Raw genomic sequence first — 112,388 nt, forward strand, 5'->3', positions numbered from 1 at the left:
TGCAAACTTTTTCATTCCTCAAACACTCCTAATATGTAATTAAATTCTAGACGTAGGGCATTCAACAACCTATGACATAATATAACATAACCGAGTTAGCAAAAACTAGTACGTTTTTCAAAATATTAGGGATAGGGGGCATGCGCCTATCCAAAGGGTGGGGCCGCTGCATAGGATACTGTATGTATCAGATAAGGGGGTGAGGTTATGAGTCGAGGATATGGTGGCGGTTTCGCTTTGATCGTCGTGCTATTCATTTTGCTCATTATTGTAGGGGCAGCATGGCTGTAATCCCTGACAGGTGAATTAGAAAAGCCAGACGCTGGTTTAAGCGTCTGGCTTTTTTCATTTATTTATATGGAAGACAATCATGAAGTCAGACCGCGTTCAAGACCTCTACATAGGAGGAAATCAATAAAATCGTTATTAGTACATTTATCGTACGGAAGACACGCGGCTGCTTCTCTTTAGACATGTTCGTCTTCGTACATAACGAATGAGTCAGAGAATTTATGATGAGTAGAATGACTAAGGCGTAGATGATAAATACGAATGCCACAGCTGGATTACCCCCTTTATTCTTATCCATTACTTTAACAAAAATTAATGTTTTTGAACAGGATTTAATATTTGTAAAACAAGACAGAAAGGAAACGTAAATCAAAAATCGAGTACAAAACCCTGCGGGGTTTTATACTCGATAATCTGTCTTTTTCAATTAGGAGCTTTTTTGTTTAATTAAAATATCATAACCATCTTTTGCATTTTCAATGATACAACGACGAGGTGCCCGGATAAATTGGTTCAAATACAGGAAATCGGTGAAAGATAACCCGATGTTTACAGCTGCAAACAGAACAAGATATGCGAAATATCCAGGGAATATGAAGCTCATCGCCAAGGCTGGCATAGTAATAAATAAAGTCGGTGCCAGTGCCATGAAAATAGATGTTTTTTTAGATAATTTGGATTGACACCGATAATCAAATGTCGGAATCAATCTTCTTTTGAATGACCATTTCACCCTTACACGCTTATTAGCAAGTACTAATGGCAATATATGCATCATCCGGTGCAATGACGGTAAGAAGAACAGAATGACCAGCAAAGGGATGAACCCATGGTCTTTTACATCATGTGTCAAATGAACCAGTGAAAAAGCCAAATACAATATCAGAAATGCCAACAACCCTGTAAGAAAGGATGTGAGATAAATACGATTATTACCGAAATCCTTAGTGATGTTTACTGTTTTCCAGCAATTCATCTCAGAATCCCCCTTTGCTGCAAAAATGACTGAAACATTGTAATGAATGTTTCTATGATATTTGGGGTGAAACCATATGTTTTAGTAGCACAAATGGAATAATAGTATGTTTTCATTGAAAAAGCAATAGGTTTTTACAAAAAAAATAAAAGAGTTTTTGGACTGCCATGACAAGGCTTGATGCAGATATGTTTACAAGGTTTGAAAAGTGTTAAACGGGTTATGGAAAAAGATATTCAAAAAGTCATACCATTCTTTATAGAAGAACTGACTGAAATGGGGAGATGTACATGGGCAAATATACAGAAAAGCTGAAGCAATATAAACCAGATCGTACCAATGCAGATGATCCAGTTGATTCACTAGTTACCGCCCGGATTAAGCAAAGGCTGCGTAAGCTGGAAAGAAAAATTGACGCGGACAGCAGGCATCATATTGCAACAGACCATCCCGGTATTAAAGGGGACGGAAAGCATAATGACACTTCAGGTATCCAGCAATTACTGGATGAAGCAAAAGACAAACCGAATGGAATTTCTATTTATTTCCCTGCAGGCGTATATAAACTTACATCGACCCTCTTCATCTACGAAGGGACACGGATGGAGTGTCATCCAAAAGCGGTTTTCAATAAAGTGCACCATCGCGGGATGCTGCAGAATATAAAGAAAGACAGTACGGACAACGGTTATAATGGAAATGGGAATATAACTATTATTGGAGGGATATGGGATAATAACGGCCATCGTTACTTAGGAGGGACGTGTTTTGTATTCGGCCATAGTAAAAATTTAATATTTCGTGATCTAATTATAAAAGATGTATCCCCGGGGCACGGGATGGAAATAAACTCATCTAAAAATGTCCTGATTGATGGTTGTAAATTTATTGGAATGGCCCCAAAGAAAAAGAAGCTTTATTCCGAAGCCGTGCAGCTGGATTTGATGAAAAGTAAAGGAGTTTTCCCTTGGAAAAAAGGCCATTTCGACCATACCCCCTGCAAGGATGTTATGATTTCGAATTGCTACTTTGGCCCGAGTGACAGGCTGGGAAGCTGGGGGAGAGCAATCGGGTCACACTCAGCAACCTCAGACCGCTGGCACCAGCGAATTATCATTACGAACAATATCATAGAAGGAACGTTGCAATGGGGAGTCCGGGCTTATTCCTGGGAGGATGTCACGATTACAAGTAATATTTTCAATGGATGTGGTGCTGGTCTCTCGATTGATCCCAATCATGTAGGGGAGGGGGAGGTTGATAGCGAAGATATCGATGGCAACCAGACTTACAGCAGTAACCAGGTCAAACGTATCACCATTCAAGGCAATCAATTTACGAAACCGGGCCGGCATGGCTCAGTAATGAGTATTACCGGCGATAAACATCACGATATGCTCGAGGTGAACGTCACGGGTAATACGATCGAAAATTCCGCCCCCACTTATAGCATCTATCTTGCGCACCTCGCCAACTCTATTATTTCGGATAATATTGTGACCGGTGGTGATAAGGGAATCAAACTAGTGGCATGCAGGCAGGTGAATGTCATTGGGAACAACATTAAACAGACAAAGGCAACAGGAATTGAGGCATTTAGTGGTAATAGAGATTTAACGATTGCTAATAATGCAATGTCATTGGTAGGAGGCCATGGGATCTGGATTACTGGCAATGATATGACGGCGGTCAATAACAACCATCTGACCGGAATAGGTGGTGAAGGGAAAGTAGACGCTCAGGGCATACGTGTGACATCTTCGTGTGAAAGAATTTCCATCATTGGCAACATGTTCAGTAATCGGGAGCCTGGATATCGAATGACGTGCGCCATTCATACCGCTTCGTGTACCAAAAATACGTTAGCTGCTGCTAATAACGCATTCGGTATAGGTTTCGATTTTTGCGGAATTGTTAACGAAAATGGAAACGCAGGATAAACAAAGATAAAGAAGGAGAGAAACCGGCTTAATTATCGGTTTCTCTCCTTCTTTACGGGAAAATCCGGCGGCTGCTAAACCAGGTCTTTAGCTGTTGGTTTCATCGCTTTGAAGTTATCAGTAATCAATCGGTGGAAGCGAATCATTTCCCCGAGCCGCTCATGCAATTCCTCAATCTTTTCCATGTCGGCAGGTTCTTCTATCTGCTTTACTTCTTTCCTTATAGAGGATTCAATTTGTTTTAACGAATGTGCTTGTCTGTTGGCAGCATCAAGCCATTTTTGTATATAAGAAGTCATGAATTGCCGATATAAGTTTTCATCTGCACGGTAAAGGTCTTTGCGAACCCCTTTTTTCCAGACACTTTCAACTAGGTTGAGGTCGAGGAGACTTTTAATACCATTGCTCATGGAAGTTTTGCTTTTTCCGAGCGCTTTACTCATCTCGTCGAGCGTCATTGGTTCACCATGCAGGTACAAGGTCACGAATAATCGAGCTTCGGTTGGGGTCAATGCGAACATTTCTAACGTCTTAGAAAATTCATGAATCACCTGGGTATGCAATTCTTCGATTGTATGTGAATAAGGAGCCATAAAATCCTCCTTTATAATAATTGGCTAATTAACACGTTATATCAAGGTGAGAAAAAATTAAAATGAGTGATAGCGGTTTAATTGAAAGAAAAATAGAGGAAAACTACGAAATTCACTTTCTAAATTTTGTACAGAATAAACTGTACGTTATTTTCATACTTTTTTAACTGAGTTTATTGTTTGTACTTTTTGTTATATATGCGTTACAGTATGTAGGGTGAGTGCAGAGAAATGGGCAATACTAATCATAAAAATTAGACAAAAAGTTATAGTGAGGTGAATTAAGTGCCTGTTATTAAAGTAGATAAGTTATCCAAAATCTTTGGTAAGAACGCCAAGCAAGCGACTAAAATGCTTGATCAAGGCTTATCAAAGGAAGAAATATTAAAAAAGACAGGTAACACAGTAGGTGTCAATCGTGCTTCTTTTGAAGTAGAAGCAGGAGAAATTTTCGTCATTATGGGGCTATCCGGTAGTGGTAAATCAACGTTGGTCCGCCTGATCAATCGTCTGATTGAACCGACAGAAGGCAGTGTCATGATTGACGGGGAAGACCTGGCCAAGATGAATAAACAGGATTTAAGAAAAGTACGACGTGAAAAATTGAGTATGGTATTCCAAAAGTTTGCTTTATTCCCGCATCGTACGATTATTCAAAATGCAGAGTTTGGCCTTGAGGTGCAAGGTATCGATAAGACTGAACGTGAAAAACGTGCCAAGGAATCTTTAGAAATGGTTGGCCTTGGCGAGTACATGAACCAATATCCTTCCCAGTTATCTGGCGGGATGCAGCAGCGTGTCGGTCTGGCGCGGGCATTGGCCAATGATCCAGAAGTTCTGCTGATGGACGAAGCTTTCTCAGCTTTGGATCCATTGATTCGTAAAGAAATGCAGGATGAACTATTAGAACTGCAGGAAAGTATGAAGAAAACGATCCTTTTCATCACCCATGACCTGGATGAAGCGCTTCGGATTGGAGACCGAATCGCATTGATGAAGGACGGAAAAATTGTCCAAATCGGCACACCGGAAGAAATTCTGGTCAATCCGGCTAATGATTATGTCGAGAAGTTCGTTGAAGATGTAGATCGCTCTAAAGTGCTGGAAGCCCAGCACATCATGAAACGTCCAGAAACTGTGGACATCGAAAAACATGGGCCACGCGCTGCTCTGGAAAGAATGAGAAAAGAAGGATTGTCCAGCATTTATGTGGTCGACAGAAAACGAAAGCTATATGGCTATGTAACAGCAGATGATGTTTCTGCTGCCGCAAAACAAGAAAAGAAAGATTTGCGTGACATTCTTCATACGGACGTACCGAAAGCGGAAATGCATACGAGCATGCACGAGATTTTCGATATGATTCATGACTCTCCTGTACCGATCGCAGTTGTTGAAGAAGATAAGTTGAAAGGTATCATCGTCAGGGGAGCTGTCATCGCAGCATTAGCAGGAAGCGAGGTGTCAATCAATGGAGATCATTCCTAAGCTGCCTGTTGCCGAGTGGATTGACAACGCCACGGAATGGACAACAGATACGTTTGAGTTTTTATTCGATTTTATCAAGCAGGATTTTGGAGACTTTATTGAATTTTTCGCAGAGGATCTTTTGATGGCGATACCGATCTGGTTATTTATCGCTGTCATCGCCGTATTGGCTTTCTTTGTATCAGGAAAAAGGTTTGGTTTAGTTGCATTCTCGGTGATCGGGTTATGGTTTATCAGTAACCAGGGATTATGGGAAGAATTGATGAACACATTCACTCTGGTCATATTTGCCAGTCTGATTTCTGTTATTATAGGTGTTCCATTTGGTATTTGGATGGCGAAGAGTAAGACAGTCCAGACTATTCTTACACCGGTACTCGACTTCATGCAGACAATGCCGGCATTCGTCTACTTAATTCCAGCGGTGGCGTTTTTCAGTATCGGAATGGTACCTGGGGTATTCGCATCCGTTATTTTTGCAACACCTCCTACCGTAAGGTTCACTAACCTTGGTATAAGACAAGTATCGAAGGAGCTGATTGAAGCATCGGATTCATTCGGTACTACAGGTGCACAAAAGTTATTTAAAGTACAGCTGCCGATGGCTAAGACAACGATCATGGCTGGTATCAACCAGACAGTTATGCTTTCCTTATCCATGGTGGTTATCGCATCTATGATCGGGGCAAAAGGTCTTGGACAAACCGTAATTACCGGGCTCCAACGTGCGGATGTCGGTACGGGTTTCGTAGCGGGACTGGGAATTGTTATTCTTGCAATTATCATTGATCGCTTCACACAGAACTTAAATACACAAAAAGGTCAATAAGGTCTAATTAAAGGGTAAAAGACCAGCATCTGCTGGTCTTCTCATAAAAATTCTATTAAAAGGGGAGAATTAATTATGTTTAACTTAAACTGGAAGCGGCTTGGAATAGCAGCGGGTCTATCATTGTCACTTGTCGCAGCAGGTTGTGGTTCTGATGAGAATGAGGGTGAAAGCAACGAAGCGTCAAACGGAGATAATACACCTGACTACAGCGAAGAAGTCAACTACACGATTACTGGGATCGAAGCAGGAGCAGGTGTAGTGGCAGCAGCAGAGTCAGCGGTAGAAGAATATGAAAACTTGAGCGGATGGGAAGTATCAACTTCTTCCAGCGGTGCAATGGCACAGGAACTCTCAAGTGCTTATGAAAATGAAGAACCAATTATTGTAACTGGCTGGACTCCACACTGGAAATTTGCGAAATATGACTTGAAATATCTTGAGGATCCAAACGAAGTTTTCGGCGGTGAAGAGGAAATCAAAACAATGGTGCGCGAAGGATTAGAAAAAGACATGCCGAACGCCTACAAAATTTTAGACCAATTCCAATGGGAAACAAGCGACATGGAGGAAGTCATGCTTGAGATTTCTGAAGAAGGAGCTTCCCCGGAAGAAGCGGCACAAAATTGGGTAGATAACAATGCGGATAAAGTAGAAGCGTGGACGGAAGGAACAGAAGAAGTTGATGGGGAAAAAGTTACACTAGTATATGTTAACTGGGACTCTGAAATCGCATCAACGAATGTCATCAAGTACGTTTTGGAACAACAAGGTTTTGATGTGACGATTACTGCTTTGGATAATGGACCAATGTGGGAATCCGTAGCATCAGGCGAAGCGGATGGCATGGTTGCTGCATGGCTGCCAGGTACACACGGTGCTCAATATGAACGTCACCAGGACAGCCTTGAAGATCTTGGAGCGAACTTGACCGGTGCTAAGATTGGTCTGGTCGTTCCAGAATACATGGAGGTAGACTCCATTGAAGACCTACAGCCAGATGAATAAGTAACTTTTCTCACCCCCGCTTTCCTGTGAAAGCGGGGGTTTCTTTTAATTGTTGAGACATCAAAAGGCTGCCCCGTCGAAGTCTTATTCGACTTATGGGACAGCCCTTTTAAAGTTATGATTTCGGTTTGTCTGGATCTTCCATAGGTGGTGTCTGTTGAGAAGTGTTTTGTTCTTGTTTCGCTTTTTCTTCCAACTCTTTCAGACTTTCTTCTATTTGCTCGAGGTATTTCTGGATGTTTTTCTGATGAGGTTCTACTGTCTTTTTCCAGCTCTCAATGGACGACTTCACATCTTCTGAAAGGTCTTTAATCAATTCAGCGCCTTCTTTGGAGGTCTGGGCAATTTGCTCTTTCAATTGCATGCCGTCATCTTTCAGTTTGAGTACAGTATCTTTCAGCTGTGCACTTTTGGCTTTCGCGTTTTCGCGGAATTCTTCTCCGGAAGTCTTTGTATTCATCAACGTGTAAGCGGCACCAGCTACTCCACCCACAAAAAAGCCCAATAGTAACGATTTACCGTTTGCCATAACATAACCCCTTTCAAACATCTTCTTTTGTTATTTTCTCTTTCTATGTAAAAATGAAACCCTTTTTAAAAGAATATCGGTGACCTACCATTATTATGTCCGTTTATCGTTTAAAAACACTTTGCTTATCGCTGGACCCTTATAGCGAGAGCCTTCCTTTTTATTATACTTTATTCTACTCAGAAAATTAACCGTTCCTAAAGTGTAAAAAACCTCCAGCCTGCCAGCCAGAGGTTTATGAATGTTATTGATAACTCGCGCTTAGTTGTGACCGTTTCATAATTCCCTGGGTTACAGGATATATGACCATCATTGCACTGGTATTGATCGCAGCTGTCGGCAGCACGATAGTAGCAAACATGACAGGGAAACTTCCTTCCATCAACCCGATGATGAATAGAATGACGCTAAGGAAAATGGTTCCACTGATCATGGTGCCTAATGCTGTCAACAAAGGAGCGTAGATGTTCTGTTTCACAAATTTGCGCCCTGCGATGAATAACCCGAAGAAAGCTAATGCGGTCAACGGCTTATCAATAATGTTCGCTATCTGACCTCCAGGTACTGTTGTCGTAAGTGCAGAAATGATTCCTGTCGCCAAGGATAGGATCATCACATATTTGAATTTAGGAAATAGAATAATTCCCAGAAACATCATCGCCAACAGCATATCAGGACGCATTCCTAAAAAAAATGGCGGCATGATTGCATGTAAAACGGCACCAATCCCAACAAGTAATGAAAGCATGACTAAAATACGAATATTCACTTTATTCTCTCCTCTTCTCTACTGATCTCTTCTAAATTTACTTTTCCAGACGTGTCCTCGTGACCGTCTGCGAAAGTATAGGTACATTATATCAAAACATCATCAATGAGCAAAGTATATCTATTTATGTGGAAGAGATGTTCTGATTGATTTCTTCCGCAATTTTTTGCAGATCATCTGTGTTGTATTCATCAGAATGGACTTCCCAGTTGGAGCTGTATCCATCTCCTTTGCCGTATCGGGGAATCAGATGAATATGTAGATGGAAGACTGATTGATCGGCTGGCTTTTCATTGTTGTTCAAAAGATTCATTCCAATTGGCTGATATGTTTCTTTAATGGCAGAAGCAATCTCTGGCAAGCGAGTGAACAGTTTCCCTGCTGTTTCAGCGTCGGTCTCATAAATGTTTTTCGTATGTTTTTTTGGAATAACAAGCGTATGACCTTTCGTTACCTGGCTTATGTCCAGGAATGCGTATACATCTTCGTCCTCATACACTTTTGCAGAAGGGATGTCGCCTGCTACGATTTTGCAGAAAATACAATCTTCCTTATGACTCATACTACTCACTCCTTTATAATAGTTGTCTGTATTGTATCATAATCTTGACATCGGTAAGAAACCACTCCGCTTATAAAATAACTCATAAGAAAACAGAGCACCGTTTCCGGTGCTCTGCTATAAAAGGAGTGAAGCTAATCATTGATCGAATTGTTACCTATTTTGTCAAAAAGAGAAGCCATTCAATTGGAAAAGCTTCCGGAATTTTGGATAGGAAACCGCTGATAAGCCTTCTGTCAACACCTCATTTGTCATGGGGAATCTGGATCTGGCTCATGAATGATCTTTCACCGACACCTCATTTCGTGGTTGAACCACTAGTTGATGTTGTCATTGTGAAACGGGGTACTGCCTCACTCCTTATTACGTAGTTTGGAGGAATGAGTCGAAATTATGCACATGAATTTTTTGGCATAGTTTAAGGGTAGTGGTAAAATTCTATAAAGAAGGATTGCAATGGAGAGGATGATTAAATGGAACCTTTATTACATATTGAAAACCTCCACGGAGGTTATACACATAAAAATGTTCTGCATGGAATTTCTTTTGATGTACATCCCAATGAAATCGTCGGTCTGATCGGTTTGAATGGGGCAGGGAAAAGTACAACAATCAAGCATATCATCGGGATGATGCAGGCGAAAAAAGGACAAGTAGCCATCAATGGCAAACGCTTTGAAGAAAACCCGGAAGCTTATCGCCAGCAGATGGCTTACATACCTGAAATGCCCATCCTTTATGATGAACTTACATTATATGAGCATTTGCATTTAACGGCGATGGCTTATGGCATCGAGGAACAGGAATTCAAAAAACGTTTGGATCCTTTGTTGAAGGAATTTCGCATGGAAAAGAAATTAAACTGGTTCCCGGTGCATTTTTCGAAAGGAATGCGTCAGAAAGTAATGATTATGTGTGCATTTTTGATTGAGCCTTCCTTATACATCGTGGATGAACCTTTTGTCGGACTTGATCCTCTTGGTATTCAGTCTTACCTGCAGTTGATGGAGGAAATGAAACAAGAGGGGGCAGGCGTTTTAATGTCCACGCATATATTAGCAACAGCCGAGCGCTATTGCGACCGTTTTGTCATTTTACACGATGGGGAAATCCGTGCCAAAGGAACACTGGAAGAATTGCGGGAAGCTTTTCAAATGCCTGGATCAACATTGGATGACCTGTATGTTCAGTTGACAAAGGAAGAGAACCATGATTGATGCGAAGGCGTTTTGGCAGAAGCGATTTAATGAGCATACAAAAGAAACAGGCAGGTACTTAAAATATATTTTCAATGGGCATATCGCTGTAGCGATGATATTCTTCCTTTCGGCATTAGCTTATTACTACCAGCAGTGGCTGACGGAGCTTCCGGAAAACTTCCCGACAGCTATGATTGTCGGCATCGCATTTGGTTTAATCGCAAGTTATAGTCCGGTTCGCACGCTCTTAAAAGAGCCGGATCTTGTTTTCCTGTTGCCGGCAGAACACCAATTGGATGACTATTTCAAGCGCTGCCTCTATTACAGCTATGTCATCCAGCTGTATTTAGTGCTGTTGGTTGCTGCTGCGTTAGGACCATTGTATTTTGCCAGCTATCCGGAACAGGGCACAAGATATTATTTGATGATGATGCTCGTGGTCCTTGTATTTAAGGGCTGGAACATGATGGCGAACTGGTGGATGCTGAAAGAAAGGAATCTGAACACCAGGTTATGGGATCAGCTGATACGGATTCTGCTCAGTATTGTCGTGTTTTATTTCTTTGCAGCGGGCGAGCTAATGTTTGCAGGAGTTGTTACCCTGCTTTTGTTTGGCGTAACGATGTACAATTATTCTCTGGCAAAGAAAAAACCCGGTCTTGTCTGGGATGTTCTTGTCGAAAAGGATCAGGCGAGAATGCGTACTTTTTACCGGATTGCAAATATGTTTACCGATGTACCCCATTTAAAAAACACAGTAAAGAAGCGCCACTGGCTGGTAGGACTTCTGCTCAAGCCGGTTACTTATAAACAGTCCCAGTCGTTTGACTATTTATATCGGATTACCTTTGCCCGGAGCAGCGACTATGTCGGCATGTATTTCAGACTGCTGGTCATCGGCGGGCTTGCAATCTACTATGTGCCGAATGTCTGGGTGAAAGTCGTTTTTGCAATTCTGTTCCTGTATCTAAGTGCGTTTCAGATGATGACGTTATGGAATCATCACCGGACAATTGCCTGGATGGACTTATATCCATTGAAGCAGGAATGGCGGCAAAAGGCCGTGCTGAAATGGCTGTTTCAACTGATGTTATTCCAAACATTCCTGTTCGGTTTGCTGTTCATTGTCCAATGGAATCCATTTGGCCTGCTTCTCGTCTGGGGAGGAGGAGCGATCTTCAGCTGGCTGTTTACACAGAGCTATATCAAACCAAGACTCACATAGGAGCCTGTCCCAGGCTCCTTTTTTGAAAAAGGCTCTATTAAATCTCAGTGTTACTGTTACAGATAAGCCCCTTTTACTGAAGACTCAGCTTCGAGAGAAACTGTTTATGTTATGGTGTTGAGGATTGGGAGGTCCGGAAAAGGAGGAGAGATTCTTTGCTATCGTCTTATGAGGAACAGGTGCTTCGGGAAGCGAAGCGTTGGGAAAAATCTTTAAGCAAACGCGACACGCTGATCCAACGGTCTTCCAAGCGGATCCAAACAAAGATAAACAAGAAAATACCAGAGCGAGTGCACCATGTCGTAACAGAAAGTATTCGTACAATGATTGAGGCCGCGCTGACTACTTCCGAATACATCGACCCAGTAGAAGTGAGGCAGGATGCTTCTTTTCGAGAGCGGGAAGGTATGGTACGCGAGCGAATGAAGCGGTATAAACGTACTGCCGCTGTTGAAGGAGCGGGGACAGGGGCAGGTGGACTGCTGCTTGGTATGGCCGATTTTCCGTTATTATTGAGTATTAAAATGAAGTTCTTATTCGATGTTGGGCAGCTGTACGGTTATGAAGTTCGTGATTATCAAGAGCGTATGTACATCCTCCATGTCTTCATGCTTGCTTTTTCCAGTGATAACAGGCAAAGGGAGATAGCAGATATCATTAATAAATGGGAACAGGAACAGCGGAAATGGAAAGAAGTCGATTGGAAGTCCTTGCAGCTGGAATACCGAGACACCATTGACTTTGTTAAAATGCTTCAACTGGTCCCTGGGTTCGGGGCTGTAGTAGGAGCGTGGGCGAATACAAAATTGTTGGAGCAGTTAGGGGAGACGGCGATGAATTGCTACCGTCTCCGGACGCTCCGAGATCGTTAAGATGAATATTTCTCCTGGTACGAACGGTAAGCCTGCAGCAGTGTTTTGGCCGCATGAGGGAGGGCCCGCTCATTGATATCAAATTTAGGGTGATGATGAGGGTATTCGTGTCCTTCTATCTTGGCACCGGTAAAATAAAAGGCGCCTGGTTTCTCTTGTAAGTAGTAAGCGAAGTCTTCTCCTGCCATGCTCGGCTCGATTTCTCTGGTCGTCAAGGAGGCCTCAGCTTCAGGCGCTTCATCAAGGATTAGCGCTGCCTCCTCGGCGTGATTGATCACTGGCGGATACCCTTTATAATAATCGAAATAATAATCAGCTTCATAAAGGATACAGGCAGATTTCGTAATTCTCTCCATTTCCTTGATTATCGTTTCCTGCACTTCAGGGTCGAATGTACGGACGGTTCCGGTAAGCTTGGCGGAATCCGCGATGACATTGAATGCTGTGCCAGATTCAAACTGAGCGACCGTGACGACAGCTGTCTTCAATGGATCAAGACGCCGGCTTACGATCTGCTGCAAGGATGTCACCAATTGCGATCCGATGACAAGTGCATCTTTGGTGAGGTGGGGCTGTGCGCCATGGCCGCCTTTTCCTTTGATGGTGATTTCGAATCGGTCTGCTCCGGCCATGAAAGCGCCTTTGGTCGTTTCGATGGTGCCGAGTGGGGTCGTCGCCCATAGGTGGGTACCAAACACCGCATCAACATCATCGATTGCACCGCTTTCGAGAATCGGCTTTGCACCTCCTGGCGCGTATTCTTCGGCGTGCTGATGCAGGAATACTACTGTGCCCGGGATTTTGTCCTGATAGTTGACGAGTACTTTAGCAAGTGTCAGAAGGACGGCAGTATGACCATCATGTCCGCACGCATGCATAGCACCATCGTTTTTGGACTTATAAGGTACATCATTTTCTTCCTGGATCGGCAGGGCGTCAAAGTCGGCACGAAGGGCGATTGTCCTGCCGGGTTTACCACCTTTTAGCCTGGCGATGACTCCGTTGCCGCCAATATTGGCTTCGTACGGGATACCTAGCTTTTCGTATGTATCAGCAATGTATTTTGCTGTCTTTTCTTCCTGAAACGACACTTCGGGATATTGGTGTAAATATCTCCGGGTTTCAACCATTTCTTTGTAGGATTCATCAATAGCGGTGTAGATATCTTTCCACATGAACAGGTTCCTCCTCCGTAGGATAGCTTGCTTTTTATTCTATCACATTCACCGCCATTGTCAGAATATGTGGACATAAAGAAAACGCCCGGACGGGGATTCCGGACGTTTTCATTCTTTAATTATTAAGATAAACGCGGGTCAGCCAGCAGACGTTCCATTTCTTCCATGTGCTGGGTTTCATCAGCAATCATATCCTCAAGCTTGACTACTAATTCAGTCAAACCAAGTTCGTCTGCCTGCTGTTTGCGTTTTTCATAACGGTTAATAGTATCTTCCTCTGACTTGCGAGCTTCTTCCAGCATATCCTTGACGTTCGTCAGCTGCTTTACTTCTGCTGGAGTGGTTGTAGGGGTACCTCCAAGAATTTTAATTTTTTCAGATAGATAGAGAGCGTGTCCCTGCTCGTCAGCGATTTCTCCTTCGAAAAATGGCTTCAATACGGAATAATAAAGGCCATCAACGGTTGCTGCATTATACGTATACATAATTGAAGCTGCATATTCATGTGCTAGGTCCTCATTAAGACCTTCAATCAATTCTTTCATATTTTGATCCATATCCATTCATCCTTTCCAATAAAATATTCCATGGTTACTATTCCCTGGATAGTTTTTCATAAACGTCTATGTGGTATCGTAAGGAAGAATGGAGGTACAGTTAATGAGGAAAAAGCAGCGCTACTTTTTGACAGCCATGCTTGTGCTCGCGTTCCTATCGGTTATCATATTCACGTTCCAAGTAGCTTCAGAAGGGACACCGAATCTTGACCGCTGGGCAAGTCCATTTGTTGCTGAGGTCGAAGGAACTGCTGTGGAATCTATGTTCCGATGGATTACCGAGTTGGGTTCGAGCTGGTTCTTATATACGATAGCGATCATAACAGGGTTGATTCTCTGGTTTTACTATAAGGATATCCTCGCAGGGATTATGCTTGTGGCAGGCGTTGCTGCAGGTTATGGCGCTAACTTTGCCATTAAGCATCTTGTTCAGCGGGAACGACCACGTATTTTGGAAAGTGTCGATGGTACAGGGTTAAGTTATCCCAGTGGTCATGCGATGGTATCGATGGTCACCTATAGTCTGCTTGTTTATTTTTTGATGATACAAATGAAAAGTATGAAGGCAGCCGTCTGGATCCTTGCGGTGGGTCTGATATTGATTCTGCTGATCGGATTCAGCCGTTATGTGTTACGGGTGCATTATTTAACGGACGTGGTGGCAGGTTTCAGCTTTGGAATCCTTGTTGTCGCGGTGTGGCTTTCTTTATATCATAGGTGGAAAGGAAGAAGAGAATCATCTCCGACTTGAGACGGAGAAAGAACCATTCCCCCGAGCGTTACGGCTCGGGGATTTTTTTGTGATAATGGAGCCAGGAAAATAAAAGATAACCCTGTAAAAAGAAGGGATTAAAGACAAGGTTGTCTAATTTTAACAAAGATAGAGACAAAAAGGGATGAGCGATGATGAGAAAAGGATGGCTGCACTTCTTGCTTGCTTTCTTGCTGATAGGAACAGGCATTGTGCTTATGTTGGAAAATCTAGGGGTAATTGATAAGACGTTATATATATCATGGGGAATGATATTAGCTGCAATCCTTATGCTTACCGGGCTGAAGCTCTGGTGGGACAGGTTGGCTGGCCACGGGGGTTCCTGGATGTTCGGTTCTTTTTTTACTATTTATGGGCTCCTGGTGCTGCTGGGAGAAATAGGCGTTATTATATTTACGTTTAGCGATGTGCTCAAGCTCTGGCCGCTTCTATTTATCTACATTGGATTTGGTATGTTTCTCGGAGGCAGCCGGAAACGGTTCCGGGTGAATGTCGATACGGAAGACCTCAGTGGGTCTTCATTTGAAAAGAAACATAACAATAAGAAAATGCACACGGTAATCGGAGACCATCAATATAATGCAGAAAATTGGAAAGTGGAACCGATGCAACTGTGGAATGCAGTAGGGGATTACCACTTTGATTTTACAAAAGCTTTTATACCTGAAAAGGATACCCCTATTTCTGTTAAAGGCTGGGCTGGAGATATAAAAATGCTGATGCCGGAGAACCTTGATTACCGGATAGAAGCCTTTGTTAAAGCCGGCAGTATCAATCTTTTGGGAAAGACATCTGACGGCATCAATAGATCGACGACATTTGAGACTCCAGGTTATCAGGATGCAACAAGGCGATTGACGATCGATATTGATCTTAAGGCTGGCGATGTTCGGGTCGACAAGGTATAGGAGCGGATAGTATGTTGAAACGATTAAGCAGTATTAGATATACGTTTATACGATCTCATTTATTTGGACTGATACTGAATACCTTTGTGCTGCTGGCTGTCCTGCTCTCCATCCATGTATGGTTCACACCGGAGTGGCTGGCAGCAGGAGCAATTCTTTTATTTATGGGCATTTATTTTCTGCTTGGCCTGTTCATGTCTTTTTATGCAGGCTTCCGCTCAAGCGGAGATTTAAAGGACCGTATCGATAGTCTATCGACAGTGATTACCCATCTGGCAAGAGGGAACTTCAAGACGAAAGTTTTGTTCAGTGAAGAAGATGAAATTGCGAGAATTGCCAGTGAGTTAAATGAGCTGGGCGGAAAATTGCAGGAACAAAAGGACTCTTTAGTGCGTCTTGCGGATGAGAAAGCAGAGCTCGCCAAAAAAGCCCATAGTGCTGCGACCATGGAAGAACGCCAGCGGCTGGCCCGGGATTTGCATGATGCGGTAAGCCAGCAGCTATTTGCATTGACGATGATGTCCCAGGCGGCAGTAAGGGTGTTCGATAAAAAACCAGATCAGGCGAAACGGCAGCTGGAGGAAATTTCTGCAATGGCTTTACAGGCACAGACAGAAATGCGTGCATTATTGCTGCACCTCAGACCTGTTCATTTATCAGGGGAACCGTTGACCAAAGGGATCGAGCGCCTGGTTGAAGAACTGGAGCAAAAGTGCCCCATCCATTTTCACGTGCAAATGGAGGAAACAGGAGGTCTCTCTCAAACAAAAGAGGAGCATCTATTCCGGATTATCCAGGAGGCGTTATCCAATATACTGCGGCATTCGAATGCCACGGATGTCAATGTCAGCCTGAAAGAGAAAAACGAAGAGCTTTTTTTACATATTGGAGACAATGGGGTGGGGTTCAATATGAAGGAAAAGGAAACGATTGTTGCTTCCTATGGATTGAAAACAATGCGAGAAAGGACTGGGGAGATAGGGGGCAACTTTGCACTCCGCTCACGGGAAGGGGAAGGAACGCATATTGATATACGTGTGCCGTTGCAGACAGTTAAGGGGGAGATAGGATGATAAAGGTTGTGGTAGTTGATGATCATGATGTTGTCCGAAAAGGAGTCATCGCTTATTTGAATACCGAGGATGAGCTTGACATCATCGGAGAAGCCTCCAGCGGGAATAAAGGAGCGAAGCTGGTTGCTGACTTGAAGCCAGACGTCGTGCTGATGGACTTGATCATGGAAGATGGCACCGGCATTGAAGCTACAAAACAAATCATGGCCGAACATCCCGGTTGTAAAGTGATTATTCTCACCAGCTATTATGATGATGAAAAAGTGTTCCCGGCGCTTGAGGCAGGAGCATTCAGCTATATGCTGAAAACTTCATCAGCCGATGAAATCGCCGATGCTATCAAGAAAGCCTATCGTGGTGAAAATACGATCGAACCAAAAGTGGCGGGGAAGATGATGAACCGCTTCCGATCATCCGAGAAGAAACCCCATGATGAACTGACGCAGCGGGAACTGGAAGTGTTGTTATGTATCGGAGAAGGGATGACCAACCAGGAGATCAGTGATTCTCTTTATATAGGCATCAAAACCGTGAAAACCCATGTCAGCAATATCCTCAGTAAACTAGGTGTCCACGACCGGACACAGGCGGCGGTCTATGCCCATAAAAATCAATTGCTGAAAAAAATTTAAGGGAGCAGGGCGATTCGTTCGTAATTATTGACAAATGTCTGAGTGATGTAAAAGTGTGAGTAGGATCTGTATGCCTGCTCACTTTATTAGCATTGAAATCGAGTAGGAAACTGAAAAAGGTTTCCTACTCGATTTTTTAACTTTTTAAAGTATCAGGCAGCTCAGGGAACGGTTCACTTGGGGGCGTGCTGTACTCCTAAGCCTACTCATGAACGCTATATGAGACAATTTGCAAATATGAGAGACGCCCCCATAAGGAAGAGTGACAATCTCTTATCGATAGGAGACAATTTTGAAGAAAAGAGAGACAAAAACGAAAAAAAGAGAGACAAATTTTAAAAAAAGAGAGAATTAAATCTTATAAGAGAGACACTCCCTCTTAGGGTAAGAAACAGAAAGTATTAAGAAAGTATTAAGGTTTTCGACACAGGTACTTAGCGAGAAGTCAATTATTCTTCTTCAAATTGTACCATTCGGTATTTGGTGATATAAGCGTCACCGTCGATAAAGGAAGGTTTTTTGGTATGCTTTGGTCCGGAATTTTGATGCGCCTGTTCAAACGACTGGGAGTTCTTCCAGTCTTCAAAGTCATTTTCATTGCGCCATTGCGTGAGAACTACATAAGTGTTTCCTTTTAAAGGACGGAGAATGCGCAGTGCCTGGAAGCCTTCCATTTGTTCCACTCCGCCTTTGCGGTTTTTGAAACGGTCTTCAAAAACAGGGCGACCTTCGTCACTGACAGGAATGTTGTTCATGACGACAAACCCCTCGGGCTTCATCTCGCCGACTGCGTCTACTGTTTCATAGTCCCGGCCTTCTTCGAAAATGCCAGGCTCACCTTCATGGTATGCAACAGTTTTATCTTGATCCTGCATGAAAAAGAGTGTCGTTTCTGGGTGTTTCTTATCTAGCTTTGCTAAATAGTTTGGTGTACCATTTGTCATAGAAACTTTCATTTGCACATATCCCCTTTCCATTATAAATTCAGTTTAGCAATGAAAGAAAAGAAAAAACAAGTTATAACACATAGAGGAAAGTTATAAGAAAGGATGCGCAACCCTTGAAACTTTGGAATAACAACGGTAGACCGACGACCAGAATGAAACGTCTGAAGAAAAAGCGTTATAAATGGGCCGCAATTATCGCATTAAGTGCTGTCATACTGGCTGTGCTTGGCTACTTGACGATTTTGTTTGGCGGCATGCTGGTGGCAGATAAAGAAAAGCTGGTATTGAATGATGCCACGACAGTAGAACTGGAAAACGGAGAAGTGATCGAGCGAATCTACACAGAGAATCGTACGCTTGTTTCAATCGATGAAATACCGGATCACGTCGAGGAGGCGTTTATGGCTGTTGAGGATGCCCGTTTTTATGAACATGGCGGGGTGGACCCACGGGCAATTTTCCGTGCCGTCTATAAAGATTTGATAGCAATGAAGAAGGTAGAAGGCGGCAGTACGATTACGATGCAGCTTGCCAAAAACCTGTTTTTGACCAATGATAAGACATGGATGCGAAAGACAAAAGAAGTTATGGCTGCACTGTATTTGGAGCGTAATTACACGAAAAAAGAAATACTGGAACTATACCTGAACCGGATTTACTTCGGGAAAGGGATTTATGGGGTCGAGCAGGCCTCCCAAGTCTTTTACAACAAGCCTGCCTCAGAGCTGACTATTTCTGAAGGGGCAATGCTCGCGGGTATGCCAAAAGCACCGAACACATACTCGCCAGTTGATAATCCTGAAGAAGCCGTGAAGCGAAGGAACGTCGTGCTCGATCGTATGCACAGTGTTGGTATGATTACATCCGAGCAGTTACTACAGCTGCAAGGTAAGACGCTTGAAGTGAATTACCAGGAGCGCGAAGATCAGAAATGGTCCAATAGTTACGTGGATCTGGTCATCCGGGAAGCTGCAGCCCGTTACAATATCAGCCGGGATGAACTGAAGCGCGGAGGATACCGGATTATTACCGGAATGGACCCTGACATCCAGAAAATCGCTTATGAGGAGATGCAGAATGGCGAATATGCACCAGGCTCTGTAGAAGGAGTGCAAGGTGCATTCACATTGATGGATGCGGACAGCGGAGCAATTGTTGCCGCTATCGGAGGACGTGATTACGAGCACGGTACCATGAACCGTGCCAACGTACGGCGTTCCCCAGGTTCAACCATCAAACCATTGTCAGTCTACGGGCCTGCGATGATGGAGGCAGGGTATGATCCGTACTCCTTACTAGTTGACCGCCCAATGAAATTTGGTAATTACGAACCTAAAAACTATGATGGTAATTATGAAGGGCTTGTCTCCCTATATGATGCGCTGGTGAAGTCAAAAAACGTCCCAGCGGTATGGCTGCTTGACCAAATTGGTATTAAGACTTCCAAAGAATACTTGAAGAAGCTTGGCCTGGAAACCAATGACAGCGGCTTGTCGCTGGCGCTCGGCGGACTTGAGCATGGCTACTCACCAGTGGAGATGGTAGAAGCTTACCGTGCTTTTTCGAGAGGCGGAAAGGCGATCGACGCTTACGCCATAAAGAAAATCGAAGACCGAAACGGAGAAGTCATCGAAGAAATGGAGCCGAAAGAACGAACTGTTTTTTCTGAACAGGTGGCCTGGAATATGACCGAGATGCTTCAGCGTGTCGTTTCCCACGGGACCGGGACATCAGGCAGTTATGGAAAAGCTCTAGCGGGCAAGACAGGTACCCAGCAGCATGATTCCGTCCCAGGTAAAAATAAAGATGTATGGTTTGCCGGCTATACACCGGAATATGTCGGAAGTTTGTGGATGGGTTATGATTCATCCGGGAAAGATCATTATCTGGAAGGGGGAAGCAGCTACCCCACTGCTATGATGAAATCGATTCTGACAAAAATCGATCAGCAAAAAGGGTTGAGCGCCAGCTTCCAACAGCCTGAAGGAGTAGAAGAGGATGTCGCCCCTCCAGTAAAACTTCCAGTGATTGACGACCTTAACGTAAAGTTCGAAGTAGGAGGTTCATCGCTTATTCGAGGCAGATTGTCCTGGACACCTGGTGAGGATGACCGAATTGTCTATCACATTTATAAAGAGGAGCCTGGAGTTGATACCCGTGTAGGGGAAGTAACCGGCAAAGGGACGTTCAAGGTGGACATAAAGAACGTCTTCCAGCGCCATACCTATTATGTTGTTCCTTACGATCCATATACAAAGATGGAGGGACAGCAGTCCAATCGGGCAGTATTGGAATGGTAACCGGAAAATCGCACAAAATGGTGACAAAAATCCTCAAGTCCTATGTAGATAGTAAAAAAGTGTTATAGTGGTATACGGATAAAAGTATGACAGTTATTGGTGGAACGGATAGCAGGCATGTGCTGACAGATCCGGTTCCAGTTATGGTGAACATATAGTAAAGGGGTTATTTAGCATGACAAGACAGATCAACGATACGATTTTGAGAGCCTTCCGTGGAGAAACGACGGATTACACACCAGTATGGTATATGCGTCAGGCTGGCCGTTCTCAGCCGGAATACCGCCAGCTGAAGGAGAAGTATTCTTTATTTGAAATCACTCATCAGCCGGAGTTGTGTGCCTATGTAACGAGGCTGCCAGTGGAACAATATGACGTTGATGCGGCAATTCTCTATAAAGACATTATGTCGCCGCTTCCTGCTATTGGGGTGGATGTCGATATTAAAAAAGGAATTGGTCCGGTCATCGATAATCCGATCCAGTCGAAAGCTGATGTCGAGAAATTAGGCACGATTGATCCAGAATCCGATGTCCCCTACGTGTTGGATACTATCAGACTGCTGACAAACGAGCAGCTGGACGTCCCGTTGATCGGTTTCAGCGGGGCACCGTTTACCTTGGCAAGCTATATGATTGAGGGTGGCCCTTCAAAAAATTATAATAAAACCAAATCCTTGATGTACAGCGACTCGGAAACATGGTTTATGTTGATGGATAAGTTGGCCGATATGACGATCGAATATGTCCGGGGACAAGTCAATGCTGGAGCAAAGGCGATTCAGATTTTCGACTCCTGGGTCGGTGCGTTGAATCAGGAAGATTACCGTACATTCATCAAGCCAGTAATGCACCGTATCTTTTCTTCGCTTCAGGAAGAAGGGGTACCGTTGATCATGTTTGGTGTCGGAGCACGTCATTTGATCACAGAGTGGAATGACCTTCCAGTTGATGTGTTAGGCCTGGACTGGAGAATGTCTATTGCAGAAGCAAGAAATCTTGGCATCACGAAGCCGCTTCAAGGCAACCTGGATCCTTCCTTACTGTTATCGGACTGGGAAGTTATCGAGGAGCGTGCCAAACGGATCATTGATGAAGGAAAGGAAAATCCTGCCCATATCTTCAATCTTGGTCACGGGGTGACACCTGATATCAAGCCGGAGACACTAAAACGGTTGACCAGCCTGATTCATGAGTATTCCAGCAGAAATTAAGAGGTGAATGATTGATGGCAAAGAAACAAATGGGGCTGCTGGTAATGGCTTACGGCACTCCTTATAAAGAAGAAGACCTTGAACGTTACTATACACACATTCGCCGGGGGCGCAAACCTTCGGAAGAAATGCTGCAGGACCTGCGCGAACGTTACGATGCTATTGGCGGGATATCTCCGCTTGCACGGATCACAGAAGATCAGGGAAAAGCGATCGAAGCGAAACTGAATGAGCTTCAGGACGAGGTAGAGTTTAAACTCTACCTTGGTCTCAAACATATTGAACCGTTCATAGAGGATGCAGTAGCACAAATGGTGGAAGACGGTATCGAAGGGGCAGTCTCCCTTGTACTGGCACCGCATTATTCTACCTTCAGTGTCAAATCCTACAATGGTCGTGCTCAGGAAGAGGCAGCAAAACATGGATTGACAATCAAGTCCGTGGAGAGCTGGTATGATGAGCCAGGATTCATTGACTACTGGAAAGAACAAATAGATTCTGTTTATGAGCAAATGGATGATGCGGAAAAGGAGAAAGCCTGCCTGATCGTGTCTGCGCATAGCCTTCCGGAGAAAATTCTGCAAGGCGGTGATCCATACCCGGATCAGTTAAAAAAGACAGCAGACTTGATTGCCGAAGCTTCTGGTATCACCCAATACGAAATTGGCTGGCAGAGTGAAGGGAACACCCCGGATCCTTGGCTTGGACCGGACGTACAGGATTTAACGAGAGACTTATACAACGAAAAAGGCTATCGTTCCTTTGTCTATGCACCGGTAGGTTTTGTATCTGACCACCTTGAAGTTCTTTATGACAATGATTACGAATGTAAAGTTGTCTGTGATGAAGTAGGTGCGAATTACTATCGTCCGGATATGCCTAATACCCATCCTAAATTCATTGATACTTTAGCAAAAGTCGTTTTGGAAAAAGTGAAAGAATAGGGGATGTCCATGTCTGAAACTAAACAAATTGTAGTAGTCGGCGGCGGAATTACAGGTCTCGCTGCCGCTTACTATTTACAAAAAGAAATCAAACATCAGCAGCTTCCTTATGAGGTTAAGCTGTTGGAAGCGAGTGATAAATTAGGCGGAAAAATCAAAACGGAACAGAGGGATGGCTTCACGATCGAACGAGGACCGGATTCCTTTTTAGCCCGAAAGAAAAGTGCATCGGAGCTCGCTTCTGAAGTCGGTCTTGGCGATAAGCTGGTTCCCAATGGTACTGGTCAATCGTATATTTTAGTGAAAAATAAGCTTCATAAAATGCCGAGTGGCTCTTTTATGGGAATTCCGACGAAAGTACGTCCGTTTCTGTTTTCCGGTTTGTTTTCCCCAGTCGGGAAAGTGAAAGCCTCAAAGGACTTCGTCAAATCGAAAGGCGCTCAGCAGGACGACCAGTCACTTGGTCATTTTTTCCGTAATCGTCTTGGAGATGAAGTAGTTGAAAATCTGATTGAGCCGTTATTATCCGGAATATATGCCGGCGACATTGATAATCTTAGCCTAATGTCCACGTTTCCAAATTTTTATCATCTGGAACAGGAATACGGGAGCTTGATTAAAGGCTTGAATAAAACGATGCCTGCCCGAAAACCTGTTAAAAAAGGCAAAAAGCCAAGCATGTTTTTAACGTTGAAAGATGGTTTGGAGTCGTTGGTAGAGGCGGTTACTGACCATCTTGACGAAGGTACAGTCCATACGAATAAAGCGGTAGATCACATTGAAAAGAAAGCCAGCCATTATAACCTGTTATTAAATGACGGAACTGTCATGGAAGCAGCCTCCGTGATTTTGGCTACGCCTCATTTTGCCGCGGAGCGGATGTTAAGTAAACATGATTTTATGAAGCCGTTCCAGGGGATGCCAGCTACATCTGTCGCGAACGTGGCGCTGGCTTTCGATGCCTCTGCGGTCAAAAAAGACATAGATGGAACCGGATTTGTGGTGTCCCGTAACAGTGATTTCCGCATTACTGCCTGTACATGGACGCATAAAAAATGGCCTCACTCAACGCCGGAAGGAAAAGTCCTGCTCCGCTGCTATGTCGGGAAACCGGATGACCAGGAAGTCGTTGACCTATCTGATGGAGAAATTGTTGATATCGTCCTGAAGGATCTCAATAAAACCATGAACATTACCGCTGATCCGGAATTTTCCGTTATTACCCGCTGGAAAAATGCGATGCCGCAATACACGGTTGGTCACAAACAGCGAATGAATGAAATACAGCAAGCAATGGAACAGGAACTTCCAGGCGTGTACCTGGCAGGAGGGTCCTATCACGGCGTCGGTGTTCCCGACTGTATTGACCAGGGAAAGGAAGCAGTCGAAAAAGTATTGAAATACCTGAAATAATAATTTTCATGAATGCAGTATAACGCCAAGCTCAGAATTTAATTCTGGGCTTTTTTCTTCCTCTATAACCGTTCTAACATTAGTTATTATTCTTTCCATTTATAGGTGCGGTTGAAGCACATTGTTACCGCTAATACTACAGATGACCATCGATATAAGAAAAGAGGTTATCTTATGAAAAAGCTTATCACACAGGGATTTTCCCTGTTTTTAATGACATTTCTAATTGCTTGTGCCGCAGGAAATGACGAGGGAATGCGCGATGTAAACAATGATCCGCAGCAGGTTAACTTTGGTCCTGATGATTTTACTCCAAGGCAGGATAACATCCAGCGGGATGAATATCGCTTTTTTACTGACTATGATCTTGGAGAATATACACAACGGGACAACTATGAGAATCCTAATGGCAGTAACTATCCGAACGGGGATAACGTAACGCCGGACAATCGTAATGACGAAACAGATCAGAACCAGCCGCAACAGCCTCAGGGAGATTCAAACGTTAATGATATCCAACAGCAAGTTGTTGATCTTACCAACAAGGAGCGGGAAAAGAATGGTCTTAAACCGCTCAAAATTGATACGGAAGTGATGGAGGTCGCACAGGAAAAGTCAGAAGATATGGCGGAAAATGATTATTTCAGCCATAACTCTCCGACTTATGGCAGTCCTTTTGACATGATGAAAGACTTTGGAGTCGACTATCAAAGAGCGGCAGAAAACATTGCAGCCGGTCAGCAGACGCCTGAAAGTGTCGTAGAAGGATGGATGAACAGTTCTGGACACAGGAAAAATATTTTAAATGGACAGTTGACACATATCGGTGTCGGTTATGATGCGAATGGGGATTACTGGACCCAAATGTTCATCAGAAAATAAATATGAATAAAAAGAATTCCGCTAACTGGCGGGATTCTTTTTTCGTAAAGAAATGTTTAGAACAGAGGCTGAATTTTTCTTGAAGAGATGAAAATCTGTTATAGTCATGTTAATACAAAACATAAAAAATAGGACAGCTATATAACAGCTGTCCCAAGGTGAAAGGAAATCATCGCAAAGGATATTCGATTAACAGCACTTAGCGTGCTGGATGATCGCATTCATCACAAAGGTTGCCGTAGCAGTCTGCTTTCTCATCAATGGCATTACCACAGCTTGCACACTGTTTACGTGGAAGATTTTTAAAGAATTCAACAATACTCATCATGAAAATCGCCTCCTGATTTTGTGTTTGAAGTTAGTATACCCATATTGTAATATAACAAAACACAGAATACAATAGGCTGTTATAAAACAATTTTAAAATAGTAAATATGTTGGAAAAAGGAGGAACTCATATGAAAGTGACTGTCATTGGCTATTGGGGAGCTTATCCGGCAGTTAAAAGTGCGACATCATGCTATTTATTCGAACAGGATAACTTTCGTTTGCTGGTGGATTGTGGCAGTGGGAGTATGTCCAGATTGCAGAAATTTACTGATCCTTTTCAGTTAGATGCAGTACTTATTTCCCATTATCATCAGGATCACATTGCGGATGTTGGCGTCCTGCAATATGCCTGGCTGGTACAGAACACCTTACAAGACACTAATAGGAAACTGCCAATTTATGGACATCCGTTTGATACAGCGAAGTTCAACTCGTTATCGCATCAGTACACAGAAGGAAAAGCGTACGATCCAGCGGAAACTCTAAGTATCGGACCGTTTACGGTGAAATTTCAGGAGACGAACCATCCTGTTCCCTGTTACGGCATGGCAATCTCTCATGGTGAAGATAAAGTCGTTTATACAGCTGATACGAGCTTTTCCGAAGAGTGGATTCCTTTTGCTGAAGGCGCCGATTTATTAATTACAGATACAAATTTTTATAAAGGAATGGACGGGGCTGGTCCAGGCCATATGACGAGCGAGGAAGCAGGTGCTATTGCAGAAAAAGCAGGAGTTCATAAGCTATTGCTCAGCCATCTTCCTCATTTTGGTGAACACGGCCAGTTGGTCAAGGAAGCGAAAGAGAGGTATGAGGGACCGGTTTCGCTTGCAAGGGAAGGGTGGACATGGAAGAGCCGATGAATTGTTTCTTTTGAGGGATTTAATTACAATGGTAGGTGGCAGAATAAATGAAAGGGCTGATTGTCATGCTATTTATTGATAATGAGGGAATCAATGACCCGCGAATCAATCTGGCTATTGAAGAATACGCACTGAAAAATTTAGATATCAACGAAACATACTTATTGTTCTATATCAATAAACCATCGATCATTATTGGAAAAAACCAGAACACCGTAGAAGAAATCAATACCGACTATGTAGAAGAGAACGGAATTCATGTGGTTCGTCGTTTGTCAGGCGGTGGTGCTGTTTATCACGACCTTGGTAACTTGAACTTCAGCTTCATTACGAAAGATGATGGGGATAGTTTCCATGATTTTGCGAAGTTTACGGAACCTGTAACAAAAGCGCTTAAGAAACTTGGCGTCGATGCTGAGCTTTCCGGACGAAACGATATTACGGTTGATGGCCGTAAAATTTCCGGTAATGCGCAATTTTCCACGCGCGGCCGTATGTTCAGCCATGGAACCTTGATGTTCGACTCGGAAGTTGAGCATGTAGTAAAATCATTAAATGTAAAAACGGAAAAGATCAAATCCAAAGGCATTAAGTCGATACGAAGCCGTGTTGCTAACATTGCCGAATATCTGGATGAAAAAATTACGATGGACGAGTTCAAGCGTCTTATCCTTCGTTATATTTTCGATGTGGAAGATGTAAAGGATGTGCCGCAATATAAATTGACTGAAGAAGATTGGGAAGCCATTCACAAGTTGTCAGAAGAGCGCTATCAGAACTGGGAATGGAATTATGGCAAATCACCGAAATTTAATATCCAGCATACGAAGCGGTATGAAGGGGCAGGCAGTTATGATGTCCGCCTTGATGTAGCGAAGGGTATGATTAAAAACGTGAAAATTTACGGGGACTTTTTCGGCGTAGGTGATATTAGTGAAATCGAGGAGCGTCTGATCGGTACAAAGTATGAGAAAAATGCTATCTCGGAAGCATTGGCTGATGTAGATATTTCCCATTATCTTGGCAAAATTACAAAAGAAGATTTTCTCAATATCCTTTATTAATACCAGTGAAAAGACTCCTAAATACGGGAGTCTTTTTATTTGACCAAAATCTATAATAATTAATCCCTTGTTGCAGGAAAGTTTTCGGTATTTTATAATTAGAATGAATATTTTTTACAGAATGGTGAATGACCATTCATTCATTTTATTGCGAAGGGGGACGCATTATGAATATCAGTGATCAATTATCATTGACGGCTAAGCAGCAACCAGACAAGGCAGCGTACATATTTCAGGATAAGGAAACCAGCTATCAGGAATTAGAAGTAGCCGTCACAAAGTTTGCTTCCAGTCTTAAGCAGCTTGGTTATGGAAAAGGGGATCACATCGCATTGGTCGTTGGTAATAGTCCGTTTTTTGTTATTGGTCTGTATGGAGCTTTGCGAATCGGAGCCACGGTAATCCCAATCAATCCGATTTATACGGTTGATGAAATGAGCTATATTTTGAAAAACGGAGACGTAAAAGGCGTTATTACGATGGATGTCCTGCTCGAGAAATTTGAACATATGGATGCAGCCATTCCGGGAATCAGGCATTATTTTGTTGGAGAGACCGGAGGAAATCCGGACTGGGAACAGGCTTCTTTAAGTGGAAAAATGAAACCGTTTACAAATGCTGTCGGAGCAGGAAGTTTGGAGCTGGAACGTCCGGAGCTTAACGACGAGGATACCGCTGTTATTCTCTATACTTCCGGAACGACCGGAAAGCCGAAAGGGGCGATGCTCACCCATAGAAACATCTATTCTAATGCCAAAGATGTTGCGGACTATCTGGAATTTACCAATGATGACAGGGTGATTGCTGCACTGCCAATGTTTCATGTTTTCTGTCTGACTGTTGCCTTGAACGGTCCTTTGATGAATGGGGGGACTGTACTGATTGTGCCAAAATTCTCTCCGCAGGATGTTTTTACAATTTCTCAAGAGAGGAAGGCTACCGTATTTGCGGGCGTGCCGACAATGTATAACTACCTGCTGCAAACCGGAGATGACATGGAGGAAACGTTCAAGCATAACCGTCTCTGTATTTCCGGCGGTGCTTCGATGCCAGTTGCACTTTTGAAAGCATTCGAGAAAAAATTCGATGTCATCGTTTCCGAAGGCTACGGTCTTTCTGAAGCCAGCCCTGTTACTTGCTTCAACCCGCTTGACCGCCCTCGGAAACCAGGATCGATCGGCACGAGTATTAAAAATGTCGAAAATCGTGTCGTGGACGAGCTCGGAGAAGAAATAGCACCAGGGGAAGTCGGAGAGTTGATCGTTAAAGGCCCGAATGTGATGAAGGGCTATTACAAATTGCCCGAAGAAACCACTGTCGCTATTCGAGACGGATGGCTGTATACCGGGGATATGGCGAAAATGGACGATGAAGGGTACTTCTACATCGTCGACCGCAAAAAAGACATGATCCTCGTTGGCGGCTACAACGTTTATCCGCGCGAAGTGGAAGAAGTGTTGTATGATCACCCTAACATTTCGGAAGTAGCAGTCATCGGAGCCCCTCATCGGGATTCTGGTGAAACGGTGATCAGCTTTGTCGTATCCGATAATCCTGACTTGAATGAAGAACAGGTGATCACATATTGTCAGGAACACCTGGCAAAATATAAAGTACCAACCAGTGTGGAATTTTTAGAAGAGCTCCCCAAGAATACGACAGGTAAAATTTTACGTAGAAACCTGCGCGAAAAGATCACTCAGTAAGAAAAACGAGGCCCCGGTGCGGGCCTCGTTTTTGTAGGAGAATATCTTCTTGTTGATTGTCTCATATATTATGATGCTGTCTCATAAAATTTTAAATTTGTCTCATAAAAATTCCAATCTGTCTCTCTTATTTTCGAAATTGTCTCTCATCTTATTGTGATTTCTCTTATCTGGTAAGATTGTCTCTTATAGCGTGGTTTTATCTCAAAAAATGACTGCCGCGATTGCAGCTTGAAATCAGTCAACGTTCCTCATAATTCGTTTGAATACTTTTTCTTTATCGAAGCCTTCCCCCATGGAAAACTTCTCCATCAGGTAATTATCCTGGTCGATCAGGTAAGTGAACGAATCGTGTACAATATAGTCGGTGCCACGGTCTTCAAAGCGGAAGCGGAAAGGTTCTGCGAAAGCTTTCGTGTCGTCTAACGAGCCTCTTAAGAAAGTCCAGCCATTTTCATCCGGGCTTATGGCGTACGTCTCCATGTATTTCTGAATGCGTTCTGGCGTATCTTTTTCCGGGTCGATCGATATAGAAATGAATTCCACTTTATCTCCATAAACGCCTTCTTCTTTCAGCATCTCTCGAAGGTGCATCATCCGTTGGGTGGTGAGTGGACAGACATCCGGGCACTGGGTGTAATAAAATTCGATAAGCCGTACTTTCGGTTCCATGTTTTCAAACTCATAGCTTTCGGCTGAGGCCGTTTCAAGCAGGACATCCTTCGGCAGCTGGACACCGGAATCACGCCAAACCTCAATGTACAGAATACCGAGTGTGATTCCGATGGCAATGATCCCGGCAAACATGACATAATATCTTTTTTTCATCATAACTCCCCCTGCATCATTACGAATAGAATATACTTTTATCATACAATGTTCTGGTAGGGGAAATAGGGGAAACTCGTGACGAACTGATGACAAAAATTTGAAGACAAATTCACAATTTCAACTGAAATCCGAATTAATTTCAAATAAATGAGAATTTTATGACAAAAACTAACAATAGCGCAAACGTTTTTGCGGTGTACCGCAACACTTTTTCGGTGAAGGAATACCAGGTATATATTAAAATAAAATCATGAGTTAGTTGTTAATCACCTCGGTGGTTGACAACAGATTGGAAAAGCTTCCCAAGCTTTTTCATGGATTTAATTCCCTCACTCAAAAGTTTAACCAGTCGTCTCTTTGGCCAATATCCACCGTTTGGATATTGGTCCTTTTTTTATCTCTTTTTTTACATAGTCTCTGTTCAAGTAAAGCTCCCTTTAGTGGAAGACTCAGTTTTAAGATAAGTTGTTTCCGTTACGTTAGTAGCGGTTTGGAGGTCCGGGAAATCACTCGCTTTCCATGGGCGTACGGTGAGCTTCCTCGGGCTTAAAGCCCTGCGGGACCCCACAATATCTCGAAATCAAGTCTTCGACTTTTCGTCCCTTTAATTGAATAATTCTCTTATGAGAAATCAACAACAACGCTCAAAAGAGTTGTTGCATAAAAAAACTCCTCAATATGCCGTGAGGAGTTTGTGGTCATTTTTTTGATGGTGGCTGGTAGGTGATTAGGAATTCTTCGTCCGTGATGTAAAAGTCGCGGTCAGGACGGTAAGGCAGCAGTTTTAACGTTTCGAGTTTGTAGTAGCTGACTCGTTTGTAGGGATCGTTTTCTATGATGGGAAGTTCCTTTGTTGCTTTCATATATTGGTCGACGGCGCGCTGGACATGGTCGAGATCTAGCGCGAGCTGTTTTTCTTCTTCCGGAAAAATTTCATAGGTCTCCCGCGACATATAGTAGGTCTCTACCGGGATACCTTTCAGGTAAGGGGCAATCAGGTCGTAGTCGATCGTCAAGTCTTCTTTAATAATGACACTCAGTTCGACGCCTTTTGGAAGCTGGCTGGCATAGACATTGACTGCCTTTCGAACTTCATGGATTGGAATACTGCGCTGCTCATAAACTTCTGTCGGTTTTGGAGCAGGCTTTGATTTCTTTTTCTTCCACATAACCATCCCTCCTTGTTTAAAAACGATGTAACAGGCACACACTAACAGTGGAGGTGTGTGCGAAATGGACAATAGCCAATTAAATGAACGGGAACTCGATATCTATACCTGTATCAACCCTGAGTTCGGATGGCCGGATGATGACTGTTGGCATGACGGCCATAAAGAAGAATTAGAGGCGAGGCAGGTTCCTTCAGCTCAATTATAGCAGACAGAAAAGCCACTCCCTGATAGATTGAAAAAATTTTGTGAAAAATTAGGACTTTTTTCATGTTTAGTGGTACATTTAAAGAGCACGAATTCTTTTAAGTCAGAAAGGAAGATGACATGAATGAGTCCGATTAAAAAAGATACGTTTGAGATTACAGCGCAGACCCTTGCTCTGGTGGCAACAGCTACGTCTTACGGAAAGGTTTTGACAGAGGTAATTGAAACCGGTGCAAGGCATGAGCTTCCCGTCCACCCAAGCCGGCTGGTTGACGAAGCATGCCGCTATTTCGCTTCCAGTCTGCCGGGACGCTTAGCCGGTACGAAACAAGTTGCCGGGTTTACTCATAAACCTCCGATTGTAATTTCCCAGTCGATGGGCATTTACTTCTTTCCTACAATTTCTCCGAAACGAAAAGACTGCTCCTGGATTTCCCACAGCCATATCCGCTCTTTTGACAGCCTTGACGGCTACCAGACCACTATCGAATTCACCAATGGATCCTCCATCGTTGTCCCTGTTTCACCGGGCATGATTGCCAATCAGATTCAACGTACCGCCCAATTCCGTTTCCTTCTTGAAAATCGGATCAAGCATTCTTCTCTGTATACTGCGGAGCAGATCGCAGAGCCTTTTGCATAAGTTCGTACAGGATATTTTCTACTTTCTTACGGATTGCCGGATTGAAATAATTGCGTTTTTCTTCATAGCCATGTGCGAGGAACAGGAAGGAAGTGAAGGAATCGTTCTTGCTGATCTGGACGACCTGAAGTTTTTCCCGATCCATTCGGGCACGCAGGTTTCTTCTTTCTGTGCGGGCCTCTGATTCCATTTTTCCTAACAACTCCAAATAGTGTTCCTTGATTTTGAATTGTCCTTTTTCGATGTGCCGCCGATCCTGCTGGATGACTACTAGTGCCATCGAAAGAAAAAGGTAGCGGGAGGTGACCTCCAATTCTTCTTCTTTTAAATAGCGCATGACGTTTCCCTCCGTTGCGAACATGTGTTCTGTTATAAGTATTATAGCACGAACGGAAAAAAAGTATGCAAGTTTTTTCTGGAAAATTTGGAAGCACTCCACTGAGCGAGGGAAATTTAGGGTAAGCTATATACGAGAGCAGCTATTGCATCAATCAATAGTCAAAGCGGCTGTTTTTGATTAAAATGGAAACATAGGAATGAATTGTACAAGCTAAGGAGCTACTTTCGATGTATATCTATACCCTGAATTTTGATAAATTCCAGCAGATGTATGAAGATGATAAACTGTATGAATATATCATGGCCCAGTTGGAAAGGTACGAAGCACTCGGTCCCCTGCCTGGTATCCTGCTGCCGATGATTGAGGCATTCCTTCCAATCCTCCCCCTGGTTGTATTCGTTTTGGCAAATGCGGTCGCTTACGGATTGCTGAAAGGCTTCCTTTATTCCTGGATTGGAGCCAGCGTCGGAGCGGTTATTGTGTTTACGATAATCCGCAGGCTGGGAAAGAAGCGATTCATGCAGTTCATTGCCAATCATAAACAGGTGAAAAAGGTCACGACCTGGGTGGAGAATCATGGCTTCGGTCCATTATTTTTATTAATGTGTTTCCCGTTCTCGCCTTCCGCGATCATCAATGTCGTGGCTGGATTGTCGGGAGTCAGCAGGCAGCAGTTCGTGCTGGCGGTCCTGCTTGGAAAATCGGTGATGATTTTCACAATTGCCTATGTCGGAGAAAGCATTACATCTTTCGCCCAGAATCCGGTGAAAACAATTGTAGTTGCTGTGTGCATTACGTTATTCTGGGTGCTTGGAAAGTTTCTGGAAAAGTGGCTGCAGAAAAAAGCAGAACGGAAACGTTACCAAAACGATTAGATTATGTCAAAAGCGGGTAAGATGTTGTTAGCACACACCGTGGAGGCATAAAGAATGAAAAAGAAGAATTTTTGGCGAGTTTTCCGTACTGTTTTGTTTGCGCTAGTGATCGCCTTTTTGTTCCGGTCGTACTTGTTTGCCAGTTATGTGGTAGATGGAGAGTCGATGGAACCGACGCTGTATGATGGAAACTTGTTGATGGTCAATAAAGTGGTTTATGACTGGCAAGGAATCGATCGGCAGGATGTCATCGTATTTCACGCCAACGAAAAAGAGGATTATGTGAAACGAGTGATCGGCCTACCAGGGGATCACATCGAATTCAAAGATGATACGTTATATATCAATGGTGAGGCACAGCCGGAAGAATATTTAGAGGCACTCCGCCCGGATGACGGTAAATTATTTACGAAAGACTTCACGCTTGAAGAAGTGACTGGTAAAAGTGAAGTACCAGAAGGCCACATGTTCGTGATGGGCGACAATCGTCGCGACAGCCTGGACAGTCGTTACTTCGGATTTGTATCGATGGACACCGTCGTTGGGAAAGTCGATGTCCGGTACTGGCCAATGTCGCAATTAGCGATTCAATTTTAAAAATAAAATAACATGATCAAACGAGCAGCCCTGCAGGCCGATTCATTTCGCCGGCAGGGTTTTTTCCTGCTTAGAATATATCTGATAAGATACCAGGGTGAAACAGGCGAACAAGACGGCTATGACATAAACAGCCGATTCCAGAGGCAGGAATGGAGCAAGGAAAGAACCGACGCTTGCACCGGATAACAATACGAACGAGTAGATGGATAGGGCGCTTCCTCTGTTTGTGACAGTACTAGTGCCGATCAGGACGATAACCATCGGAATCGTCACCGAAGTGGAGGCGATCATCATCACCGAAGCCCAGATAAGTGTGGCGGTTGACAGACTGACCATAGCAGGGATGAATGCCCCCATCATCAAGCTTAAAAATAAGCATAACAGGATAGCCGGATGGAGGTGTTTTTGCATACGACTGACAAAAAAAGCAGGAAGAACTCCGATCAGACTGAGCATCCGGAATTGCTGCAGGGTCAAGGGCAGCTGTTCCGATCTTTCTTCCATATACCATTCAAAACTGCTGTAGAAGAGCATGATGGTAAATAGTAGAAAGAAGCTGATCAGGTAGAGTTTTCGCAAGGAAGATTGCTTGAAAAATGATAGAATGGTAGTAAGTGAAATCGAGGCATATTTCCTATCTACAGCATCAGCCGGACGTAAAGCTGCTACCATGAATAGAGCACAGCATAAGTAGGAGATGCCGAAAACGACAAACACCATGGGATAACCGTAGGATGAGCCGAAAAAGCCCGAAACCAGCTGGCCGAATATCCCTGCAAACAAAAATCCGGTGTTGATCATGGCAATGACAAAAGCCTGGTGCGACCCAGAAAAACGTTTAAACGTATAGCTGAATGCAGGCGGTGCAAAGCTCGCGGCAAAGAAACCCTGCACTGCCCGCAGTACCAGCAGGATTCCAAGGGAGTCGGTCAAGGCGATCAGAGCGGTGACGAATGTGACAGCAAACATGCCGGACTTAAGAATTCGTGCATTGGAATAGAGGTCAGCGAGGACACCAAAGCACAGCAGCCCGCATGCATAGAAGATGATGAACAAGGTGCTCGTCAGAGAGGTTAAGGCAGGTGTTGCCGCAAAATGTTCGGCAAGGGCAGGGTGAAGGGGCAGCATCGTGTACAAATTGCTGGCGATGAATATCCCGGAAACGATCAGCACCATCGCCTGGAAGGTTTGCTTCATGATCTGTCATCCTCTCATAAGCGATAATATAATTCACGATATGTAAAAGGTATCACTATGTGCATAATGAAGGGGGAAACCATTCGATGGGAATCCGATTCATACTCGGACGGTCCGGAGCAGGCAAAAGCTCGGCCGTCATGGAAGAAATCGAAGCAAAGTTAAAAGAGGACCCAAAAGGCCCGCCGATTATCTACCTAGTCCCGGATCAGATGACGTTCCAGCAGGAATATGCTCTATTACAGCGGGATGGCATTGAAGGTTCGATCCGCGCTCAGGTTTTCAGTTTTTCCAGGCTGGCATGGCGGGTGCTGCAGGAAACGGGAGGGAATACCCGGAAGTACATAAGTTCTACCGGCATCCAGATGATGCTTCGGAAAATTACGGAAGAGCGGACATCGGACTGGCTTGTTTTTCAAAAAGCGATCGAAAAGCAGGGGTTCATGGAACAACTGGAAGGGATGATTACCGAATTTAAACGTTACCGGATTACTCCGGAGGTGCTCCATGGGCAGATGGAAGCTATTGATCAGTTCACACACCAATATGTCAGTGAAATCGCTTTGCGCAATAAGCTTGACGATTTAAGCTATATATATGATCGCCTGGACCATGCGCTTAGAGATCAATATATGGATGGGGAGGATCAGTTGCAGATGCTGGCGGATAAAATTCCGACGGCGCGTTTCCTGGAAGGCGCGGAAATTTATATTGACGGTTTCCATAGCTTCACCCCGCAGGAAATGATGGTCATCGAAGGTTTATTGAAGCGGACGAAGTGTGTACATGTCGCCTTGACGCTTGATAAGCCGTCTGTGGCTGATCGCTCCGAGCTCGACCTATTTCATGAAACGGGAGAAACTTATGAAACATTAGCTGCCATGGCTGAAGAACAAGGCATTAACTTTGATGGGACGACGATTCTTGATAACAAGCAAGGCAGGTTCAAAGACAGGCCGCACTTTTTGCATATGGAAAACTATTTTGATGAACGCCCGGCTCCTCCTTATGAAGGGGAGGCACCGATTCAAATCGCAGAAGCAGTCCATCCTCGTGCCGAGGTCGAGGGGGTAGCACAGGAAATCCTTCGCCTGGTCAGGGATGAAGGTTACCGTTACAAAGACCTTGCTATTTTGATGCGGGAAGCAGTGACGTACCATGACCTGATTACAACTGTTTTCAAAGATTATGAGATTCCAGTCTTCCTGGATGAAAAGCGGACGATGCTCAATCATCCTTTGATCGAATTGATCCGTTCCGGGCTGGATGTTGTCGAAGGAAATTGGCGTTATGATGCGGTGTTCCGACTCTTGAAGAGCGGCTTCAGCCTGGCAGACGACCGCCAGTATCCGCTTAACGAGGATGCCATTGATGAATTGGAGAACTATGTCCTTGAATATGGCATTCGGTCCCGTGAGCGCTGGTGCAGCAAGGAACCATGGGTATACCAGCGTTTCCGCGGCTTCGATCAGGCTTCCCAGACCGATGAGGAACGGGCGAAACAGAACCGGCTAAACCGCTATCGCAGCCAGGTAACTAACATTCTCGAAACATTTGACGAGGGGTTGAGAGAAGCGAAGACGATTGGGGAAAAATGCCGCGTCATCTACACTTGGCTGGAGGCGATGAATGCCCCAGGGCAGTTGGAAAAATGGCGGGATGACTTTGATGAAAACGGTCAAATTGAGCGCGGTCGGGAGCAGGAACAGGTATGGGATGCGGTATTGCAGCTTCTTGATGAAATCGTTGAGATGGCTGGTGAAGAAACGATGTCTCTCCAGGTATTCCGCAACACGGTGGAAAGTGGTCTCGAGTCATTACGGTTTTCTCATGTTCCGCCAAGTATGGATCATGTCATCGTCGGTACTGTCGACCGATCAAGAATCTCTGGTATCAAGGCCGCCTTTTTGCTTGGAGTAACCGAAGGCATCTGGCCAATGAAGCCTTCAGGTGATGGGATGATCAGTGAGGAAGAACGTGATTTATTAGCGACACATGGCCTGAAGCTCGCTGACGGCAATAAACGGCAGCTGCTGGATGACCGCTTTTATGTATATCTGGCGCTGACGATGCCGCGCGACCGGTTGTGGATCAGTTACCCGCTCAGCAATGAGGAAGGGAAATCGAAAACGCCATCACCGATTATCCGCCGGGTGGAAGAATTGTTTCCTTGCTGTCACGATCATATCCTGCTTCAGGATCCTGACGACCTGGAAGATGCTGACCGTTTCATTACTACAAAAACAAAGACAAGAGGGGCACTTACGGCACAACTGTCCCGTTATTTGAAAGGGTACAGCATGCGTCCGATCTGGTGGGATGTCTTCAACTGGTACGTCCGGCATGAACAAAAAGGCGGGCTCACCAACCGCATTCTTGAGAGCCTTTTTTATCAAAATAAGCCGGTGAATTTAAGCAGGGAGACGACAGAACAACTGTATCCGAAGCAGGTAAAAGCGAGTGTGTCAAGGCTTGAAATGCATAACCGCTGTTCTTATCAGCACTTTGCCAGGTACAGCCTGCAGCTGGAAGAGCGGAAAACCTATAAATTGGACGCCCCTGACATCGGTCAGCTTTTCCATGAAGCCTTGAAAAAAATCACCGAGTGGATCCAGGCAGAAGGAAAAGACTTCTCACAACTGGATAAACGAACGAGTACCCAGTATGCGACCCGTGCCGTTACAGAATTGGCACCGATTCTTCAGCATCAGATTCTGCACAGCTCCAACCGGTATCAGTACTTACAGCATAAACTGCAGAACGTCATTGCAAGAGCGGCGTTTGTATTGAGTGAACAAGCAAGAAACTCGAGATTCTCGCCTGTTGGAATGGAACTTGGCTTCGGACCGAAAGACGAACTCCCACCGCTGACACTTGATTTGCCGAATGGATTTGAATTGATGCTCAGGGGCAGAATCGACCGGGTTGATAAAGCACTCAATCAGGACGACTTGTTTCTTCGGATCATCGATTATAAATCAAGCGCCAAAGGGTTGAACCTGGTGGAAGTCTATTATGGATTGGCGCTTCAGATGCTGTCTTACCTTGATGTCGTGCTCACTTATGCAGAACAGTGGCTTGGTACCAAAGCATCGCCTGCCGGGGTGCTATACTTCCATGTGCATAATCCAATGATTTCCGGCAAGCAGAAAATGGAAGACAGTAAGATTGAAGATGAAATCCTGAAGAAATTCAAAATGCAGGGCTTACTGTTGGAAAATCAACAGATTGTTCAAATGATGGATACGAGCCTGGAAAAAGGGACAAGCAACATGATTCCGGCTGGCCTCACGGCTAAAGGCGGGTTTTACAAAAGTTCCAAAACGGCGGACTTGGATATGTTTGAACGCCTGCAGGGCTATATTCGCGACATCATGATACAGGCAGGTACGAGTATCACCAATGGAAAAGTAAAGCTGGACCCATTCCAGCATGACCAGCAGACAGCTTGTACGTATTGTTCATTTCGCTCTGTCTGTCAATTCGATCCAACATTAGAAGAAAACAAATTCCGCAAGCTGCAAGCTATGAAGGATGAGGAAGTCTTAGAGCGGATTGCGAAACAAGAAAGAGAGGGGGATGTCTAATGGTACGCTGGACAGAAGAACAAGAACGGGCGATTCATACAAGCGGCAGGGATGTACTTGTCTCAGCAGCGGCAGGCTCCGGTAAGACCGCTGTTTTGGTTGAACGGATCATTCAAAAGCTGCTGCATTCAATAAAACCGGTTGATATCGATTCCCTGTTAGTCGTAACTTTCACCAACGCAGCTGCCCAGGAAATGAGAAGCCGTGTCGGTCTGGCGCTTAGCAAAGCCCTCGAGGACAATCCAGAATCCAATCACTTAAAGAAACAGTTATCCCTGCTTCAGACGGCATCCATTTCCACCCTGCACTCCTTCTGTATGGAAGTCGTGCGCCGGTATGCTTACCTGCTCGATATCGATCCCAACTTCCGGATCGCGGATGATATTGAAGCCGATCTTCTGCAGCAGGAAGTGCTGGAAGAATTATTCGAAGACTGGTATGGAAAAGAAGGAGAAGAGAGGGAAGCATTCTTTGCAGTCGTCGACCGTTTTTCCAACGATCGCAGTGATTTGGAAGTGGAGTCATTGATCATCGACTTATACACGTTTGCGATGCAGAATCCATCCCCGGAAAACTGGCTGGATCAGATGGCGGCGATGTATCATATTACGGGAGATACCGATGAATCAGACCTGCCTTGGCTGAAAATGCTGAAGAGGGAAGTGGACAGCCAGCTCGATGCAATTCAGCTGGAGGCGGAAAAAGCGTTGGAAGTCACCAGGGAAGCAGATGGTCCTTATCATTACGCCGAAACAATCGATGCCGACCTTGCCATGATTCAGGAAGCGAAAGGGCTTGCCGGCATGTCATGGGAAAAACTTCAGGAATTTATGCAGACGAGCAAGTTTGCCCGGCTATCCGGTAAAAAGGCGGATTGCGATGAAGCAAAAAAAGATCAGGTGAAAGCGATACGGGACAGCTACAAGAAGCGATGGAATGACATGGCTGGCGAGTGGTTTACGCGTTCATTAGACGGTCATCTTGCTGATATGAAGGAATTACATCCTGTCATTGCCCAGCTGGTGACATTGGTCAAAGACTTCCGCGACCGCTACACTCGCCTGAAAAGGGAAAAAGCGATCGTCGATTTTTCCGACCTGGAGCATTATTGCTTAGACGTCCTGCGTGACGATGCATCTACCGCGGATCATCTAATTCCATCAAACGTCGCGTTTGATTTCCAGGAAAAGTTCTCCGAGGTACTCGTTGATGAGTATCAGGATACGAACCTTGTCCAAGAAACGCTTCTTTTACTACTGACTGGTGGAGACCGGGGTGGAAATCTATTCATGGTCGGTGATGTGAAGCAAAGTATTTACCGGTTTCGCCATGCCGAACCAACTTTGTTTTTGGACAAATACCAGCAGTTCAAAGAAGATGAGCATCCTGGGGAGCGAATTGATTTAGCTCGTAATTTCAGAAGCCGGAAGCAGGTGCTGGCAGCAACAAACTATATATTCCGCCAGATTCTCGATGAAGAAGTCGGCGAGATGAACTATGAGGCCGATGCCGAACTTATTTACAGCAATACCATCTATGATGAACTCACATCATCGGATACGGATGCAGAGTTATTAGTGATTGACAGGGAGGCGTCGGACGACCAGCCGTCAGAAGATGGGGAAGACTATCGTGACTTGGAAAAAGCACAGATTGAAGCCCGTGCATACGGCCAGCTAATCAAAACGTGGATCGGTCAAAATGAACAGGAGCCGCTACAGGTCATTGATAAGGAAACTGAATTTCAGCGCCCGGTCCAGTACCGGGATATCGTGATTTTGATGCGCTCGATGACGTGGGCGCCTACGATTGTCGATGAACTGAAACAGCAGGGGATTCCGGTTTACGCTGAATTGTCCTCCGGCTACTTTGAAGCGATTGAAATAAAAATCATGTTAAGCCTCTTAAAGGTCATCGATAACCCACAGCAGGATATCCCGCTGGCATCGGTGCTTCATTCACCGATCGTCGGACTCGATGAAGAACAAATGGCGCAAATCAGGCTTGCTAAACAGCGCACGACTTACTATGATGCGATGAAAGTTTTCAGTGGGGAAAAGGAGATAAAACATAAGATTGACAGGTTCTTAGAACAACTGCATTCTTGGCGGGTTCGTGCGCGACAGGGGGCATTGTCAGAGCTGATTTGGGAAATCTACCGGGAAACCGGCTACTACGATTTTGTCGGCGGAATTCCAGGGGGACGGCAACGTCAGGCGAACCTGCGTGCGTTGTATGACCGGGCACGTTCCTATGAAGCTACTTCCTTCCGGGGGCTGTTCCGTTTCTTACGATTCATCGAGCGGATCGAGGAGCGGGGTGATGACCTTGGTGCCGCCCGTGCTTTGGGGGAACAGGAAGATGTGGTACGGATCATGACCATTCATAAGAGTAAAGGGCTCGAGTTCCCGGTTGTTATTCTCGGCGGAATGGATAAACAGTTCAACCAGATGGATCTCCGGTCGAAATACCTGCTGCACAAAGATTATGGTTTCGGGACCCGCTACATCAACCCGGAAAAAAGGATAATGTATCCGACACTTGCTTACCACGCTTTAAAACGGGAAAAACTTCGCGAACTGCTGGCGGAAGAGATGCGGGTTTTATATGTCGCATTGACAAGGGCGAAAGAAAAGCTCGTCATGGTAGGGAACGTCACTTCCTTTGAAAAAAAGCAGGAGAAATGGCTGGAATTCCTGGAGCACCCGAGCTGGGTATTGCCACCGCATTATCGGCTGGAATCAAAAAGCTATCTTGATTGGGTAGGGCCAGCTTTGATTCGCCACCATAAAACGGAGCCGTTACGCCATCCGGAGCTTGAAGTGAAAACTTCTGAGGAAATATGGCAGGATGAATCAGAATGGCGGGTAGAAATCAAGCATGGCAGTGCCTATAATCAGTTGGAGGAGTTAGAAAAGAATCGTGATGAGCGTTTGAAAGATGCTGTCTACGGTTGGAAAGAAGTAGATGGGAATGGGGAGTCAGAGAGAGTAGACCGCCGATTGAATTTTGCCTACCCCTATCGTCAGGCCGCAAATTCCCGGGCTAAGCAGTCGGTAACCGAACTGAAAAGGCAGCGGGAAGAATTGGATGAATATAGCAGCAATGAAATTGTGCTGCCGTTCAAAGCACCGATTATCAAGCGTCCGCGTTTCATGCAGGAAGAGAAGAAGCTGACGGCAGCAGAACGGGGAACTGCGATGCATACAGTTATGCAGCATTTGCCGTTCACAAGAAAATATTCAGAACGCGAAGTCCGGGAATTTGTGCTGGAATTAGTGGAGCGGGAAGTGCTCCGTCCGGAAGAAGCGGATGTTATCGATAATGCAGCAATTGCAGCTTTTTTCGATACTGGGATGGGGGAATTCGTTCTTCAAGCGGATCATTTGCAAAAAGAGGTTCCTTTCAGTTTGACGCTTCCGGCTCATCAAGTGTACCGTGACTGGGAGGGTGAAACTGATGAACAGGTCTTCGTTCAAGGTGTCATCGACTGTGTCATACCATATGAGGGGGGATGGCTGATTCTTGATTATAAAACCGATACGATTAACGAAGAGGTAACCGGGGAGCTGAAGGAAAAGCTTTCTTCCAGGTATGAAGTGCAATTACAGCTCTACCAGACCGCACTCGAAAAGATATGGAAAGATCCAGTCGTGGAAAAGTGTCTTTATTTTTTCGATGGGCCACTTTTGCTTTCTACGGAGCAGGTTAAAAGATGATACGGCAATTCGATGACAAAACGTGCGATTTATGCGGAAGGTCACCGGTTACGACGACCGCCCACCACTTGATTCCAAAAGAGTATGGAGGAGCGGATGGGCCGACTGCCCAGCTGTGCAGGGCCTGTCATCGACAAATCCACGCCTTATTTACGAATGAAGAACTGGCAGTTTTTTATCATACATTGGAGCGGCTTGCCGACCACCCGGATATGGCAAAGTATTTGCGCTGGGTGAAAAAGCAGGACCCGCAGAAGAAGATTACGACCAGGAAATCGCATCGAAGGCGTGACCAGCGGTGAACATCAAAATAAATTGTTTTTGCTCATAAAAAAGACGCTGCGCTATTTAGCTGCAGCGTCTTTTTTATGCATTTCCGGCAACATTCTGATCATTAACATCAGGGTCGAACGGATTGGTGGAGCTGAATCCGTTATTCGTATTGATAAAATCTCCGGTATTTAAGGAACCGGAACCGGCGTTGGTTTTCGATGTGCTTTTCGGAGACAGGTAGAAAGCATCTCCAAAATTTATGACTCCACCGCCAACGCTGTTGATTTTTATGGGGCCGACAATCGATGGCATCTTACCCCTCCTTCAAAAAGGCTCTCATTCAGTCTATGCCTGTGTTTTCTTCTTGTTCATCCTGTAGGATTCGAATATGTTTCACACGTGCATCCGCATCCAGTTCATCAAGGCTGCCGATTTGTATCATGGAGGAAGTGGAAGCACCGTTTACGCGAACTCTACCAACGTTAATCGTTGGATTGTGATGGTAATGGATATCGTTGACAGCACCGGGGGGAGGAAGTCGTTTGAATTGTCTCGTGAAAAGTGGGAATTGCTCATAGGAATAGGCTTCTTCATCAAATCTTGCACCTTCTTTTTGGATGGCAATTACCCTTGCAAATGGCGTTGCCCGATGACTGTCACCGATGATAAAGCTTGTGCCATAAACGACATCGATAATTTTGATGTCATCCAACTTTACCAGCCGTTTATTCATCTTCCGTTGTCTCCACCGTGTTATCTGCTGTTCCGCTGTTTGTGCCTAAAGGAACGAATGGGCCGATAATCAAGGATTCTGCGGGCGTGTCGAAATAAGAATTTAGAAGTATTTGTTTATTATCTCCAATTAAAAATACAGAGGAAGATGAAATTCCCGTGATGTCTACATTCCCAACATGGAGTCCCCAATTATGGACAATAAAAGCCATTATTTATCTTCTCCTTTAGATTGTTCCAGGTATTGAGCAATAGAATGCTCAATTTCCGTCTTAATTTGTTGGACGACCACCTCAGGGCCTGGTTTCGGATTCTGGTTTTCATAGTGACCAATCCTGGAAGGCAGTTGATTGCGGATATCCTGAATGATGCTCTGCTCTTTTTGCTGATTCATATCTACTTGATGATGAGTGGCTAGACTGCGAATGATAGCACCGCCTTGTTCTGTCAAGTAGTGATCTAATTCCTCCAAAACCTGCTGATTGTCTGGTTTCGGTGCCGATTTCTGGATAGGATCCTGCTGGCGCCATAACGAAGCATCGTCAATTTCACTTAATTCTTGCGGCGTCAATCCGATATGAAGGGTGCCTTCCAATGACTCTATTTTCAACTGGTCAAAATTATATTCTATTTTTTCTATCACTGTCTTGGGCTGATCGGAATGGTTATGTTCAAGGGATTCTAATTTTTGATACAGGGCCTTGATTTCTTTCTGTTGCTCTTGAAGTTGCTTCATCATCTGCTCCATGTATTGCTGCCATGAACCGTAATAATTCATCCCATCACCCCCGTTAGAATTAGGCTATATCCCTAATTTATGCAGAAAACGATAAGCTGTGATTCTGAAATTAACCTCCTGGTGCTGAGAGTGGCACCATCGGCCCGCCGCCCGGGCCAATCGTACCAATTTCTCCTTCTTGTGGTTTTGCTAGAGGGGCAGGACCTGTAAAGCCGCCAGTATTATATAATTCGGCTCGGGAACGAATGGAGCCGGCACTACCGATTTGCAGGACAGATGAGTTTGTGACAGATTCAACTTTTAACAGGTTGATACAAATGGACTGGTGAATGGTAATACTCATGATGGACGCCTCCTATTTTTTAACTTTGGACTGGTCATAGACATCACGGTCATTAACATATGTGACAGATCTTCCTAAATCGACCCGTATTCCATCGCCTGAATTGAATGATCCTCCGCCGGCAAATGTTTTTGCTGAACTTGTGGGAGCAATCATGTAAACGTCTCCGACATTGAAGATGCTGGATGATGAAATGGACAGGACTTTTACTGCGCCTACTTGTGCTGGCATGATGAGCCTCCTTTTTAAATATGTATAAATTTTATTTATTCCTTCATCTATTAAGTTAGGTATGAAAGCAGTAAAATATAGATAAAGGAGTGAGCACTATGAAGGACATTGGAACACCATTACGGGAAGCGGAACGATTAGAATGGATTGATGCTGCCCGTGGTTTGGCCATCTTTGGTATATTCATGGTCAACGTTCCTGCTTTCAATGCGCCGTATTTTTTATACGGTGGGGAAGAAATCTACTGGTCTTCCGGGACTAGCCATACCATCCAGGCGATCATCGATATATTTTTCCAGGCCAGCTTTTATACGCTGTTCTCATTTTTATTCGGTTTCGGCATAGAAATGATGAGAGAGCGGCTTGTTGATAAAGGGTTACACGCCAAATATGTTATCGGCCGCCGGTTAGGGATATTAATCGGTTTTGGACTCATCCATGCTTTTTTGATCTGGCACGGTGATATATTACTATCCTATGGGTTAATTGGTTTATTGTTATTATTCTTCTTGAATCGTAAGAAAAAAACATTATTGGCCTGGGGATTCAGTATGCTTTTGATCTTCACTATTCTTTTTACATTTAGCCTTTACAGCTTAGGTTCTGATTATGGAGGATGGGTAAATGATCCCGCCATCGAACAGGCTAAAGAAAACTATGGAAATGGGACTTTATACGATATCTGGTCACAGAATCTCAATGATTGGAACTACACCAACGCCCCGATGAACTGGCCGTTTCTTATCATGAGTCTCTTACCAATGTTTTTGATTGGGATGTATATCGCCCGGAAAAAATGGCTCCATCAGCCAAAAAAACATAAGAGGGCCCTAGTTTCTTTATGGACAGTGACATTCCTGTTATTCCTCGTGTTTAAGGCAGGACCTTATCTCTTTGGGAATCCAGCCTGGTTCCAGTTAATGCAGGATAATATCGGAGGCAGTGCTTCTGCTGTCTTTTACGTTGTCAGTGTTACTTTGCTGTATCAGTCTCCGATAGGGAAGCGATGGTTGCGAGGGTTAAGCTATGTCGGCAAGTTATCACTTTCCAACTACATTTTACAGTCATTATTCGCTTTTTTGTTATTTTATTCCATCGGTTTTGGGCTGTATGGGCAAGTGTCCCCATTATGGAGCGTTATAATCGTCGTCTTGTTTTACAGTGTGCAGACGATAGCAAGTAAATGGTGGCTGCAATCCTATCGTTACGGACCGTTAGAGTGGATCTGGCGTACACTGACTTATGGAAAAAAACAGCCATTACGCAGGCGGCAGGAGGGGTAGAAATGAATAGGCAGCAAGTGAAGAGTGAAGGGAAAAAATGGGTCGACAAAGGAATTATTGAGAAGGATCAGTTAGAAGAAATATTAAAACTGTATCCGAATCAGAATCAGAAGCCTGTCTTATTAACCCTGGCCGCTATATTCATTGGATTGGGGTTTTTAAGCTTCATCGCATCCAACTGGGGAGCAATCCCCCACGTTGCCAGGATGGTGATCATCATCCTGGCGATGCTAGGATTTTATCTGGCAGGCGACCATGTTTACCGTAAACGATCGGAGGCAGTTGGGGTCAGTCTGCTCATCATAGCAGTGCTGATATTTGGCTCGGGAATATTCCTCACCGGGCAAATGTACAACTACACCTCATTCAGTGCGTTTCCATTTTTTATCTGGGCACTGTCTGCACTGCTGGTATTTGCGTTATTTGAAGAACGGACATTGTTTATACTGGCAATTATTATAACAACGGTGGGACAGGTGTACAGTGTCGGCAATTTTTCAGAATATCACTTGCTGCTTGGCCTATTGTTCTTATTTGGCTTCGGTCATTTTGTCTATCAACGGGCAGATTGGCTGTATGGAACGTTATTTGCACTAAGCTACATGCTGCAGGCAATAATCCTGAGTCTTGTCGAACATGAATCATTTCAATGGCTGATTCTTTATCTGCTGGTTCTTTATGTTACCGGTCATGTTGTAACAAAGCCGGGCATCCGTATCCCGTTTACTAAACTGAGCGTGGCTGGTATGTTCATCCTCGCTATCTGGCAAGTGTTCATGCTAGAGGTCGATTATTTTAAGGAAGCCATAAATGGGGAAATTTCATTTATTGTCATCTGGGCGGTGCTTATGGCGGCAGCTGTTTATCTTTTATGGAGAAGTGACAACCTGATTCTGATACTCAATCTGGTGCTGTTTTTTCCATTCTTTTTTCTGGAAGCAGGATCGATGCTCGTACTGATGCTTCTTTTCATATATTCGCTTGGCTGGCTGCTTCGGGGCTATCAGACAGAGGAAGCGAACATGGTAACGAAAGGAACAGTGGCCTTCGTCATTAGTACTATCGTCGCTTATATTCAACTGGCTTGGGACTTTATGGATAAATCACTGTTCTTCTTTATTGGTGGCATCCTGTTGTTTCTGCTCAGCTACTTTCTTGAACGGAAGCGTAGGAATTTATCGAAAAGGGGGCAGGAAATATGAAGCGTTTCGCCTTCTATATTATTGTCGCTGCTCAGGTGTTGTTTTTAGTCGGCATGTCGGTCGCCTATTATGCTATGGATGCCTTCGGGGAAACAATCCAGCTGAAAACAGCCCCGATTGATCCGCGTGATCTTTTCTACGGGGATTACGTTATATTGAATTATGAAATAGAAACCATTGAGGAAGGAAAATGGGCAGGAGTGGTACCGGAATATGGAGAAATCGTTTATGTTCTTCTTGAAGAAGGAGAAAATGGGCTTTATCAGGTAGCAGCAGCATCTCAGGAAAAGCTGGACCCAGCTGCAGGGCAAGTACGGATAAAGGGTAAATATCAATGGCATAATGATGGAAGGTCTGAGCATATGGTCACTTATGGAATTAACCGTTATCATGTGGAAGAAAATACGGGGGAACAGTATGAACAACGAAGAGATGATATGATTGTCGAAGTAGTTGTCGCTCCATGGGGACAGAAAAAAATCATTAATTTAAAATTAAACTAAAGAAAGCAGTTCATTTAGAAGGATTAAACTTCTAAATGAACTGCTTTTCTCGAAGAAAAGGAGGGAATAATTATTCACCCAAGGCGAAAGGTCTTCTCCGTTATAAAACGTTGGCAAGTTGTTCTATTTATTTCTATTGCTCCAGCTGCCTTATTTGTGTTGTTACCAGACGCAACCCCTGCCTATTTTCTTGTATTATTGTTATTAACAGGGCTGATAATCGAAATCGTGTATACCAAAAGGTGGATAAAAGACAAAGATAAGTTCTAGCGCATAGGTTATCCGTTGACTGGTATACCACCGTTTACATGAATCATCTGTCCGGTGACAAAGCTGGAGTCATCACTGGCTAAGTAAACATAGGCCGGTGCAAGCTCTCTGGGCTGCCCCGGCCGTCCCATTGGATTGTCGGAACCGAATTCGGCTACCTGCTGTTTATCGAAGCTGGCAGGAATAAGGGGAGTCCAAATCGGGCCAGGCGCAACACCATTTATACGGATACTTTGACTGACCAGTGACTTTGCCAGGGAACGGGTGAAGGTGGTAATGGCACCTTTGGTAGCAGAATAATCAATTAACTGTTCGTTACCTTCGTAAGCAGTGACAGATGAAGTGTTAATAATACTGCACCCCTTTTTCATATGAGGGAGAACTGCCTTAGTCATATAGAAGTAGGAAAAGAAGTTGACCCGGAAGGTATTCTCCATTTGCTCATTAGTAATATGGAGAAAGTTCTTCTGAGGAAATTGAATGGCAGCGTTATTAACCAGAATATCGACTTTACCCATACTCTTGATTATTTGTTTAACTGATGACTCGCAAAAATCGGCCTGACCGATATCTCCGTTGATCACTTCGCACCTGCTGCCCTCGTTCTCTACGAGTTGCTTTGTCAACTGGGCATCTTCATGTTCGTCTAAGTAAAGGATAGCGACATTTGCACCTTCTTTGGCGAAATATATGCTTACAGCCCGGCCAATTCCACTGTCCCCACCAGTTATGATAGCAACTTTTCCTTGTAATTTGCCGCTTCCTTTATAACTTTTATCGTCAAATTCCGGCAATGGCTTCATCTCGTTTTCAAAGCCAGGCTGGCGATCCTGATGCTGCTTTGGCTGTATTTCTTTCTTCTTGCTAGGCATATGAGATCCTCCTCCTATGTATTAATAGATTTAGACTTAGGTTACCCAGCGCGTACCGTTTTAACAGCAGAAACCGTATTATTCCCCGGGCAATTTTTTGTCGATAGGAGCTAGAAAGAGGGGAGAACAGAAGCGATACGAAAGCGATCTGCTGAATGGTTAAATCCCTTGGTTATAAGAAAACAAGCGATACGTATATAATATCACCGGAGAGTCTGTATCGTTTGTAGCGAGGGGCGATATAATAAACGGTCGCTTCTTGAAAAGCGATACATCGTAAAACTAAGCGGATTATAGGTAATGAGAAGCAGAAAAAAAGGAGACATTTGGGGGGATTTGCCCTGGTCTATTCCTTTAGATATGGGCTTAATGACTCTTTTTATTTTTTCTGTCATATCGGTTGACGATACATCTTGCAAATTATCTGAAAAACCTTCATATTAGAAATTAGAGAGAAGGAGGTTCGATATGCGACACGATATACAACCGAATGAACGAGCTTATACCACTAAGGAAGTAGCGGAAGAGGTAGGGATTGCAACACCGACTGTACGAAAGTATGGCCAGAAATTGGAACGGAATGGATATGAGTTTTTCAAAGACGGCGACCGTCGCATCTTCGTCAGGTCTGATGTCGAAGCGCTTATAGCGATACGCGATACGGACAAGCCTCTGGATGTAATAACGAAGGAACTGGTACAACAGCAAAAAGAACGGTTAGAATCAGATAAGACCGGTGTAGCGGTAAACGATACATATGATCAATCCCTGCAGGATCCTGCACAAATGAAGGAATTCTTTCAAATGCTAGCTAATGAACTAGCAGCTTCCAGAGAAATGAACATGCAGCTGACCAATGAAGTATCCCAGCTTAAGACGACAGTTTCCCGTCTCCAGCAGGATCACCATGTCATCAGTTCGGGTATCGGCAACTCGGCACAAAAGACACAGGCTAAGTTGGAACGATTGACCGAACAGCAAAAAAACCATTACGAAACGTTATTGGAACAAGAAAGAGAGCGGAGCGAAATGCTGCGGGAAGAAATGAAAAGCATGCGGGAAGAGCAGCAGAGGGAATGGCGTATGCAGAATGACTTCAATAAACGACTGGAACAAACGGTACAGGAAAAACCTCAAGGAATTTGGGGGCGATTTTTCGCCATATTCCGGCAATAGCTATAACATGAATAAAACCGAGCCTGAGCAGGCTCGGTTTTTATTATGATAATACTTCTTTGATTTGATCGATCGCCCATTCTAAATCATTGCGGTTAATGATTAATGGAGGGGCGAAACGAATGACGTTTTCATGTGTCTCTTTACATAACAGGCCTTTTTCCTTTAACTGTTCGCAATAAGGACGGGCCGCTTCCGTTAGTTCCACGCCAATGAATAACCCTTTTCCGCGGACTTCTTTGATAACCGGGTTGTTGATTTTGTTCAATTCGCCCATCATCAGGTTGCCCATTTCAAGCGAGCGGTCCGCAAGCTTTTCATCTTCCAGTACTTCAAGGGAAGCCAGTGAGACAGCGCAAGCAAGCGGATTGCCGCCAAATGTAGAGCCGTGGGAGCCAGGGTTGAAGACGCCGAGGATTTCACGGTTGGCTACTACTGTAGAAATCGGGAAGACACCTCCACCAAGCGCTTTACCTAAGATCAACATATCAGGTGTGACGTTTTCCCAGTCGCAGGCGAACATCTTTCCGGTTCGAGCCAGTCCAGCCTGAATTTCATCGGCAATGAACAGGACATTGTTTTCTTTACAAACTTCTGAAGCTTCTTTTAAGAAACCTTCTGGAGGGATGACGATTCCAGCCTCTCCCTGGATCGGTTCAATTAAAAATCCTGCTGTGTTTTCTGTGATTGCTTCTTTTAATGCATCAATATCGCCATAAGGAACCAGTTTAATGCCAGGAAGCATTGGACCAAAGCCTCGTTGATATTCTTCTTCAGAAGAAAGAGAAACAGCGGTCATCGTGCGGCCGTGGAAGTTTCCGGTACATGCGATGATTTCTGCCTGATTGTCTGCAACACCTTTGACATCGTATGCCCAGCGGCGAGCAGCTTTGATAGCAGTTTCGACAGCTTCAGCACCAGTGTTCATAGGAAGTGCCATTTCTTTATTGGTCAGCTTACAGATTTTTTCATACCATGGTCCGAGCTGATCGTTGTGGAAGGCGCGTGATGTAAGAGTAACACGGTCTGCCTGGTTTTTGAGTGCTTCAATGATTCGTGGGTGACGGTGCCCCTGATTGACAGCCGAATAAGCACTGAGCATGTCCATGTAACGATTGCCTTCTGGATCCTCTACCCAGACACCTTCTGCCTTTTCTACTACAATCGGTAGCGGGTGATAGTTCTTTGCACCGAATTCCTGGGTCTGATCAATGATTTCTTGACTAGTTCTTGTCATTCTATCCCTCCATAACATTCGAAAATCTTCATCCATTATAACAGGTTTTGGAGCAATTTTCTCTTTAGTCTAAAAATTCCTTTAGAAAGGTTTAATAAAGGTTTTGTTAGGAATATTTTGTGTAAACATGGTACTATAACGGTAGATTGATAGGAAAAGGAGGAAGTTTGGTGGCACATTTACATATCACCGCGTGGGTGGTAGCTTTAGCACTATTGATGCTTGTTCTGACGTTTTCACGTGCAGGTAACGCAAAAGCTGCTAAGATTACACAAATGGTTATGCGGTTATTCTATTTAGTTATTTTATATTCTGGAGGCAGCCTATTCGCTTCCTATGCGAATATCGGCGTACTTGTTATTGTAAAGATGCTTGTCGGCCTTTGGGTAATAGCAGCGATAGAAATGGTTGCCATTAAAGTGTCCAAAGGGCAGCCGGCATCAAGCTGGTGGATCCAGCTCGTTGTTTCGTTCGTATTGGCACTGATTCTTGGTTTTGGCTTTATGCCATTAGGTATTCTTCCAGCTTAAGAATAAGTTGTACTGTCCGGATATCAAATCCGGGCAGTTTTTTTATAGGTTTTATTATATATAGATAAGCTCCCTGAAGTCTCAGTTTCGAGACGTTAGGTAGCAATTATGGTGGCTGGGAAAACGGATCGCTTTCTGTGGGCATGTGGTGAGCTTCCTCAGGCTTCGCCTTGCGGGATCTCACCGCTCATGTTCATCCCACTGGAGTCTCACCGTTTTTCCCAGCCGCCCCTGACTCGATTATAGTAAAGAACCCTTGATATCTTGAAATCGAGTCTTCGACTTTTCTATAAAGAAACAAAATCTAGTGAAAAGGATACTGGGAGTTTTACTACATCTGACAATGTAAGTATTACATCATAAATGTAAGTCCGTTCACATATACTAGTTTATCTTTTTTAGCTAACCAAGGGAGTGGCTCTATATATGTGCGGAATTGTCGGATGGACGGATTTCAATAAAGACTTGAGTTGTGCCTTTGATACCATCACAGCAATGGGGAGAGCGTTGGAGCATCGCGGACCTGATGAAGGAAATCAATGGTTCGGCCGTCATACCGCTTTTGGTCACCAGCGACTGATTGTCATTGATCCTAAAGGTGGCAGGCAGCCGATGACGAGGCAGGCTGGAGAGAAACGCTATACATTATGTTATAATGGGGAGCTTTACAATACGGAAGACGTGAGAGCTGAGCTGGCAAGTAGAGGCTGGTCCTTCCGCTCTCATTCCGATACAGAAGTACTCCTGACAAGTTATATGCAATGGGGAGAAAGCTGTGTCGATCATCTGAATGGTATTTTTGCTTTTGCCGTGTGGGATGATGCGGAGCAAAAGCTTTTCCTGGCAAGGGATCGGCTCGGAGTTAAGCCGTTATTTTACACAGAGGTAGATGGTGGCTTATTGTTCGCTTCTGAAATAAAGGGACTGCTGTCTCATCCGAATGTAGAAGCTGCATTGGATGAGACAGGTCTTCATGAGTTATTGGCGCTGGGCCCGTCCCGGACACCTGGATGTGGCGTATTCAAAGGAATTTATGATTTACGGCCTGGTCATTGTGCTGCCTATACAAAACAGGGTGGTTTGAAGGTGTCAAGGTATTGGAATGTGGAAAGTCAGCCACATTCTGATAATCTCGATATGACAGTTGCAAAGGTACGGGAGTTGTTCCTGGATGCTGTCAATCGACAGCTCGTTTCCGATGTTCCCCTCGGGACATTTTTATCTGGAGGGGTGGATTCAAGTGCAATCACAGCCATTGCCGCAGAAAAGTACCGGGCTTCTAACAAAGGGGCGCTTGATACTTTCTCAATTGATTTTGAAGGCAACGATAAGCATTTCAAAGCCAATACGTTTCAGCCAACTAGTGATAAAGATTTTATCGCCCTGATTCAAAAAGAACACAGCACAAACCACTATAGCTGCATCGCGGACAATGCCCTGTTAGTAAAGCTATTGAAAGAGGCGACGGTGTTCCGGGATCTACCGGGGATGGCGGATGTGGATTCATCATTGCTATGGTTCTGTGGGGAAGTGAAAGATAAAGTGACGGTTGGTTTATCAGGGGAGTGCGCGGATGAAATTTTCGGGGGGTATCCATGGTTTTATCGGGAGGATGAAATAGAACGGGAAGGCTTCCCGTGGATTCGATCTTTAGACTTTAGAAACAATCTCCTGAAAAAAGAATGGCAGCAAAAGCTTGACTTGAAAGGCTATATGCTCGCTCGTTACCAGGAAACAATAGACGAAATGCCAAAGCTGCCGGGCGAATCAGCGATGGAAGAGAAGAGGAGGCAGATGTTTTATTTGAATATGCACTGGTTCATGCAAACTCTGCTTGACCGGAAGGACCGTATGAGCATGGGAGCGAGTCTCGAGGTACGTGTGCCGTTCAGTGACCATCATTTGGTCGAATATGTCTGGAATGTTCCGTGGGAAATGAAGCATTTAGATGGAAAAGAAAAAGGACTGCTGCGGAAGGCGCTAGAAGGGATTTTGCCGGATGAGGTATTGTACCGGAAGAAAAACCCTTACCCGAAAACCCACAACCCTCTCTATACCGAATCAGTAGTTAAATGGATGAATGAAATTATTGCAGATAAGCAGGCGCCTGTTTTTGACTTATTCGAACGAACAAAGCTGAAACAACTAGCGGATTCTAAAGGAAAGGCTGTCGATGTACCGTGGTTCGGACAGTTGATGACCGGTCCCCAGCTTTTAGCGCACCTCTGTCAGGTCAACTACTGGCTTGAGCATTATAAAGTATCTATTAAAAAATGAAACATCAAGAGCTTTCCGTCGGCACGATGGTCCGCGGATGTAAGTTAGGCTATATCTATCATTTGATACAATTGTTATGCGTTATTTACATGCATTCAATTTCACAAAAACCAGCCGTCCACGAGCAAAGTGGAGCGGCTGGTTTTCTTTAAATTGTTTAGTTATTCAGTTGGAAAATTTGAAAACCGATAGCAGGAAGATCAATAGTTGCCCGGTTAGCCAAGCTTATCGTTTCATCTGCACTTGCTTTAGGCTTATTCAATTTTATAAATGATCAGTTTTCCAATAATTTTACACGCTTTGCTGCCGGAGCGATTCTGATCGCTGTTCCAATTGCACTAGTATACCTGTTGATACAGCGTTATTTAATTTCAGGATTGACATCTGGAGCGACCAAAGGATAATAGAGAATGGAAACTTAAATTTATTATGATGAGGGGGAGCGGAAATGAGGATAAAAGCACTATTAACCTTGTGCATCATTCCGTTTCTTCTTTTTTATTCTTTTCCTATGGTTGCTTTAGGAGCTGAAGAAAAAGAAGATGAGTGGCAAGAAGAAATGATTTACTTTATTATGGTGGACCGTTTTTTTAACGGGGATTTCGATAACGACTACGAAGTGGATACGGGCGATCCAAAAGCTTATCATGGTGGAGATATCGAGGGAATTATCCAGCAGTTGGATTATATTCAGAGCCTTGGATATACGGCCATCTGGATTACACCGATTATGAAAAACGAGCCAAAGGGCTATCATGGCTACTGGATTGAAGATTTCATGGAAGTGGAAGAGCATTTTGGAACAATGGAAGATGCCAAACGTCTGGTGGAAGAAGCCCATAAACGTGATATGAAAGTGCTGTTTGATTTTGTGGTGAACCATACCGGCTACCAGCATCCATGGCTGGAGGATCCTGAGAAGGAAGAGTGGTTCCATGAAGAACAGCGGATGATCGGGGAAAGTCCGTCGGTATTGGAAAATGCCTGGCTCGCTGGTCTGCCTGATTTGAACACGGAAAACCCGGAAGTGAAACAATACTTATTTGACGCGGCTGAATTTTGGATAGAAGAAACTGGAGTGGACGGCTTCCGGCTCGATACCGTTAAACATGTACCAAAAGACTTTTGGAAAGAGTTTAACGACCATGTTAAGAGCATTGATCCCGACTTCTTCTTGCTTGGAGAGGTATGGCATGATAATCCAAGGGAAATAGCTGCATATGAGGAAACAGGTATTGATTCATTCGTTGATTTTCCATTATACAATGCAATGGATCAGTCTTTTCAGGCAGCTGGAAATTCGCTGACCGGACCGTTAAGTATCTGGAAGACGAATGAGGAAAGGTATCAAAGCCCCGAGATGCTCAGTTCTTTCATTGATAGCCATGACACCGTCCGGTTCACAAGACGTGCAGTAGAAAATAACCAAAACCCGGTGACGCGCTGGAAACTGGCTTTGACCTATCAATTCACCATGCCGGAAATTCCGATTACCTACTATGGAACAGAAATACCATTAGATGGCGGGGAAGATCCGGATAATCGCAAAATGATGAATGTGAAGGCAGCCGATGAAGAACTGAAGCAGCGGATTGAGCAGTTGACATCGATGCGACAAGAATTCCCGGCACTAACTAAAGGGGATTACAAGGAACTTTATAATGAAGATGGCATGGCTGCTTATCAGCGTTCCTATAAAGATGAAACATTAATTACCGTTATTAACAATGACACAGGTACACGTACAGTTGAGTTGTCGGACCTGCCATCAGGAAAACAGCTGCGTGGTATGCTGACCGATGATATTGTTCGGGAAGTCGAAGCTGGCACCTACCATGTAGCCATGGAACGAGAACAGGCAGAAGTATATCTTGTAGAAGAAGATACCGGGTTGAACTGGGGATTCCTGTTGTTTATCGGAGGAATCTTCGGGATATTTGTAGTGGCCGTCATCTTTTTAAGCAGAAAAAGTAAAACTGCAGAGACTGATGGAATAATGTAAACTAAATACTAAGAGGAAGCAGCAAATTGAAATTAAATGGAATAGAAGGTGAGTGTCATGGGAGTTACCATTAAGGAAGTAGCCAAAGCGGCAGGCGTGGCGCCGTCTACAGTATCACGGGTCATTGCGGATAACCCGAGAATCAGTCCTGCTACAAAAAAACGTGTAAGGAAGGCGATGAAAGAATTAGGGTACCATCCAAATGTTAATGCGAGGAGTCTGGTCCGAAGTTCCACCCAGTCAATCGGTGTCGTCATGCCTTCAAGCGCAGATAAAGCCTTACAAAACCCCTTCTTCCCTGAGGTGCTTCGTGGCATTAGTGCGGTAGCCCATAACCTTGAATATTCCTTGCTGCTCTCCACAGGAGAAACGGAAGAAGAAATATTAGAAGGCGTCCAACGAATGGTATATGGAACTCGTGTAGATGGGGTCATCCTCCTTTACTCAAGATTAAAGGATAAAGTGATGGAGTTTCTTTATGAGCAGAATTTTCCTTTTGTCATTGTAGGGAAACCAAATGAAAATACTGATACGATCAGCCATGTCGATAATGATAATATCCGGGCATCCAGGGAAATCACCGAGCATCTGATTGAACTCGGTCATCGATGTATTGGATTCATCGGTGGGTCTAAGGACTTGGCAGTCACTGTAGATCGAATGACAGGTTACAAAGAGGCGCTTAAAAAAGCTGGACTGCAAGCAAAAAAAGAATATCGCTTCCATACAGAGTTCTTAAAATCAGGTGGAAGAAAAGCGGTTCATGAACTCTTCTCACTCCCGGAACCACCGACAGGGCTTGTCATCTCAGATGACTTGATGAGCATCGGTGTGATCAACATGCTGGAAGAGTTCGGACTGTATGTTCCCGAAGATGTATCTATCGTGAGTTTTAATAATGTTTACATGGCGGAAGTGACACGCCCTCCACTTACAACGGTGGACATAAATATTTATGAACTTGGCGCTCAGGCATCCAAATGCCTGATTGAAAAAATACAAAATAAAAATGAACCTGCCAAGCGGATCATCGTGCCATTTGAAATTAAGCACCGTTTATCAACACAGCCATTGAACGAAGAAACAAGCAAGAGAGCCTAAAGCGGGTTCTCTCTTTTTCCTGCTGAGTGTAAACGTTTGCCTAAACTAATCCAGAGGTGATGAAAAATGAAACAGATTTGCAAGATTGATGAATGAATCATCGCTTTCCATTGGAAGAGAAGAAACGCAACTTCGACTTCTATGAGCCGATGACGGTCCATGAATCATCGTTGTCACCGTGTGTCCATTCCATTATCGCGGCGGAAATCAGCTATGAGGAGAAAGCATATGAAATGTATCTGAGGACGACGAGGCTGGAGCTGGATAACTACAACAACGACATAGAAGATGGGCTCCACATCACAAGCATGGCGGGATCGTGGTTATCCATTGTTCATGGGTTCGCAGGCATGTGTGTTGTAAAAGGTGCATTACATTTCAAACCGTTTATTCCGAAAGCCTGGGATAACTATACTTTCAAAATCAATTTCAGAGGTCACTTGATCAAGGTGGACGTCGACCACCAGCAAGTCGTCATCACCCAGGAAAAAGGCAGCGACTTCAGCCTGTATATTCATGGCGAAGAAAACCATTTATCTAACGATGGTAAAGTAACACTTAAGCAGTAGAATTCTAGTTCCCTTTAATAATTATTAGTAGGAATCAAGTTACTACACATATAAATGAACAGAGGTTCTCCTATTAGAATGAGTAGATAGGAGAACCTCTAAAATTTTGGAATTATTTTTTCCATAAGAAGCTTATTCCACAATAGGGCCGAAAAGTCGAAGGCTTGATTTCGAGATAATTATTGGGGATTAGGGGCTCCGGAAAACGATTCGCTTTCCGTGGGCGTGTGCTGAGTCTCCTCAGGCTTCGCCTTGCGGGGCCTCAGCGATCCCGCATACCCCACAGGACTTTGAATTATCATCCTTGAGAAACACCGCACCAAGGAAATGCGCAGCATTTTCGAGGAGTCTCACCGTTTCCCTACGCCCCTTTGCCATAGGAAGTTCTCGAAATCACACTTGTAAAAAATGCCCTATGATAATAGAAAGAAGATTTTGGTCCCCTTACATCCTTTATAAACGCCTGCGGATAAAGGTTTTATTTTACGCCCTTTCCACTTATGGTAACGGACCCAACTATCTCGAAACTGAGTCTTCAGTAGAAGGGAGCTTAACTGGAGAATCAACATGTAGATTTCAAAGAGCCATTTTAAATAATATTTATTCTAGATACAGCTTTGGCTGTGGGTAATCTGGGTTACTTTTTCTACGGGAATAGTTAGATTCCGTGCTGGTCTCATCCCGGAGAAGTGAACTGCAACTTTGATCGAAATCAAAAGGAAAAGATTGTTCGTAAGGTGGCGGCGCGATATCAGCACCTCTACTGTTTCTATAAGGGGTATCCACAGCTCTTCCATCACGTCCGCGATCTTTCTCCAACTGTTCTACCACAATACGCCCGATCTGTCTTCCTAATCTAAGTCCTTGCTCGTTATCCACAGGGAAATGTACTAATGCGTAAAGGCGCGATTTGGCATCCTCTTCTGCAAGTTGACGCAGCCTTCTTCTTTCACCAGGAAAAAAGTAACTTAGGATAGTTTCGGCTGCCCCTGATACGGCTGCATGCCCCGAAGGATAAGATGGATGTTTCGGTGTACATATTACAGTAGCCAGCTGGTCATCCAGTTGATTCGGCCGTGGTACCAGCCATTTATATTTCAAGTACCATGTAACTACCAATGCATCATTGATACCAGCAAATAAAGCCCCCAAGATTCTTCCTGCACGTGGAGCTTCTACTCCATAAGTGTCTATCAGACGATCAACGATTGGCGCCCATTGTTTAGAAGGTGGCCCTGCCCCCCAGTATCTAGCTACTATTGCTTCTTTTTCTGAAAGGTTTTTTGCTACACGTTGCACTTTTTTCAATTGACCATACCAATCAATCGTACCAGGATGAAGAATGTCAAACTCCACAGGCTTTCCATCAAGTGTCTCAAATTTTCCGGCTTGGCTCCGTTTCAGAAAGTAGGTATCCCAGGTTCCAGCTGAAGGCTCTACACTTGATTCCGGCGGAAGTCTTTCTCCTGCATATGGCAGATCAGTCCAAAGTGGATATGGCATTATATTTGCCATAATATCACTCCTTTTTTAATCATCTTATGCTAGAGGAAATCATGAGTATAGGCTGGGAGTGAATGAAGTAATATCTTGTGAACAATGAGGAAAGGTTGTATCGGTAAACCGCAACAAGAGCTGGAGCAGGGGCTCGATTTGGAAAATTAAAGCCGGCAGTTTATGAATGAGTTATAATAAAAGAAAAGGGTTCAGGGCGGGGGAATTACTAGTGAAAATCACTTCTCATACATACGTTGACGAAGTACTGGCAAAAGAGATACGCAGGTTGGAAAATAAAATAAAAGAGTACGAAGGGATGACAAGTGAAATGTATATTGCCGATAATCTCAATTTCGATGCATCTTTGCCATGGGTTTTTACCATTCATGATGAAGAGGAGTTAATTTCGGTAGTCACAGCGTTCATACCTTCCAAAAAAGAAATAGAGCTGATGGGCATCACTCATCCGGGGCATAGGAGAAAACGCTATTTTTCTATTTTGGAAAAGCGGGTGTATGAAACCTGGGACAAACATAGCATTCCTTCCCTGCTTTATGTCTTGAATGAAGATTCTCAATCTGGTAAAACCGTGGCAGCAAAGAGGGAAGCTGTATATCAATATACAGAGTACCAAATGGAGTATGCAGCTGATGATCTTGAAAAAGGTACATGTAACCTGGAGATCCTGCGTGCGGAAGAGAATGACTTAGAAATACTTGCAGAGATTCAGGAGCGGGCATTCGGTCTGCCTCGGGAAGATGCTCGTACTTTCATTAGCCTGGCTTTGAACAAATCGAACCATCACCTGTTTATCGGCTATTTGAATAATGCCCCTGTCGGGATGGGCGCAGCAGCTGTCTCGGAAGAAGCTACCTCCATTTATGGTGTCTGCGTGCTTCCTGAACATCAAGGCTTTGGCTATGGCGGAGCTGATGGTTCATCTTGTTGAGGCATCGGAGCAGTTGTCTGATCAAAAAATAACCCTGGAGGTTGATAGTAAAAATAATCGTGCTTACCAGTTATATCGCAACCTTGGTTTTGCTGCGACCACCTCCACAGGGTATTACAGAAAATCACTAATTTAGCTTCTTGAAGGGGCCGTTTCCCATCCCATTTCTCTCCTCTCAAGGTAACGGACCCAGGTATTTTAATGCTGAAAATTCAACAAACTGGAGCTCACTGCACTTTTTATTACTTTTGATCGGTGGGACGGTGCTTTCGCCTGCGCAGAAGCCACCAGATAAGCGGAATGGCGAGCAATACAAGGATTGGGGAGTAACCGATCAGTGCCACGACTATCCAGGAAGCTGCTTGTGTCAGGCCATTCAATGACTGGACAAATGCCTGTTTCGTTTTCTCCCACGTATTTAAGTCCTGGTCCTTCAAATCTGGAACGTTTACTTTCGTTTCGGTAATGGTAAGGCTCACTGTAGAAAAGTCGCTTTGATTTTCCAGGTAGTTCATTTTTCCCTTGATAGTTTCGATTTCTTCCTGAACACGCTCAAGATCCTGTGAAATCTGAATCAGGTCTTCTGTCTTTTCGGCATCATCCATAAAAGTGAGCAAACGTTCCTCAATTTTCTCTTTCGCTTTCAGGCGTGATTCCAAATCGACGTATTCTTCGGTCACATCCCGTCCGGAGATATTACGGGAATCAATATTGTCACTGTAACTGCCAAGATCATCGATAAAAGGGCGGAAGTTTTCCTGCGGCACGCGAATTCTGATATTGGCGCTCCGCTGTCCTTGTTCCATCTTGTGTACATTGGCCTCGATAATATAAGCTTCTTGCTTGTCGATATGACTTTCCAGCTGCTCATAAAATGAATCATAATCTCTTGTACGGAGAGAGACGTCTGCATTGTAGACCATCATTTGCTCTTGTACATTATCAGTTATATTATTAGTATCTGAATTCATTTCCCCCTCAGATAGACTGTCATTTTTTTGTGCGGTATCTGGCATAGAGCTATCTTCTTCTGTGGCCATATCCATTTCTTCATTGGATTCACTCCTGTCTTCCGTATTGCTGCAAGCTCCCAGTATAAGCAGCAGCCCAATAGCTATTCCAATTATTTTTTTCATCACAACGCCCCCTTTACCAGGTTAGTCGCTCAATGTAACAAAAATGTTACAAAAAAGTTATAAATTTGTGAATGAGTGAACATTGGAAGGTTTTCGGTAATATTGAAGAAGTTGGGCATGAATATAAAGACGATTAGAAAACTTGCTTATCTTCAAGTCCTTATGGCGAAAGTCTGGCTGTTTTTTAATAATGTTAAACTTTCTTAAAGTATAAAAAAGCTGCCTCCTTTTTGGAAGAGGCAGCATGGAAATACATGAGGACAAGAGATCAAAAATCATTTATAAGGTTTATTGAGAAAGAAAAGAGCGATGGTGCCCGGTCCGGCATGAGCGCCGATAGCGGAGCCGACCATTTCGATATGGATCTGCTCGGTGCCAAATTCGCCCCGGATCATGGCGGCCAGCTGCTCGGCGTTTTCGATATCATCACCGTGGCTGATGGCAATTGGCTGATTGGCAAGGTCTTCGCCGCGTTCTTTCATGACTTCAACCATTCGTTTCAAGACTTTCTTAGAGCCGCGGATTTTTTCCAATGGAATGAGCTTGCCACCTTCTACATGAAGCAGCGGCTTGATTTTCAATAGTGTACCGACAAACGCTGCTGTCTTGCTGACGCGCCCGCCTCGGTAAAGGTATTCCAAGTCATCGACCGTGAATATATGTTCCATATGATCGGCATGATAGGTGCAAGTATCAAGAATTTCCTGCACAGAGGCGCCATTAGAAGCCATTTCTGCTGCGCGCAGCACGACGAGTCCGTAACCTAAGGAAGCACATTTGGTATCAATAACATGGAGGTCAAAGTCTGGGTGCTCTGTTTTCACTTCATCTTCCATCATTTTTGCTGTCTGATATGTACCGGATAATTCGGAAGAGAAAGCGAAATAAATGCATGGCTGGCCTGTCTCCGCATAGCGTGTGAATACTTCTTTGAAGGCTTGTGGGGACACTTGTGACGTTTTTGGTGCAGCCCCGTCCCGCATCGCGTCATATACCTTTTTCGGGGTGATGGTCTTACCATCAAGGTAGTCTTCTTCATTCAGTGTGACTTTAAGTGAAACCATGTCGATGTTATGGCGTTCAAAATGGGCCTGTGACAAATCGCTTGCCGAATCAGCAATGATTTTAACATCCATTTACATTCACCTTCTTATAATAAGGAATAAATTAAGCTTGTTTGTTTCAAGTTTATGACTATAAAAGGAAACTGTCAAAACATTTCGCACGGATGGCGGGAATTTGTGATTATTTTTTCCTAGAGTGGGGAACTGAGAATTGGTGCTTGATTTTCGCAGAACGTGGTGATAAAAAAAGAATAGCGCTTTTTGTACTTATAGTTTATTGAACTATTATAAAAGGTTAAAAGTGCAGGGGATACGAAGGCTTTCGCTGTAAAAGTTGGCGACAAGCCTGATTATTTTATTAAGATGAGTGTTTGGAAGGAGGCCCTTATGTTTTCATTTGAATTAAAGCGAATTGTTGTTGTTATATTCGGCGCTATCTTAAACGCGTTTGCCCTGAACTTATTCTTGATTGAAGCGAATGTCTACGCAAGCGGTTTTACAGGTGTCGCTCAGATTACAGCAAGTGTATTAAGAGATTTTCTAGGGGTGCCTGGTGTCAGTACAGGTATGTTGCTCTTCCTATTGAATATACCAGTGGCTATTTTAGGGTGGTATAAAGTAGGAAAAGGGTTTACAGTCTACAGTGCTTTATCTGTAGCATTTACTACCATTGCGCTTGGAATCGTGCCTGTCAGGCAGCTTTCCGAGGATATTATCCTGAATGCTGTTTTCGGTGGAGTCCTTGGGGGCGCCGGTGTCGGGCTGACTCTGAAGTGGGGGGCTTCCACTGGTGGGCTCGACATCGTAGCGATGGTATTATCACGGATGAAAGACCGCCCGATCGGGATATATTTTCTCATACTAAACAGCGTTATCATCGCGTTGGCAGGGATTTTGTATGAACCGGAAAACGCTTTGTATACCCTGTTGACGTTATATGTGACGACGCGTGTCATCGATGCCATCCATACCCGACACGAGAAACTTACAGCCATGATCATTACTACCAAGGCAGCAGAGCTGGAAAAAGCGATTCATTCCAAAATGGTACGAGGCATTACTACCTTGCCGGCTCGAGGGGCATTTACCCAGCAGGATAAAAATATGCTTGTGATGGTCATTACACGGTATGAACTATATGACCTGCAAGGCATCATTAATGAAGTGGATCCACAGGCGTTCACGAATATTGTACAAACCACAGGGATATTCGGTTTTTTCCGAAAAGACGACAAATAGTGTAACTTTTGGAAAGATGAAACGTCTATATAGATGAACGGATATAAATAAAGGATGTGACGGCATATGAAAAGGGGATGGATGCTTTTTTTCGGGCTGATGGTACTGCTCTTTGCGACAGCCTGTGGAGCGGATGATAACCAAGGGGACTCTGGAGATGAAGGGGCCGAAGAAACAATGAAAGAGGAAGAAACAAGTAGCGAAAATGAAGAGACGGAGGAGGATGTTATCAAAAAAGCGGTTAATGACCTTGCTATGCATTCCGAAATCAAAGCGGAAAATGACAGGGTGACCTTCCAGTTTTCTTTAGAAAACCAGGGAGATGAAGCCTATGAACTTGGCTTTACTTCCGGTCAAAAGTATGAAATTGTCGTTAAAAATGATTCCGATGAAGAGGTGTACCGCTTTTCCGAAGGGCAAATGTTCACCCAGGCACTGGAAACGAAAACTTTAGAGCCTGGTGATAGCATGAGTTTTGAAGAAGAGTGGTCGGATGGTGTAGAGCCTGGCGACTATAATGCAGCGATTTCGATTGAAGCCAATTCGGTCAATAGCCAAACGCTCGAGTCGAAGCCGTTTCAGGAAACGAAAGCCTTTACCGTCGAGGGGGATAAGCCTTCTGGTGACGATTCCGATGGCCCAGCCGAAGGAGAAGCGTTCCGAAACGTTGAAGTTTCGGGGAAGAATGGTTCTTATGTCATTACTGGAGAAGCGAAGTTATTTGAGGGGTCGTTTATATACAATGTCGAAGACGGGCATAATATGCTGATTGAAAACACGACACATGAAGTCGATGAAGCGGCTCCGTCCTGGTCATCATTCGAGCTTGAAATAGACATCGCAGAAGATCAATTACCGGAAAATGGGACGCTTACATTGACATTATTTGAAATCGATCCGAAGAGCGGCAATCCGACCAATGTGAACTATATACCCCTGGAACAGTTCCAAGGTTGATTGTCAAAAACATCTATATAGCACACCAAAAAGCTTAGAGACGACAACACCTCTAAGCTTTTTCTATTTTGATTGTCTTCCTCTGCTAGACAAAGTTAGTTTTATGATGTCTGCCTGCGTTTAGTCATCTATCTAGAGATAAAAAAGAGTATAAAACCCGTTAGAATTTTATACTCGATTAGTGATAATTTTAGTAGCTATGTTTTTCAAATACCTCTTCGATTTTTGGAGTCAGGTTATCCCATTCAGCATCGAACTTCTTATTGACAGTAATGAAATTCTGGAAACCGAAGACGTTATCCACGCCATCTACTGCCATTAAATCATTCAATATTTCATGTTCACTTGTCTGACCCGCCATGACAGATACACTGCCGTCACCGCTGAAAATCATGGAATCGGTTGTAAATTTCATTGCATTCGGATTCGGTGTTGCTTCTACTTTTACACTCATCGTTAAAAACCTCCTCGATACATCTTCTTTTATTTTATCAAAAAACTACGGTTTCACAAAAGATTCTCTTTTTACTGGGTTAACACTATAATAGGAATGGTAAAATAAGTTACATATTTAATCAGGTACGAAAGGGAGAGGATCATGTACCGGAACGGATTATGGGTAGGAACTACGGCCGGTCTCGCCATTGGAATTTTCCTCTGGATAGTGGAAAAGGCGACCGGTATTAAAGTGTATACACTATTAATGAATGTCGATTTCATTCCATGGATCGGTAAGATTGCCTGGCCATTCTATGTCGAATGGCTTTTCCATTTGATTATTTCCTGGGGAATAGGGATGATATTTGTCTATTTATTGCGAAATTCTATGATAGATAGTCATTCCCATCAATGGTCATTGGCATTGACTCTGGCCACCCTGGCAGGCTTAACTTATTTCCCTCTTACTGCACTTGCGATTAAGGAAACACCGGCTATTGACAGCATCTCCGCTATTTTTTTCTGGTCTGCCGGTCATGGATTATACGCGGTCGTCATGAAGCTGACCTATCGGGACAGTTGATATTCATGTTTGAAACAGGCGCCTAAGGGATACATGAAGTATGCATAGAATTTTGTAGATAAGGAGCGGATAGAATGAAGGTACTCGTAGCTGGAGCTAACGGGCATACTGGTCGATTACTGGTACAGTATTTGGATACTGCCGGACATGAGGCGTATGCCATGGTACGAAAAGAAGAGCAGAAAGAGGACATGGAAGGTTTGGGGGGAATCCCGGTTCTTGCTGACCTCGAAAGTGATGTTGGGCATGCTGTCAAAGGAATGGACGCGGTAATTTTTGCGGCAGGTTCCGGATCCAGCACACCACCAGAAAAAACGAAAGATGTGGATCGTGATGGCGCGATCAACCTGATCAAAGAAACCGAAAAGCTTGGCAGAGCACCAAAGTTCATTATGCTAAGCGCAATGAAAGCGGACCATCCGGAAGAAGGACCGGAGAAGTTGGCGTATTATTTAAAAATGAAAGGGGAAGCAGACGAACACTTACGCAGCACGGAACTTGATTACACGATTGTTCGTCCAGGAGCCTTGACTCATGAAGCAGGGACAAGCAAAATCAAAGTCGGAAAGTCTGTGGACCGCGGGTCTGTAGCGCGTGCAGATGTTGCTAAGACGATGGTTGCCTGCCTGGAAGAGGCTAATGCTTACCGTAAGACATTTGAAATGGTAGAAGGCGATACGCAGATTGAAGACGCGTTGAAAACATTAGAATAAACATGATAAAAGGCTGACCCAGGTGACTGGATCAGCCTTCTTTTGCTGCGGGTGATAAATTACAGCTCGTTATGGCGTCGTAACTGCTCTTCAAGCTGCTGAAGCTGCTGCTTTTCTTCAGGAGTACTATCAGCATAAGCGGACTGAATGGCCTGTTGAGCCGCTTGCTTTTCCTGCTGGTTGAATTGGCCGCGACCTGCGTTGGTGATACGGTTGACGGCATTTTTAGCAGTCTGCATTAGGTTGTTGCCGCCCTGGTTGGCTGCATTCATGGCATTCTGCATCATGTTATTATTATTTTGCTTGTTGTCCATCCTAAAAACCTCCTACAGTATGACGGTCAGCTTCTTCACGTTTTCGTTCGACGTCTGAAAAGCGTTCCCGATAAGGAAACCGCTCATCATGCTTCTTCACAGCGTCTGAACCCTGTTGTACAAATCGTTTGGATTTGTTGTTCTTTGCCATAACAAGACCCTCCCGAATTAAAAAAAGCCTGAACGTTTTTTTCAAAACGCTCAAGCTTATTATTGCTTGTATAGCTTTTCTTATACCTCGACAAAATATGGGTTAAATGGCTTTTGTGTTCAATTTTAAATAATCTTCCAGGAAACTGCCGATGCCATCTTCCATGTTCGAATGGGTGACGTATTTGGCTATGCTTTTCAGTTCATCAATTCCGTTCTTCATCGCAACGCCCACGCCGGCATAATCAATCATTTCTAAATCATTATCCTCATCACCGAAGGCAATAATCCGGTCTTTCGGGATATGATAATAACGACTTATTTTATCTAGACCGACCGCTTTGTTCAATCCTTTACGGACGATTTCAATTACATGGTAAGGTGCTCCCCATTTTCGGTGCTCAATCATTTCGGCATGGTTATCTTCCAGCCCTTGACGCAAGGATGGAATCTGATGTTCATGGGGATAAATAAGTAACGAAGTAGGGTCTTCTTTTAGTTGATGTTTTAAGTTTCCTACAGTTACTGGGTTGGTATCCCCGGTTGCATGGAAAAGTTCCATAACTTCCTCGTCATGCCGGTCAAGGTAGACATCATCTTTGATCTCTGCCAACAGATTTCTTACTTCCAGCTCATAGCAGTCATGGATGATGCTTTTAGCTGTCCGGATCGGAAGCGGGGAGTGGAGCGCATCCCATTGAGGGTCTTTCGGATGGTGGATTAACGCTCCGTTGAAATTAACCATCGGAGTACCCAGACCGAGTTCATAATAGTAGTCAATGCTGGCCCGATGCGGCCTTCCGGTAGCGATTACGACTACGTGACCTTCCTCTTTCGCTTTCAGTACTGCCCGTTTGGTTCGGTCACTGATTGTTTTTTCATCGGTAAGCAATGTACCGTCTAAGTCCAATGCAATCAAATGCTGTTGTTTACTCATATCTTCTTCACCTCGTTGTTCTATAGTGTATAGGTTTTCCTTTGATTTGGAAAGTGATACTGCTTTCAAAATCTGTATCCCCATGTTACGATTTGATTATATGATGGCAATATTAGGATGATTTTAAAATTGCGTAAAGTTTTTGAAAAGAAGGGAAAAGAGATATGGTAACGGTCTATCGAGAATTTATTGAAGAAATCCCGGTAATAGTAATTGTTGAAGCTGAAAAATACAATCAGCCACTTCCGGTAGTTACATACTTCCATGGTTTTACTTCCGCAAAAGAACATAACCTTGCGCAAGCCTATCTGTTAGCACGGAAAGGTTTCCGAGTCCTGCTTCCAGACAGTATGTATCACGGGGAAAGAGAAGTTGATCAAACGCAGGAAGAACTGCAATTCAAATTCTGGGACATTGTCCTGGCCAATCTGGATGAACTGAAAACGATTAAAACAGCAATCGATGAAAAAGGATGGACGAAAGGGAAACGGTTCGTTGTAGCTGGGACGAGCATGGGCGGAGTAACGACAGCGGCGGCGCTGACACAATTCCCTTGGGTTGATGGTGCTGCCGTCATGATGGGCTCGCCAAAACCTGTAGAATTTGCGGAAAAGATGTTGGCGGACGTCCGTGATATGGGCGTTGAAATGCCGATCACTGCCGAACAGGTTGACGAACTGATGAGTGCTTTAGCCGAGATCGATCTTTCCCGGCAGATGGAAAAACTTCATGGCCGGCCAATTTTCTTCTGGCATGGGGATGCAGACCCTGTTGTACCTTTTGAGCATTCCTACGATTTTTATAACGAAGCGATCCAGCACTATAAAAACCCGGAAAATATCCGGTTTTTACGGGAAATTGGAAAGGACCACAAAGTTACCCGATTTGCTATACTGGAGATGGTCGATTGGATGGATCATCAATTTAATCAAGAATAAGTGATAGGAATCATTTTAAACCCAATGAAATTTTGTTTATAATAAAAATGAACATTTAGGAAGGGGGAAAAATTCGTGGATAAAGCATTAGAAGAAAATCTTATGGGTGCACTTGAAAACGTCATTGACCCTGAACTTGGGATAGATATCGTCAATCTTGGACTTGTATATGGTGTAGATGTGGACGAGAATAACACATGCACAGTGACCATGACATTGACAGCGATGGGCTGCCCATTAGCTGGAGTCATTGAGCAGGATGTAAGGCGCGCACTTGCCGACATTCCAGAAGTAGAGGAAGTCAATGTAAACATTGTCTGGAATCCTCCATGGACAAAAGACAAGATGAGTCGCTACGCGAAAATCGCACTAGGAATTCCAGATTGATTACTTCTTGAGAGGCTCTGCCAGCAACGGCAGAGCCTTTTGACTACCCAGGATGTTTAAAGAATCTGTCACAGCTTTATTTAGAAAAAAGCTTTACAATATACATAGAGTGGAGGGAAGCTTATGCCGGACAAGCAATCTTTTCCGATCATTCAAGTGATCGGTTATAAAAACAGCGGAAAAACGACGATGATGAACCGCCTGATTCGTTATGCTTCGGATCAGGGGCTAAGAACAGCGTCATTAAAACATCACGGGCATTCGGACAGTTTAGAGCCGATGCATTCAGGAACGGATAGTTTTCAGCACCATGAATCAGGGGCATTTTTAACTGGTGTAGAAGGAGGCGGCTCCTTGCAACTTGAATTCGGAAAAGGTTTGGAAGTTTCCCTCAGGCAGCTCATTAACATTTATGAGAACTTTTCACCGAATTTGTTGTTAGTTGAAGGGTACAAGAGGGAAGTATATCCTAAAATCCTGATGGCCCGAACAAATGAAGATTTCGAACTGGTTCATGAGATTGCCAATATCCGTGCTGTTGTCTGCTGGGAGAAAGATATGGAATCATCCATTGATGTACCTGTATTTCATATCGAAACGATTGAAGACCATTTGGGTGAATTGATATATTTGTGCAAAGAGGTGTAAGTTGTGAGCAATAAGTTTTGGATTTCAGAGAAAGCCTTAGATATACAAGAAGTTGTCGATCTCGTCACCAGAAGAGAAGCGGGTGCTATTAATACATTCATTGGAACGGTCCGTGAATTCACCAAAGGGAAGCGAACACTATTATTGGAATATCAGGCATATGTACCGATGGCAGAAAAGAAGCTAGCCCAAATTGGTGAAGAAATTAAAGAAAAATGGCCGGACACTGACACAGCAATCGCTCACCGGATCGGCCGGCTGGATATTACAGATATTGCCGTTGTCATTGCAGTATCCACGCCACATCGCGCCGACTCCTATGACGCGAGTCGCTATGCGATCGAGCGGATTAAAGAAATCGTACCCATTTGGAAAAAAGAATACTGGGAAAACGGAGAAGAGTGGATCGGCGATCAGAAAGAACAAAAAGCTTATCCGAAAGGACAACCAGATGAGGAGGATCTTACATGAATAAAATTCTGTTATTTGCAGGACTGCAGGAAAAAGCAGGGAAAGCAGAATTGCAGCTGGAGGCTGTCAACAAAAGCATTAAAGAAGTGAAGGAGTTGCTGAAAGACAGCTATCAGCTCGAGGAAATCGATACGTCGATGGCAGCCGTCAATGAGGAATATGCTAATGGTGACTTTGTCGTTAAAGAAGGAGACACGATTGCCTTTATCCCGCCGGTAAGCGGGGGATGATTTGCTGACGTTAAGAGAGACATTTCCTTTATATGAGAGAGAACTCGTTCTATATATGTGCGAATTGGTATCGGAAGAGAGACAATTTCGTGAATAAGAGTGACAAATTTTAAAAAAAGAGAGACAATATCGGAAAAAAGAGAGACAAGGCAGCTGCAAGAGAGACAACCCATACACACATAAAAAAGCTCAGTCCGTAACAAGGGAGCTGAGCCTTTTTGCTACATTAACATTTCTTTTGCGCGGCTGCTCATTTTCTCTGGCGACCAGGCAGGATGCCAAACCAGTTCGACATACACATCATTGACCTCATCAATTCCATAAATCATTGCTTCCGCCCCACTGACGATGCTGTCATGAAGGGGACAGCCCGGGGTAGTCAACGTCATCTGGACGTGAACATCGTTCGTTTCATTCACATCTATGTTGTAAACCAGGCCGAGGTCAACGATGTTGATACCAAGTTCTGGGTCAATCACCTGATACAACGCTTCTTCCACTTGTTTCGTCATTTCCATTGGGAGTCACTCCTTGATTATCTAGTCAATACTCGGGCAATTGAAATTACATACAAGGCAGAGGCTGCGGTTAATATTCCCTGTGCAGTAAATGCAAGGACAGGGAGGCCCATCATTGAGGTTACCGCGAGCACCATCACGCCGAACGTCATCGCGGTAAACAGTATCGTGCCCCATTTTTCCTGGATCATCGCTTTCAAAGTGGGGACATCTTTTTTTCCGACACTGCCGGAATATTTATGGGTCCACCATAAGAAGGGGACAATTTTATACAAGTAGCCCATGATGCTGAAAACAATCCACATCATGATATATAAGTAAACGAGCCAGCTCCATATGGCAGCATCATTGACCTGTAAAACGGCCAACAGCAGGGCAGTGGTATGCAGCAGCCAGCCAAATCCAATTGCTGCCAAAGAAAAAATGAACGGCTGATCGAGTTTTTTCTTAATCCGTTTCGTTATGATTTCTTTCATATCAAGCGCATAGCCGGTAAAGCCGAGCCATAATAGTCCCCAGCCGATAATGTTAAGTGGTACGGTTCCTATCCATACAGCAACTATCAAAACAATAAGTCCACTTATATACATCATGAAAGCTGGTTTTGCCCATTTCATAGAAAAACCATGGGACAGGCTGAACATCGGTACCATTTTATAGGAAAACCCGAAAATTAAAAGTGTAAACCAGCCGGTCAGGCCGAAAACCAAATGGGATTTGAAAAAGGCATCATAATTGCTGATTGTTCCGAACGCCAGATTCCACGTCAGCGTCAGTCCGGCAACGATCGTTAATAAGAAAAATACGAGGGCACTTCCGACAAACCAGGTCATGACATTGACTTTTTCCTGCTTAAGGAGCGTCATGGCAATTTGGAAAAGAAACATCAGAATGCCGATTACGGTTAGAACCCCGGCGAAAATCGCGACACCAGGCTTTACCGAAAGAGTAATAGACAGTCCGGCTACACCGATTGCTGTAATAAAAAATTGGAGAAAACCAAACTTTTCATTCCAAATCGGTGTCAAAAAGGCTACAGGCACCAGCTGATACATCGCTCCCATAACGACCATCACTGCCCAGCCAAGTAAAAGAAAATGGGCAGCCATCCATAAGTCCGGCATCCGGAAAACCCCACTGCTCAGGGCGGAGGTATTTATCCAGAGCAGCGACTGGGCCAATGCGAATGAGACAAGTCCGAACAGGATAAAGGCGAGCGGTAACTTGATGTTCGTTTCAGTTTTGATCTGCGTTTGCATTTGTGTAATCATATCATTCACCAGATTTCGTTATGGTTATCCGGAAGCTTCCGTCTCCTTGCTCCTCCGTTTCATAATGGTGGCCAAGTTCATCGAGTTCCGCGAATAAAAACATCGGACGGCGGTCATTGATGATGACAAGTGCTTCTTTGGCGTTCAAGTCTTCCAAAGCAGAGAGTGTCCGCATCATCGGCTGTGGTGGTTCTAATCCACGGTTATCGAGTATCATTGCACCTCACCTGCTCGTTTAAAAAACGTGACTTGCCAATGCTTCGGATCGATTTGCTCTAACTGGTGGTCGTAGCCTTTTTTAGCCATTACTTTCAAAAGTGGTATAGGCTTAAACGGGGCGTGAAGTAACAGTGACTCTCCCTCTTTCAGTCCTTTTACCGCATTCATGATTTTATGGAACGGATCATTTTTCAGTTTTAAATCTTCGCGTACGTCCAACTCTACGATAGCAGCTTGTTCTTCCATTACTATCACCTCATCTTCACTAGATACCTACATGATAATCATTTTCAATTAATCAGGTAGTGACACATATCACAGGTTAGAAAAGTTCATCTTCTAAAGCTTCAGGATGGAGCATGAAATAACCGTCAAAATCACTGTAGACCAGATTATTTTTTTTCAATTGTGTCAATGTCCGGCTAACAGTTTCCCTGCTCGAGCCGATCATATTGGCAAGTTCCCGGTTTGTGAAATGGGATCGGAGTTTCACCCAGCCGTCTTTGTCTTCATTGCCGTAAAGCTTACTGAGGCGAATCAGCAGCATGATGATTTGTTCATACGTATTATGAAGGATTTGTTCTTCCAAACGATTCTGCAAATCGACGATTTTATCACCGAGTACCTTAAATAGTTTGACGGAAATCTCCGGGTGGTTGATTAGCGTCTGTTCGAAAGAAGGAATCGGTATGTGAACGAGTGTTGCTTCCTCCAGTATCTCCGCATGGGCCGGACATTCATCTTTCCGGAAAAATCCCTGGTGGGGAAACATATCACCTGGCTGGAGTACGTTGACGATCTGTTCTTTACCGTGAAAGTCGGTTTTATATATTTTTACTCGGCCTTTGTTGATGAAGTAGACATTCTGAAGAGGATCCCCCTGCATGAAAACATGGGTGCCAGCACGGTATTGGCGAGATCTAGCCAGCTCCAGCACCGGTTCCATTTCTACATCAGTCAAATCTTTGAATATAGGAACATTCTGTAACAGTTGCTGTGTGGAATGGAATTTCACAATCAACATCCTTTCTTATCCAATTTCTACTATATAGTGTAGCATCTAAAACAAGTATTTTTGATGCTACTTTTTGAACAATTTATAACTATCTTTATACGTTGGCTGTGATGAAAATCATAGGAGCCTGTTGCTTCTTCTCACACCCCTCTTGAAAAAGCAGGAGTAACATGGGGACATACCAACAAAAGGATGTGAACGTGATGGGGGTTCGAAAGCTGTTTGAATAGCAGCTGAAAGAAGCTTTCGATAACGGATACTGGGCTTCACGTGATGCAGGGTATCATTTAGGATTTGCTTACCATTCTTTAACTGATATTATTTTTACACCGGTGTTCTGATGCTCGCAGTGTTCGCAGTAAGAGCTATGTTCCATGCGTCCTGCTACTCATAAAAAAAAAGAGCTACTGCCAATTGATGATTTGGGAGAAAATTAATTATTAGGAGGAGTTAATTATGAAAAAACAAGAATTTGCCGCAACGATTTATGCGCCGGAAATTGAGCCGAGAGTACGTCACCCAAGGATTCTTGATACTTTCGATGAGTTAGAAAGCGGTGAAGTAATGGAGCTCACCAATGACCATGATCCTCGTCCGCTTCACTACCAGTTCATGGTAGAGCGGGAGAGCCAGTTTGAGTGGGAGTATTTAGAGAAAGGGCCGGAACAATGGCGGGTAGCCATAGCTAAAAAGTAATCAAAAGAGAAACTGCGGCTGTTACATAAATCTATTACAGACTTATGGAACAGCTTTTTTACCTTCAAAGCACTATTACTTACAGTGAAGACCCCGTTTTCTGAAGGCTCAGTCTCAAGGTAGTTGGGTCAGTTATCTTGAGAGGAGAGGGAATCCTTCCCCAACGCCCCCTAAACTCCCAACAATCATCTCGAAATCAAGTCTTCGACTTTTCGGCCTTATTGGGATAAGCTTCTTATTAAAAATTAACGATAACTCTCGGTTAAATGCTCAAATGTGAAAACTTTTTGAATAAAGAAGAGAAGAGTCCGTTTCTTGTGATGTATATCACAACTTCCTGTCACATTCTTCGCTACAATTGAACCATGATAATAGTGTTAACCAAGTTCGAAGGTAACATGAAGGAGGGGACGTCATGTTCAACCGTGACTATAATGAAAATCCTTTTATTGTGATATGGGAATTGACGAGAGCATGTGAGCTGAAATGTTTGCATTGCCGGGCGGAAGCTCAATACAGAAGGGATCCTCGTGAACTGTCATTCGAGGACGGGAAGAAATTGATCGATGATATATATGAAATGGATAATCCGATGCTCGTATTTACTGGAGGAGACCCGCTGATGCGGCCGGATGTATTCGATATTGCAGAATATGCCGTGAAAAAAGGGGTGCGCGTATCGATGACCCCATCTGCTACGCCAAATGTGACCAAAGAGGCGATGGAAAAAGCTAAGGAAGTTGGCCTGTCCAGATGGGCGTTCAGCCTGGATGGTCCGAATGCAGCTATTCACGATCACTTCCGAGGAACATCGGGATCCTTTGATCTGACAATGAATGCGATCAAATACTTACATGAATTAAATATGCCGATCCAGATCAATACCGTCATATCCAGGTACAACTACGATCACCTTGATGAAATGGCTGCCTTAATTGAAGAATTGGACTGTGTGTTGTGGAGTGTGTTTTTCCTTGTTCCAACTGGACGCGGCCAGGAGAAGGATATGATTACCTCCGTCGAACACGAAAAAACGTTCAAATGGCTGTATGATTTATCGAAGCGGGTTCCCTTTGATATCAAAACGACGGCAGCACAGCACTATCGCCGGGTAGTGATTCAGAACAAGATAAGGGAAAAACAGGCGACCGGTGAGGGCATCAACTATAAGGATGCGTTGATGAACGGGACAACGGGGCAAATCGATGGGCTGGGAAGAGCGCCAAAGGGAGTTAATGATGGTAATGGCTTTGTGTTTATCTCCCATATCGGAGATGTCTACCCGAGCGGCCTGCTGCCGATTAAAGCCGGAAATGTTAAGGAAACACCATTGGGTGAAATCTACCGAGAGTCGGAAGTTTTCCAAAACCTCCGGAACCCGGATGCCTACAAAGGGAAGTGCGGGGTATGTGAGTTCCGCCATGTATGTGGAGGTTCCAGATCGCGGGCGTACGCTATGACCGGTGATTATATGGAAAGTGAACCTTATTGCGTTTATATACCGAAAGCTTTACGAGGTAAAAAGAAAAACGTTGTGTGAAAAGGTCCGCCCGGTATTGACGGGCGATTATCAACATTAATAGAACGAGGTGACATTTATGAAGTTGTTTCTCCCTAAGCAGCACGGGGCATGGGCAATGCTGACCGTTCCATTCCTGTTAGGGATGGCAGCGGGAGGATTTCATTGGTTCCAACTGCCGCTATTTGTCGGCTGGATAGCCTTGTACTTAGCAACTTACCCACTGATACTTGTTGTGAAAAAGAAGAAAGTACGATTTCATCTAACATGGTTCCGTCGCTATTTCACTGTTGCACTAATTTTTGCTCTCCCTGTATTAATTGTAGAACCGACTTTATTCTTGATTGCTTTGATGATGCTGCCATTTTTTTTCATCAATCTCTGGTTCGGAAAAAGAAACAAGGACCGTTCGCTTTGGAACGACTTTGCTGCGATCACCGCTTTCGGCATTGGCGGACTGGGTTCGTATTATCTGGGGGCAGGATACATTGATGAACCAGCCTGGAACGTTTTCCTGTTGGCAGTATTGTTTTTCTATGGCAGTGCTTTCTTTGTCAAAACAATGATCAGGGAAAAGAAAAATCCAGCTTTCCGCTGGATTTCCTGGGCATATCATTTGATTGTGGTAGGGTTGTTCCTCGCAACAGGAGCATGGCTGGTAACATTAGCTTTCATTCCAAGTCTTGTTCGTGCCATCTATTTACACGGAAAGCAGCTGAAGCCGATGCAAATCGGGATACTTGAAATCGGAAACTCATTGTTTTTCCTGATTATCGTATCCGCTGGTTTCATTTAATCAATACTGCATAATACAATCGGGCAGTTTTCACAATTAATTTCATCCTTTAAATACTGGAGGTCTTTGACGACGATATTATTATTTTCCATCGCAAGGACTTCTTTCTTTTTCAAGTCACTGAGTAAACGATTGACACTTTCACGAGAGGTTCCGCAAAAGTTAGCCAGTTCCTGGTTTGTCAGTACAATATCGATGAGGATGTCATCGGCACGTTTAATGCCATAACTGTTTGTCAGTCGGATGATCGTAGAATAGAGTGCTCCTTTTTTGCCGTGTAAAACGAGGTCGCGGAATTTGGTCTGTGTCTTCCGGAAATGCTCGCTCATCCATTTCATAAATTCGAAAGCTAGCTCGGTATTGGTAAGCAGCTCTTTCTCCAGGTTTTCTTTTTTAATGACTGCCACCTCGGCATCCTCCATGACTTTAGCATTCAGGAGGTAGGTCGCATCCTCGGTAAATAGCGTCAGTTCCCCGATGATATCCCCTTTTTGACAGATGCGGAGAGATAATTCCCGACCGTCCGGAGACATCTTGCTGATCTGGATTCTGCCGGACTGGATGATATACATCTGATCGGCATCTTCCCCTTCCTGGAATAAAAAACGGTTCTTTTTGATTTTTTGGATATGGTCGACGGATGAAAGCAGTTCTTTCAAATCGTTAGATATGGAATGTTTACTCAGTTGCTTCTCCATACGCGCAATCCCACCTTTATTATTTATCACTGATCGTGGCATGCTGGTTAATTTTAGGAAGTATTAAAGTATTACTTCTCATTTAAAATCATATCGCTAGGTACGTCAAGATAGAACTCGACAATCAACTGTTGTCTATAAATCAGAAAAAAAGAGAATGGTTTTCACCATCCTCTTTCAGCTTATAGTGTTTATTCAGAAAATGGTGTGACATTTATCACATCACCCCAAAATAATGATGGCAATGGCTCCGACAATAAAGCAATAGAATGCGAAATATTTAAGATTCCCTTTCGCCATAATATTCATAAACCATAGTAACGCATAGTAAGTAGCGGTGATGGAGGCTAGTACGGCAAGCAGCCAGAGCACCCACATCTCTGCAATATTATCCTGAAGCAAATCGCCGATAGACATGACCATCGTTCCAAGACTGATCGGAACATATAGTAAGAAAGAAAAGCGGAGCGCGGTTTCCTGTTTCATGCCAAGCAGCATCGCTGCCACAATAGTAGCACCTGAACGACTGATTCCAGGTATCAATGCTACGGATTGAGCGAGACCGACAATCAAAGCATCTTTCCAGGTGAGTCCCCCTTCGCCTCTAGAGCCCCGGATATTCCGGATGATCCATAAGGCAATACCAGTAATGATCAACGTGACACCGACAAGCTGTGGTGCTTTGAACGTTTCGCCGATCCAGTCTTCAAATAGAAGTCCAAGCACCCCGGCAGGAATAGTGCCGATCACGAGGTATACGATAAACATGAATTCTGATTTGTTTTTTTCTTCCTTACGTACTGCATAGCTGATGCCATTTTGGGCGAGTCGGACGATGTCTTTTCGGTATACGATCAGGACTGCTATCAGTGAACCGAAATTGAGCAGTACTTCAAGCTGAAGTCCTTCAAGGTTCATGCCAAAAACTGATTGCAGCAGCGACAAATGCCCACTCGAGGAAATCGGGATCGGTTCCGTGAATCCCTGAAATAATCCTAGAAATATATATTTGACTAATAACCAAAATTCTGTAGCAGCTTCCATCTATCTTACCTCCTGGATGATCATTACTTTCTATAAAAGAATCTTATTATTAACTTATGCTTGTCCCTGTCTGGCATGAACCCGGATGAATGAATGGATGAAGAATGCACATTATAACACTATATAGAATGAAAAGGAGTGTACACAATGGGCCAAAGACACCAATTCAGGGCTGGGGATCATGCACCAAATAATGGAATTTATGTTGAAATCGGCGAAACAGGGAGCATGGTAACCGAGCCACAGCAAATCCGGCTGAAGGCTGGCGATCGTTTTCCTGAAACTAAAAACCAGGATCGCATCTGGACATATAAACGCAAACCTTAATATACCACAACATACAAAAGGCTGTCTCCAAAAATAGTGAACGCCACTCGAAAAAAGTGGGTCGACGATTAGGAGACAGCCTCTTATTTTTTACACTTTTGTTAAGGGGAAAAAACTAAGGCTTCCACCAGTTGGCGAAAACCTTAAGTTTTTTCTGATTCATTTAAGAATGATGGCTAGGCTTCGTCAGTAATCAGAGTTTCCCCAAGAACAATCGCTGCTCCGGAGAATAGGATGGTCAAAACAACGACCTGTCCCATGCTGAAGGAACCGCCGACCATATTACTGATAACATACGTAATCATAAAGCTTAATAAGAAAGCCCAAAAAATAGTCCAAAAGAAACGCATAGCTGTTCACCTCATTTATACACATTCTTTCATTAGTTTACCAAACCCAATACGAAAAATAAATATGAAATCGCTTTAGTTAGTTAATATTTGAATAACCGCCCCCTTTGAATGAATAAATATCATATAGCGAAGGGGGATGCACACATGGTTTATATTATCGATTCTTGTTTCCATTGGGTCGGTTTCCATTTGGTACAGCATTTACTTACGGAAGGAAAAGAAGTGATTGGTATTGATCGGGTTGAAGACAGCAAACGGGAGAACCTTTATTTTTATATTGGCCGGAACAGCCGTTTCCAGCATTTCAATTCGATACAGGAAATGGATCGACACTGTCACCAGGAACATATTGAAGCAGCTATTCGTATCGAGGATTCTGCTCTAGATGATGAAGGGGAGTTTGGCGGAATGCTCCTTTGTGAAAGTGTGGAGACGCTTATGGAGGGAAAAGGAGAGCGTCTGGATTTGCCGCCTTTATACGGAGAGTGGATGCCAAGAAATGAATCAGTGGTTTATATAGGGAAAGAACCTATTTTATTCGAAGAACTGATTCAACGGGAAGATGCCTCGTATATAGAAGACTTCCTTGCTCGTTTTCTTTCCGATTTAACCGAGAGAGGGATAGCAGCTGTTAAAGAAGTATATCGAATGGAGAAATTGGCAGATACTAGCGATCGGGAAAAAATATACTCCCAATTACAGAACCACTATCAAAGACACCAGCAATTTTATGAAGATTAGGTTAATATTCCTACTAATTCATTTACTTATTACAAATATTATAGTTAAAATAAGAGTAACATAGAGACAGCCGATGCAGTAGGAGTGCTTATAGTGAAAAAAATCATCATACTTAACCTAATTGCCATGATGCTATTGGCAGGATGTAATATCGGCTTCACCGAGGGAGAAATCAGATCCGTCGGGATGCTGGTGGAGACGACGATTCATGATCAGGCGTGGGGACAAAAAGGTTATAAAGGTTTAATGGATATACAAGAGGAATACGATGTGGATGTTTATTTTAAAGAAGGTATTAAAAGTCAGCTGGATGTAAATAAAGCCGTAGATGAGCTCACTGACAAAGGAGTTAATGTGATTTTCGGGCATAGCAGTACGTATGGCGAATATTTTAAAGAAATCCACAAAGAGTACCCTGAAGTTCATTTTGTGTATTTCAATGGCGGTTATGCTGCGGATAACGTCACTAGTCTTAATTTCAGCTCAGTAGCTATGGGGTTCTTTGGCGGCGTGGTTGCTGGCAATATGACCAGCACGGATCAAGTAGGTTTGATTGCTGCCCATGAATGGCAGCCGGAAGTGGAAGGCTTTTACGAAGGCGTGAAATATAGCAATCCAGAGGCAATTGTTAATTTTTCGTTTGTGAATAGCTGGGATGACACGAAACGGGCAATGGACTTGTATGACCAGATGGTACAGCAGGGAGCTGACGTGTTTTATCCAGCCGGTGATGCTTTCAACCCTCCGATGATCCAGCAGATTCAGAATGACGGTCTTTATGCGATCGGCTATGTCTCGGATCAATCGTCATTAGGGGAAGGGACTGTCCTGACAAGTACGGTCCAGCATGTAGAGGAATTATATATGATAGCTATAGAAAAGTTGATGGATGGGAGCCTGCCAGGCGAAGTCATGACTTTTGATTTTCAGGATGACGCCATCTCCATGGGAAAATTCAGCCCTAATGTTCCTGAGGACGTTAGGGAAGAAGTGAATCAGATGGTGAACACCTATATTGAAACAGGAAAGTTGCCTACACAGCGGTAAAATTGAAACAATCTAACAAGAGAGCAATCCATGAAAGCACCTCCGTATACTGGGGGTGCTTTTTTAGTCACTTGTTGTTTCCATTTTTGAAATCATCGATGGTTTTGCTTAAGTTTTTGATATAAGGGTTAAACGAGTTATAGGTGTCAGACATGTTTTTCATGAATTCCACCCAGTCGAAGGGTGACTCCTCCGAACGTGTTCCCTTTTGCCTGGTCCGATTACCGAACAGGAAAGCATCGAACGGATCCCGTTTCTTTTTATGAGCTCCCATTTCCCCACCTCCTGCAATAGCTTATGTCGGGAGGCGAGAGGCATGTGGGCGCAGGGATTTTATTGACTTGCTAAAATAAGGGTTATACATTAAAATTAGGACCAAGTCATAATAATTAGTATTAGATACTACCATAAGGGGATGGATATATGAAAGCTGGAATTTTAGGTACAGGTCATTATGTACCGGAAAAAGTCCTCACTAATAAAGATTTAGAGAAAATGGTTGACACGAGTGATGAATGGATCAAGACGAGAACAGGAATAGAAGAACGCCGCATCGCGGACGATGATATGGATTCATCGGATATGGCATTCCGTGCTTCTGAACGCGCTCTTGCAAATGCTGGTGTAAAAGCAGAAGATCTGGATATGATTCTAGTCGCTACGGTTACCCCCGATACGCCTTTCCCATCGGTTTCCTGTATGATCCAGGACCGTCTCGGGGCAAAGGGAGCTGCAGCCATGGATGTCAGTGCCGCCTGTACGGGCTTCATGTATGGTTTGACTACAGCCAAGCAGTTTATCGAATGCGGAGACTATAAAAATATATTAGTCGTAGGTGTAGAAAAGCTTTCGAAAATCGTCGACTGGGATGATCGAAATACAGCTGTCCTGTTCGGTGACGGGGCAGGCGCTGCTCTTGTTGGACCGGTCAGTGAAGGAAAAGGGATACTTTCCTATGAACTGGGTGCAGATGGTGCTGGTGGCGAGCATCTGTACCAGGACGAAGAAGATCACCTGTATATGAACGGACGGGAAGTCTTCAAATTCGCTGTTCGCCGGATGCCGGAAGCATCGGTTAACGTGGTAGAAAAAGCCGGCTTCAATAAAGAGGATGTGGATTATTTAATCCCACACCAGGCAAATATTCGCATCATGGAAGCAGCCCGCGAACGCCTTGGTATTTCAGAAGAGAAAATGGCGATTAAAGTGAATAAATATGGAAACAATTCAGCAGCTTCCATCCCAATCGCTTTGTCTGAAGCAGTAGAAGAAGGTAAAATAAAAGAAGATGACCTGGTCGTGCTCGTCGGTTTCGGCGGCGGTTTGACTTGGGGAGCAGTCGCCCTGCGTTGGGGCAAGTAGTAGAAGGAGGAAGCAGGTATGAAAAATAAACGTGTGGTCATTACAGGACTTGGAGCGGTTTCTCCTGTTGGAAACAGTGTCAAAGAAATGTGGGATAGCATCACTTCAGGCCGTTCCGGAATTGATATGATGACCAAAATCAATAAAGATGAATATCCTGCCAAAGTGGCAGCAGAAGTGAAAGATTTCGACCCGACGGATTTCATTGAAAAAAAAGAAGCACGTAAGATGGATCCATTCACCCAGTATGCGGTAGCAGCTTCCTTGATGGCTGTCAAAGACGCCAACCTGGAAATTAACGAAGAAAATGCCTACCGTACTGGAGTCTGGATTGGATCAGGAATCGGTGGTATGGGCACTTATGAGGAACAGTTCGAAAAGTTTCAAAAGAAAGGCTACCGCCGTGTCAGCCCATTTTTTATTCCAATGATGATTCCGGATATGGCAGCAGGTCAGGTTTCAATCACGTTGGGGGCAAAAGCGATGAACTCTTGTACTGTTACAGCATGTGCCTCCGGTGCGAACTCTATCGGTGATGCATTCAAAGTCATCCAGCGTGGCGATGCTGATATCATGATAACCGGAGGAACAGAATCTCCAATGAATAAGATGTCATTTGCTGGATTCTCGTCTGCGAAGGCTTTATCTTTCAATGAGGATCCAAAGACAGCAAGCCGTCCGTTTGATAAAAACCGCGATGGTTTCGTTATGGGCGAAGGTGCAGGAATCCTTGTGATGGAAACCTTGGAATCCGCACAGAAACGCGGTGCACACATTTACGGAGAAATCGTCGGTTACGGTTCAACAGGAGATGCCCATCATATTACAGCACCGGCACCAGAAGGCGAAGGAGCAGTTCGCGCGATGAAGCAGGCACTGGAAGATGCCGGTATGAGTGCGGAAGATATCGGCTACATCAATGCCCATGGAACATCTACCGAATTGAATGACAAGTTTGAAACAATGGCTGCTAAGCAGGTGTTCGGAGAGCACGCACGCAAGCTGGCCATGTCGTCTACCAAATCAATGACTGGTCATTTGCTGGGTGCTGCAGGGGCTATCGAAGCCATCATTTCCTTGAAAGCGATCGAGGATGGCATCCTGCCTCCAACGATTAATTACGAAACTCCGGATCCGGATTGTGATCTGGATTACGTACCGAATGAAGCACGTAAACAGCAAGTGGAAGCTGTAATGAGTAACTCGCTTGGTTTCGGAGGGCATAACGCCTCCCTTGTTTTCAAAAAATATCAATAACAGTCATAAAAAAGGTGCGCTCCTTTAATAGGAACGCACCTTTTTGTTTTTATAATTTTAATTAGTGGTGTTTTCTTCTTTCAGCCCTAAAAACTCCTGCAAGGCTTCTCTGTTTACCTGTTCGTCATGAGCAAGAACCGATCCTGCATGACTGTATCTTTCATCCCAATAGGAACCTTCGACTGGAATACGTAATGTCTCTATATTTTCCGGAGCATTGAAGATAAAATCTTTGCCCAGTCCCACCATCTTACTATTAGAAATATTGGTATCGATATACGGTTGAATTGTTCCTACCAGACGGGGGACTTTTAGCAGACCTTTGGCAGAAACGACTTCATCTTTCATTAATTTTATTACTTCCTGCTGCCGGTTTACTCGGCCGAAGTCACTGTCTGCGTCACCACGGTACCTCGCATAACCCAGCAGTTCTTCACCGTGAAGCTTTTGCGTGCCTGGCTGTAAATCTACGGCACCTTTGTGGTACATACGATGATCAATGTCGACTTCGATCCCTTCTGGAGCAACTGTATCGACAATATGTGTAAACCCATCAAAATCAATGATGGAATAATACTCGGTACTGATACCAAAGTTTTCTTCTATTGTCTGACGTAATAATTCAGGACCTCCAAGAGCAAAAGCAGCATTCAATTTATTATAGCCATGCCCGGGAATGTTCACATAAGTGTCCCGCATTAAGGAAGCGAGCTTCGCTTTCTTTTCACCAGGTTCATACTGAGCAATCATGATTGTATCTGTTCGTCGTACTTCTTCTTTTTCATTTTTATCAATACCTAAGAGAAGGACAGTAGTTTTTCCGTCTTTATTATCTACACCTTGAAAGTCATTTTTATATTGGCTTTCTTCAAGGTTTCCTTCTGATTCACCCATAGCATCCCTTTTACCGGCCATATATTCATAACTTGCAACCCCGGTGCCAATGATTAGAAAAAGTAAGAATAATACTAGTAGCATTTTTCTTTTTCTTCTTTTCTTCCGGTGGCGTTGTTTATATTCTGAACGTGTGGTTTCCAAAGTATCACCTCAATCTGTATCCACCACTCCCTATTAATTTACCGCTTATAGAAGCTATAGTAAATAGTTTTTACGGATGATATCGTTTTCATGTCATGTTACCAGCATTTGGCTCATATATTTAACAAAAAATGGACAGGCTGGAGGGATGGATATCGTATACTGGTTCTTTTTCTTATTAGGCTTTGGTTTTACCGTCAGTGGAGGTATATCCTTGATTTCATACATGAATCTCCTTCCAGCAGGGTTTACCTGGATCGAATATCTCCAGTTTGTCCAGACTCGCAGTGAGTGCTGGTTATTACCGATAGGAATCATCTTCATGCTGCTTTCGACCTTAAAAATTGGACAATCCCCTTGTCAATAATTTCATTGTAAGAATAAAACTTCCAAATTTGGCCATACTGATGGCAAAAGAAATTAAAGGGATGGAAGGTGAGTACCGGGTATGTTGTATTTACATGATGTTTGGGTGAATTGGTTCGAAGGGGAAGAAAATGGCTATAATGTTTCTCCATTTCATGAGTGGCGGAAAGAAGATGGGATTGAATTATTGGATCAGGCACCGCTGCTATACGTTACTGACGAATTGTATCAATTCATAGAAAATGACTTGCAGGATTTACCGATCAGCTTGTTAGAATCCATCCACCGAAGAGCTTACTTAAGAAAAAATCAGGAACGCAATTCCCTCGATTATGCGGCGATCGTCACCAATGGCAATGCGGTACTGGCATTTGATACACTTGGGTATACACTGCCCGTACGAAAAAGCCGTTTAATACCGCGTCAGGAACGGCTTGCCTTGGAAATGGTGGAAGGACAGAAGGTCAATGACTTTGACTGGGACCCTTCCCTGGCAAAAAAAGAACATCATATCCTTTCATTGTCACCGGAATATATGCTGGGGTTGACAAGGAAGGAAAGACAGTTGAAGCAATTATTAATGATGGCCCTTGATCAGCTGCAGCACAGTGACAATCCCGAGGAAATCCGCTATTGGCTGACGGAATGGGAGCCGAGTCATTACCCGATGGTAAAAGAATATACAATTGAACAAGCCTGGCATAAACTCTATGAAGGGACAACACCAGGCTGGAGTAAAGCTCACGAAGAGCTGTGTGGTAAACTTATAAAAGGACAGCCGTTCTTTGAAAAGATATGGGAAATTGAAAATCATAAAGCAGAAGAAGGAATAAAAAACCAGAATTGAAGTTTGACTTCAATTCTGGTTTTTTGATTGACAGGACATTATTTCTTTTTCTTTACGCGTCCCAGCCCCATCGCCTTTTTGGCTTTCCGGAGCATTTTCAAAGCTTCTTGATTAGCTCGGTCAGCACCGTTGTCCAGGACGTCATCGAGCTCTTCAGAGTCAATTAATTCATGGTAGCGCTCCTGGATAGGGGAAAGCACCTGGATGACTGCGTCGGCAACCCCCTGCTTGAACTCCCCATATCCTTTACCTTCATATTTGGCTTCCAATTCTTCCACAGTTTCTCCAGTGCAGCTGGAGTAGATGGTAAGCAGGTTGGAAATCCCCGGTTTGTTTTCTTTATCATATTTGACGATACCTTCCGAATCTGTAACAGCACTCTTGATCTTTTTCTCGATTTTCTTCGGTTCATCGAGCATGGATATATAGGCTTTCTGGTTTTCATCAGATTTGCTCATTTTTTTAGTCGGATCCTGAAGCGACATGATTCGAGCGCCAACTTTCGGGATGCTTACCTCTGGTATAGTGAAAATATCGTTGTATTTATTATTAAAGCGTTCCGCCAGATTACGTGTAAGCTCCAAGTGCTGTTTCTGATCCTCTCCGACCGGTACAAGGTCCGTTTTATAGAGGAGGATGTCTGCGGCCATTAATGGCGGGTAAGTCAATAGACCGGATGATACCGCTTCTTTTCCGCTGGACTTATCCTTGAATTGTGTCATTCTTTCCAGTTCACCAATATAACTGACACACTGCAGCATCCATCCGAGCTGGGTATGAGCAGGGACCTCCGATTGAATGAACAATGTAGATTTCTCCGGGTTGATGCCGGAAGCAAGGTATAAAGCTGCCAGGGAACGAATATTGTCACGGAGCTTTAAGCGATCCTGCGGTATGGTGATGGCATGCTCATCGACCACACAGAAGTAACAATGGTTCTCTTCCTGAAGCTGGACGAAATGCTTCATCGCCCCCAAATAGTTGCCCAGTGTCAACGTACCACTTGGTTGTATTCCTGAAAAAATTGTCTTCATTTTCTCCACCTCATTCAATTATTATGTTATTGACTTTTCTATTGATAATGGGTAAATACAATGCTTTTATAGAGCATAAAAAAAGCTCATTCTCCCCCTGAAAAGAAGGGACGAATGAACCGTGGTGCCACCCTTGTTACCCCTAAAAACGCTCGGGATCACTAGACCTTTAACGCAGGGATACGTCGTCTGAGACGAAGCTCCAAAGCCCAATTCCCGGGTTCCTATGTCAGCTGTTTCCACCAGCCACAGCCTCTCTATAGACAGGGAGGTCCGGTACTTCACTTTTTCATCACTTACAATTATAGATATTCTAAAAAAATTATAATGAATTTACCCAATATATGCAAATCAAGCGTAATAGTAGAACAGCAGCAATGTCATTACAATCGTAAGCAAGGCTCCTTGAAACAGGAAATTCGTAACAATGCTTTTGTTAACTTTTTGTGAGGGAAGTGTTTTTTCCTTCCAACTATCCATATAATCAGTGTTTTTTGTAAACCGGTTTACTACAGCACGAAACCCATAGGTCATAGAGTCAAAGAATCCCCCTCGGATCACCCACATTAACAAACCGAACAATAGATAGAATAGGCTGATGTAAAACAAAACATCTATATAGTGAAACAAATTATAGGCAGGAGCCGAAATAAGAAATAGGAGGGTGGTCAATCCTAAATTAATTATAAAAAGCAGCCACTTGTTTTTTAATAAAGCCAATAGAAATCCTTCCTTTCATGAGCCTGCCAAACAGCTAAAAAACCTAATAACATTATAGCATGAAAATAATCACCGGTTATTAGAAACGGAGAAAGATTACAAACGTTTTTCCAGGCTGTTACTTTAAAGACATGATTTTCAAATTCAATCATATATATGGAAAAATTGTTGCTTTATCATCATTTTTTGTAGGTAAATAGAACTAAATTATGTCATTAGAACGTAATAATGACAACGTTTTATAAATTTCTGTAAAATTTTCTAATGCAAAATTATTTGAAAACTTGTATAATTCATATTGTGGATTAAACATCTGCACAAATATTTAGAAAATTATATTTTTGGGGAGGTCATTTTTCATGAGAAAGACAAACTGGTTATTGCTGGCACTAGCACTTGTGCTAAGCATGTTCCTGGTAGCTTGCTCTGGCGGTAATGATGATAATGCCGGCGGCAACGATTCAGGAGAAGACACGTCTTCTGAAGAAGGCGGTAGTGAAGAAGCGGAAGGCGGAGAGCCGAGTGGAGAGCAAGTACTTAACTTGATCGAAGGTTCTCAAATTCCAACAATGGATTCATCCCACGCTACTGACGCCGTTGCGTTCCAATGGTTGGGAGAAACTATGGAAGGTCTTTACCGCTTGAACGAAGAAGCTCAACCTGAGCCAGCAATCGCTGAAGGTGAGCCTGAAGTAAGTGAAGATGGTCTTGAGTGGACAATCAAATTGCGCGAAGATGCCGTATGGTCCAACGGAGACCCTGTTACAGCAAACGACTTCGTTTTCGCTTGGCAGCGTGCAATCGATCCGGAAACAGGATCTGAGTACGGTCCATTCATGATGAACGATGTACTTAAGAACGCTACTGCTATCAACAATGGTGAAGCAGATGTTGAAGAACTTGGTGTAGAAGCTACTGGCGACTATGAATTGAAAATTACACTTGAAAAGGAAGTTCCTTACTTCCATAGTCTATTGACATTTGGTACTTACTTGCCACTTAACGAAGACTTTGTTACAGAACAAGGCGATGACTATGCTTTGACTTCTGACAACCTTCTATATAATGGTCCTTTCATCCTTGAAGACTGGGATCCGAAGGCTAACGAAAGCTGGAAGTTGACGAAGAACGAAGATTACTGGGATGCTGAAAATGTTACCCTTGAAACAATCAATGTAAACGTTGTAAAAGAAACAAGTACTGGGGTTAACCTGTACGAAAACGGTGAAATCGACCGTGCCGGTCTATCTTCTGAATTTGTAGAAAAATATGCTGGTTCTGAAGATTATCGCACAATGCCTGAACCTGTTCTATTCTACTTGAAGATGAACCAGGAAAACGAAGCACTTGCTAATGCGGATATCCGTAAAGCGATCGCAATGTCTATCGACAAGCAATCTCTAGTAGACGTTATCCTAGCTAACGGTTCTATCCCATCGAACGCTGCAGTTCCTGAAGATTTCGTTACCCACCCAGAATCTGGTGAAGATTTCCGTGAACTTAATGGTGACTTGATCACATCTGATAAAGAAAAAGCAAAAGAGCATTGGGAAAAAGGCCTTGAAGCATTAGGTACTGATTCCGTGACACTTCGTTTCCTTGGCGGTGACTCTGAAGTTGCCAAAGAAATGGATGACTATCTTATCAACCAATTGGAAGAAAATCTGGAAGGCTTGAGCCTTGAACTTTCTTCTGTACCTTTCGAAGAGCGTATCGCTCGTGACGAAAAATCTGACTATGATATCCAAAACTCTGGTTGGGGTCCTGACTACCTTGATGCCAGCACATGGTTGAACATGTGGATGTCTGACAGCCCGTACATGACAATGAACTATAACAGCGAGAAATATGATTCCTTAATGCAAGAAGCTAATAATGACCTATTGACAGATCTTCCTGCTCGTTTTGATAAGATGCTAGAAGCTGAAAAAGTTCTTATCGAAGAAGATACAGCGATCGCTCCACTTTATCAGCGTTCCCGTGCGTATCTATGGAGACCATCTGTGAAAGGTGTTCAGTTCAATCCAATGGGGGCAGACTTCACATATAAACACGCATATATTGAAGAGTAATATATATGAGAGTTTGATACCTCTTTGGTAGAGGAGAGGGAGAGTGTACTGCCATTCATGTGGCATATACTCTCTTTTTCCGTTTAAGGACATTTTTTGAATTATTAGAACATTGAATGATTATTCATAAAAGGTGAATCATTATTCATATTAATTGAGGAATAGGAGGGATAAGGATGGCTAAATACATTTTTCAACGGCTTGTATACATGTTTATCACCTTGTTTATCATCGCAACCGCTTCATTCTTCCTGATGAAGCAACTGCCCGGTTCTCCTTTTAAAGCCGAAGAAAAGCTTTCCGCAGCGCAGCTGGAAATATTGTATGAAAAGTATAATTTAAATGATCCACTGCCGATCCAATATCTTAACTACTTGGGCAATTTATTTCAAGGCGACTTAGGAGTATCGTTCCAAATGAATAACCAGCCGGTTACAGAAATTTTAATGAGTCGTATCCCTGTATCAGCTCATCTGGGAATTCAAGCTATGATTATAGGTACAATTATCGGGATGTTATTGGGAGTAGTTGCTGCGTTATATAGCAACTCTATAATTGACTATGCATCCAACATTATTTCTGTTATTGGAATATCGATTCCATCGTTTATATTTGCTGGTTTACTCCAATATTATCTTGGGGTTGAACTAGGAATTCTACCAGTGGCATTCTGGGGTTCTTTTGCCCATACGATCATGCCGACGATTGCATTGGCAATATTCCCGCTGGCGATATCAGCCAGATTTGTCCGGACTGAGTTAATTGAGGTGTTAGGATCTGACTATATCGTAACAGCACGTGCTAAAGGGGTAAGTAATGCAACACTAATGTTCAAACACGGTTTACGTAATGCATTGATTCCACTCGTAACTGTAATGGGACCAATGGCGGTCAGCTTGATGACAGGTACACTTGTAATTGAACAGATTTTCGCCGTACCTGGAATTGGTGAACAGTTCGTAACTTCCATCATGACGGACGACTTTCCGATTATCATGGGAACTACACTATTCTTCGCCTTTTTCTTCATCTTGATTATTCTCGTCATCGATATTCTATATGGAATCATCGATCCGCGTATTCGAATCGCTGGGGGTAAAGACTAATGGCAAAAGATAATTTAGACAGAGATTTATTCGTACCTGCAAAGCAAGATGATGAAGGTAGTGAAAAAATCCAGCGTCCCAGTCTAAGCTACTGGCAGGATGCATGGATTCGCCTGCGTAAAAACAAAGGTGCCATTTTTGGTATGATTGTACTCTTCATCATTTTCATTATGGCGATTATTGGTCCTTTCTTTAATGAAAAAGGAATCAACGATCAGGATTTAGGATTATCGAAACTGCCGCCAAGGGTTCAGGGACTAGAGGATGTTCGCTGGCTTGGCATGGATGGTACAAAGTCAGATACTTTTGAAGCATCCAGTGTCGAGGCTGCCAAAGAACGTCTGCGTCAGCGCTACACACAGCGTGATGACGAGTTCATGACGTATGATGTCAAGAGCGACAAAGAAGGCAACGCGAAAGTCAAAGGTTATTTTCATATCTACGAAGCCAAGGGTTTGCAAGATCAATACTATTGGTTTGGTACAGATACCTTAGGCCGTGACCTATTCACAAGGACTTGGTATGGTACACGTATTTCTCTATACATTGCATTCTTGGCTGCGGCAATAGATATGATTATCGGGGTCGCATATGGTGGTATTTCTGCCTATTATGGTGGCCGGGTCGATGATGTCATGCAGCGGATTATTGAAATTCTTGTTGGTATTCCGAATTTAGTCGTTGTTATTCTGATGATTATGATTCTGGATCCCGGCATCATTTCCATAACCATTGCCCTTACGATTACCGGTTGGATAGGTATGGCACGAATTGTAAGGGGACAAGTGCTGAAATTAAAGAACCAGGAATTCGTCCTCGCATCACGGACGTTAGGTTCCTCCAACACTCGAATTCTAAGTAAACATCTTATTCCTAATACGTTAGGAATGATCATCGTCAATACAATGTTCACGATTCCTTCCGCGATTTTCTTCGAAGCTTTCTTAAGTTTTATTGGATTAGGGTTGCAGTCACCGCAAGCATCGTTGGGAACCTTGATTAATGATGGGTTTAAAGCGTTACAAATCAACCCATATATCATGATTTTCCCTGCAATCGTGATTTCCCTTATCATGGTCGCGTTCAACATATTGGCAGATGGACTTCGGGATGCCTTAGATCCGAAGATGCGTGAATAGGAGGCAGGTGCAACAATGGAAAATATATTAGAAGTGAAAGACTTGAATATTTCCTTCGATACTTATGGGGGAGAAGTAAAAGCAATCCGCGGTGTCTCCTTTGATTTAAAGAAAGGGGAAACACTTGCGATTGTAGGAGAATCGGGTTCCGGTAAATCCGTTACAACTAGAGCGATTGCCCGGCTGATTCCGTCACCGCCAGGCCGTATCAAGAGTGGAGAAATTTTGTTTGAAGGTAAAGATCTGGTTAAAGCAAGTGAAAAACAAATGCAGAATATTCGCGGGAAAGATATATCTACGATATTCCAGGATCCGATGACCTCATTGAATCCTACGATGAAAATCGGCAACCAGATCATGGAGGGATTGATCAAGCATCAGAAAATGCCCCGTGGGCAGGCGAAGAAACGGACGGTTGAGCTATTGGAATTGGTAGGACTGCCAAATGCGTCTGAGCGAGTGGATCAATATCCTCACCAATTTTCTGGTGGTCAACGTCAGCGTATTGTAGTCGCGATCGCACTGGCTTGTAACCCGAAAATTCTTATTGCCGATGAGCCGACAACCGCATTGGATGTTACGATCCAGGCACAAATTCTGGAATTAATGAAAGATATTCAGAAGAAAACCGACAGTTCCATCATTTTTATCACGCATGATCTCGGTGTGGTAGCTAACGTTGCCGACCGTGTAGCTGTCATGTATGCCGGAAAAATTGTTGAGATTGGTACAGTAGATGATATTTTCTATAATCCGAAGCATCCATACACATGGGGGCTGCTAGGTTCTATGCCGACACTGGACAGTAACGAGGAAGAGCTTGTCGCTATTCCTGGATCGCCTCCGGACATGTTGAAGCCGCCAAAAGGTGATGCATTCGCACCACGTAATGAATTTGCTTTAGAGATTGATAAAGTGCAGGAACCACCAATGTTCAAGGTGTCGGATACTCATTATGCAGCAACCTGGCTGCTTCATGAGTATGCTCCTGATATCGAACCGCCTGAGGCCGTCAAGAAACGGATGAAAGGGTTCGCCAAAACAGGGACCATCCGTACATCTGAGGAAGGTGAAAAATCATGAGCAAAGAAAAATTACTCGAAGTCAAAAACCTGAAACAGCATTTCCGTACTGGAAGACATAGCGTCGTAAAGGCGGTAGATGGTATCAGCTTTGACATTTATGAAGGAGAAACGTTCGGACTTGTAGGAGAATCTGGTTGTGGAAAATCTACAACAGGTCGTACGATTATCCGCTTGTATAATGCTACGGACGGGGAAGTCAAGTTCCAGGGAGAAGATGTCCATGGGAAAAAATCTGCGAAGGATTTAAAGAAATTTAACCGCAGAATGCAAATGATTTTCCAGGATCCATACGCTTCCTTGAATCCTCGTATGACGGTTATGGATATCATTGCGGAAGGTATTGATATCCATGGTTTGGCTGACTCTCAGCAAGCACGCAAAAAACGTGTTTACGATCTCTTGGAAACGGTAGGGTTAAATAAAGAACACGCCAACCGTTACCCACATGAATTCAGTGGCGGTCAGCGTCAGAGAATTGGTATTGCAAGAGCACTTGCAGTTGATCCAAGCTTTATCATCGCAGATGAGCCGATTTCTGCACTTGACGTGTCGATACAGGCACAAGTAGTTAACTTGATGAAAAAATTGCAAAAAGAAAATAACCTGACCTACCTGTTTATTGCCCATGACTTATCAATGGTCAAGTATATCAGTGACAGAATCGGTGTTATGTATTTCGGTAAAATTGTTGAATTGGCAGACTCTGATGAGTTGTATGCCAACCCTATGCATCCCTACACAAAATCATTGTTATCCGCTATTCCGTTACCGGATCCGGACTATGAGCGTAATCGTGTCCGGACAACTTATGATCCCAGCCAGCATGATAACAGTGAAGAACCTGAATTCCGCGAGGTGCGCCCTGGCCATTGGGTATTATGTACCACGAAGGAATTTGAGCATTATAAAAAAGAATATGCGCCCGTTTAACAGCGGCTGGATTAGGGCAAGGTACATTCTTTTAAGAATGTCGCCTTGTCTTTTTGTATATATTTAGGTAGTAATAAGGAAGGAATTAGTTCATATGATATATTTTGGTGTAATTCTACAATATTTCACAAAATAATCTACCAATAAGTAGTAATCCTCTTTTATAATAGAAGATAGTAAAAAAATGGGGGAGTAGGATTTAATATGGGAAAAACTTTCATACAACTTAAGAGATTCATGACTATCAGTTTGCTGACGATTCTGGCACTCATACCGGTACATACGCTGCACGCAGAAGAAAACGAGGACGATGGGGAAGTATTGCCAGTTAAGGATTTGCAAGTACGGGAAATGTCACTGGAGCTTTTGAACAATGAGAAACCAGCCGCAAGGTTCGTTTATAATTCAGGATTAACGTTTGAGTATCCGGATGCTGTACGTGGAATCTATGTAACGGGAAATTCAGCCGGGGGCAGTCGTTTTGAGTCCTTACTTGATCTGGTTGAATCGACGGATTTGAACGCGATGGTTATCGATATTAAAGAAGATCATGGGAATATCACATTCAAACCTGATGAAGATTCACCATATTATGATATCGCTCAGCCGTATATTAAAGAACCGAGAAAAATGCTCGAGGTTCTTGAAGAAAAAGGCATCTATCCGATTGCCCGGGTTGTAGTATTTAAAGATTCGATTTTAGCAAAAGAAAGACCGGAGCTTTCTTTTAAGCAAAATGGGCAGGTCTGGGTGAATGGGCGAGGAGAAGCTTTCGTCAATCCATTTATGAAAGAAGTTTGGGAATACAACGTAGAGATTGCCAAAATGGCAGCAGAACTCGGCTTTATGGAAATTCAATTTGATTATGTCCGTTTCCCAGAAGGGTTCGAGAATCGTGATGAGGAATTGGAATACGACCAAGGTGAATATGCAGAACTAGAGGAAGATAATGTGCAAAAACGCGTGACAGCCGTGACAGATTTCGTTGCCTATGCAAGAGAACAGCTTCACAGCTATGGTGTTGATGTATCGGTTGATATCTTTGGGTATTCAGCTACGATTCCGGAAGCACCGGGTATTGGTCAGAATTTCTCGAAAATAAGTGAAAATGTTGATGTCATCTCATCGATGATCTATCCGAGTCACTGGACTTCCTACTTTGGAATCGAAAAACCGGATACGCAGCCATACAAGCTTACTGTAGAATATGCCAAGGTGGAAAATGAAGTGTTAGGGAAGCTGGATAACGCGCCAACTTCACGGCCATGGATACAGGACTTTGAAGCACCATGGCTTTACTCTGGACCTCCAACGCAATATGGCGTGAAAGAAGTGGAGGATCAGATCAGGGCTTTAAATGAAAATGGTATTGATGAGTATTTGATTTGGAACCCAGGCAACAGCTATACGGAGGGCGTCGATTACACACCTCTCGATTAAAAAAGATAAAAAAGCATGGAAGCAATATTGCTTCCATGTTTTTTTATGCAGCTTAGCTTATTTATGAGTTCCTCCGACTTTACGCCACGTATCCTGGTACGCGCGCGACTTGCCTATAAACTCATCCTTTTTACCCCGGCTGAACAACTTGTTTCCAATACCGTTGACGGCAACACCCAGAAACGCGGTTGCTCCGATAATCCCTAATCCTAACAATGTAATATCGAGCAGCAATGCACCCATAGGCTTTCCTCCTTTACCGGTTACTTTTATTTTAGTCGATGTTTAAAGAAAAGAAAAGCGGGAAAAGGTAATGTTGAAAATGCTTTCAAACATCAGTTAACAATTTTGAGAAAATTCGTTATAATGGGAACGACTAACTTGTAAGGGAGCAGATTTATGAATTGGTATGAAAAGTTGAAACAATACTTTCCGGTTGAAGAAATGAAATCACGCGAGCATATGGAAACTTTACTTAAAGAAAAAGGCGATGTTTATTTTAAGGACGAAGGTCCTCATCATGTATTAATGTATGCGGAGTTTCCATTGTTTATTTTCATCGATTATGTTTATGTATCAGCGGCTTCCCGCGGTCAGGGACTTGGCCATAAGCTGATGGAGAAGATGAAAGAGAAAGGAAAGCCGATCATCCTTGAAGTGGAACCCGTTGATTATGATGATACCGATACGGAAAAACGACTCCGCTTCTATCAACGTGAAGGTTTCAAGCATGCCCAATCGATTGGCTATACAAGAAAATCACTGGCTACAAATGAACCGAACTCTATGGAAATCCTCTATTGGTCCCCTGAAGATGCATCCGAAGAACAAATTTATGAGCAAATGAAAAAGATGTACGAAGAAATCCACACCTATAAAGATACTCAATTTTATGGCAAATCCTATGAGCCTGTCGACGAGGCAATAACCTACGATGAAGATAAAGACAATGATGATATTTTGGCTGGTCTAGAAAAAGAAAAAGCATAAGAATGAATATATGGGGTTGTCTCCTCACGAGCTTTCAGACATGCATAGACCTTATTCTCATCTGAAAAGCCGTCGTAAGGGACACCCTTTTTTCAATTTCATTAGGCTAAATGAAAATGGAATAAAAAGATCCCTTTGAAAGTGAAACTTTGTTAAAGTTTGAACGTATGGAAATAGTGAATCCCAATCAAAAGGGGATAAAGACAAGGAAAAATTTTATATAAAAAGATGTTTAATAGATGAAAAGGAGGGTATATTACAAGTGTCAGCCTGATAACGAGTTGTTTGTATAAGTTTTGTGCAAAATAATTACAATCACTACTAGCTATCACTTGACAGTTATGGTATAGTATACATAGACTGTTATTTAAACTTATTTTAAACTGGCAAGCAAATACCAACCTTGTATGATTAATACATTTTGAGGAGTGAAGTTCCCATGGTAACTCTATATACCTCACCAAGCTGTACATCATGCCGCAAAGCGAAAGCGTGGCTGGAAGAACATAATATCCCTTTTAAGGAACGTAATATTTTCTCAGAGTCTTTGACGCTGGATGAAATAAAAGAAATCCTGCGCATGACTGAGGATGGTACGGAAGAGATCATCTCTACCCGTTCGAAAGTGTTCCAGAAGCTGGACGTCGATTTTGAACAAATGCCACTGAAAGATTTGTTTGATTTAATTCAGGAAAACCCTGGATTGCTGCGTCGTCCAATCATTATTGATGAAAAACGTTTGCAAGTCGGCTACAACGAAGATGAAATTCGCCGCTTCCTGCCAAGAAGCGTTCGTACTTTCCAGCTTCGTGAAGCACAGCGCCTTGTAAACTAATAGAAAAAGACCGCTGGGTATGCGGTCTTTTTTTGTAGTTTTTTTAAGATGACCCCACCTAATATCTGATTAAGCTTGGGAAGCCGGGTTATTATTCCGGTAGCCCCAGGCAATGACGAGAAATATTGTGACAAGGGGCATGACGTATTGAAGCGAGTCGAATTGTTCAAAAAATATCCGAAGGCGACGTTCTTCCATAATCATTTCGGCAGCCGTGTAGGCGAGTATCCCAGCTCCGATGTATACAAGGGAAGGAAAACGTTCCATGAGCCGCAAGATGATTTTGCTGCCCCAGATGATAATGGGGACTGATACTAAAAGCCCCATTGCCACTAACAAAATATTGTCGTGAGAAGCGCCGGCGATGGCGATTACATTATCAAAGCCCATCACGATATCGGCAAACACAATTGTCTTGATCGCCGAGAGCAGGCTGTCACTTGCTTTGATATCCGGCTCTTCTTCTTCTTCGGTCAATAACTTGATAGCGATATAAATAAGCAGCACACCCCCGATCAACCTCAAAAATGGAATATGCAATAAATAGAGTGCTACCGCTGTTAGCAGGACACGCACAATGATGGCAAGGCCTGTCCCAAAAAGAATCGCTTTATTGCGCTGTTTCTCTGGCAGGTTCCTGCTGGCAAGTGCAATAACAATGGCGTTATCCCCGCCAAGGACGATATCAATACCGATAATGATCAGCATTGCCTGAATCAATTCCCATTCCATAAAAAAGCCTCCTGACATGTAGTGACAAATGACTAGAAATAAGCTAAAATAGACAACTAACCATAGATTTATCATTCGATAAATTTACCGGTTGCAGGCAGATGCCGAATCACATTTTACAGGGGTCGTGACATTCGTTTGTTTTTAGTAAAATGAAGCATTTTGTTTTCCGAAAAGGCGCTCCTGTCATACAATAGAATTAAGAGATGCCTATCCCCATATTCCTAAGATTAAACGAGGGTAATATAGGGTAAGGTATACTATAAAATAACAACAAGGGTGAAGCAGTCCCTTCCGCATATCCGAAAATAGAAGGGAGAGAAAATGCATGGAAATAGAAAGAATAAATGAAAATACAATTAAATTTTATGTCTCGTACCATGATGTAGAACAACGTGGATTCGATCGGGAAGATATCTGGTATAACCGTGACCGTAGTGAGCAGCTGTTCTGGGAAATGATGGACGAAGTCAATGATAAAGAAAATTTCCACGCTGACGGTCCCCTATGGATCCAGGTGCAGGCGATGGAAAAAGGGCTGGAAGTCATCGTTACAAAAGCACAGCTTTCATCTGATGGTCAAAAGCTTGAACTCCCGACTGAAAATGGAAAAACCATTGATATGCCGGTGGATGAGAAAATAGAATCTATGCTCGATGAAAAACTGAATGAAGCAGACAATGAATCACAGGACGACGAGGCAGACCGTTGGGAAAATGACCTGGAGCCAATGCAGTTCATCATCCGCTTCCATGAATTTGAAGATGCTATTCAGTTGAGCTATCGATTTGATAACACTGATGGCTTTGAGCAGAGCATGTACCATTTTGAAAATGCCTACTATCTATATATTCAGTTTGATGATGAAAATATGAGTGATGATGAGCAGGAAAATATTTTAAGTAAAGTTCTGGAGTACGGTAATGAATCAGACCTTACCATTCATCGTCTGCAGGAGTATGGTAAGACTATATTTGCAGAAGATGCCTTGAACCAGATAAAAACTTATTTCCCACAATAATAAGAAAGCATGCCGCGTTGGTGGTATGCTTTTATTTTTTGAGGCGTGGCTATGAATGAGGCAAAACCTTTGTATGAGAGAAACCTATTACATATATGCGCTTTTTACATCCATCATAGAGACAATAAAAGAAGTAAGAGAGACAAAATAAAAATTAAGAGAGACAATTTTGAAAAAAAGAGAAGTAACAAGCGTAAGAGAGACAATCGTAAACGGCCTTCCCAGCAGGGTTTTTGTCGCTCGATGTCGAATAAGTAATGCATGCTTTAAATAAATTCACCAGGTTTTTAAGGAATTATTTTAAGTGAAAAAGGAGGTGGACTATTGCTTAGTGCCGTAAATCGTGATGGTCAATTGATCCAGCTGGCTGGCGGGCATAAACCAGAACTTCTTCAGGCGGAGGAAGATAGCTATTTTTGTCCGCAGTGTCAGGAGCCTGTTTTAATCCGTGCGGGGGTAAAAGTAACACCGCATTTTGCTCATTATCCCAATAGTGACTGCCCATCCAGTAAGAGTGGGGAGGGGAGTTACCACCATCAGGGTAAGGTCCGGTTATGGGAATGGCTGCAAGCTCAAGGGTATGAGGCAGAGCTCGAACCTTACTTACCTGAAATCCAGCAGCGGCCGGATATTTTGTTACAGACGAAAACCAAGCGTGTGGCCATTGAGTATCAATGTGCCCGGATACCAGAAATTGAAGTAGCAAAACGTACGACAGAATATCACCGTGTTGGTGTCTTCCCATTATGGATTCTTGGAGGTAACCGTTTGGTCAGAAAATGGACAGACAGCATCCAATTGACCTCGTTTGAAAGAAACTTCATCTATCACTTCCATGACTACCGTATTTATTTTTACGATCCTTCCACCAATCAAATGTTAATCGCAAGTCATCTTCAGGGAAGCGGGAGAACCCGCATATTTACCTCATTTAATTATGTTCCCTTACAACAGCTTTCCTTCCGCCAGTTATTTACTTCTTCTATTCATCCTCTTAATCATATGCCGCCAGGATGGAAAAGTTTCATTAAAACGAAACGGCTTCGCTCCCCGGGGCATATATCGGTTAAGGAAAAAAGATGGCGACAGTATTTGTACCAGGCTGGCATTCATCCTTCGTTATTACCAACTCTCGCTTACCTTCCAGTCACAAGCCAGTTACAGATCGCCGAGGCACCATGGATCTGGCAAAGCCGTTATTTGTTGGATACCTTTATGCCTGCTTCAATAGGAACACTTCTCCCCCATCGTATCGCCCCAAGGGTGAACACCCTATTAAATGTTTCTTCTACACCTTCCCCTCTTGAGGAATACTTGAATCTTTTATTCCAACTTGGCTTTACTGAAAAGGTCGCACCACAACAATATCGGAAAATAAAAGTGGTGGCCTTGCCGCGTACGATCGATGAAGCCCTTCAGCAGGATGAAATTTTATTTAATTCGTTGAAAAAGGGGTAAAAAGTTTCGAAATATCATAAAATAGGGAGGTATTTCCTATTTTTTGGAGAAATCAGTTATGGTGAAGATATGTACTAAAGGAGGAAGCAGGTATGAGTACCTCAAGTAAACAACTGCCTAAACGTGAAGAGCTCCCAGTGGAACGGACCTGGAAGCTTGAAAATATTTTTGCATCAGATGATGTATGGAAACAGGAATTCGAGGCTGTTAAGGAAATGATTCCTGAAGTCTCCCAATACAAAGGAAAGCTCGGTGAATCAGCCGATCAGTTATACCAGCTGCTAGTAAAACAAGATGAACTATCACACCGGTTCGGGACATTGTTTACTTATGCCCACATGCGTGCGGATCAGGATACGACAAATTCTTTTTACCAGGAATTGAATGCCAAAGCGGAAAACCTGTATACAAAAGTTGCCTCGGCCATGAGTTGGATTGTGCCGGAAATCCTTTCGCTTGAGGAAGGTACCATTGATCGATACTTAGAAGAAAAAGAGGAGTTAGGCTTATATAAGCATGCCCTCGATGAGATCACTCGTAAGCGTGACCATGTACTGAGCGAGAAAGAAGAAGCGTTGCTTGCAGGTTTCTCTGAGATCGCTGCTAATCCCCAGCAGACATTCGGTATGCTGAATAATGCCGATTTGACCTTCCCATCAATTAAAGATGAGGAAGGAAATGAAGTGGATCTTACGCATGGGAGATACATTAATTTTCTGGAATCCAAAGACCGCAATGTGAGGAAAGAAGCATTCCAGGCGATGTATGATACATTTGAAAATTTCAAGAACACATTCTCTTCCACGTTGAGCGGGAATGTGAAAAAGGATAACTATTTTGCAGAAGTGAAGAATTACAATTCAGCAAGGGAAAAAGCTCTCGACAGCAATAAGATTCCGGAAAAAGTATATGATAACCTGGTGGACGCAGTGAATGACAGACTTCCGCTGCTTCACCGTTATATCGCGTTAAGGAAAAAAGTACTCGAGCTTGATGAACTGCACATGTATGATTTGTATACGCCTCTAGTCAAAGATGTGGATATGAAATTCAGCTTTGACGAGGCGAAGGACCTTGTTGTAGAAGGGCTGAAGCCACTTGGGGAAGAGTATACGAACATCATAAAAGAAGGCTACGAAAACCGCTGGATCGATGTAGATGAAAACAAAGGCAAGCGGAGTGGCGCTTATTCTTCCGGTCATTACGGAACGAATCCTTATATTTTGATGAACTGGCAGGATAACGTCAATAACTTGTTTACACTCGCCCATGAACTGGGACATTCGCTGCACAGCTACTATACCCATGCCAATCAGCCATATCGTTATGGCAACTATTCGATTTTTGTAGCGGAGGTAGCGTCGACATGCAATGAAGCGTTGCTGAACGATCATATGCTGAAAAACACGGATGATAAAAAGGAAAAGCTTTACTTGTTGAATCACTTTCTGGAAGGATTCCGTGGCACAGTTTTCCGCCAGACGATGTTTGCTGAATTCGAACATGATATTCATGTTCTGGCTCAAAAAGGAGAAGCATTGACTGCCGACAAGCTGACCGAGCTTTATTATGATCTTAACAAAAAATATTTTGGAGATGAGCTCGTCATAGATGATGAAATTGGCTTAGAATGGGCGAGAATTCCGCATTTCTATTACAACTATTATGTTTATCAGTATGCGACAGGATACTCTGCCGCCACTGCACTGGCCGCTCAGATTCTGGAAGAAGGTGAACCGGCAGTTGACCGTTACAAGAACTTCCTGAAAGCAGGAAGCAGTGACTATCCAATTGAAGTGCTGAAGCAGGCTGGTGTTGATATGACATCCAAAGAGCCAATCCTTGCAGCTTTGGATGTATTTGAAGAAAAGCTGAATGAAATGGAAGAATTATTGAAGTAAATAGAGTTCTCTCAATCAAGAGTTAAAGAAAGTTCAGGGTGGAACAGGTTGTTTCCACCTTGAACTTTTTTATTAGGAGTAATAGGAAGTCAGGGCCTTCATGTACATAGATTGTTTCCAGATTGCTCATAATAAGGTTAATGCTGAATAGTGAAAAGGAGACCTTGACGTGCGGAAATATGCAGTAGTTATTATTGTTTTTATGTTGTTATTGCTTGTTAGTATGAGGAACAATAAATATAAATACTGGTCTTATTATATCCGTAGAAAATGGATTGTTTTTTGGCGAAAGACTGTGCAATTGCTCAAACGTGCCCTATCTTCCTTCCGAGGACAAAATTACATAATGGATGATTCAGATAAGCGTAATGAACACCATTATGAGGAAGGGAGGTAACCAGTCATGAAAAGACATAAACACGAGGATCATGTACAATTCACCAATCAGCTGACATCAGCTGAAATGGGGAAGCTTTGGGCAGCATATCAGGGGAATACGATGGGGAAGTGTGTGCTCAGTTACTTTTTGCGCCACTTGGAAGATGCTGAGATTAAGAAGGTAGTAGAGGGTGCCGTGGATTTAACAAATACGTTCATTAGAGATATTAAACGAATTTTTGATGAGGTGGAGTTCCCTCTGCCTATCGGCTTCACGGAAGAAGATGTCAACCTGGAGGCACCACGGTTATTTTATGATGAATTTTATCTGCATTATCTCCGGTATCTTGCGAAGGCTGGTACCAGTATTTACAGTGCAGCAACTCCTATCATGACCAGAAAGGATACCCGTGATTTTTTTGTGGAAAGTCTGAAAAAGACGACCAAATTAATGACTGATGTTCATGATGTACTGGCAGTTAAGGGTGCATTGGGGAATGATCCGGCAGCACCAAGCCCGGCTGGGATTGATTTTGTAAACCGGCAAAGTTTTTTGCATGGGTACTTTGGAGAAGTCCGGCCGCTGCATGGAATGGAAGTAGCTCATTTGTATGATAACCTCCATAATGACATCACAAGCAAAGCACTAATTCTCGGATTCAGTCAGGGTGCAAGGAACCGGAAAGTGACTAAGTTTTTGAATCGCGGTAGGAAAATCAATGTCAGCCATATTGACAAGTTTACTAATAAGCTGAAAAAGGACAATATTGCAGCTCCCGGCCTGCTTGATCATTTGGTGACACCTTCAACGGTCCCGCCTTTTTCTGACAAGCTGATGGTTTTTCATAAAATCGATATGTTCTCGATGAAAATAAGAAATTATGCCAATGGGGCTTCGCTTAATGGAAGAAAAGATATTGGAGCATTGTATGCACGATGTCTCCTCGATGTATCGTTGTATGTAGAGGATGGAGCGAATATCATGATCGACAATGGCTGGATGGAACAACCGCCGATCATGATTGATCGTGATCAACTTTCTTCTTATCGTTGAGAGCTTACCTGATTTAAGGTAAGCTCTTTTTAGTAGAGATGTTACAGAAGAAGTCAGGGGGAGATAGGAATGGAGCCACCGAAGCACATTGTATCTGCAGCCACTATCATCGTCAATGACGTAGGGGAAGTGCTATTGATCAAAGGTCCGAAGCGGGGCTGGGAAATGCCAGGCGGGCAGGTAGAAATAGGGGAATCACTTGCAGAAGCGGCAGTCAGAGAAACGAAAGAGGAATGTGGACTGGAAATTGAGGTAATCAGATTTTGTGGTATTTTTCAAAATATAAGCCGTAGTATCTGCAATACCTTATTTCTGGGAAAACCGGTAGGAGGAGAGCTGACAACGACGCCAGAAGCACTTGAAGCAGGCTTTTTTCCTGTCGATCAAGCTTTGGAAATGGTGACCTGGGGTAATTTTCGCCAGCGTATAGCGTATTGCTTAAAGGAAGAAGAACAGCCTTTTTATGTAAGCTTTTAAGTGAATAAGCAAAGGAGCACCTATTTACAGGCTGCTCCTTTTTCAATGGTAGCTCTTGAATCCTTTGAATTTTTTTCGATGAAACAGGCTTTTGATGGTGAAGAAGATGACCAGAAACAATAGGGGTGATGTGATATAGATGGGGTAAAGCCGCATCAAACCGAATAGATTCATTAAGAATGCTGTCAGTACCAGCGCGGTGAAAATGATGACTCCAATGACCTTCATGTCCATCCCTCCTTACTTCAAGATTATGCTTGGCCGCGGCAGTTAGAACATTGTGACAAACTCGTGAAACATTGAACAAGTGTGTTGCGTCATGTCTCCCGGCTTGCTATATTATAGATGTGAAAGAATTCCCATTAACCCCCCAACAAGTTTGACAGGGAACTTTCTCCCATCCTCCTTTATTATATAAAGGGACCTTGATAACCAGCCGGTGCTGGTTATTTTTTTGTCTTTAAAAATTCATTTGGAAAATTCATACTGTTTTCGGTATGATAAACATAGTCATGCTGTTGTTACAGTTTGGCGTGACTATATCAGGTGAAGGATGTCTTGAGATAATGAAGCTATGGAAGTTCCTTTGGTATTACTTATTAGGGGTTACGGGGATAGTTGCGCTGAGCACGGCTCCATTTCTTGTAAGAGGAGAGGGGCTCTTTGATGTTACCCTCTATTTTGAAGAAACAGGAAGACTTGTTGAACATTTTCTAAAGCCGGGATCCTGGACGTATCAATTCCGGGGAGAAGAACTGAATGCATTCATTTTTTTATGGGATCCCTTTTTGTATTCGATGACGATTTTGTTCGGGGCATTGGCGATAGGGTTTAGCCTGGCTGTACTATTGGCTTTCCTGACGGTATTTCTTCCTGACACTTTTTTTAGGACAGCAATTAAACGGCTGCTTGGTTTTATGGAGGCGATACCGGATTTGATGGTTGCTTTTCTGCTTCAATTTCTAGTCGTTCTCTTTTATAAGCAGACAGGCGTTCATTTATTTCCGTTTGTTACCTTAGGGGAAAACCGCCTATATGCGGCGCCAATGGCGGTACTTGCGATTCTGCCGATGATAACCTTATTTCGGATAATAGTACTGTTGATTGAGGAAGAGATGACCAAACATTATGTAGCCTTTGCTCAAAGTAAAGGACTTCGCTATAAGACACTTATTATTACGCACATTTTCCGGAACATCACAAACAGCGCTTTCTATCATTCTAAAATGATTGTTTGGGGTTCGCTTTCCAGTTTATTTGTAATCGAATACATGTTTAATATCAATGGAATCTCCAGCTACATATTAGACGACTTCCGGCCAATTGTTATTGCCACGGTACTGATTATAGTGTTTACACCCTTTTACATCATTTATCAGGGGGCTGAACTTTTCACACCTCCTCCTGCGGCTACAGGGGTGACCATAAAGCCGCCAGCTATTTGGGGGAAAAGCTTGAAGACCGGCACATGGCGTTCTGCCGTTAGGAAGGGTTGGAAGGGAGTAGGGGCTCATTTTAAAAATAAAAAATTCCTGGTTGGTTTTTCGGTTATTTTTCTAATTCTGGTGATCAGTATCGGGCACTCATTGATGCAGGAGGAAGACGTAAGGAATTTTACGCTGATCTATGATGAAGAAGGGAAACTTGTCAGCAGCAAGCCCCATCCCCCTTCCGAATACCTTTTGCTTGGAACCGACTGGCTCGGCTACAGTATTTTGGACCAGCTGCTTGCTGGGGCGAAGTTTACGATTTTGTTCGCGGGTCTAATTGCTTTCCTGCGGATTTTTCTCGGATTTCTACTGGCTATTCCGTATGCCTTATTTGTACCTGAGGCTGTTAAAAAAGGAGTGGAGCGCTTCGTTGATGGATTTCACTATTTGCCGCTAAGTATCATCGCTCTGATTTTACTGCGCCCGGTTCTTATAGGCTCTACGTCAGGATTTGAATACACGTTAACAGAACGGCTCGTCTTTGAGGTACTGGTTCTTACTCTGCTCGTCTTCCCATTAGTAATGGTATTGATTGGGAATGAGATAAGCCTGGTCATGAGGCAGGATTTCATGACGAGCGCAGTTGTCCTCGGTGGCAGTGCCAGGCATGTATTGGGCAGGCACATTATGCCTCACCTGCGCCCGAAGTTAGGCATCATCTTTGGCCAGCAATTTATCCAGACTTTATTGATTTTCATCCATCTTGGCTTGTTTCAATTATTTCTTGGCGGGACAAGCGTCATGTATGATGCGAGCTACCGGTCCCCGCCCCATTCCGTGACGTTTGAATGGGCCGGGCTGGTCAGTAACACCAGGGAAGCGTTCATGACCGGGCATTATTGGGTGGTCGTTCCAGTATTTTTGGCATTTATTCTTGTTATTATCGCGATGCAGTTGATTGTGGAAGGAATACAGGAAGTTCAGCAGGAGCGCGTCGGAATCTATTTGGATAGAACAAGCTATTGGGAGAGATTTCGGTTTTGGAGAAAAGATTATGGAAAGAAAAAGCATTCCCAATCCGATGAATTAGGACGGACCCAATTTGAACGCGTGAACAAAAAATCCTCTTGATCGGATGCTGTCTGTAGTAGTGATTTTAGGTGTAAAAGAGAGACAAAGCCTTTAGTTGCGAGACAACTTGGCGATAATTGCGCTTCATAGTCTTGAAGAGAGACAAATTTAAAGATAATAGAGACAAAATCGAAAATAAGAGAGAGAAAGCGGGGGGATGAGAGACAATCAAAAGGCAGAGGGGCAACATTAGCTCCTCTGCCTTAATCTTTACGCGGCGGATGATAATTTTTTTGATTGGCGTACATAAACACGGAATAATATCAGGGCGATTACGGATAAGATGATGCCCGAAATATATGGAAGCCCAATTGCGATGGAAAACAGCCAGCCGCCAAGGGGAGGACCGATGATTCTTCCGAGTGAATCAAAGGAAGATAACAGTCCAGTTGCACTGCCATAGCCGGCGGTCGCTTTTTTCGTGAGCAAGGCGGCGACACTCGGGCGGATCACACCGTTTCCGATGCCGAAGATGGATAAAAATATGGTAGCGGTCAGGAAATCATCCACGAACAGGATCAGAAAGAAGCCGAGTGCGGAGACGGCGACCCCGAGCTGGATGACGAACGGTTCGCCGAATTTTTTCGTCAGCCTTCCGACCAGCCCGCCTTGGACGATAGCACCGGCGAGTCCCATGATCATGAAAATATAGCCAAGCTCGACAGTTCCGAGTCCAGCCGTGTCCGCAGCAAAGTAAGCGAATGTCGCTTCGAGACCGGATAGAGACAGCGAAACGAACAATTGCAGGAAGAACAGCATCGCTGATGGACCGTTCAGTGCCTCACGCATAGGTGGTCTTTTACCGGCATGATGGCCTCTTGCTTCTTCCGTCAGTGATTCTTTCAAGACGAACAGTACGAGTAGAAACGTTATCAAGGAAGAAATCCCTGCTATGTAAAACGGCATCTCCAGGCTTGTTTTGGAAAATACTCCGCCGATCGCTGGTCCAAACACGAATCCCAGACCGATAGCAGCGCCGATGATGCCCATTCCTTTTCCGCGATCTTCCTCGGACGTGATATCCGCAACATAAGCCATGATGGTCGGCATGTTGGCGGAAGATAAGAATCCACCAATAATCCGTGCAGCGAACAGCATCCATAATTGTGTAGCCAGTGCCATCAAAAAGAACGACAGGGCAAGTCCGGCGATACCAAGCGCGATGACAGGCTTACGGCCGATCCGGTCGGAAATACGTCCCCACATCGGAGCGAATAGTAACTGCATCAACGAATAGACAGCCATTAAGAGTCCAAGTTCGGTCGGCGTGGCACCGATTTCTTCTGCATAGAAAGGAAGAACCGGAATGATGATACCGAATCCGACCATGACAAAAAACATGATTGCAAATAAGATAGGTAATGCTTTTTTTATATCCAGAGCTACGTTCACTCCTTTTCTGACAAATAATACTACGGAAAATATCATAACACTAGTAATTGGCAAAATAAATGTTTTCTTTGCAAACGCTAACCAAAGTTAAGAAAGAAAGCGGCTGTCTCAAAATGAAAGTCTGCACCTGGTCAGACCCTTTTGAGACAGCCGCTTTTACGCTTGCCCGTCAGGCTGGTATTTCCAGAACACTCCGTGTTTCACCGGGACTTCCTGTACGACTTGCTTAAGGACGAGCTTTTTCATTTCCCGTTTTGCCTGCTGTTCCGTCCAGTCATAGACGACGGCGATTTCTTTAGTAGCAAGAAATTTATAATGCTGAAGGAATTCTTCAAGCGGTGGCTTCTTCGCAGGCATTGGATCCCGCTGGAGCATTTCCTTCAGAACATTGACATAAATCTCATACGGGTATGTCCCGGCGATTTTTAACCCTGCATCCTCTTCCGATTGGTTGAACAGGACTAGCGTTGGGATGGTGTCGACATCCATTTCCCGTGTCAGATTGAAATCACATTGCAGGGCACGGCGGGCTGTATCGGAATAAAGATCTTTCCGGAATTCCTCGACGTCCAGTCTGCTTTTTTCAGCGCACTCTACGAGGACTTCCTCGTCCGAGATGTTTTTCTTATCAAGAAAAACGTACTCCTGGACTTTTCGTAAAAAACGGATACCTGATTTTTTTCCTTGAAGTTCTGCTGCTTTGACAGCGAGCGATGTGATGAGAGGAGAGGAGACAGGATTCTCCAGCCAGATATCGCCATCGCAGCACATGCCGGTACGATTGGCGGTCTTATCCCATTCCTTTTTCAATTTATAAGGCTTATCCACGTTTTTTTTATGAAGGGAAGTCATCTTCCCGCTGATAATCGGCTTAATGGTGAAAAAGCGGCCATATTCGATGGTGAGCTTTTTGATGATCGGCTCGATGGACCAGCATTCCGGACATAGGGGGTCTACGAACAGGTAGAGCTCCAATGGCCGTTTCAATAGATCGAAAAAACCGAACTGGGCACTTGTTTGTTCCTGGGATGCTCCAGTACCTTTCCAACTCACATCGATTCTCCTTTCTCATCCTCTGGTGTATTCATCATATGATTGGCAGTCATGGTCAGACGTTCGAAAATCGCCGTGCGGTATGGCTCTTCGATATTTGCTTCTTCAAGTGCTGCGGCCATGCAATTCAGCCAGGCATCCCTTCGTGTCGGTGTAATCGGAAAAGGGAGATGCCTTGCGCGCAGCATCGGATGTCCGTGCTCTTCCGTATATAAGGCGGGTCCTCCGAAAAATTGGGTTAAGAATTGTTTTTGCTTTCGGGCGGTCTCTGTCAAATCATCCGGAAAAATGGGTATCAGATCCGGATGATTGCCTACCCGCGCATAAAAGGCGTCAACAAGTGTTGCGACTGCTTCTCTGCCTCCAATTGCTTCATAAATTGTTCCTGGTACATTCATGATCAGAACCCCTTCTGCTTGTTATTCATTGTAGCAACGGCGGGGGTGGCCTTCAACTAATCTGACTCACGGCCTCGCCTGAAAAAATCGTTTGATTTTATTATCGGTTTCCCGTTCCGGGATTTCATGATCTGTCAACAGCTGGTGAAAAACTTTTTCTCCATGTGCCCGGTCTGTCGCCTCCAGTTCCAGCTCATAATCTTCCGTCCCGTGATACAGACTATGATCGAGTACGAGCAGGGTATCGAGATAGCGAATCTCCTGACGATTTGTTTTCAATGCGCCCTGATAGTTCAGATCATCCGGGTTGATGTCAAGTTCCTGCAGCTGATGGAAGACATTTTCTTTGGCGATCGGTGTACCGGAAATCCAACTTTCGCAGTCGTTCGTAGTCAGGGTGGCGTGGGTCTCTAACAGACCGTCCGGGTGCGGCTGCTTCAATGTCAGCGTATACCCGCCGTTTTTCTCACGAATCCTAAGGGCGGCACCACTCTGTTTCAAGTCGAAGTTTTCCGTCTCAAAATAATGATTTGTCTGCTTCTGCACTTTCGCTTTCTCGAAAGGGAGCGTGTTTTTCAGGCGGTCAAATTCTTCCTTAGTCAGTATATTTTTAAATTCAATTTCGATTTCCTGATTCATCGTATCCCTCCAGCTCTGCAATCATTATGAGGAAGAAAGGTGCTGATTGCAAAGATTATCTCCTGTCATATTTTATGATACAATGAATGGGTACGTAATATCACATATTTACTACATAGACGTTGTTAAAGGTGGGGATGACAAGATGGACTGGGAGGTATTTCTGGCACCCTATACCCAGGTGGTCGATGAACTGAAAGTCAAGCTGAAAGGGATGCGGGCTCAATTTGAATACGAACTGGAGCATTCTCCTATTGAGTTTGTGACTGGCCGCGTCAAACCCAGGTCCAGCATTTTAGGAAAAATGCAGCGAAGGGGCATATCACCGGTCGAGGTTGAAAAAGAAATTCAGGATATAGCCGGGGTCCGGGTCGTCTGTCAATTCGTCGATGATATCTATGTCATCGCCAGTATGCTGCATAACCGCCATGATTTTGAAATCATAGAAGAGAAGGATTATGTGTCCCAGAAGAAGGATAGCGGCTACCGCTCTTATCATCTTATTATCAATTATCCGGTAGAGACGATACATGGGGAGAAAAAGGTACTGGCTGAAATCCAGATTCGGACGCTTGCCATGAATTTCTGGGCGACTAACGAGCATTCGCTGAATTATAAATATTCCGGTCAGATTCCCGGTGAAGTAAAGGCCAGGCTGAAACGGGCAGCCGAAGCGGCATTCCGGCTTGATGAAGAAATGTCGAAAATCAAAAATGAAATACAGGAAGCAAAGAAAGCGTTTAATAGAAAAGAACAAGGGAAACATCCAGACTAATGGACAGTTGCTGGGAAGGAGTGGGGTTCGATTATGAAATTCGCGATACTATCGAGAGGCGACAGTAATTCGAACGAAATCCGTTCGAAAATCAAAAACTATCTGAAAGAATTCAATATGGAATACTGTGAGGACGAACCGGAAGTTGCCATATCGGTCGGCGGCGACGGAACGTTTCTGGAAGCCTTCCATACATACAACCATCGCTTGGACAAGACAGCTTTTATCGGGATACATACAGGCCACTTAGGTTTTTATGCGGACTGGACGCCTGATGAAGTGGAGAAATTGATCATCGATGTTGCCCGGACTCCTTTCCAGGTGGTCGAATATCCGATATTGGAAGTGATTATCCGCTTGAAAAACGGTGGAGAAGAAGGCCGGTATCTGGCACTCAACGAATGTACGATCAAGACATCAGAAGGGTCGGTGGTGCTTGATGTGGATATCAAAGGAGAGCACTTTGAAACTTTCCGCGGTGACGGTCTGTGTATCTCGACTCCATCCGGAAGTACCGCCTACAACAAAGCGTTAGGCGGTGCGATCATTCACCCGTCCCTGGAGTCGATCCAGATAGCAGAGATGGCTTCGATCAATAACCGTGTTTTCCGTACCATCGGTTCCCCGTTGATTTTACCAAGTCATCACACCTGCCTGTTGAAACCGACAGCGGATAAAAGTTTTATGATTACGGTCGATCATTATACACATACCTATAAAGAGGTAAAGTCGATTCAATGCCGGGTCGCTAAAGAAAAAGTGCGATTTGCGAGATTCCGTCCATTTCCATTTTGGAAGCGGGTCCGGGATTCGTTCGTGGCAGATGATAAAGAATGAAACAGTGGAGCTGGACGTGGAAAATCACAGAACAGCAGGAAGGAATGCTCGTGCGGGACTATCTGGGTTCCGTTCGGGCATTTTCGCGTCAATTGCTGAAACAGATCAAGCAGTCGCAGGGGCTGCGGGTAAATGGAGCTGATGTAACGGTCAGAAAAGTATTGCATGCAGGTGACAGGGTGGAAGTGGCGCTGCCAATTGTTAAGCCTGCTGAACGGCTTGAACCCGTGGCCTTGGAGCTTGTTATTGTTTACGAAGATGATGATCTGCTGATTCTTGACAAACCGGCGGGACTCGCCGTCATGCCATCTATGAACCATGATGTGACACTTGCTAACGGTATAATCGCTTATTATGAAAAACACGGTGTGCCAAGCACCGTCCATATTGTCACCCGGCTCGATAAAGATACCTCTGGCCTCGTGCTGGTGGCAAAGCATGCCTACAGCCATTCTCTGTTATCGAGAGGCTATATCGGTCCGATTGAAAAAACATACTGGGCACTTGTCGAAGGTCATTTGATAAACAAGGAAGGAATGATTGATGTACCCATTGGAAGAAAAGAGGGGTCTATCATCGAGCGGGAAATAAGGGAAGACGGCCAGCCGGCAGTCACCCGCTATCATGTACTGAGGCCATTGCACGCACATTCGCTAGTCGAGCTGGAACTCCTTACTGGAAGGACTCACCAAATCCGGATCCATATGCGCCACATGGGGCACCCGCTTGCCGGGGATGATTTGTACGGTGGGTCACTCAGCATAATGAAAAGGCAAGCGCTGCATTGCCGCAGGCTTACCTTTCCCCATCCGATTACTGGTGAAGTTGTCAGTTGTGAAGCAGAACTTCCGGCGGATATCAAGAGGGCTATAGGGGATGCTTGATAGGATGCATCTCAGTCGAGCCGGAATTTTTCTTCCACGTATGGCTGACGGGAAGGGACACTTACGATTTCCTTTTCTGGAAGCCGAAATGCAGTGAGTTTGTTGCCGAACACGCAGCCTGTATCAATGTTGACTGTGTTG

At 43.8% G+C, this 112,388-nt stretch carries 125 protein-coding genes, 1 pseudogene and 1 other annotated feature (2 of these 127 cut by a window edge); of the genes and pseudogenes, 75 read left to right on the forward strand and 51 right to left on the reverse strand.

Going from position 1 to position 112,388, the window contains the following annotated elements; translation table 11 throughout:
* A protein-coding gene (locus FHS45_RS00290; RefSeq protein ID WP_062444195.1) for a peptidylprolyl isomerase crosses the window boundary here: on the reverse strand, positions 1-15 show its beginning. The gene continues 870 nt to the left of window position 1, outside the view; the window shows 15 of its 885 coding nt (coding positions 1-15); the start codon lies at positions 13-15; the stop codon falls past the left edge of the window.
* A 192-nt stretch (positions 16-207) separates the two neighbouring features.
* Here FHS45_RS00290 and FHS45_RS00295 point away from each other — a divergent pair, with 192 nt between their 5' ends.
* On the forward strand, positions 208-291 hold the full coding sequence (locus FHS45_RS00295) for a YjcZ family sporulation protein (RefSeq protein WP_037985558.1): 84 nt from the start codon (positions 208-210) through the stop codon (positions 289-291).
* 85 nt (positions 292-376) lie between these two features.
* Here FHS45_RS00295 and FHS45_RS00300 read toward each other — a convergent pair whose 3' ends face one another.
* A complete protein-coding gene (locus tag FHS45_RS00300; protein WP_082411986.1) occupies positions 377-559 on the reverse strand; it encodes a hypothetical protein in 183 nt (60 codons plus the stop codon).
* A 159-nt stretch (positions 560-718) separates the two neighbouring features.
* Entirely contained in the window at positions 719-1,267 is a 549-nt protein-coding gene (locus FHS45_RS00305) for a DUF3267 domain-containing protein (RefSeq protein ID WP_062444198.1), read from the reverse strand.
* A gap of 290 nt (positions 1,268-1,557) precedes the next feature.
* On the opposite strand from FHS45_RS00305, the gene FHS45_RS00310 reads away from it, so the two are divergent.
* Positions 1,558-3,207: a right-handed parallel beta-helix repeat-containing protein gene (locus FHS45_RS00310; RefSeq protein ID WP_062444200.1), complete on the forward strand. Its 1,650-nt coding sequence runs from the start codon at positions 1,558-1,560 to the stop codon at positions 3,205-3,207.
* A gap of 74 nt (positions 3,208-3,281) precedes the next feature.
* Here FHS45_RS00310 and FHS45_RS00315 read toward each other — a convergent pair whose 3' ends face one another.
* Complete coding sequence (locus FHS45_RS00315) at positions 3,282-3,800, reverse strand: GbsR/MarR family transcriptional regulator (protein WP_062444203.1); 519 nt, start codon at positions 3,798-3,800, stop codon at positions 3,282-3,284.
* Between the two features lie 285 nt (positions 3,801-4,085).
* Between FHS45_RS00315 and FHS45_RS00320 the strand changes: the two genes are divergently transcribed.
* The 3 genes from FHS45_RS00320 to FHS45_RS00330 all read left to right on the forward strand — a co-directional run bounded on the left by FHS45_RS00320 (position 4,086) and on the right by FHS45_RS00330 (position 7,125).
* Positions 4,086-5,288 (forward strand): quaternary amine ABC transporter ATP-binding protein, encoded by a 1,203-nt coding sequence (locus FHS45_RS00320; RefSeq protein ID WP_062444206.1) that lies wholly within the window; start codon positions 4,086-4,088, stop codon positions 5,286-5,288.
* A complete protein-coding gene (locus FHS45_RS00325; RefSeq protein ID WP_062444209.1) occupies positions 5,272-6,117 on the forward strand; it encodes an ABC transporter permease in 846 nt (281 codons plus the stop codon). Before FHS45_RS00320 ends, FHS45_RS00325 begins: the two co-directional genes overlap by 17 nt.
* Before the next feature lie 75 nt (positions 6,118-6,192).
* A complete protein-coding gene (locus tag FHS45_RS00330; RefSeq protein ID WP_062444212.1) occupies positions 6,193-7,125 on the forward strand; it encodes a glycine betaine ABC transporter substrate-binding protein in 933 nt (310 codons plus the stop codon).
* A gap of 115 nt (positions 7,126-7,240) precedes the next feature.
* Here FHS45_RS00330 and FHS45_RS00335 read toward each other — a convergent pair whose 3' ends face one another.
* From FHS45_RS00335 to FHS45_RS00345, 3 genes are all read right to left on the reverse strand, one after another.
* On the reverse strand, positions 7,241-7,654 hold the full coding sequence (locus tag FHS45_RS00335; protein WP_062444214.1) for a YtxH domain-containing protein: 414 nt from the start codon (positions 7,652-7,654) through the stop codon (positions 7,241-7,243).
* 244 nt (positions 7,655-7,898) lie between these two features.
* Entirely contained in the window at positions 7,899-8,423 is a 525-nt protein-coding gene (locus FHS45_RS00340) for a tryptophan transporter (RefSeq protein WP_062444218.1), read from the reverse strand.
* 124 nt (positions 8,424-8,547) lie between these two features.
* Positions 8,548-8,985 (reverse strand): HIT family protein, encoded by a 438-nt coding sequence (locus FHS45_RS00345; protein ID WP_062444221.1) that lies wholly within the window; start codon positions 8,983-8,985, stop codon positions 8,548-8,550.
* A 473-nt stretch (positions 8,986-9,458) separates the two neighbouring features.
* On the opposite strand from FHS45_RS00345, the gene FHS45_RS00350 reads away from it, so the two are divergent.
* From FHS45_RS00350 to FHS45_RS00360, 3 genes are all read left to right on the forward strand, one after another.
* Positions 9,459-10,202 carry an ABC transporter ATP-binding protein gene (locus FHS45_RS00350; RefSeq protein ID WP_062444224.1) on the forward strand — a complete coding sequence of 248 codons (744 nt, stop codon included), beginning with the start codon at positions 9,459-9,461 and terminating at the stop codon, positions 10,200-10,202.
* Complete coding sequence (locus FHS45_RS00355; RefSeq protein ID WP_062444227.1) at positions 10,195-11,409, forward strand: ABC transporter permease; 1,215 nt, start codon at positions 10,195-10,197, stop codon at positions 11,407-11,409. Before FHS45_RS00350 ends, FHS45_RS00355 begins: the two co-directional genes overlap by 8 nt.
* Positions 11,410-11,564: 155 nt before the next feature.
* Complete coding sequence (locus FHS45_RS00360; RefSeq protein ID WP_062444231.1) at positions 11,565-12,281, forward strand: EcsC family protein; 717 nt, start codon at positions 11,565-11,567, stop codon at positions 12,279-12,281.
* Here the strand turns inward: FHS45_RS00360 and FHS45_RS00365 are convergent.
* Complete coding sequence (locus tag FHS45_RS00365; protein ID WP_062444234.1) at positions 12,278-13,456, reverse strand: M20 metallopeptidase family protein; 1,179 nt, start codon at positions 13,454-13,456, stop codon at positions 12,278-12,280. The genes FHS45_RS00360 and FHS45_RS00365 overlap by 4 nt on opposite strands.
* A gap of 125 nt (positions 13,457-13,581) precedes the next feature.
* Positions 13,582-14,016, reverse strand: coding sequence for a ferritin-like domain-containing protein (locus FHS45_RS00370; RefSeq protein ID WP_062444237.1), 435 nt, complete (start codon positions 14,014-14,016; stop codon positions 13,582-13,584).
* Positions 14,017-14,119: 103 nt separating this feature from the next.
* Here FHS45_RS00370 and FHS45_RS00375 point away from each other — a divergent pair, with 103 nt between their 5' ends.
* From FHS45_RS00375 to FHS45_RS00390, 4 genes are all read left to right on the forward strand, one after another.
* The gene (locus tag FHS45_RS00375; RefSeq protein ID WP_062444239.1) at positions 14,120-14,767 is read left to right on the forward strand and encodes a phosphatase PAP2 family protein; all 648 of its coding nucleotides are present in this window, start codon (positions 14,120-14,122) and stop codon (positions 14,765-14,767) included.
* 155 nt (positions 14,768-14,922) lie between these two features.
* Positions 14,923-15,696 (forward strand): cell wall-active antibiotics response protein LiaF, encoded by a 774-nt coding sequence (liaF, locus tag FHS45_RS00380; protein WP_062444241.1) that lies wholly within the window; start codon positions 14,923-14,925, stop codon positions 15,694-15,696.
* A gap of 11 nt (positions 15,697-15,707) precedes the next feature.
* Positions 15,708-16,769 (forward strand): sensor histidine kinase, encoded by a 1,062-nt coding sequence (locus FHS45_RS00385; protein WP_062444243.1) that lies wholly within the window; start codon positions 15,708-15,710, stop codon positions 16,767-16,769.
* Positions 16,766-17,401, forward strand: a complete 636-nt coding sequence (locus tag FHS45_RS00390) for a response regulator (RefSeq protein WP_062444245.1) — start codon at positions 16,766-16,768, stop codon at positions 17,399-17,401. The genes FHS45_RS00385 and FHS45_RS00390 overlap by 4 nt, the downstream gene beginning before the upstream one ends.
* Positions 17,402-17,850: 449 nt before the next feature.
* On the opposite strand, the gene FHS45_RS00395 is transcribed toward FHS45_RS00390, so the two are convergent.
* The gene (locus FHS45_RS00395) at positions 17,851-18,357 is read right to left on the reverse strand and encodes an antibiotic biosynthesis monooxygenase family protein (protein WP_062444247.1); all 507 of its coding nucleotides are present in this window, start codon (positions 18,355-18,357) and stop codon (positions 17,851-17,853) included.
* 104 nt (positions 18,358-18,461) lie between these two features.
* Between FHS45_RS00395 and FHS45_RS00400 the strand changes: the two genes are divergently transcribed.
* The 5 genes from FHS45_RS00400 to FHS45_RS00420 all read left to right on the forward strand — a co-directional run bounded on the left by FHS45_RS00400 (position 18,462) and on the right by FHS45_RS00420 (position 25,100).
* The gene (locus FHS45_RS00400; RefSeq protein ID WP_229717792.1) at positions 18,462-20,648 is read left to right on the forward strand and encodes a transglycosylase domain-containing protein; all 2,187 of its coding nucleotides are present in this window, start codon (positions 18,462-18,464) and stop codon (positions 20,646-20,648) included.
* Between the two features lie 175 nt (positions 20,649-20,823).
* Positions 20,824-21,861: a uroporphyrinogen decarboxylase gene (gene hemE / locus FHS45_RS00405; RefSeq protein ID WP_062444249.1), complete on the forward strand. Its 1,038-nt coding sequence runs from the start codon at positions 20,824-20,826 to the stop codon at positions 21,859-21,861.
* 14 nt (positions 21,862-21,875) lie between these two features.
* Positions 21,876-22,805 carry a ferrochelatase gene (gene hemH, locus FHS45_RS00410; protein ID WP_062444252.1) on the forward strand — a complete coding sequence of 310 codons (930 nt, stop codon included), beginning with the start codon at positions 21,876-21,878 and terminating at the stop codon, positions 22,803-22,805.
* Positions 22,806-22,814: 9 nt separating this feature from the next.
* Positions 22,815-24,218: a protoporphyrinogen oxidase gene (gene hemY, locus FHS45_RS00415; RefSeq protein WP_062444254.1), complete on the forward strand. Its 1,404-nt coding sequence runs from the start codon at positions 22,815-22,817 to the stop codon at positions 24,216-24,218.
* Between the two features lie 174 nt (positions 24,219-24,392).
* Positions 24,393-25,100: a CAP domain-containing protein gene (locus FHS45_RS00420; protein ID WP_062444256.1), complete on the forward strand. Its 708-nt coding sequence runs from the start codon at positions 24,393-24,395 to the stop codon at positions 25,098-25,100.
* A 199-nt stretch (positions 25,101-25,299) separates the two neighbouring features.
* Here FHS45_RS00420 and yhfH read toward each other — a convergent pair whose 3' ends face one another.
* Positions 25,300-25,428: a protein YhfH gene (yhfH, locus tag FHS45_RS00425; protein WP_082411990.1), complete on the reverse strand. Its 129-nt coding sequence runs from the start codon at positions 25,426-25,428 to the stop codon at positions 25,300-25,302.
* A gap of 130 nt (positions 25,429-25,558) precedes the next feature.
* Here yhfH and FHS45_RS00430 point away from each other — a divergent pair, with 130 nt between their 5' ends.
* The 3 genes from FHS45_RS00430 to FHS45_RS00440 all read left to right on the forward strand — a co-directional run bounded on the left by FHS45_RS00430 (position 25,559) and on the right by FHS45_RS00440 (position 29,063).
* Positions 25,559-26,293 (forward strand): MBL fold metallo-hydrolase, encoded by a 735-nt coding sequence (locus FHS45_RS00430; protein WP_062444258.1) that lies wholly within the window; start codon positions 25,559-25,561, stop codon positions 26,291-26,293.
* 65 nt (positions 26,294-26,358) lie between these two features.
* Positions 26,359-27,357, forward strand: coding sequence for a lipoate--protein ligase (gene lplA / locus FHS45_RS00435; protein WP_062447681.1), 999 nt, complete (start codon positions 26,359-26,361; stop codon positions 27,355-27,357).
* A gap of 167 nt (positions 27,358-27,524) precedes the next feature.
* Positions 27,525-29,063 (forward strand): fatty acid--CoA ligase family protein, encoded by a 1,539-nt coding sequence (locus FHS45_RS00440; protein WP_062444260.1) that lies wholly within the window; start codon positions 27,525-27,527, stop codon positions 29,061-29,063.
* 237 nt (positions 29,064-29,300) lie between these two features.
* Here the strand turns inward: FHS45_RS00440 and FHS45_RS00445 are convergent, their stop codons facing one another.
* Together FHS45_RS00445 and FHS45_RS00450 are read right to left on the reverse strand one after the other, a co-directional pair.
* Positions 29,301-29,891 carry an SCO family protein gene (locus FHS45_RS00445; protein WP_062444263.1) on the reverse strand — a complete coding sequence of 197 codons (591 nt, stop codon included), beginning with the start codon at positions 29,889-29,891 and terminating at the stop codon, positions 29,301-29,303.
* A 701-nt stretch (positions 29,892-30,592) separates the two neighbouring features.
* The gene (locus FHS45_RS00450; RefSeq protein WP_062444264.1) at positions 30,593-31,063 is read right to left on the reverse strand and encodes a DUF3939 domain-containing protein; all 471 of its coding nucleotides are present in this window, start codon (positions 31,061-31,063) and stop codon (positions 30,593-30,595) included.
* 64 nt (positions 31,064-31,127) lie between these two features.
* On the opposite strand from FHS45_RS00450, the gene FHS45_RS00455 reads away from it, so the two are divergent.
* On the forward strand, positions 31,128-31,271 hold the full coding sequence (locus FHS45_RS00455; RefSeq protein ID WP_157620179.1) for a hypothetical protein: 144 nt from the start codon (positions 31,128-31,130) through the stop codon (positions 31,269-31,271).
* A gap of 123 nt (positions 31,272-31,394) precedes the next feature.
* Entirely contained in the window at positions 31,395-31,913 is a 519-nt protein-coding gene (locus tag FHS45_RS00460) for a competence protein ComK (RefSeq protein WP_062444266.1), read from the forward strand.
* Here FHS45_RS00460 and FHS45_RS00465 read toward each other — a convergent pair.
* Positions 31,861-32,250 (reverse strand): YhjD family protein, encoded by a 390-nt coding sequence (locus FHS45_RS00465; protein ID WP_062444268.1) that lies wholly within the window; start codon positions 32,248-32,250, stop codon positions 31,861-31,863. The genes FHS45_RS00460 and FHS45_RS00465 overlap by 53 nt on opposite strands.
* 230 nt (positions 32,251-32,480) lie before the next feature.
* Between FHS45_RS00465 and FHS45_RS00470 the strand changes: the two genes are divergently transcribed.
* Both FHS45_RS00470 and lepB read left to right on the forward strand, forming a co-directional pair.
* The gene (locus FHS45_RS00470) at positions 32,481-33,128 is read left to right on the forward strand and encodes a TVP38/TMEM64 family protein (RefSeq protein ID WP_062444273.1); all 648 of its coding nucleotides are present in this window, start codon (positions 32,481-32,483) and stop codon (positions 33,126-33,128) included.
* 54 nt (positions 33,129-33,182) lie between these two features.
* The gene (gene lepB / locus FHS45_RS00475) at positions 33,183-33,725 is read left to right on the forward strand and encodes a signal peptidase I (protein WP_062444275.1); all 543 of its coding nucleotides are present in this window, start codon (positions 33,183-33,185) and stop codon (positions 33,723-33,725) included.
* Positions 33,726-33,767: 42 nt separating this feature from the next.
* Here lepB and FHS45_RS00480 read toward each other — a convergent pair whose 3' ends face one another.
* Positions 33,768-34,925, reverse strand: coding sequence for an MFS transporter (locus FHS45_RS00480; RefSeq protein WP_062444277.1), 1,158 nt, complete (start codon positions 34,923-34,925; stop codon positions 33,768-33,770).
* Between the two features lie 86 nt (positions 34,926-35,011).
* Between FHS45_RS00480 and addB the strand changes: the two genes are divergently transcribed.
* Genes addB through FHS45_RS00495 form a run of 3 tightly spaced genes read left to right on the forward strand, consistent with a single transcriptional unit; the run spans position 35,012 to position 42,533 of the window.
* The gene (gene addB, locus FHS45_RS00485; protein WP_062444279.1) at positions 35,012-38,512 is read left to right on the forward strand and encodes a helicase-exonuclease AddAB subunit AddB; all 3,501 of its coding nucleotides are present in this window, start codon (positions 35,012-35,014) and stop codon (positions 38,510-38,512) included.
* On the forward strand, positions 38,512-42,231 hold the full coding sequence (gene addA / locus FHS45_RS00490; protein ID WP_062444282.1) for a helicase-exonuclease AddAB subunit AddA: 3,720 nt from the start codon (positions 38,512-38,514) through the stop codon (positions 42,229-42,231). The genes addB and addA overlap by 1 nt, the downstream gene beginning before the upstream one ends.
* Positions 42,228-42,533 (forward strand): HNH endonuclease, encoded by a 306-nt coding sequence (locus FHS45_RS00495; RefSeq protein ID WP_062444284.1) that lies wholly within the window; start codon positions 42,228-42,230, stop codon positions 42,531-42,533. Before addA ends, FHS45_RS00495 begins: the two co-directional genes overlap by 4 nt.
* Before the next feature lie 64 nt (positions 42,534-42,597).
* Here the strand turns inward: FHS45_RS00495 and FHS45_RS00500 are convergent, their stop codons facing one another.
* From FHS45_RS00500 to FHS45_RS00525, 6 genes are all read right to left on the reverse strand, one after another.
* Entirely contained in the window at positions 42,598-42,816 is a 219-nt protein-coding gene (locus FHS45_RS00500; RefSeq protein ID WP_062444286.1) for a spore germination protein, read from the reverse strand.
* A 28-nt stretch (positions 42,817-42,844) separates the two neighbouring features.
* Positions 42,845-43,237, reverse strand: coding sequence for a spore germination protein GerPE (locus FHS45_RS00505; RefSeq protein ID WP_062444289.1), 393 nt, complete (start codon positions 43,235-43,237; stop codon positions 42,845-42,847).
* The gene (locus FHS45_RS00510; protein WP_062444291.1) at positions 43,230-43,448 is read right to left on the reverse strand and encodes a hypothetical protein; all 219 of its coding nucleotides are present in this window, start codon (positions 43,446-43,448) and stop codon (positions 43,230-43,232) included. The genes FHS45_RS00505 and FHS45_RS00510 overlap by 8 nt, the downstream gene beginning before the upstream one ends.
* Positions 43,448-44,014 (reverse strand): spore germination protein GerPC, encoded by a 567-nt coding sequence (gene gerPC / locus FHS45_RS00515; protein WP_062444293.1) that lies wholly within the window; start codon positions 44,012-44,014, stop codon positions 43,448-43,450. Before gerPC ends, FHS45_RS00510 begins: the two co-directional genes overlap by 1 nt.
* A 70-nt stretch (positions 44,015-44,084) precedes the next feature.
* Positions 44,085-44,318, reverse strand: a complete 234-nt coding sequence (locus tag FHS45_RS00520; protein WP_062444295.1) for a spore germination protein GerPB — start codon at positions 44,316-44,318, stop codon at positions 44,085-44,087.
* A gap of 12 nt (positions 44,319-44,330) precedes the next feature.
* Positions 44,331-44,549 (reverse strand): spore germination protein, encoded by a 219-nt coding sequence (locus tag FHS45_RS00525; protein WP_062444297.1) that lies wholly within the window; start codon positions 44,547-44,549, stop codon positions 44,331-44,333.
* A 98-nt stretch (positions 44,550-44,647) separates the two neighbouring features.
* On the opposite strand from FHS45_RS00525, the gene FHS45_RS00530 reads away from it, so the two are divergent.
* From FHS45_RS00530 to FHS45_RS00540, 3 genes are read left to right on the forward strand one after another with little or no spacing between them, the layout of a single operon-like run.
* Entirely contained in the window at positions 44,648-45,832 is a 1,185-nt protein-coding gene (locus tag FHS45_RS00530) for a DUF418 domain-containing protein (RefSeq protein WP_181949525.1), read from the forward strand.
* A gap of 2 nt (positions 45,833-45,834) precedes the next feature.
* On the forward strand, positions 45,835-47,034 hold the full coding sequence (locus FHS45_RS00535) for a DUF2157 domain-containing protein (protein WP_062444299.1): 1,200 nt from the start codon (positions 45,835-45,837) through the stop codon (positions 47,032-47,034).
* Positions 47,031-47,537, forward strand: a complete 507-nt coding sequence (locus FHS45_RS00540) for a GDYXXLXY domain-containing protein (protein ID WP_062444302.1) — start codon at positions 47,031-47,033, stop codon at positions 47,535-47,537. Before FHS45_RS00535 ends, FHS45_RS00540 begins: the two co-directional genes overlap by 4 nt.
* 278 nt (positions 47,538-47,815) lie before the next feature.
* Here the strand turns inward: FHS45_RS00540 and FHS45_RS00545 are convergent, their stop codons facing one another.
* Entirely contained in the window at positions 47,816-48,679 is an 864-nt protein-coding gene (locus FHS45_RS00545; protein WP_062444304.1) for an SDR family oxidoreductase, read from the reverse strand.
* 468 nt (positions 48,680-49,147) lie between these two features.
* Here FHS45_RS00545 and FHS45_RS00550 point away from each other — a divergent pair, with 468 nt between their 5' ends.
* Positions 49,148-49,855, forward strand: a complete 708-nt coding sequence (locus FHS45_RS00550) for a MerR family transcriptional regulator (RefSeq protein WP_062444305.1) — start codon at positions 49,148-49,150, stop codon at positions 49,853-49,855.
* Between the two features lie 43 nt (positions 49,856-49,898).
* Here FHS45_RS00550 and FHS45_RS00555 read toward each other — a convergent pair whose 3' ends face one another.
* Positions 49,899-51,092 carry an ornithine--oxo-acid transaminase gene (locus FHS45_RS00555; RefSeq protein ID WP_062444307.1) on the reverse strand — a complete coding sequence of 398 codons (1,194 nt, stop codon included), beginning with the start codon at positions 51,090-51,092 and terminating at the stop codon, positions 49,899-49,901.
* A gap of 170 nt (positions 51,093-51,262) precedes the next feature.
* Here FHS45_RS00555 and FHS45_RS00560 point away from each other — a divergent pair, with 170 nt between their 5' ends.
* From FHS45_RS00560 to FHS45_RS00585, 7 genes and pseudogenes are all read left to right on the forward strand, one after another.
* Positions 51,263-51,622, forward strand: a complete 360-nt coding sequence (locus FHS45_RS00560) for a YisL family protein (protein ID WP_062444308.1) — start codon at positions 51,263-51,265, stop codon at positions 51,620-51,622.
* A gap of 426 nt (positions 51,623-52,048) precedes the next feature.
* Positions 52,049-53,899: an asparagine synthase (glutamine-hydrolyzing) gene (gene asnB / locus FHS45_RS00565; RefSeq protein WP_062444310.1), complete on the forward strand. Its 1,851-nt coding sequence runs from the start codon at positions 52,049-52,051 to the stop codon at positions 53,897-53,899.
* Positions 53,896-54,051 carry a hypothetical protein gene (locus FHS45_RS00570; protein WP_166761336.1) on the forward strand — a complete coding sequence of 52 codons (156 nt, stop codon included), beginning with the start codon at positions 53,896-53,898 and terminating at the stop codon, positions 54,049-54,051. The genes asnB and FHS45_RS00570 overlap by 4 nt, the downstream gene beginning before the upstream one ends.
* Before the next feature lie 90 nt (positions 54,052-54,141).
* Positions 54,142-54,303, forward strand: a pseudogene (locus FHS45_RS20105) (sugar ABC transporter permease); the annotation flags it as partial.
* A 44-nt stretch (positions 54,304-54,347) separates the two neighbouring features.
* Positions 54,348-55,901 (forward strand): alpha-amylase family glycosyl hydrolase, encoded by a 1,554-nt coding sequence (locus FHS45_RS00575; protein WP_062444312.1) that lies wholly within the window; start codon positions 54,348-54,350, stop codon positions 55,899-55,901.
* Positions 55,902-55,958: 57 nt separating this feature from the next.
* Positions 55,959-57,002, forward strand: coding sequence for a LacI family DNA-binding transcriptional regulator (locus tag FHS45_RS00580; protein ID WP_062444315.1), 1,044 nt, complete (start codon positions 55,959-55,961; stop codon positions 57,000-57,002).
* A gap of 92 nt (positions 57,003-57,094) precedes the next feature.
* Positions 57,095-57,571: a glycosyl hydrolase family 65 domain-containing protein gene (locus tag FHS45_RS00585; protein WP_062444317.1), complete on the forward strand. Its 477-nt coding sequence runs from the start codon at positions 57,095-57,097 to the stop codon at positions 57,569-57,571.
* Positions 57,572-58,171: 600 nt separating this feature from the next.
* On the opposite strand, the gene FHS45_RS00590 is transcribed toward FHS45_RS00585, so the two are convergent.
* Positions 58,172-59,086 (reverse strand): vanadium-dependent haloperoxidase, encoded by a 915-nt coding sequence (locus FHS45_RS00590; protein WP_062444319.1) that lies wholly within the window; start codon positions 59,084-59,086, stop codon positions 58,172-58,174.
* Positions 59,087-59,252: 166 nt separating this feature from the next.
* On the opposite strand from FHS45_RS00590, the gene FHS45_RS00595 reads away from it, so the two are divergent.
* Positions 59,253-60,017, forward strand: coding sequence for a GNAT family N-acetyltransferase (locus FHS45_RS00595; RefSeq protein ID WP_062444322.1), 765 nt, complete (start codon positions 59,253-59,255; stop codon positions 60,015-60,017).
* Between the two features lie 242 nt (positions 60,018-60,259).
* Here FHS45_RS00595 and FHS45_RS00600 read toward each other — a convergent pair whose 3' ends face one another.
* Both FHS45_RS00600 and FHS45_RS00605 read right to left on the reverse strand, forming a co-directional pair.
* Positions 60,260-61,153 (reverse strand): DUF4349 domain-containing protein, encoded by an 894-nt coding sequence (locus FHS45_RS00600; protein ID WP_062444325.1) that lies wholly within the window; start codon positions 61,151-61,153, stop codon positions 60,260-60,262.
* A 275-nt stretch (positions 61,154-61,428) separates the two neighbouring features.
* Positions 61,429-62,289, reverse strand: coding sequence for a DegV family protein (locus tag FHS45_RS00605; protein WP_062444327.1), 861 nt, complete (start codon positions 62,287-62,289; stop codon positions 61,429-61,431).
* 315 nt (positions 62,290-62,604) lie between these two features.
* Here FHS45_RS00605 and FHS45_RS00610 point away from each other — a divergent pair, with 315 nt between their 5' ends.
* Positions 62,605-63,456: a YitT family protein gene (locus tag FHS45_RS00610; RefSeq protein WP_062444329.1), complete on the forward strand. Its 852-nt coding sequence runs from the start codon at positions 62,605-62,607 to the stop codon at positions 63,454-63,456.
* 66 nt (positions 63,457-63,522) lie between these two features.
* Entirely contained in the window at positions 63,523-64,413 is an 891-nt protein-coding gene (locus FHS45_RS00615; RefSeq protein WP_062444332.1) for a BsuPI-related putative proteinase inhibitor, read from the forward strand.
* 190 nt (positions 64,414-64,603) lie between these two features.
* Here FHS45_RS00615 and FHS45_RS00620 read toward each other — a convergent pair whose 3' ends face one another.
* Positions 64,604-64,867 carry a NifU N-terminal domain-containing protein gene (locus FHS45_RS00620; RefSeq protein WP_062444335.1) on the reverse strand — a complete coding sequence of 88 codons (264 nt, stop codon included), beginning with the start codon at positions 64,865-64,867 and terminating at the stop codon, positions 64,604-64,606.
* A 144-nt stretch (positions 64,868-65,011) separates the two neighbouring features.
* Between FHS45_RS00620 and FHS45_RS00625 the strand changes: the two genes are divergently transcribed.
* Positions 65,012-65,434: a hypothetical protein gene (locus FHS45_RS00625; RefSeq protein WP_062444337.1), complete on the forward strand. Its 423-nt coding sequence runs from the start codon at positions 65,012-65,014 to the stop codon at positions 65,432-65,434.
* A gap of 74 nt (positions 65,435-65,508) precedes the next feature.
* Entirely contained in the window at positions 65,509-66,147 is a 639-nt protein-coding gene (locus FHS45_RS00630; protein ID WP_062444339.1) for an SDR family oxidoreductase, read from the forward strand.
* A gap of 59 nt (positions 66,148-66,206) precedes the next feature.
* Here FHS45_RS00630 and FHS45_RS00635 read toward each other — a convergent pair whose 3' ends face one another.
* From FHS45_RS00635 to FHS45_RS00645, 3 genes are all read right to left on the reverse strand, one after another.
* Positions 66,207-66,461 carry a DUF3813 family protein gene (locus FHS45_RS00635; protein WP_308789067.1) on the reverse strand — a complete coding sequence of 85 codons (255 nt, stop codon included), beginning with the start codon at positions 66,459-66,461 and terminating at the stop codon, positions 66,207-66,209.
* A gap of 1 nt (position 66,462) precedes the next feature.
* Entirely contained in the window at positions 66,463-66,612 is a 150-nt protein-coding gene (locus FHS45_RS00640) for a hypothetical protein (protein WP_166761337.1), read from the reverse strand.
* A gap of 102 nt (positions 66,613-66,714) precedes the next feature.
* A complete protein-coding gene (locus tag FHS45_RS00645; RefSeq protein ID WP_062447691.1) occupies positions 66,715-67,548 on the reverse strand; it encodes a Cof-type HAD-IIB family hydrolase in 834 nt (277 codons plus the stop codon).
* 164 nt (positions 67,549-67,712) lie between these two features.
* Here FHS45_RS00645 and FHS45_RS00650 point away from each other — a divergent pair, with 164 nt between their 5' ends.
* From FHS45_RS00650 to moaD, 5 genes are all read left to right on the forward strand, one after another.
* On the forward strand, positions 67,713-68,486 hold the full coding sequence (locus tag FHS45_RS00650; RefSeq protein WP_062444341.1) for a serine aminopeptidase domain-containing protein: 774 nt from the start codon (positions 67,713-67,715) through the stop codon (positions 68,484-68,486).
* Between the two features lie 75 nt (positions 68,487-68,561).
* Positions 68,562-68,873, forward strand: coding sequence for a metal-sulfur cluster assembly factor (locus tag FHS45_RS00655; RefSeq protein WP_062444343.1), 312 nt, complete (start codon positions 68,562-68,564; stop codon positions 68,871-68,873).
* A gap of 123 nt (positions 68,874-68,996) precedes the next feature.
* Complete coding sequence (gene mobB / locus FHS45_RS00660; RefSeq protein ID WP_062444345.1) at positions 68,997-69,521, forward strand: molybdopterin-guanine dinucleotide biosynthesis protein B; 525 nt, start codon at positions 68,997-68,999, stop codon at positions 69,519-69,521.
* A 3-nt stretch (positions 69,522-69,524) separates the two neighbouring features.
* Positions 69,525-69,992 (forward strand): molybdenum cofactor biosynthesis protein MoaE, encoded by a 468-nt coding sequence (locus FHS45_RS00665; protein WP_062444347.1) that lies wholly within the window; start codon positions 69,525-69,527, stop codon positions 69,990-69,992.
* Entirely contained in the window at positions 69,989-70,222 is a 234-nt protein-coding gene (gene moaD / locus FHS45_RS00670; protein ID WP_062444349.1) for a molybdopterin converting factor subunit 1, read from the forward strand. The genes FHS45_RS00665 and moaD overlap by 4 nt, the downstream gene beginning before the upstream one ends.
* A 221-nt stretch (positions 70,223-70,443) precedes the next feature.
* Here the strand turns inward: moaD and FHS45_RS00675 are convergent, their stop codons facing one another.
* From FHS45_RS00675 to FHS45_RS00695, 5 genes are all read right to left on the reverse strand, one after another.
* Positions 70,444-70,740 (reverse strand): metal-sulfur cluster assembly factor, encoded by a 297-nt coding sequence (locus FHS45_RS00675; RefSeq protein ID WP_062444351.1) that lies wholly within the window; start codon positions 70,738-70,740, stop codon positions 70,444-70,446.
* Between the two features lie 17 nt (positions 70,741-70,757).
* Positions 70,758-72,011 carry a hypothetical protein gene (locus FHS45_RS00680; RefSeq protein ID WP_229717812.1) on the reverse strand — a complete coding sequence of 418 codons (1,254 nt, stop codon included), beginning with the start codon at positions 72,009-72,011 and terminating at the stop codon, positions 70,758-70,760.
* Between the two features lies 1 nt (position 72,012).
* Positions 72,013-72,228, reverse strand: coding sequence for a DUF2249 domain-containing protein (locus FHS45_RS00685; protein WP_062444354.1), 216 nt, complete (start codon positions 72,226-72,228; stop codon positions 72,013-72,015).
* Entirely contained in the window at positions 72,225-72,476 is a 252-nt protein-coding gene (locus FHS45_RS00690) for a DUF2249 domain-containing protein (protein WP_062444356.1), read from the reverse strand. The genes FHS45_RS00685 and FHS45_RS00690 overlap by 4 nt, the downstream gene beginning before the upstream one ends.
* A 76-nt stretch (positions 72,477-72,552) precedes the next feature.
* Positions 72,553-73,245 carry a Crp/Fnr family transcriptional regulator gene (locus tag FHS45_RS00695; RefSeq protein WP_371872006.1) on the reverse strand — a complete coding sequence of 231 codons (693 nt, stop codon included), beginning with the start codon at positions 73,243-73,245 and terminating at the stop codon, positions 72,553-72,555.
* Positions 73,246-73,701: 456 nt separating this feature from the next.
* On the opposite strand from FHS45_RS00695, the gene FHS45_RS00700 reads away from it, so the two are divergent.
* The 3 genes from FHS45_RS00700 (at position 73,702) to FHS45_RS00710 (ending at position 76,256) form a co-directional block, all read left to right on the forward strand.
* Positions 73,702-73,941 (forward strand): DUF2249 domain-containing protein, encoded by a 240-nt coding sequence (locus tag FHS45_RS00700; protein ID WP_062444361.1) that lies wholly within the window; start codon positions 73,702-73,704, stop codon positions 73,939-73,941.
* A 415-nt stretch (positions 73,942-74,356) separates the two neighbouring features.
* Positions 74,357-75,481, forward strand: a complete 1,125-nt coding sequence (locus FHS45_RS00705) for a TIGR04053 family radical SAM/SPASM domain-containing protein (RefSeq protein ID WP_062444364.1) — start codon at positions 74,357-74,359, stop codon at positions 75,479-75,481.
* Between the two features lie 58 nt (positions 75,482-75,539).
* Entirely contained in the window at positions 75,540-76,256 is a 717-nt protein-coding gene (locus FHS45_RS00710) for a YwiC-like family protein (protein ID WP_181949527.1), read from the forward strand.
* Here the strand turns inward: FHS45_RS00710 and FHS45_RS00715 are convergent.
* The gene (locus FHS45_RS00715; protein ID WP_062444367.1) at positions 76,253-76,954 is read right to left on the reverse strand and encodes a Crp/Fnr family transcriptional regulator; all 702 of its coding nucleotides are present in this window, start codon (positions 76,952-76,954) and stop codon (positions 76,253-76,255) included. The genes FHS45_RS00710 and FHS45_RS00715 overlap by 4 nt on opposite strands.
* Positions 76,955-77,176: 222 nt before the next feature.
* On the reverse strand, positions 77,177-77,998 hold the full coding sequence (locus FHS45_RS00720; protein ID WP_062444369.1) for an undecaprenyl-diphosphate phosphatase: 822 nt from the start codon (positions 77,996-77,998) through the stop codon (positions 77,177-77,179).
* 147 nt (positions 77,999-78,145) lie between these two features.
* Here FHS45_RS00720 and FHS45_RS00725 point away from each other — a divergent pair, with 147 nt between their 5' ends.
* Positions 78,146-78,325, forward strand: coding sequence for a YjzC family protein (locus FHS45_RS00725; protein WP_062444371.1), 180 nt, complete (start codon positions 78,146-78,148; stop codon positions 78,323-78,325).
* 176 nt (positions 78,326-78,501) lie between these two features.
* Here FHS45_RS00725 and FHS45_RS00730 read toward each other — a convergent pair whose 3' ends face one another.
* The gene (locus tag FHS45_RS00730) at positions 78,502-78,675 is read right to left on the reverse strand and encodes a YjzD family protein (protein ID WP_082411993.1); all 174 of its coding nucleotides are present in this window, start codon (positions 78,673-78,675) and stop codon (positions 78,502-78,504) included.
* Between the two features lie 147 nt (positions 78,676-78,822).
* Here FHS45_RS00730 and FHS45_RS00735 point away from each other — a divergent pair, with 147 nt between their 5' ends.
* Together FHS45_RS00735 and FHS45_RS00740 are read left to right on the forward strand one after the other, a co-directional pair.
* Positions 78,823-79,419 carry a hypothetical protein gene (locus FHS45_RS00735; RefSeq protein WP_062444373.1) on the forward strand — a complete coding sequence of 199 codons (597 nt, stop codon included), beginning with the start codon at positions 78,823-78,825 and terminating at the stop codon, positions 79,417-79,419.
* 93 nt (positions 79,420-79,512) lie between these two features.
* A complete protein-coding gene (locus FHS45_RS00740) occupies positions 79,513-80,466 on the forward strand; it encodes a BMP family ABC transporter substrate-binding protein (RefSeq protein WP_062444375.1) in 954 nt (317 codons plus the stop codon).
* A gap of 67 nt (positions 80,467-80,533) precedes the next feature.
* Here the strand turns inward: FHS45_RS00740 and FHS45_RS00745 are convergent, their stop codons facing one another.
* Positions 80,534-80,740, reverse strand: a complete 207-nt coding sequence (locus FHS45_RS00745; RefSeq protein ID WP_062444377.1) for a hypothetical protein — start codon at positions 80,738-80,740, stop codon at positions 80,534-80,536.
* 149 nt (positions 80,741-80,889) lie between these two features.
* Here FHS45_RS00745 and FHS45_RS00750 point away from each other — a divergent pair, with 149 nt between their 5' ends.
* Together FHS45_RS00750 and fabF are read left to right on the forward strand one after the other, a co-directional pair.
* Positions 80,890-81,828, forward strand: a complete 939-nt coding sequence (locus FHS45_RS00750; protein WP_062444379.1) for a beta-ketoacyl-ACP synthase III — start codon at positions 80,890-80,892, stop codon at positions 81,826-81,828.
* Positions 81,829-81,846: 18 nt separating this feature from the next.
* Positions 81,847-83,085 carry a beta-ketoacyl-ACP synthase II gene (gene fabF, locus FHS45_RS00755; protein ID WP_062444381.1) on the forward strand — a complete coding sequence of 413 codons (1,239 nt, stop codon included), beginning with the start codon at positions 81,847-81,849 and terminating at the stop codon, positions 83,083-83,085.
* Positions 83,086-83,142: 57 nt separating this feature from the next.
* Here the strand turns inward: fabF and FHS45_RS00760 are convergent, their stop codons facing one another.
* Entirely contained in the window at positions 83,143-84,063 is a 921-nt protein-coding gene (locus tag FHS45_RS00760; protein ID WP_062447711.1) for an LCP family protein, read from the reverse strand.
* A gap of 208 nt (positions 84,064-84,271) precedes the next feature.
* Here FHS45_RS00760 and FHS45_RS20545 point away from each other — a divergent pair, with 208 nt between their 5' ends.
* Both FHS45_RS20545 and FHS45_RS00770 read left to right on the forward strand, forming a co-directional pair.
* Positions 84,272-84,490 carry a YuzI family membrane protein gene (locus FHS45_RS20545; protein ID WP_243847082.1) on the forward strand — a complete coding sequence of 73 codons (219 nt, stop codon included), beginning with the start codon at positions 84,272-84,274 and terminating at the stop codon, positions 84,488-84,490.
* A gap of 81 nt (positions 84,491-84,571) precedes the next feature.
* Positions 84,572-85,336, forward strand: a complete 765-nt coding sequence (locus FHS45_RS00770) for a YjbA family protein (RefSeq protein ID WP_062444385.1) — start codon at positions 84,572-84,574, stop codon at positions 85,334-85,336.
* 38 nt (positions 85,337-85,374) lie between these two features.
* Here FHS45_RS00770 and trpS read toward each other — a convergent pair whose 3' ends face one another.
* The 3 genes from trpS to FHS45_RS00785 form a co-directional block, all read right to left on the reverse strand.
* Positions 85,375-86,370, reverse strand: a complete 996-nt coding sequence (trpS, locus tag FHS45_RS00775; protein ID WP_062444387.1) for a tryptophan--tRNA ligase — start codon at positions 86,368-86,370, stop codon at positions 85,375-85,377.
* Positions 86,371-86,473: 103 nt separating this feature from the next.
* Positions 86,474-86,672 (reverse strand) — a binding site (T-box leader).
* Between the two features lie 49 nt (positions 86,673-86,721).
* A complete protein-coding gene (locus tag FHS45_RS00780; protein WP_062444389.1) occupies positions 86,722-87,090 on the reverse strand; it encodes a DUF3899 domain-containing protein in 369 nt (122 codons plus the stop codon).
* Positions 87,078-87,242: a hypothetical protein gene (locus tag FHS45_RS00785; RefSeq protein WP_166761338.1), complete on the reverse strand. Its 165-nt coding sequence runs from the start codon at positions 87,240-87,242 to the stop codon at positions 87,078-87,080. Before FHS45_RS00785 ends, FHS45_RS00780 begins: the two co-directional genes overlap by 13 nt.
* Positions 87,243-87,449: 207 nt before the next feature.
* On the opposite strand from FHS45_RS00785, the gene FHS45_RS00790 reads away from it, so the two are divergent.
* The 6 genes from FHS45_RS00790 (at position 87,450) to FHS45_RS00815 (ending at position 94,862) form a co-directional block, all read left to right on the forward strand.
* On the forward strand, positions 87,450-89,162 hold the full coding sequence (locus tag FHS45_RS00790) for a peptide ABC transporter substrate-binding protein (protein WP_062444392.1): 1,713 nt from the start codon (positions 87,450-87,452) through the stop codon (positions 89,160-89,162).
* A gap of 176 nt (positions 89,163-89,338) precedes the next feature.
* On the forward strand, positions 89,339-90,268 hold the full coding sequence (opp3b, locus tag FHS45_RS00795) for an oligopeptide ABC transporter permease (protein ID WP_062444394.1): 930 nt from the start codon (positions 89,339-89,341) through the stop codon (positions 90,266-90,268).
* Complete coding sequence (opp3C, locus tag FHS45_RS00800; RefSeq protein ID WP_062444396.1) at positions 90,268-91,407, forward strand: oligopeptide ABC transporter permease; 1,140 nt, start codon at positions 90,268-90,270, stop codon at positions 91,405-91,407. The genes opp3b and opp3C overlap by 1 nt, the downstream gene beginning before the upstream one ends.
* 15 nt (positions 91,408-91,422) lie before the next feature.
* A complete protein-coding gene (locus tag FHS45_RS00805) occupies positions 91,423-92,490 on the forward strand; it encodes an ABC transporter ATP-binding protein (RefSeq protein WP_062444398.1) in 1,068 nt (355 codons plus the stop codon).
* Positions 92,487-93,422 carry an ABC transporter ATP-binding protein gene (locus FHS45_RS00810; protein WP_062444401.1) on the forward strand — a complete coding sequence of 312 codons (936 nt, stop codon included), beginning with the start codon at positions 92,487-92,489 and terminating at the stop codon, positions 93,420-93,422. Before FHS45_RS00805 ends, FHS45_RS00810 begins: the two co-directional genes overlap by 4 nt.
* A 237-nt stretch (positions 93,423-93,659) precedes the next feature.
* Positions 93,660-94,862: a putative glycoside hydrolase gene (locus tag FHS45_RS00815; protein ID WP_243847083.1), complete on the forward strand. Its 1,203-nt coding sequence runs from the start codon at positions 93,660-93,662 to the stop codon at positions 94,860-94,862.
* A 57-nt stretch (positions 94,863-94,919) separates the two neighbouring features.
* Here FHS45_RS00815 and FHS45_RS00820 read toward each other — a convergent pair whose 3' ends face one another.
* Positions 94,920-95,105, reverse strand: a complete 186-nt coding sequence (locus FHS45_RS00820) for a hypothetical protein (protein WP_062444405.1) — start codon at positions 95,103-95,105, stop codon at positions 94,920-94,922.
* Between the two features lie 156 nt (positions 95,106-95,261).
* Between FHS45_RS00820 and FHS45_RS00825 the strand changes: the two genes are divergently transcribed.
* Positions 95,262-95,852 carry a GNAT family N-acetyltransferase gene (locus tag FHS45_RS00825; protein WP_062444407.1) on the forward strand — a complete coding sequence of 197 codons (591 nt, stop codon included), beginning with the start codon at positions 95,262-95,264 and terminating at the stop codon, positions 95,850-95,852.
* 439 nt (positions 95,853-96,291) lie between these two features.
* On the forward strand, positions 96,292-96,687 hold the full coding sequence (spxA, locus tag FHS45_RS00830) for a transcriptional regulator SpxA (RefSeq protein WP_028782060.1): 396 nt from the start codon (positions 96,292-96,294) through the stop codon (positions 96,685-96,687).
* 69 nt (positions 96,688-96,756) lie between these two features.
* Here spxA and FHS45_RS00835 read toward each other — a convergent pair whose 3' ends face one another.
* Positions 96,757-97,419 (reverse strand): TerC family protein, encoded by a 663-nt coding sequence (locus FHS45_RS00835; protein ID WP_062444410.1) that lies wholly within the window; start codon positions 97,417-97,419, stop codon positions 96,757-96,759.
* A 328-nt stretch (positions 97,420-97,747) separates the two neighbouring features.
* On the opposite strand from FHS45_RS00835, the gene mecA reads away from it, so the two are divergent.
* From mecA to FHS45_RS00860, 5 genes are all read left to right on the forward strand, one after another.
* Positions 97,748-98,440, forward strand: a complete 693-nt coding sequence (mecA, locus tag FHS45_RS00840; protein WP_062444413.1) for an adaptor protein MecA — start codon at positions 97,748-97,750, stop codon at positions 98,438-98,440.
* Between the two features lie 324 nt (positions 98,441-98,764).
* A complete protein-coding gene (locus FHS45_RS00845) occupies positions 98,765-99,898 on the forward strand; it encodes a competence protein CoiA (RefSeq protein ID WP_062444415.1) in 1,134 nt (377 codons plus the stop codon).
* Between the two features lie 92 nt (positions 99,899-99,990).
* Complete coding sequence (pepF, locus tag FHS45_RS00850; RefSeq protein WP_062444417.1) at positions 99,991-101,799, forward strand: oligoendopeptidase F; 1,809 nt, start codon at positions 99,991-99,993, stop codon at positions 101,797-101,799.
* A 403-nt stretch (positions 101,800-102,202) separates the two neighbouring features.
* Positions 102,203-103,231: a DUF3231 family protein gene (locus FHS45_RS00855; RefSeq protein ID WP_062444421.1), complete on the forward strand. Its 1,029-nt coding sequence runs from the start codon at positions 102,203-102,205 to the stop codon at positions 103,229-103,231.
* A gap of 69 nt (positions 103,232-103,300) precedes the next feature.
* Complete coding sequence (locus FHS45_RS00860; protein WP_062444424.1) at positions 103,301-103,708, forward strand: NUDIX hydrolase; 408 nt, start codon at positions 103,301-103,303, stop codon at positions 103,706-103,708.
* A gap of 42 nt (positions 103,709-103,750) precedes the next feature.
* On the opposite strand, the gene FHS45_RS00865 is transcribed toward FHS45_RS00860, so the two are convergent.
* The gene (locus tag FHS45_RS00865) at positions 103,751-103,936 is read right to left on the reverse strand and encodes a hypothetical protein (protein WP_062444426.1); all 186 of its coding nucleotides are present in this window, start codon (positions 103,934-103,936) and stop codon (positions 103,751-103,753) included.
* A 338-nt stretch (positions 103,937-104,274) separates the two neighbouring features.
* On the opposite strand from FHS45_RS00865, the gene FHS45_RS00870 reads away from it, so the two are divergent.
* Positions 104,275-106,269, forward strand: coding sequence for an ABC transporter permease subunit (locus FHS45_RS00870; RefSeq protein ID WP_062444428.1), 1,995 nt, complete (start codon positions 104,275-104,277; stop codon positions 106,267-106,269).
* Positions 106,270-106,479: 210 nt separating this feature from the next.
* On the opposite strand, the gene FHS45_RS00875 is transcribed toward FHS45_RS00870, so the two are convergent.
* The 4 genes from FHS45_RS00875 to FHS45_RS00890 form a co-directional block, all read right to left on the reverse strand.
* Entirely contained in the window at positions 106,480-107,649 is a 1,170-nt protein-coding gene (locus FHS45_RS00875; RefSeq protein ID WP_062447712.1) for an MFS transporter, read from the reverse strand.
* A 168-nt stretch (positions 107,650-107,817) separates the two neighbouring features.
* Complete coding sequence (locus FHS45_RS00880; protein ID WP_166761339.1) at positions 107,818-108,714, reverse strand: ClpXP adapter SpxH family protein; 897 nt, start codon at positions 108,712-108,714, stop codon at positions 107,818-107,820.
* Positions 108,711-109,112: a globin domain-containing protein gene (locus FHS45_RS00885; protein WP_062444430.1), complete on the reverse strand. Its 402-nt coding sequence runs from the start codon at positions 109,110-109,112 to the stop codon at positions 108,711-108,713. The genes FHS45_RS00880 and FHS45_RS00885 overlap by 4 nt, the downstream gene beginning before the upstream one ends.
* Positions 109,113-109,178: 66 nt before the next feature.
* Complete coding sequence (locus FHS45_RS00890; RefSeq protein WP_062444432.1) at positions 109,179-109,751, reverse strand: CYTH domain-containing protein; 573 nt, start codon at positions 109,749-109,751, stop codon at positions 109,179-109,181.
* 145 nt (positions 109,752-109,896) lie between these two features.
* Here FHS45_RS00890 and yjbM point away from each other — a divergent pair, with 145 nt between their 5' ends.
* The 3 genes from yjbM to FHS45_RS00905 are packed head-to-tail and all read left to right on the forward strand — an operon-like array spanning position 109,897 to position 112,247.
* Positions 109,897-110,526 (forward strand): GTP diphosphokinase, encoded by a 630-nt coding sequence (yjbM, locus tag FHS45_RS00895; protein ID WP_062444433.1) that lies wholly within the window; start codon positions 109,897-109,899, stop codon positions 110,524-110,526.
* 33 nt (positions 110,527-110,559) lie between these two features.
* Complete coding sequence (locus FHS45_RS00900; protein ID WP_062444435.1) at positions 110,560-111,363, forward strand: NAD kinase; 804 nt, start codon at positions 110,560-110,562, stop codon at positions 111,361-111,363.
* Positions 111,360-112,247, forward strand: coding sequence for an RluA family pseudouridine synthase (locus FHS45_RS00905; RefSeq protein ID WP_062444437.1), 888 nt, complete (start codon positions 111,360-111,362; stop codon positions 112,245-112,247). Before FHS45_RS00900 ends, FHS45_RS00905 begins: the two co-directional genes overlap by 4 nt.
* Before the next feature lie 11 nt (positions 112,248-112,258).
* Here the strand turns inward: FHS45_RS00905 and prpE are convergent, their stop codons facing one another.
* On the reverse strand, positions 112,259-112,388 hold the final stretch of the coding sequence (prpE, locus tag FHS45_RS00910; RefSeq protein ID WP_062444439.1) for a bis(5'-nucleosyl)-tetraphosphatase PrpE. The gene runs 608 nt beyond the window's last position; the window shows 130 of its 738 coding nt (coding positions 609-738); its start codon lies off the right edge, out of view; the stop codon is at positions 112,259-112,261.

This window comes from Thalassobacillus devorans (genome assembly GCF_011761345.1).
Lineage (GTDB): Bacteria > Bacillota > Bacilli > Bacillales > Halobacillaceae > Thalassobacillus > Thalassobacillus devorans.

Bases quoted from the DNA above. Each gene is read 5' to 3' on its own strand.
- hemH (WP_062444252.1), top strand. From the start codon at position 21,876: ATGGCAAAGAAACAAATGGGGCTGCTGGTAATGGCTTACGGCACTCCT.
- FHS45_RS00715 (WP_062444367.1), bottom strand. From the start codon at position 76,954: ATGGAGAAGCAACTGAGTAAACATTCCATATCTAACGATTTGAAAGAA.
- FHS45_RS00805 (WP_062444398.1), top strand. From the start codon at position 91,423: ATGGAAAATATATTAGAAGTGAAAGACTTGAATATTTCCTTCGATACT.
- FHS45_RS00350 (WP_062444224.1), top strand. From the start codon at position 9,459: ATGGAACCTTTATTACATATTGAAAACCTCCACGGAGGTTATACACAT.
- FHS45_RS00305 (WP_062444198.1), bottom strand. From the start codon at position 1,267: ATGAATTGCTGGAAAACAGTAAACATCACTAAGGATTTCGGTAATAAT.
- gerPC (WP_062444293.1), bottom strand. From the start codon at position 44,014: ATGAATTATTACGGTTCATGGCAGCAATACATGGAGCAGATGATGAAG.
- FHS45_RS00310 (WP_062444200.1), top strand. From the start codon at position 1,558: ATGGGCAAATATACAGAAAAGCTGAAGCAATATAAACCAGATCGTACC.
- spxA (WP_028782060.1), top strand. From the start codon at position 96,292: ATGGTAACTCTATATACCTCACCAAGCTGTACATCATGCCGCAAAGCG.
- hemE (WP_062444249.1), top strand. From the start codon at position 20,824: ATGACAAGACAGATCAACGATACGATTTTGAGAGCCTTCCGTGGAGAA.
- FHS45_RS00495 (WP_062444284.1), top strand. From the start codon at position 42,228: ATGATACGGCAATTCGATGACAAAACGTGCGATTTATGCGGAAGGTCA.
- lplA (WP_062447681.1), top strand. From the start codon at position 26,359: ATGCTATTTATTGATAATGAGGGAATCAATGACCCGCGAATCAATCTG.
- FHS45_RS00540 (WP_062444302.1), top strand. From the start codon at position 47,031: ATGAAGCGTTTCGCCTTCTATATTATTGTCGCTGCTCAGGTGTTGTTT.
- FHS45_RS00735 (WP_062444373.1), top strand. From the start codon at position 78,823: ATGGTTTATATTATCGATTCTTGTTTCCATTGGGTCGGTTTCCATTTG.
- FHS45_RS00600 (WP_062444325.1), bottom strand. From the start codon at position 61,153: ATGAAAAAAATAATTGGAATAGCTATTGGGCTGCTGCTTATACTGGGA.
- FHS45_RS00550 (WP_062444305.1), top strand. From the start codon at position 49,148: ATGCGACACGATATACAACCGAATGAACGAGCTTATACCACTAAGGAA.
- FHS45_RS00625 (WP_062444337.1), top strand. From the start codon at position 65,012: ATGTACCGGAACGGATTATGGGTAGGAACTACGGCCGGTCTCGCCATT.
- FHS45_RS00335 (WP_062444214.1), bottom strand. From the start codon at position 7,654: ATGGCAAACGGTAAATCGTTACTATTGGGCTTTTTTGTGGGTGGAGTA.
- FHS45_RS00535 (WP_062444299.1), top strand. From the start codon at position 45,835: ATGAATAGGCAGCAAGTGAAGAGTGAAGGGAAAAAATGGGTCGACAAA.
- FHS45_RS00815 (WP_243847083.1), top strand. From the start codon at position 93,660: ATGACTATCAGTTTGCTGACGATTCTGGCACTCATACCGGTACATACG.
- FHS45_RS00610 (WP_062444329.1), top strand. From the start codon at position 62,605: ATGTTTTCATTTGAATTAAAGCGAATTGTTGTTGTTATATTCGGCGCT.
- FHS45_RS00630 (WP_062444339.1), top strand. From the start codon at position 65,509: ATGAAGGTACTCGTAGCTGGAGCTAACGGGCATACTGGTCGATTACTG.
- FHS45_RS00480 (WP_062444277.1), bottom strand. From the start codon at position 34,925: ATGAAGCAAACCTTCCAGGCGATGGTGCTGATCGTTTCCGGGATATTC.
- FHS45_RS00770 (WP_062444385.1), top strand. From the start codon at position 84,572: ATGTTGTATTTACATGATGTTTGGGTGAATTGGTTCGAAGGGGAAGAA.
- FHS45_RS00555 (WP_062444307.1), bottom strand. From the start codon at position 51,092: ATGACAAGAACTAGTCAAGAAATCATTGATCAGACCCAGGAATTCGGT.
- FHS45_RS00810 (WP_062444401.1), top strand. From the start codon at position 92,487: ATGAGCAAAGAAAAATTACTCGAAGTCAAAAACCTGAAACAGCATTTC.
- FHS45_RS00720 (WP_062444369.1), bottom strand. From the start codon at position 77,998: ATGGAAGCTGCTACAGAATTTTGGTTATTAGTCAAATATATATTTCTA.
- FHS45_RS00855 (WP_062444421.1), top strand. From the start codon at position 102,203: ATGAAAAGACATAAACACGAGGATCATGTACAATTCACCAATCAGCTG.
- FHS45_RS00500 (WP_062444286.1), bottom strand. From the start codon at position 42,816: ATGCCATCGATTGTCGGCCCCATAAAAATCAACAGCGTTGGCGGTGGA.
- yjbM (WP_062444433.1), top strand. From the start codon at position 109,897: ATGGACTGGGAGGTATTTCTGGCACCCTATACCCAGGTGGTCGATGAA.
- FHS45_RS00870 (WP_062444428.1), top strand. From the start codon at position 104,275: ATGAAGCTATGGAAGTTCCTTTGGTATTACTTATTAGGGGTTACGGGG.
- FHS45_RS00570 (WP_166761336.1), top strand. From the start codon at position 53,896: ATGAAACATCAAGAGCTTTCCGTCGGCACGATGGTCCGCGGATGTAAG.
- FHS45_RS00420 (WP_062444256.1), top strand. From the start codon at position 24,393: ATGAAAAAGCTTATCACACAGGGATTTTCCCTGTTTTTAATGACATTT.
- FHS45_RS00445 (WP_062444263.1), bottom strand. From the start codon at position 29,891: ATGAAAAAAAGATATTATGTCATGTTTGCCGGGATCATTGCCATCGGA.
- FHS45_RS00685 (WP_062444354.1), bottom strand. From the start codon at position 72,228: ATGATACTCGATAACCGTGGATTAGAACCACCACAGCCGATGATGCGG.
- FHS45_RS00605 (WP_062444327.1), bottom strand. From the start codon at position 62,289: ATGGATGTTAAAATCATTGCTGATTCGGCAAGCGATTTGTCACAGGCC.
- FHS45_RS00315 (WP_062444203.1), bottom strand. From the start codon at position 3,800: ATGGCTCCTTATTCACATACAATCGAAGAATTGCATACCCAGGTGATT.
- FHS45_RS00575 (WP_062444312.1), top strand. From the start codon at position 54,348: ATGAGGATAAAAGCACTATTAACCTTGTGCATCATTCCGTTTCTTCTT.
- FHS45_RS00905 (WP_062444437.1), top strand. From the start codon at position 111,360: ATGAAACAGTGGAGCTGGACGTGGAAAATCACAGAACAGCAGGAAGGA.
- FHS45_RS00370 (WP_062444237.1), bottom strand. From the start codon at position 14,016: ATGGATCAAAATATGAAAGAATTGATTGAAGGTCTTAATGAGGACCTA.
- liaF (WP_062444241.1), top strand. From the start codon at position 14,923: ATGAGAAAAGGATGGCTGCACTTCTTGCTTGCTTTCTTGCTGATAGGA.
- FHS45_RS00690 (WP_062444356.1), bottom strand. From the start codon at position 72,476: ATGGAAGAACAAGCTGCTATCGTAGAGTTGGACGTACGCGAAGATTTA.
- FHS45_RS00375 (WP_062444239.1), top strand. From the start codon at position 14,120: ATGAGGAAAAAGCAGCGCTACTTTTTGACAGCCATGCTTGTGCTCGCG.
- FHS45_RS00510 (WP_062444291.1), bottom strand. From the start codon at position 43,448: ATGGCTTTTATTGTCCATAATTGGGGACTCCATGTTGGGAATGTAGAC.
- FHS45_RS00675 (WP_062444351.1), bottom strand. From the start codon at position 70,740: ATGGAAATGACGAAACAAGTGGAAGAAGCGTTGTATCAGGTGATTGAC.
- FHS45_RS00700 (WP_062444361.1), top strand. From the start codon at position 73,702: ATGAAAAAACAAGAATTTGCCGCAACGATTTATGCGCCGGAAATTGAG.
- FHS45_RS00750 (WP_062444379.1), top strand. From the start codon at position 80,890: ATGAAAGCTGGAATTTTAGGTACAGGTCATTATGTACCGGAAAAAGTC.
- FHS45_RS00385 (WP_062444243.1), top strand. From the start codon at position 15,708: ATGTTGAAACGATTAAGCAGTATTAGATATACGTTTATACGATCTCAT.
- FHS45_RS00345 (WP_062444221.1), bottom strand. From the start codon at position 8,985: ATGAGTCATAAGGAAGATTGTATTTTCTGCAAAATCGTAGCAGGCGAC.
- FHS45_RS00820 (WP_062444405.1), bottom strand. From the start codon at position 95,105: ATGGGTGCATTGCTGCTCGATATTACATTGTTAGGATTAGGGATTATC.
- FHS45_RS00865 (WP_062444426.1), bottom strand. From the start codon at position 103,936: ATGAAGGTCATTGGAGTCATCATTTTCACCGCGCTGGTACTGACAGCA.
- FHS45_RS00595 (WP_062444322.1), top strand. From the start codon at position 59,253: ATGAGTTATAATAAAAGAAAAGGGTTCAGGGCGGGGGAATTACTAGTG.
- FHS45_RS00585 (WP_062444317.1), top strand. From the start codon at position 57,095: ATGAATCATCGCTTTCCATTGGAAGAGAAGAAACGCAACTTCGACTTC.
- FHS45_RS20545 (WP_243847082.1), top strand. From the start codon at position 84,272: ATGGATATCGTATACTGGTTCTTTTTCTTATTAGGCTTTGGTTTTACC.
- FHS45_RS00325 (WP_062444209.1), top strand. From the start codon at position 5,272: ATGGAGATCATTCCTAAGCTGCCTGTTGCCGAGTGGATTGACAACGCC.
- trpS (WP_062444387.1), bottom strand. From the start codon at position 86,370: ATGAAGACAATTTTTTCAGGAATACAACCAAGTGGTACGTTGACACTG.
- FHS45_RS00440 (WP_062444260.1), top strand. From the start codon at position 27,525: ATGAATATCAGTGATCAATTATCATTGACGGCTAAGCAGCAACCAGAC.
- addA (WP_062444282.1), top strand. From the start codon at position 38,512: ATGGTACGCTGGACAGAAGAACAAGAACGGGCGATTCATACAAGCGGC.
- FHS45_RS00365 (WP_062444234.1), bottom strand. From the start codon at position 13,456: ATGTGGAAAGATATCTACACCGCTATTGATGAATCCTACAAAGAAATG.
- asnB (WP_062444310.1), top strand. From the start codon at position 52,049: ATGTGCGGAATTGTCGGATGGACGGATTTCAATAAAGACTTGAGTTGT.
- FHS45_RS00545 (WP_062444304.1), bottom strand. From the start codon at position 48,679: ATGCCTAGCAAGAAGAAAGAAATACAGCCAAAGCAGCATCAGGATCGC.
- FHS45_RS00520 (WP_062444295.1), bottom strand. From the start codon at position 44,318: ATGAGTATTACCATTCACCAGTCCATTTGTATCAACCTGTTAAAAGTT.
- FHS45_RS00730 (WP_082411993.1), bottom strand. From the start codon at position 78,675: ATGCGTTTCTTTTGGACTATTTTTTGGGCTTTCTTATTAAGCTTTATG.
- FHS45_RS00825 (WP_062444407.1), top strand. From the start codon at position 95,262: ATGAATTGGTATGAAAAGTTGAAACAATACTTTCCGGTTGAAGAAATG.
- opp3b (WP_062444394.1), top strand. From the start codon at position 89,339: ATGGCTAAATACATTTTTCAACGGCTTGTATACATGTTTATCACCTTG.
- fabF (WP_062444381.1), top strand. From the start codon at position 81,847: ATGAAAAATAAACGTGTGGTCATTACAGGACTTGGAGCGGTTTCTCCT.
- FHS45_RS00745 (WP_062444377.1), bottom strand. From the start codon at position 80,740: ATGGGAGCTCATAAAAAGAAACGGGATCCGTTCGATGCTTTCCTGTTC.
- FHS45_RS00640 (WP_166761337.1), bottom strand. From the start codon at position 66,612: ATGGCAAAGAACAACAAATCCAAACGATTTGTACAACAGGGTTCAGAC.
- FHS45_RS00615 (WP_062444332.1), top strand. From the start codon at position 63,523: ATGAAAAGGGGATGGATGCTTTTTTTCGGGCTGATGGTACTGCTCTTT.
- opp3C (WP_062444396.1), top strand. From the start codon at position 90,268: ATGGCAAAAGATAATTTAGACAGAGATTTATTCGTACCTGCAAAGCAA.
- FHS45_RS00390 (WP_062444245.1), top strand. From the start codon at position 16,766: ATGATAAAGGTTGTGGTAGTTGATGATCATGATGTTGTCCGAAAAGGA.
- FHS45_RS00725 (WP_062444371.1), top strand. From the start codon at position 78,146: ATGGGCCAAAGACACCAATTCAGGGCTGGGGATCATGCACCAAATAAT.
- FHS45_RS00330 (WP_062444212.1), top strand. From the start codon at position 6,193: ATGTTTAACTTAAACTGGAAGCGGCTTGGAATAGCAGCGGGTCTATCA.
- FHS45_RS00785 (WP_166761338.1), bottom strand. From the start codon at position 87,242: ATGATTGAATTTGAAAATCATGTCTTTAAAGTAACAGCCTGGAAAAAC.
- FHS45_RS00505 (WP_062444289.1), bottom strand. From the start codon at position 43,237: ATGAATAAACGGCTGGTAAAGTTGGATGACATCAAAATTATCGATGTC.
- FHS45_RS00760 (WP_062447711.1), bottom strand. From the start codon at position 84,063: ATGCTACTAGTATTATTCTTACTTTTTCTAATCATTGGCACCGGGGTT.
- FHS45_RS00590 (WP_062444319.1), bottom strand. From the start codon at position 59,086: ATGGCAAATATAATGCCATATCCACTTTGGACTGATCTGCCATATGCA.
- FHS45_RS00295 (WP_037985558.1), top strand. From the start codon at position 208: ATGAGTCGAGGATATGGTGGCGGTTTCGCTTTGATCGTCGTGCTATTC.
- FHS45_RS00710 (WP_181949527.1), top strand. From the start codon at position 75,540: ATGAAGTTGTTTCTCCCTAAGCAGCACGGGGCATGGGCAATGCTGACC.
- addB (WP_062444279.1), top strand. From the start codon at position 35,012: ATGGGAATCCGATTCATACTCGGACGGTCCGGAGCAGGCAAAAGCTCG.
- FHS45_RS00900 (WP_062444435.1), top strand. From the start codon at position 110,560: ATGAAATTCGCGATACTATCGAGAGGCGACAGTAATTCGAACGAAATC.
- FHS45_RS00620 (WP_062444335.1), bottom strand. From the start codon at position 64,867: ATGAGTGTAAAAGTAGAAGCAACACCGAATCCGAATGCAATGAAATTT.
- moaD (WP_062444349.1), top strand. From the start codon at position 69,989: ATGAATAAAATTCTGTTATTTGCAGGACTGCAGGAAAAAGCAGGGAAA.
- FHS45_RS00860 (WP_062444424.1), top strand. From the start codon at position 103,301: ATGGAGCCACCGAAGCACATTGTATCTGCAGCCACTATCATCGTCAAT.
- FHS45_RS00430 (WP_062444258.1), top strand. From the start codon at position 25,559: ATGAAAGTGACTGTCATTGGCTATTGGGGAGCTTATCCGGCAGTTAAA.
- lepB (WP_062444275.1), top strand. From the start codon at position 33,183: ATGAAAAAGAAGAATTTTTGGCGAGTTTTCCGTACTGTTTTGTTTGCG.
- FHS45_RS00790 (WP_062444392.1), top strand. From the start codon at position 87,450: ATGAGAAAGACAAACTGGTTATTGCTGGCACTAGCACTTGTGCTAAGC.
- FHS45_RS00530 (WP_181949525.1), top strand. From the start codon at position 44,648: ATGAAGGACATTGGAACACCATTACGGGAAGCGGAACGATTAGAATGG.
- mecA (WP_062444413.1), top strand. From the start codon at position 97,748: ATGGAAATAGAAAGAATAAATGAAAATACAATTAAATTTTATGTCTCG.
- FHS45_RS00645 (WP_062447691.1), bottom strand. From the start codon at position 67,548: ATGAGTAAACAACAGCATTTGATTGCATTGGACTTAGACGGTACATTG.
- hemY (WP_062444254.1), top strand. From the start codon at position 22,815: ATGTCTGAAACTAAACAAATTGTAGTAGTCGGCGGCGGAATTACAGGT.
- yhfH (WP_082411990.1), bottom strand. From the start codon at position 25,428: ATGATGAGTATTGTTGAATTCTTTAAAAATCTTCCACGTAAACAGTGT.
- FHS45_RS00635 (WP_308789067.1), bottom strand. From the start codon at position 66,461: ATGGACAACAAGCAAAATAATAATAACATGATGCAGAATGCCATGAAT.
- FHS45_RS00355 (WP_062444227.1), top strand. From the start codon at position 10,195: ATGATTGATGCGAAGGCGTTTTGGCAGAAGCGATTTAATGAGCATACA.
- FHS45_RS00580 (WP_062444315.1), top strand. From the start codon at position 55,959: ATGGGAGTTACCATTAAGGAAGTAGCCAAAGCGGCAGGCGTGGCGCCG.
- FHS45_RS00890 (WP_062444432.1), bottom strand. From the start codon at position 109,751: ATGAATCAGGAAATCGAAATTGAATTTAAAAATATACTGACTAAGGAA.
- FHS45_RS00470 (WP_062444273.1), top strand. From the start codon at position 32,481: ATGTATATCTATACCCTGAATTTTGATAAATTCCAGCAGATGTATGAA.
- FHS45_RS00680 (WP_229717812.1), bottom strand. From the start codon at position 72,011: ATGATTACACAAATGCAAACGCAGATCAAAACTGAAACGAACATCAAG.
- FHS45_RS00525 (WP_062444297.1), bottom strand. From the start codon at position 44,549: ATGCCAGCACAAGTAGGCGCAGTAAAAGTCCTGTCCATTTCATCATCC.
- FHS45_RS00450 (WP_062444264.1), bottom strand. From the start codon at position 31,063: ATGTGGAAGAAAAAGAAATCAAAGCCTGCTCCAAAACCGACAGAAGTT.
- FHS45_RS00395 (WP_062444247.1), bottom strand. From the start codon at position 18,357: ATGAAAGTTTCTATGACAAATGGTACACCAAACTATTTAGCAAAGCTA.
- FHS45_RS00465 (WP_062444268.1), bottom strand. From the start codon at position 32,250: ATGCGCTATTTAAAAGAAGAAGAATTGGAGGTCACCTCCCGCTACCTT.
- FHS45_RS00705 (WP_062444364.1), top strand. From the start codon at position 74,357: ATGTTCAACCGTGACTATAATGAAAATCCTTTTATTGTGATATGGGAA.
- mobB (WP_062444345.1), top strand. From the start codon at position 68,997: ATGCCGGACAAGCAATCTTTTCCGATCATTCAAGTGATCGGTTATAAA.
- FHS45_RS00455 (WP_157620179.1), top strand. From the start codon at position 31,128: ATGGACAATAGCCAATTAAATGAACGGGAACTCGATATCTATACCTGT.
- FHS45_RS00650 (WP_062444341.1), top strand. From the start codon at position 67,713: ATGGTAACGGTCTATCGAGAATTTATTGAAGAAATCCCGGTAATAGTA.
- FHS45_RS00835 (WP_062444410.1), bottom strand. From the start codon at position 97,419: ATGGAATGGGAATTGATTCAGGCAATGCTGATCATTATCGGTATTGAT.
- pepF (WP_062444417.1), top strand. From the start codon at position 99,991: ATGAGTACCTCAAGTAAACAACTGCCTAAACGTGAAGAGCTCCCAGTG.
- FHS45_RS00460 (WP_062444266.1), top strand. From the start codon at position 31,395: ATGAGTCCGATTAAAAAAGATACGTTTGAGATTACAGCGCAGACCCTT.
- FHS45_RS00885 (WP_062444430.1), bottom strand. From the start codon at position 109,112: ATGAATGTACCAGGAACAATTTATGAAGCAATTGGAGGCAGAGAAGCA.